Raw genomic sequence first — 113,919 nt, forward strand, 5'->3', positions numbered from 1 at the left:
AACAGCCCCGTCCGGTTTTCCGGGTGGTGTGGCATGGTTCGACAGTTTCATAGGGTTTCGGTGGTCATAGCGTAGGGGAAACGCCCGGTTACATTTCGAACCCGGAAGCTAAGCCTTACAGCGCCGATGGTACTGCAGGGGGGACCCTGTGGGAGAGTAGGACGCCGCCGAACAATCTTTGGGAAGGACCCCTGGTCACCAGCGTTCAGCTGGGACCAGGGGTCCTTTTGTTTTTACAATGCTTGTAGTACCGAAGACAGGAGTCACCGATGTCCACCAACTCTCCCGACGACCGTCCGGAGCGCGATCAGCGGCGCCGGGAGGGCGGGGACCGCGGCGACCGTGGTGGGGTCCGCCGCGGCAACGACCGTGACCGTGGCGGCTTTGGCCGCCGTGACGGCGGCGACCGCGGCGGTTTCCGCCGCGACGACCGCCGGGGTGACGACCGGAACGACCGTGGCGATCGCGGTGACCGTGGGGACCGCGGTGGGTTCCGGCGTGACGACAACCGCGGTGGTTTCGCCCGGCGCGACGACCGGGACCGGGGCCCGCGCCGTGACGACCGCGGCGACCGTCCCTCGTTCCGCCGTGATGACCGTGGTGGTGAGCGCGGTGAGCGTCCCTCGTTCCGTCGCGATGACCGTGGTGGTGAGCGTGGCGACCGTCCCTCGTTCCGTCGCGATGACCGTGGTGGTGAGCGCGGTGAGCGTCCCTCGTTCCGCCGTGACGACCGTGGTGGTGAGCGTGGCGACCGTCCCTCGTTCCGTCGCGATGACCGTGGTGGTGAGCGTGGCGACCGTCCCTCGTTCCGTCGCGATGACCGTGGTGGTGAGCGTGGCGACCGTCCCTCGTTCCGTCGCGACGACAACCGGGGTGGTTTCGGCCGGCGTGACGACCGGGGCGACCGTGGCGGCTTCCGCCGCGACGACAGGCGTGACGACCGCCGGGACGACCGGCGTGATGCCCCCCGGGACGACCGCCGGGACGACCGTGACCGTGGCGGCTACGCCCCCCGGGACGACCGTGACCGTGGCGGCTATGGCCGCCGGGACGGTGGCGACCGGGGTGGTGACCGCGGTGGCTTCCGCCGTGACGACCGACGCGACGACCGCGGTGACCGTGGCGGCTTCCGCCGTGACGACCGCGGCGACCGCGGCGGGTTCCGGCGCGACGACCGTCGGGACGACCGGCGCGACGACCGTCGGGACGACCGCGGCGGCGAGCGGCGCTTCGGCGGAGACCGTGGCGGTGAGCGGACCGGCGAGCGTCGCTTCGGCGGAGACCGTGGCGGGTTCCGTGGCCGGGACGACCGTGGCGCTCGCGGCCCCCGTCGTGACGACCGTGGTGGCCGGCCGGGCGGTTTCCGTGGCCGTGACGACCGGCGCGATGACCGCCGTGACGACCGGCGCGGCGGCGGACGCTTCCGTGACGAGCGCGACCGCGACCGCGAGCCGATCAAGCGGCTGCCGATCCCGCCGGACGTCACCGGCGAGGAGATCGACAAGGACGTACGCCAGGAGCTGCAGAGCCTGCCGAAGACGCTCGCCGAGGACGTCGCCAAGAACCTGGTGATGGTCGCGCGGCTCATCGACGAGGACCCCGAGGGCGCCTACGGTTACTCCAAGGTGGCCCTGCGGCTGGCTTCGCGTGTCGCCGCCGTGCGGGAGGCCGCAGGTTTCGCGGCGTACGCCAGTCAGAAGTACGCCGAGGCGCTCGGGGAGTTCCGCGCTGCCCGCCGTATGACCGGCAACGTCGACCTGTGGCCCGTGATGGCCGACTGTGAGCGTGGGCTCGGGCGGCCGGAGAAGGCGCTGGACATGGCCGGTGCCCCGGAGGTGCACAAGCTCGACAAGGCCGGCCAGGTCGAGATGCGGCTCGTCGCCGCCGGTGCCCGGCGGGACATGGAGCAGCTGGACGCGGCCATCGTGACGCTGCAGAGCCCCGAGCTGGCCTCGAACTCGGTTCAGCCGTGGACCGCGCGGCTGCGGTACGCGTACGCCGACGCGCTGCTGGCGGCCGGCCGTAAGGACGAGGCGCGCGAGTGGTTCGCCAAGGCCGTGGAGGCGGACCGCGACGGCAGCACCGACGCATCCGACCGGCTTGCGGAGCTGGACGGTGTGGAGTTCGTCGACGCCCTGGACGAGGGCGCGGAGGACACGGAGGGCGCGGAGGACACGGAGGTCACGGAGGACACCGAGACCTCCGAGGCGAAGGACGCCGACACCGGCGCCGACTCCGATGCGGACGCCGACCGCGACGGCGACAACGACTGACGGCCATGACGGCAGAGGGCGGGCCCCGGATTCACTCCGGGGCCCGCCCTTTCGTCGTTGTGCCCGCCTTCGGCGGTCGGGGGCCTTCAGAGGTCGAGGGCGCGCAGGACCAGGCCGGAGGCCGGCTTCGGGCCGAAGGACGTCGACTTGCGCGGCATGGTGACGCCCTGGCGGGCGAGGTCGCGGACGACCTCCTCCCGTACCGGGTGCAAAAGGACCGCCGTGGAGCCGTCGCGTTCGGCCTTGGTGACGGTGGCGGCCGTGTCGTGGATGTAGGCGATGTGGGCCGGGGAGTCCTCGGGGATGTGCCAGACGTGCTCGAGCAGCGTGGCGTGCAGAACCGTCGCGTCCAGGGTGCGCCAGGCGGCGGGGCGGTCGGCGGGGACCGTGCGGGCCAGGAGGGCCGGGTCGGGCCGGTCGAGGAGGTGGAAGGCGCCGTCGCCGGCCAGCAGGAAGGCGTTGCCCGCGCAGGCCGCGTCGGCGAGGGCCTCCAGGGCCTCCGGCAGCGCCACCTCCAGGCGCTGCACCCGGAAGTGGCCCTCGACGGCGGCGACCGCGTCCGCGACGGGCAGGCCGTGCAGGAGCCGGTGGATGGCGCGCACCCGCAGCGGGTAGCGGGCGGTGTCGACGAGCAGGACCAGACCGTAGTCCCAGGGGCCGGGGGACGGGTGTTCCTCGCGCAGCCGGCGGTAGGTGGCCCAGCGGTGGTGGCCGTCGGCGATCAGGGCCTGGTGGTGGGCCAGGTCGGCCTGGATCGCGGCCAGCTCGGCGGGGTCGGTGAGGGCCCACAGGCGGTGGGTGAAGCCGTCCTCGGTGGTCGTCGACAGCAGCGGTGGCTGCTCCGCGGCGCTCTCGACGGCCCGGGTGGCGGCGGCCGTGGGGCCGTTGCCGCGGTACGTCAGCAGCAGCGGTTCGAGGTTCGCGGAGGTCGCGCGCATCAGGGCGGCGCGGTCGGCGACCACGTGCGGCATGACGTCCTCGTGCGGCAGGACCAGGCCGTCGTCCGGGTCGGTGACGCGCAGGGCGCCGATCAGGCCGCGCTGGAGCATGCCGTCGCCGTCGCGCTGTTCGTAGACGTAGAGACCGGGTTCGCGGTCGGCGGTGAGCACGCCCTCGTCGAGCCAGCGGCGCAGGGTGTCGGCGGCCTGCTCGTTGCGGGCGCTCGGCGTTCCGGCCTGGGGCAGGATGAGGCGGACGATGTTGTACGGGTCCGACGACTGGAGGTGGTGCAGGCCGTCGGGGCGGACCACGACGTCGTACGGCGGTGAGGTGACGGCGGCGAGGCTGCCGACCCGGTCCGGGTCGTAGCGCAGACCTCGGAACGGGGTGAGTTCGAGGCCCCGGCGCGCCGTTGCTTCCGAGTGACCTGCTGTGTCCATCCCGGCATCGTACGTGTGTCACCGGTATGCGCGATGATCGGGGGAAAGAGCAGGCGAACCGAGGAGCGATGTGCAATGAGCCGGAGCGTCAGGACGAGGCCCGAGGGCAGTGGGCAGGCCCTGAGCGAGGCGTACGACACGGCGCTGCTCGATCTGGACGGGGTGGTGTACGCGGGCGGGAACGCGATCGCGTACGCCGTGGAGTCGCTGGAAACCGCGCGTGCGGGCGGGATGCATCTCGCGTACGTCACGAACAACGCGCTGCGCACGCCGGACGTCGTCGCGGAGCATCTGACCGAGCTGGGCATACCGACGGGCGCGCAGGACGTCATCACGTCGGCGCAGGCGGTGGCACGGCTGATCAGTGAGCAGGTGCCGGCCGGTGCGCGGGTGCTGGTGATCGGCGGGGAGGGGCTGCGGGTGGCGCTGCGCGAACGCGGCCTGGTGCCCGTGGAGTCGGCGGACGACGACCCGGTGGCGGTGGTGCAGGGGTACGGCGGGTCGGATCTGCCGTGGGGCCGGTTCGCCGAGGCGTCCTACGCGGTCGCGCGCGGGGTGCCGTGGTTCGCGTCCAACACGGATCTGACGATCCCGAGCGGGCGCGGCATCGCCCCGGGCAACGGCGCGGCGGTGGAGGTCGTGCGGATCGCGACCGGTGCCGAGCCGCAGGTGGCGGGCAAGCCGCTGCCGCCCATGCACAAGGAGACCATCCTGCGCACGGGTGCGGAGCGGCCGCTGGTGGTGGGGGACCGGCTGGACACGGACATCGAGGGGGCGTTCAACGGCGGTGTCGACTCGCTGCTCGTGCTGACCGGTGTCACCGACGGCGCGCAGTTGCTTGCCGCGCCGCCCCAGCACCGGCCGACGTATGTCGACGCGGATCTGCGCGGGATGCTCACCGGGCAGCCGGAGATCACCGAGGAGGGTGACGGATTCCGGTGCGGCGGGTGGACGGCCCGGGCCGGGGACGAGCAGCTGGCGCTGAGCGGGGACGGTGAGGCGCTGGACGGTCTGCGGGCGCTGTGCGCGGCGGCCTGGACGGCGGCCGGGGACGGTGTGTGCGAGCTGGACGGGGGGAAGGCGCTGGCCCGGCTGGGGCTGTGAGCGGGGTGCCGGGTCGAGGAGACGGCGGCGGGTGCGGTGCTACGACCGGGGATCGTGGAGCGGAGCGAGGGTAGGCTAACCTAACCTCGTGTTGGTCGACAGTCCTCCCGAACAGCGCGCGGCGACCGCTCCCGCGCCCCCGAGTCGCCGGGCGATACGTGCCGCCGGGCTGTTGCTCGCCGTGGCGCTCCTGGCGCTCCTCGTCGTGGCGAGCATCGCCGTCGGCGCCAAACAGCTGTCCGTGGAACAGGTCTGGCACGGCCTGTTCCACGACACCGGGACATACGGGGACGTCGTCGTCGACGACCGGCTGGCGCGGACCGTGCTGGGGCTGCTCGCCGGGGCGGCGCTCGGCCTGTCCGGGGCCGTGCTCCAGGCGCTCACCCGTAACCCGCTGGCCGATCCCGGACTGCTCGGGATCAACGCGGGCGCGTCCGCCGCGGTCGTCACGGCCATCACCTATCTCGGCATCACCAGCCTGACCGGCTATGTGTGGTTCGCCTTCCTCGGCGCCGCCGTCGTGGGCGCGCTGGTGTGGTTCCTCGGCGGCAGCCGGGGCGCCACGCCCGTCCGGCTGGCGCTCGCGGGGACCGCGATCACCGCCGCGCTGTACGGGTTCGTACAGGCCGTGATGATCACGGACGACGCGGCGCTCGGCAAGATGCGCTTCTGGACCGTCGGCTCGCTGGGCTCCGCGACCGACGGGACCATCCGGCAGGTGCTGCCGTTCTTCGCTGTCGGCACCCTGCTGGCCCTCTCGCTCGCCCGCCCGCTGAACGCGATGGCCATGGGCGACGACACCGCCACTGCGCTCGGCGCCAACCTCAACCGGACCCGGGCGCTGGCCATGCTCGCCGCGACCGTGCTGTGCGGGGCGGCCACCGCCGCCTGCGGGCCGATCCTGTTCGTCGGACTGATGGTGCCGCACGTCGTGCGCTCCTTCACCGGACCCGACCTGCGCTGGATCCTGCCGTACGCCACCGTCCTGTCGCCCGTGCTGCTGCTCGGCGCCGATGTGCTCGGCCGGATCGCCGTGCGGCCCTCGGAACTCCAGGTCGGTGTCGTCACCGCCGTCCTGGGCGGTCCGGTCTTCATCTTCCTGGTCCGACGGCGAAGGACGGCGCAGCTGTGAGCACGGCAGTGAAGAAGACGAGCACGGCTGCGCTCAAGGGGCGTGGCCCGCGTGTGCTGCGCACGCCCGGCGGGCTGTCGCTGCGCCTCGACGTGCGCGCGCTGGTCGTCGTCGCCCTGCTGCTGGTGGCCGCGCTCGCCGCGAGCGTCGTGCTGATCGGCACCGGCGACTTCCCGATCTCCGCCGGGGACGTGATCAGGACACTGCTCGGCGACGGCAACCCGGGCCAGGAGTTCATCATCCGGGAACTGCGGCTGCCGCGGGTGCTGGTCGGTCTGCTGGTCGGGGCCGCGCTGGGCCTGGGCGGCGCGCTGTTCCAGGCCGTCTCCCGCAACCCGCTGGGCAGTCCGGACGTCCTCGGCCTCGGGCAGGGCTCGACGGCCGGGGCGCTCGTGGTGATCGTCCTGATCGGCGGCAACACCGCGCAGGTCACCCTGGGCGCGCTGGCCGGCGGCCTGCTGACCGGCCTCGCCATCTATCTGCTCGCCTGGAAGCAGGGCGTGCACGGCTACCGGCTGGTCCTGGTCGGTATCGGCGTCGCCGCCGTGGCCACGGCCGTCAACGGCTACCTCATCACCAAGGCCGACCTGGTCGACGCGGCCCGCGCGATCGTGTGGATGACCGGCTCGCTCAACGGCCGCGGCTGGGAGCAGGTGTGGCCGCTGCTCGCGCTGTGCGCGGTGCTGGTGCCGCTGGTCCTCGCCAACGCGCGGGGCCTGCGGATGATGGAGATGGGCGACGACATGGCCGGCGCCCTCGGCGTGCGCGTCGAACGGGTGCGGATGCTGCTGATGGTGGCGGCCGTCCTGCTCACCGCCACGGCCACGGCCGCGGCCGGCCCCGTCGGCTTCGTCGCCCTCACCGCGCCCCAGCTCGCCCGCCGGCTGACCCGCTCGCCGGGGCCGAACCTCGTGCCGTCGCTGTGCATGGGCGCCACCCTCCTGGTCGCCGCCGACCTCGCCTCGCAGCGGCTGTTCGGTGCCGACCAGCTGCCCGTCGGTGTGGTCACCGGCGTGCTCGGCGGTGTCTACCTGCTGTGGCTGCTGGTCACCGAGCGCCGCGCGGGCCGGATATGAGCGGCATGCATCAGAACACCGATAGGAGCACCGTGAACCGCCTGTCCGCCGAGAACGTCACCCTTGCCTACGACCAGCGCGTCATCGCCGAGCAGCTGTCGGTGCAGATCCCCGACCACTCCTTCACGGTGATCGTCGGCCCGAACGCGTGCGGCAAGTCGACCCTGCTGCGGGCGCTGTCACGGATGCTCAAGCCGAGCCGGGGCCGGGTGCTGCTGGACGGGCAGGTCATCCAGTCGATGCCCGCGAAGAAGGTCGCCCGCACTCTCGGCCTCCTGCCGCAGGCGTCGATCGCGCCCGACGGCATCACGGTCGCCGACCTCGTCGGCCGCGGCCGCTACCCGCACCAGGGCCTGCTGCGGCAGTGGTCCAGCGAGGACGAGCGGGTCGTACAGGAGTCCATGGCGCAGACCGGGGTCGCCGAACTCGCCGACCGGTACGTCGACGAGCTGTCCGGCGGTCAGCGCCAGCGCGTGTGGATCGCGATGGCGCTCGCCCAGCAGACGCCCCTGCTGCTGCTCGACGAGCCGACGACCTATCTCGACATCCAGCACCAGATCGACGTGCTCGACCTGTGCGCCGAGCTGCACGAGACGCAGGGCCGCACCCTCGTCGCCGTCCTGCACGACCTCAACCACGCGGCCCGGTACGCCACGCACCTGATCGCCCTCAAGGGCGGCGAGGTCATCGCGCAGGGCGCGCCGAAGGACATCGTCACGGCGGAGCTGGTCGAGGAGGTCTTCCAGCTGCGCTGCCAGGTCATCGACGATCCGGAGACCGGGACCCCGCTGGTGGTGCCGGCCGCGCGCGCGGCACGGGTGCGGGCCTCGGTGGCCGCCGCGGAGCCATCCTGACGGCCGCGGAGCGCTACAACTTCCTGAGCCGGAAGCGCTACAGCAGCTTCCTGAGCCGGAACAGGTCCATCAGGCTCGCCTCCAGCTTCACCCGCCCCGAGCCCCAGGCGCGCGCGAAGTTGAGCTCGCCGTTCACCAGGGCCACCAGGTCGTCGCCGGCCATGGCCAGCCGGATCTCGGCGCGCCCCGGCGGCGGCCCCTGAAGGGTGTCGTCCACCCGGATCCGGCCGCCGGTCAGCCGCCCGGCGAACGTGACGTCCAGGTCCCTGATGTGGCAGCTCACCGAACGGTCCAGGGCCGCGGCCTCGCGGACGTCGCCCTCGGCGCGCTGCATGTTGTCCGAAAGTTTGTCGAGTGCGCTACGGCACTCCTCGATCGTGGCCATCGCGCTCGACGGTACAGCAGGGCTTCGAGGTAGCGTCTGGGCATGCACGACACCGTCCCCGACGCCGAGGCGCACGAGGAGGGCCCGGACGAGCCGGCGTACGACCCCGCCGCCCCGGCCCCGCTGAACGCGGACCGCACCCCCACCGGCAACGCCGACGTCGACGCCGCCCTGGACCGGCTGGCCGACGCCGACCACCTCGCCACGGACGGACACCTCGAGGTGTACGAGGATGTACACCGGGGGCTGCGCGACGCGCTCACCGCGCTCGACGCCCGCCCGGGACCTCCGGCGCCCCCCTCGTCACACCCGACGGCGTCCTCGTCGTCGTACCAGAGCAGGAGCTGAACGCACCGTGGCAGGAGTCGCACGTCGCCGTCTGGACGCGGAGCTGGTCCGCCGCAAGCTCGCGCGCTCGCGTGAGCACGCCAGCCAGCTGATCGCCGCGGGGCGGGTCACCGTCGGCAAGACCGTCGCGACCAAGCCCGCCACCCAGGTGGAGACCGCGGCGGCGATCGTCGTCACGGCCGACGACAGCGATCCCGACTACGTCTCCCGGGGCGGGCACAAGCTCGCCGGGGCGCTGGCGGCCTTCGTGCCGCAGGGACTGGTCGTCGAGGGCCGGCGGGCACTGGACGCCGGCGCGTCCACGGGCGGCTTCACGGATGTGCTGCTGAGGGCCGGGGCCGCGCACGTGGTCGCCGTGGACGTCGGGTACGGGCAGCTCGCCTGGACGCTGCAGAGCGATGAACGCGTCACCGTCAAGGACCGTACGAACGTACGCGAGTTGACGCTGGAGGCGATCGACGGCAAGCCCGTGGATCTGGTCGTGGGGGATCTGTCGTTCATCCCGCTGGGTCTGGTGCTGCCCGCCCTGGTGCGGTGCGTGACGCCGGACGCCGATCTTGTGATGATGGTCAAGCCGCAGTTCGAGGTGGGGAAGGAGCGACTGGGCAGCGGGGGTGTCGTGCGGAGTCCGCAGCTGCGGGCGGAGGCCGTGCGGGGTGTCGCCGAGAAGGCGTGGGAGCTGGGGCTCGGGGTGCGGGGTGTCACCGCGTCTCCGCTGCCCGGGCCGTCCGGCAACGTCGAGTACTTTCTGTGGCTGCGTGCCGGGGCGCCCGCCCTGGACCCGGCCGATGTTGACCGTGCAGTGGCGGAGGGGCCGCGTTGACGCAGAACCGAGCTCGTACTGTTTTCCTGCTCGCCCACACCGGACGGCCGGCGGCCGTGCGCAGTGCCGAGCTCGTGGTGAAGGGCCTGCTCCGCTCCGGTATCGGGGTGCGGGTCCTCGAGGCGGAGGCGGTCGACCTGCCGCTGCCGGATGAGGTGCAGCTGGTCAAGGAGGCCACTCCGCAGTGCCTCGACGGGTGCGAGCTGCTCATCGTCCTGGGCGGTGACGGGACCCTGCTGCGCGGCGCGGAGTTCGCGCGGGCGTCCGGGGTGCCGATGCTCGGCGTCAACCTGGGGCGGGTCGGCTTCCTCGCGGAGGCCGAGCGGGACGACCTGGAGAAGGTCGTCGACCGGGTGGTGGCGCGGTCGTACGAGGTCGAGGAGCGGATGACCGTCGATGTCGTCGTGCACCGCAACGGCGACATCGTGCACACCGACTGGGCGCTGAACGAGGCGGCCGTGCAGAAGGTGTCCGCGGAGCGGATGCTCGAGGTCGTGCTGGAGATCGACGGGCGGCCGGTGACCGGGTTCGGCTGCGACGGGATCGTGTGCGCGACGCCGACCGGGTCGACGGCGTACGCGTTCTCGGCGGGCGGGCCGGTGGTGTGGCCGGAGGTCGAGGCGCTGCTGATGGTGCCGATCTCGGCGCACGCGCTGTTCGCGAAGCCGCTCGTGACGGCGCCGGACTCCGTGCTGGCCGTCGAGGTGCTGCCGCACGTCCCTCCGGGAGTGCTGTGGTGCGACGGGCGGCGGACGGTGGAGCTGCCGCCGGGCGCGCGGGTCGAGGTGCGGCGCGGGGCCGTGCCGGTGCGGCTGGCCCGGCTGCACCATGCGAACTTCACCGACCGGCTCGTCGCGAAGTTCGCGCTGCCGGTCTCGGGTTGGCGCGGGGCGCCGCACTAGACTCCTGGGCCCTCGCCGGGTCGACCGGACGACGGGCCTCGCTCGGGTGGGTGACAAAGGCGGGGCGGTCGCAATCGCCCCGCCGGACCTCGTATGGTCTTGTGCGTGCTGGAAGAGATGCGGATACGGTCGCTCGGTGTCATCGACGACGCCGTTGTCGAGCTGTCGCCCGGGTTCACCGCCGTCACCGGCGAGACCGGCGCGGGCAAGACCATGGTGGTCACCAGCCTCGGGCTGCTGCTGGGCGGGCGCGCAGACGCCGCGCTCGTGCGGCTCGGGGCCGAGAAGGCGGTCGTCGAGGGCCGGATCACCGTAGCCGCGGACGCCACCGCCGTCGTACGCGCCGAGGAGGCCGGGGCCGAGCTGGACGACGGGGCGCTGCTGATCAGCCGCACCGTGTCCGCCGAGGGCCGGTCGCGGGCGCACGTGGGCGGGCGGTCGGTACCCGTGGGGCTGCTCGCGGAGCTGGCCGACGACCTGGTCGCCGTGCACGGGCAGACCGACCAGCAGGGGCTGCTGAAGCTGTCCCGGCAGCGCGAGGCGCTCGACCGGTACGCCGGGGACGCGGTCGCCGTGCCGCTGACCAAGTACCGCGAGGCGTACAAGCGGCTGCGGGCCGTTGCCGCCGAGCTGGACGAGATCACGACACGCGCGCGTGAGCGGGCCCAGGAGGCCGACCTGCTGCGCTTCGGCCTCGAGGAGATCGCCGCGGTCGAGCCGCGCGCCGGTGAGGACACGGAGCTGTCCGAGGAGGCCGAGCGGCTCGGGCACGCGGAGGCGCTGTCGTCGGCCGCGACGGCCGCGCACGCCGCGCTCGCGGGCAATCCGGAGGACCCCGAGGGCATCGACGCGACCACCCTGGTCGCGGGCGCCCAGCGGGCCCTGGAGGCCGTCCGGTCGCACGATCCGGCGCTGGCCGCGCTCGCCGACCGGATCGGCGAGATCGGCATCCTGCTCGGGGACGTGGCCGGGGAGCTGGCCGGGTACGCCGACGACCTGGACGCCGATCCGCTGCGGCTGGCGGCGGTGGAGGAGCGGCGGGCCGCGCTCACCCAGCTGACACGGAAGTACGGCGAGGACGTGAACGCCGTGCTGGCCTGGGCCGAACGCAGCGCGCAGCGGCTGACCGAACTCGACGGCGACGACGAGCGGATCGAGGAACTGACCGCCGAACGCGACGGGCTGCGCGCCGAACTGGGCGGGCTCGCGCAGGCGCTGACCGAGGCGCGCACGGAGGCCGCCGAGCGGTTCGCTGCGGCCGTGACCGCGGAGCTGGCGTCGCTGGCGATGCCGCACGCGCGTGTGTCCTTCGACATCCGGCAGACCGACGACCCGGAGGGCGTCGAGGTGCACGGGCGCACGGTGGCCTACGGCCCGCACGGCGTCGACGAGGTCGAGCTGCTGCTCGCCCCGCACCCGGGCGCCCCGCCGCGGCCGATCGCCAAGGGTGCCTCCGGCGGTGAGCTGTCCCGGGTGATGCTGGCCGTGGAGGTCGTGTTCGCGGGCACGGACCCGGTGCCGACGTACCTCTTCGACGAGGTCGACGCCGGCGTCGGCGGCAAGGCAGCGGTGGAGATCGGGCGGCGCCTGGCGCGGCTCGCGAAGTCGGCGCAGGTCGTCGTCGTCACGCACCTGCCGCAGGTGGCCGCGTTCGCCGACCGGCAGCTGCTGGTGGAGAAGACCAACGACGGCTCGGTGACCCGCTCGGGCGTGAAGGTCCTGGAGGGCGAGGACCGCATCCGCGAACTGTCCCGGATGCTGGCCGGCCAGGAGGACTCCGAGACGGCCCGCGCCCACGCGGAGGAACTCCTCGCGACGGCCCGCGCGGACGCCTGAGAGGCGCCCGGCCGCGACGCCGGGCCCTCGCGGCCGCCGGCCTCACCGGTGCTGCCGCGACCAGCCCGCGTGCCGCGGCACCGGGTGACCGTCCGCGAGGCGAGCGGACCGGCCGGGGGCTGTGGAAAGAAGGCAGGCGAGGCGGCGGACTCACTCGTGTGGGTGACGTAGAGGGGCGCCTGAGTGACGTCGGGAGGGCGCTCGGGGCGGGCGCGCGCCCCCGGGGTTCCCGGAACAGCCGTACGTGCTGGCATTCTTGGCGTCAGCGGCGGAGGAAACGGTGTGGTCCACCCCCTTCGCGCGATCCTTCTGTACGTTCTCTTCGTGACCGTCCCACGCCGAACCAGGAGCCCGGCCACGTGACCCCCGCGAGCAGCCCGTCACCGCACGGCCGGCCGCCGCTGCGCACCGTGCAGGTGCTCGGCGGAGGCAACGCCGGCAGCAGCGCCCATGTGCGCTCGCTGGCCGCCGGGCTCGTCGCACGGGGCGTGAAGGTCACCGTGTGCGCCCCCTACGAGGCCGATCACGCCTACGACTTCACCGGCGCCGGTGCCGACCACGTGGCCGTGCCGCGCAGCAGCGACCCGGTGTCCGTCGCCGCGCTGCGGGCGGCCTGCGCCAATGCCGACCTGGTGCACGCGCACGGGCTGCACGCCTCCTTCCGGGCGGTGCTCGCGCTCAGCGGGCGCCGTACCCCGCTCATCGTCACCTGGCACGACCGGGCGTACGCCGAGGGGCCGCGCGCCCAGCTGCTGCGGCTGCTGGAGCGGCGGGTGGCCAGGACCGCCGCCGTGGTGCTCGGGACCAGCTCCGTGCTGGTGGACGTCGCCCGCCGCACCGGCGCCCGGGACGCCCGGCTCGCCGCGGTCTCCGTACCCGGGTCGCGCCCGGCCGCGCAGGACGAGGAGGCGGAGCGCCGGCGGCCCAAGGTGCGGGCCGAACTCGGCTCCACAGGGCGCCCGTTGCTGCTGGCGGTCGGCTCCCTGGAGCGCCACCGCGGATACGACCTCCTGCTGGACGCCTCGCGCGCCTGGCGCTTGCTGGACCCGGTGCCGCTGGTCGCGATCGCCGGGGAGGGGCCGCTGCGGGCGGAGCTGCAGCGCCGTATCGAGGACGAAGGGCTGCCGGTGCGGCTGCTCGGGCGCCGCGACGACGTCGGCGAGCTGCTCGCCGCCGCGGATCTCGCGCTGCTGCCCAGCCGCTGGGAGTCACGGTCCGTCCTCGCCCAGGAGGCGCTCCACGCGCGCGTACCGCTGGTCGCGACCGACGTCGGCGGCATCCGCGAACTCGTCGGCGACGCCGCCGAGCTGGTGCCGTACGGCGACACCCCGGCGCTCGCCTCGCACGTGGTCGCCCTGCTCGGCGACCCCGGCCGCTGCGAGGAACTGCGGCACAAGGGCGCGCGGCAGGCGGCCACCTGGCCGTCGGAGGACGAGACGGTCGCTCAAGTGCTGAGCGTCTACGACGAGTTGACCAAGCCCTCGCCGTGGCTGTAAGCCCCTGCGGCACGTGGCTCCGGTCGCAGCTACGGCACGTGCCGGCGGGCCCGTAGGGCCAGGCTCAGGGCCAGGACCGTCTGGGGGTCGTCGAGGTCCGTGCCGAGGAGTTCGCCGATGCGGGCGAGCCGGTTGTAGAGGGTCTGGCGGTTCAGGTGCAGTTCGCGGGCCGTTTCCGCCTTGCGGCCGGCGTGCGCCAGGTAGGTCTCCAGGGTCGGCAGCAGCGGGGGGCGCGAGCGGCGGTCGTGGTCGCGCAGGGGACCGATCGCGCGGTCCACGAAGGCCTCGAGGTCCGGGTGGTCGCGCAGCCGCCACAGCAGCAGGTCGATGTCCAGTCGGCGGGCGTCGTACCAAGGGCGGTCCGTGAGGCCCTGCGCCGCCGTCGCCGTCTCCGCCGCGTGCCGCAGGCCCGCCGAGGCGGCCGCCCAGCCGCCGGCGACCCCGACCACCACGACCGGCGGTTGTGCGCCCGGTCGCTGCATCGCGGCCCGCTCCACGCCCGCCCGCAGCGCCGCCGCGACCCGGTCGGCGACCGCCGCGCGCTCCGACTCCGAGCGCAGGCCCAAAAGGACCAGCACGCGGCCCTCGACGGGGCGTACGCCGATCAGCACCGGCACGCCCACGGCCGCCAGTTCCTCCGAGACCGCGCGGGCCAGAACAGCCCAGCCGCCGCCGGGGGAGAGGGCGTCGCCGAGCCGCATCACCACCGGCAGCAGGGGACCCGTGCCCGGTTTGAAGCCGAGGACGCGGGCCTGCGCCGGGGCGTCCTCGGCGGTGATCCGGCCCTCGGCGAGGTCGGTGAGGAAGTCGCCGCGGCCGCGCGCGGCCAGCTCCTCCTCCTGGCGGGCCTGCATCAGCACCACCGCGAGGATGCCCGCGGCCCGCTCACCGGCGATCCGGTGCACGGGCGCCAGCGGTGAGCGCACCGGCAGCAGCACCAGCCGGGCCCGCACCGAACCGGCCCCCGGACCGCCGCCGGGGACGTCCACCAGCACCGAACCCGACGGCGGCGGCGCATCCTTGTGCGGGCCGCGCAGCCCCTCCCACACCTGGAGCGGATCGGTGCCCTCCGGCCCGGCCCCGGCGGCGTACAGCAGCCGGCCGTCGGCCGTCTCGAGGAAGACGGGGTTGTCGCTGAAGTCGGCCAGGATGCCGAGGACCTGGGGCACTCCGCCGCCGCCCAGCAGGGCCTGCGTACAGCGCCGGTGCACCTCCTCCGCCCGCTGGAGCAGCGCGTAGTGGCCGTTGACGATCTCGGTGTGGATCTCCTCGGTGACCGTCACGAACGGCACCTCGCGGTGCAGTTGGACCAGCGGCAGCCCCGCCGCCCGCGCCGTCTCCACCAGGGGCGCGGGCAGCCGGGCGAAGCGCGGGCCCAGCTCCACCACCAGCGCCGCGATACCGCGTTCGGCCAGGGTCCGCACGAACGCCCGCTGCTCGGCCGGCCGGGTGCCGACGCCGTATCCCGTGGTCAGCAGCAGTTCGCCGCCCTTGAGCAGGGAGGCGATGTTGGGCACCTCGCCCGCGTGAACCCAGCGCACCGTGCGCCCGAGCCGGTCGGCGCCCGCGAGCACCTCGGGCAGCCCGCTGCGCAGGCCGGGCAGCTCCAGTGCCCGCTGCACGGTGATCCCGGTGCCCTGGGTGTCGAATCGGTGGTCGGTGCGGCTGTCCATGCAGCGGACGCTACCCGGGCGTGTGTTGCAGTGACATCTCCGGGCGGTCACAGGGGCGATCACCGCCGCCCGCGCCGCGACACTGCGTCGCCCCGGACGCTCAATAGCGTGACCGCCTGTCTGTTGTGGCATGCGTCACTCCACCGCCACACTGACGCATCCGCAGGTAAACCGCTACGTGATCTTCGGATTCCGTTGTGAATGCACGGTGAGAGGGGCGGGAATGGCAGAAACTCCCACGCGAGAGGTGCAACGCCTCAAAGCGAATTCCGTAGGACTGGTGGGTGTGGTGTTCATGGCGGTGGCCACCGCCGCACCCATCACCGCGATGACCGGCAACCTGCCCATCGCGGTCGGCTACGGCAACGGCACCGGCGCACCGGCCGGCTATCTGTTCGCCACCGTCGTGCTGACGGTCTTCTCCGTCGGCTATGTCGCGATGGCCCGCCGGATCACCGCGGCCGGTGCCTTCTACGGCTACATCTCGCACGGCCTGGGCCGGATCGCAGGCCTGGCCTCCGGGATGCTCGCCGTCCTCGCGTACATCGTCTTCGAGGCGTCCATCGTCGGCGTCTTCTCCTACTTCGCGAAGACCACCGTCCACGACCAGCTCGGCGTCGACCTGCCCTGGGTCGTCTACGCCGCCGCCATGCTGCTGGTCACGGCCGTCCTCGCGTACTTCGACATCAATCTCACCGCCAAGGCGCTCGGCGTGATGCTGATCGCGGAGATCGCCGTCCTCTTCGCGGTCGCCACCGCCGTACTCCTGCACGGCGGCGGCCCCGACGGCATCCCCGTCGAGCCCATCAACCCCGAGAACGCCTTCACCGGCGCCTCCGCCGGCCTCGGCCTGTTCTTCGCCTTCTGGTCCTGGGTCGGCTTCGAGTCGACGGCGATGTACGGCGAGGAGTCCCGCGACCCCAAGCGGGTCATCCCGCGCGCGACGCTCATCTCCGTCGTCGGCGTCGGCCTGTTCTACATCTACGTCTCCTGGATGACCATCGCCGGCAACGGACTGACCGGCGCGGTGAAGCTCTCCGCCGGGGCGAGCCCGCTCGACCTGTTCTTCGCCCCCGCCCACACCTTCATCGGCGGCTGGGCGGTCAACGCCTTCCAGTGGCTGCTGATCACCGGATCGTTCGCCTGCGGCATGGCGTTCCACCAGTGCGCCGCGCGCTATCTGTACGCCATCGGCCGCGAGGGGTTCCTGCACCCCGCCCTCGGCCGCACCCACCCGCGGCACGGCTCGCCGTACCTCGCCTCCTTCGTGCAGTCCGTCATCGCCGTCGCCCTCGTCGGCGCGTTCTGGGCGACCGGACAGGACCCGTACATCCACCTGTACACGCTGCTGGCGATCCTCGGCACGATGGCCATCCTCATCGTGCAGACCCTGTGCTCCTTCGCGGTCATCGGCTACTTCCGCAAGAACCACCCCGAGGACCGGCACTGGTTCCGCACCTTCACCGCGCCGCTGCTCGGCGGGATCGGCATGACCGCAGTGGTGGTGCTGCTCGTGGTCAACATGGACACCGCGGCCGGTACGGCGGCCGACTCCCTGTTCTTCAAGGCCATCCCGTGGATCGTCGGGCTGGTCTTCTTCGGCGGCCTCGGCCTCGGCCTGTATCTGCGGGCCCGCCGGCCGGAACGCTACGAGATCATCGGCCGGATCGTCCTGGAGGACGCGGCCGAGCGCACGGACAGCGACATCGAGGAAGCCCCCGCCAACGCCTGAGGAGCCGCACCGTGTCCCGTACGCAGCTGATGCACGCCCTGAGCGCCCTCACCGCCGACCACGCCGCCGCCCACCGGCTCGGTGTACCCGTCGCCGAGGCACGCGGGCTCCGCCGCCGCAGCGTCCTCAAGGGCGCTCTGGCCACCGCCGCGGTGACCGCGGTGGCGGCTCCGGACAGAGCAGCCGCCGCCTCCGCACCGCGCATCGCCGTCGTCGGCGCCGGAATCGCCGGGCTGACCGCCGCGCTCACCCTCCGCGACGCCGGATACGCCTGCACCCTCTACGAGGCCAACCCCGACCGGGTCGGCGGGCGCATGTACTCCCAGCGCGACCACTGGGCCTGGGGGCAGACCTCCGAGATCGGCGGCGAGCTGATCGACACCGGCCACAAGAAGATCCAGGAACTGTGCCGCCGCTTCTCCCTCCCCCTGGAGGACTTCCTCGGCGGCGGCCCGAACGGCGCCGAGGAGGTGTTCTTCTTCGGCGGCGCCTACTACCCGCGCGCGCAGGCCGACGAGGACTTCAAGCCCGTCTACCAGGCCCTGCACACCGACCTCCAGGCCGCCGGAGAGGTCAAGTGGAACCAGACCACAGCAGCCGGCACCGCCCTGGACAACATGTCCCTGTACGACTGGATCGAGTCCCGGGTGCCCGGCGGCCACGCCTCCCGGCTGGGGCAGCTCTTCGACGTCGCCTACAACGTCGAGTACGGCGCCGACACCACCGACCAGTCCTCGCTCGCCCTGGTGCTGCTGATGGGCTACCAGACCAATCCGGGCGACTTCAACATCTGGGGCCTGTCCGACGAGCGCTACCACATCGTCGGCGGCAACGACCAACTCCCGCACGCCATCGCCGACTTCCTGCCCGCCGGGACGATCCGGCAGGGCTGGTCGCTGCAGGCGGTACGCGCCAACGCCGACGGCACGCAGACGCTGACCTTCAGCGAGGCCGGCAGCACCCGCACCGTCACCGCCGACCACACCGTGCTGTGCGTGCCGCTGCCGATCCTGCAACGGCTCGATCTGAGCCGGGCCGGCTTCGACACCCGGATGACCAGCCTGTTGCGGGACGCCCGCATGGGGTACTGCACCAAACTCAACATGCAGTTCTCCAGCCGACCCTGGCGCGGCACCGGCCCCTGGCCCGGCGTGTCCGCGGGCGAGTGCTTCACCGACGGCCGGGTGCAGCAGACCTGGGACACCACCAAGGTCCAGCCCGGCACCGGCGGCATCCTCATCCAGTACGGCGGCGGCAGCCTCGCCAGGTCGCTGACCCCGGCGGGACCTTTCTCCTACGAGAGCGACCCCTATGTGAAGAGTCTCGCCGGGAAGTACCTCAAGGACATCGACGCCTTCTTCCCCGGCACGTCGGGCGCGTGGACGGGCCGCGCGCAGCTGTCCGCGTGGCACCTCAACCCGTACTCGTACGGCGCCTACTCCTACTGGCCGGTGGGCTATCTGCACCGGTACGCGGGCTACGAGGGGACCGCGCAGGGCAACATCCACATCGGCGGCGAGCACTGCAGTTACGACTTCCAGGGCTACACGGAGGGCGGCGCGACGGAGGGAGAGCGGGCGGCGCGCGAGGTGATCGCCGCACTGGGTTAGATGCGTGTGCATCGGGTAGCGGCGCCCGCATGGACTTCAGTGTGGTTGCCGTGGCACGTGAGGACGACAGCCCGGTCGACGAGCCGCTGCGCATCGCGGCGCTCGCCGACCGGCTCGGCTACCGGGAGGTGTGGGTCGGCGAGGGGCCGACCTGGGACGCGTTCGTACTGGCCACCGCGATCGGTGCGGCGACACGCCGGGTCGCGCTGACGGCGGGGCCGGTGCCGGTGTCCGTGCGGGACGCGTACACCATCGCCCGGGGCGCGGCGGGCACCGCCGCCATGACCGGCGGCCGGGCGGTGGGTGTGGCGATCGGCACCGCCAGCAAGCGGGTGGTCGAGGGGGTGCACGGACGGCCCCGGACCCGGCCGGCGGCCGCGCTGAAGGAGTCGGCGGCGGCGCTGCGGAACCTGCTGCACGCGGTGCCCGGCGAGCCGGTCGTGACCGGCAGCCCCTTCCGCCGCCGCCTCGCCCCGCCCGGCGGCCCGCTGACGGTGGCGGCCTTCGGGGACCGGGCGATCGGTGTCGCCGCCGCGCACGCCGACCGGATGCTGCTCGACCTGGTCACTCCGGAACAGGTACGGGTGCTGCGCGGCAAGCTCGACGCGGCGGCGGACAAGGCGGGTCGTACGCCGCCGCGGCTCGCCGCGTGGCTGCCTGCGGCGGTCGATCCCGCTCCGGAGGCGGTACGGCAGGTGCTGGGCAGCATCGTCGGGTATCTGACCGTGCCGGGGTACGCCGACATGTTCCGGGCGGCCGGCTTCGACAGGGCGGTCGGTCTGGCGGCCTCGGGCGCGGACCGGGAGACCCTGATCGAGGCCCTGCCGCCCGGGGCCGCGTCCGAGGTCGGCCTGATCGGCGACGCGGAAACGATCCAGGCCCGCATCGACGCGTACGCCGAGGCGGGCCTGGACGAGGTGGCGCTGGTCCCGGCGACCCAGGGGGATCCGGGAGGGGAACGTACCCTCACGACGCTGGCCGGCTGAAGCGCGCCCCGAAGGGGCGCGGGGAACTGCGGGACCAGCCACGCCGAACCCGTAACCGACACACGACCCCGGGCGGCACTACCCCCCGTACGCGCCGGACGCAGTCAACCGCAGCGCCGTGTCGATCAGCGGCACATGGCTGAAGGCCTGGGGGAAGTTCCCCACCTGACGCTTCAGACGCGGGTCCCACTCCTCCGCCAGCAGACCGAGGTCGTTGCGCAGGGAGAGCAGCTTCTCGAACAGCTTGCGGGCCTCGTCCACGCGGCCGATCATCGCCAGGTCGTCGGCCATCCAGAAGGAACACGCGAGGAAGGCGCCCTCGTCGCCCGGAAGCCCGTCGACGCCCTCGTGCTCGCCCTCGGTGGGGTAGCGCAGGATGAACCCGTCCGGCGTGGACAGCTCCCGCTGGATCGCCTCGATCGTGCCGATCACCCGCTTGTCGTCGGGCGGCAGGAAGCCCATCTGCGGGATCAGCAGCAGGGAGGCGTCCAGCTCCCGCGAGCCGTAGGACTGCGTGAAGGTGTTGCGCTCCTTGTCGTAACCCTTCTCGCACACCTCGCGGTGGATCTCCTCGCGCAGCTCCCGCCAGCGCTCCAGCGGGCCGTCGGCCTCGCCGGACTCCAGCAGCTTGATCGTGCGGTCGACGGCGACCCAGGCCATCACCTTGGAGTGCACGAAGTGCCGGCGTGGCCCGCGCACCTCCCAGATGCCCTCGTCCGGCTCCTGCCAGTGCTTCTCCAGGTAGCTGATCAGCTTCAGCTGGAGCAGCGAGGCGTAGTCGTTGCGGGCCAGGCCCGTCATGTGGGCCAGGTGCAGCGCCTCGGTGACCTCGCCGTACACGTCCAGCTGGAGCTGGTGCGCGGCGCCGTTGCCGACCCGCACCGGCGCGGACTTCTCGTAGCCCGGCAGCCAGTCCAGCTCCGCCTCGCCCAGCTCACGCTCGCCCGCGATGCCGTACATGATCTGCAGGTTCTCGGGGTCGCCGGCCACCGCCCGCAGCAGCCACTCGCGCCAGGCACGGGCCTCCTCGCGGTAGCCGGTGCGCAGCAGCGAGGACAGGGTGATCGCCGCGTCGCGCAGCCAGGTGTAGCGGTAGTCCCAGTTGCGCACGCCGCCGATGTCCTCCGGCAGGGAGGTGGTGGGCGCCGCGACGATGCCGCCGGTGGGGGCGTACGTCAGTGCCTTGAGTGTGATCAGCGAGCGGACCACGGCCTCCCGGTAGGGGCCGTGGTACGTGCACTGCTCGACCCACTCGCGCCAGAAGTCCTCCGTCGCCACCAGCGACTGCTCGGGCTCCGGCAGCGGCGGCGGCTCCTTGTGCGAGGGCTGCCAGGAGATGGTGAACGCGATCCGGTCACCGGGCGCGACGGTGAACTCCGAGAACGTCGTCAGCGACTTGCCGTAGGTCTCGACCTCCGTGTCGTACCAGACCGAGTCCGGGCCGGCCACGGCCACCGTGCGGCCCTCGTGCTTGTGCACCCACGGCACGACCCGGCCGTAGGAGAAGCGCATCCGCAGCGCCGAGCGCATCGGGACCCGGCCCGAGACGCCCTCGACGATCCGGATCAGCTGCGGGGCGCCGTCACGCGGGGGCATGAAATCGGTCACGCGGACCGTGCCGCGTGGTGTGTCCCACTCAGATTCGAGGATCAGCGAGTCGCCGCGGTAGCTGCGCCGGGCCGCGGTCGGAGGCTGCTGGTCGGGCCCGTGGGCCGGGCCCAGCCGCCAGTACCCGTGCTCCTCGGTACCGAGCAGGCCGGCGAAGATGGCATGCGAGTCGAAGCGCGGCAGGCAGAGCCAGTCCACCGTGCCGTCACGGCAGACCAGCGCCGCTGTCTGCATGTCTCCGATGAGTGCGTAGTCTTCGATGCGCCCGGCCACGTGCAACTCCAGTCGAACGGCCACGTCACCCCGCGTGCGGGGCTGTCGCTAGTGCGGTCAAGGGGTCGTTGTTGTGCGTCGTTGAGCGGTGAAGCAAAGCAGCCGCTCAACCGCGATGGCAAAACGGCAATCTCTGCTCAACGAACTGACGAGCTCTCGTTGTTCCGGTGATGTACGGGCTGTGGGTGGCGCCTGGTACCCGGCCGGGCTCGGCAGCGAGTGTCCGAGCAGGATACGACGCACGTAGATGATCCGCGTGCCCCTCCGGGCAACGGGCATCCACCGAACGAGTGAGCATCGGGTGAGAAACACGTGCCCGATGCGTGCCGGGTGGCGACCCGTGCGCGGAGCGTGGCCGGAAGCCATCGGCGCCGGTCGCTGATACCCTGGTAGCCCGTGGACCGGTGGGAGCAAAACCCCCGAACCGCAGCGACGGCACCCCCGGAATTCCGGAGCGGACAGCCGACCCGCAACCCCCAGACCGCGACCACGGGAGCCCCCCTTTGGCCATGCCGCCCGCTGCTTTTCGAAACAGCACAGCCACGACGACCAAGCACATCTTCGTCACCGGGGGTGTCGCCTCCTCTCTCGGCAAGGGGCTGACGGCCTCCAGCCTCGGCATGCTGCTCAAGGCCCGGGGCCTGCGCGTCGTCATGCAGAAGCTCGACCCGTACCTGAACGTCGACCCGGGCACGATGAACCCCTTCCAGCACGGTGAGGTGTTCGTCACCAACGACGGCGCCGAGACCGACCTGGACATCGGGCACTACGAGCGTTTCCTCGACCGGGACCTGGACGGCTCCGCCAACGTCACCACGGGCCAGGTCTACTCCACGGTGATCGCCAAGGAGCGCCGCGGCGAGTACCTCGGTGACACCGTGCAGGTCATCCCGCACATCACCAACGAGATCAAGCACCGCATCCGGCGCATGGCCACCGACGAGGTGGACGTCGTGATCACCGAGGTCGGCGGCACCGTCGGCGACATCGAGTCGCTGCCGTTCCTGGAGACCGTCCGCCAGGTCCGTCACGAGGTCGGCCGCGACAACGTCTTCGTCGTGCACATCTCGCTCCTGCCGTACATCGGCCCCTCCGGCGAGCTGAAGACCAAGCCGACCCAGCACTCGGTGGCGGCGCTGCGCAACATCGGTATCCAGCCCGATGCCATTGTCCTGCGCTGCGACCGCGAGGTGCCCACCGCGATCAAGCGGAAGATCTCGCTGATGTGCGACGTCGACGAGGCCGCCGTCGTGGCATGCCCCGACGCCCGCTCCATCTACGACATCCCGAAGACCGTGCACGGCGAGGGGCTCGACGCCTACGTCGTGCGCAAGCTCGACCTGCCGTTCCGGGACGTCGACTGGACGACCTGGGACGACCTGCTGGACCGCGTCCACAACCCCGACCACGAGATCACCCTCGCCCTGGTCGGCAAGTACATCGACCTGCCCGACGCCTATCTGTCGGTCACCGAGGCGCTGCGCGCCGGCGGTTTCGCCAACCGCGCCCGCGTCAAGATCAAGTGGGTCACCTCCGACGACTGCAAGACGCCGGCCGGCGCCAAGGCGCAGCTGTCGGACGTCGACGGCATCTGCATCCCGGGCGGCTTCGGCGACCGCGGTGTGCTCGGCAAGGTCGGCGCGATCAAGTACGCCCGCGAGAACAAGATCCCGCTGCTCGGCCTGTGCCTGGGCCTGCAGTGCATCGTGATCGAGGCCGCGCGCAACCTCGCCGACATCCCGGACGCCAACTCCACCGAGTTCGACCCGGCCACCGGCCACCCGGTCATCTCGACCATGGCCGAGCAGATGGACATCGTGGCCGGTGAGGGCGACATGGGCGGCACGATGCGCCTCGGCATGTACCCGGCGAAGCTGGCCGAGGGTTCGATCGTGCGCGAGGTGTACGACGGCAAGGAGTACGTCGAGGAGCGCCACCGCCACCGCTACGAGGTGAACAACGCCTACCGCGCGGAGCTGGAGAAGAAGGCGGGCATCCTCTTCTCCGGCACCTCCCCGGACGGCAAGCTCGTCGAGTACGTCGAGTACCCGCGCGACACGCACCCCTACCTGGTGGCCACCCAGGCCCACCCGGAGCTGCGCTCGCGTCCGACGCGTCCGCACCCGCTGTTCGCCGGTCTCGTGAAGGCGGCGGTCGAGCGGAAGAATTCGAAGTAACACACCAGCTTGTACGGTGGCCGGGGTGCATACCTTTCAGTAGGGAGCACCCCGGCTTTCGTATGCGCACGTGGGGAAGGAACGGCATGACGATCAAGGACACGCCCGAGGAGTGGGAGATCCGGGCGACGCGGACCCCGTTCACCGGGGCCAAGACCTCCGTCAGGACGGACGAGGTGGTCATGCCCGACGGCTCGGTGGCCACGCGCGACTACCAGGTCCACCCCGGCTCGGTCGCCGTGCTCGCCCTCGACGAGGACGACCGGGTGCTGCTGATCAACCAGTACCGCCACCCGGTGCGGCACAAGCTGTGGGAGATCCCGGCCGGCCTGCTCGACGTGCCCGGTGAGAACCCGCTGCACGCCGCCCAGCGCGAGCTGTACGAGGAGGCACACGTCAAGGCCGAGGACTGGCGGGTGCTGACCGACGTGTACACCACGCCCGGCGGCTGCGACGAGGCCGTACGGATCTTTCTCGCGCGGGGTCTGTCCGAGGCGGACGGGGAGCGGTTCGCCGCGGAGCACGAGGAGACCGACATGCAGCATGCGCGGGTGGGCGTGGACGAGCTGGTCCGGGGGATCCTCGCCGGTGAGCTGCACAACACGTGTCTGGTGACGGGAGTGCTGTCGCTGGTGGCCGCGCGGCAGGGGGACGGGCTCGACGCGTTGCGGCCGGCGGACGCCGAGTGGCCTGCGCGGCCGTTCGAGGTCTGACGTCCGCCTGATTCCGGTCGTTGTCCGGCTGCGCCACCGTCGTGGCTGGTCGCGCAGCTCCTCGCGCCCCTTTTGCGGCGTTCCACTTCCGTTGGTCTTACGATCCGTTGATCCGATCAGGGGACTCCGGGTCAGGCACCGGCCTGCTCCGCCCGGATCGTCGCAGAGCGTGAACTAGGCTCTGTGTACGCCCGATCGATCGGTCCCGTCGGGCGCCTCAGTGCGGTGGAACGGGAGCGTGGCCCGTGACGGAACAGGCGGTGGACGAGGGCGGCGTGCGGCTGTCGGCGAACGCGTCGGCGGCGAATGTGTTCCTGGGCCGCACACGGGAGTTGAAGGAACTGCGCGCCGACATCGAGCGCGCGGGGCTGGACACGCTCAGCGGGAAGAAGGCCCCCCGCGCGCGGGTACTGCTGATCGCCGGACGCCCCGGCTCCGGGCGTACCGCGCTGGCCGAGGAACTGGTCCGGCAGGTCGCGGACCGTTACGAGCACGGGGTGCTGCGCGCCCGGCTCGGCGAGGCCGACGGCACAGCCGTTCCCGTGGAGCGTGCCGCCCGTGAGCTGCTCGCCGCCCTGGAGCGGCCCGTGCCGCCCGGTGCCGGCGAGGACGAGCTGACCGGGGCGCTGCGCGACGCCCTCGCCGACCGGCGGACGCTGCTCCTGCTGGACGACGCGGCCGGCGCCGAGCAGGTCGACGCCCTGCTCCCGGACAACCCCGACTGCCTGGTCGTCGCCGTCTCCGCGCGGCCCCTGACCGGCATCGCCGATGTGCGGCCCTGCACGCTGGGCGGGCTGGACACCAAGTCCGCCGTCGAGCTGCTGTCCCGCCGGATCGACCCGGTGCGGGTCACCGTCGACCCGCGGGCCGCCGAGGGCCTGGTCGAGGCGTGCCAGGGCCAGCCCGCGGCGCTGACGCTGGCCGCCGGCTGGCTCACGGCCCGCCCGAAGGCGGCCGTCGCGGACCTCGCCAAGCAGCTGCGCTCCGACGCTGACGACACCACCCCACTGGCCCGGGTCTTCAAGCTGGCCTACACCGTACTGCCCGCGCCGGCCGCCCGGATACTGCGTCTGCTCGCCCTCGCCCCGGCCGGGCCCGTCGACCCGCACACGGCCTCCGCGCTGGCCGGCTGCTCGGTGAGCGGTGCCCGCACCACCCTGGACGACTTCGTCCGCTTCGGGCTGCTGCGTGCCGTGGACTCAACGCTGCCGGAGTACGAGATCCCCGGCTGCCTGCACCCGATGCTCAAGGCCCTCACCGAGACCCAGGACCGCCCCGCCGAGCTGCAGCTCGCCCGTGCCCGGATGCTGGAGCGGACCGTACGGCTGCTGCAGTCCTGCCGCGCGATCACCGAGACCGACAGCCCGCAGGCCCGCGAGAAGCTGCTCGGCATGCCGCGCGCCCTGCGCTTCCCCAGCCCCCGGGCGGCCGAGGAGTGGCTGCGGGTGCGCCGCCCCGCGCTGCTGGGCGCCGCCCTCCTCGCGGTGGCCGACGGGGAGCTGGACACCCTGGCCCGGCGGCTGCTGTCCCAGCTGGTGCGGGCGATGGTCGCGCATTTCGGGACCCAGGCCGCCGCGCCGGACCTGTACGGCGTCCACCGCCTCGTCCTCGACGTGGCCGAGCGGCGCGAGCTGCCCCGGGAGAAGGCCGCGGCCCTGCTGAACCTGGCCGACCTGGACGCCCAGACCGGCCGGACGAATGAGGCGCTGCTGCGGTATCGCGCAGCTTTGGACGCCGGGCGCAGAGCAAATGACCCGTACGCCACCGGTCGCGCAATGGAATCCGTAGGTGGTGCGCATCTGGAGCTGGGGGACTACGAACGGGCCGCCGACTGGTTCGGCCGGGCTCTGAGCCAGCGCCTGGCCCGGGACGAGCGTGCGGACGCCGCCCGGCTGTACGGCCGTATCGCCACCGCGCACACCTACGCGGGCCGCTACGGCGAGGCGCTGCGGAACTGGCGGGCGGCCGCGGCCGGCCACCGGCGGTGCGGCGATGTGGCCGCGCACGCACGGGCGTTGAGCGAGCTGGCGCGGGTGCAGGAGTACGCCGGACGGCCGGCGGAGTCGCTGCGCACCTGTCAGGAGGCGGTGGAGTGGGCGCGCCGGGCGGAGGACACCCGGCTGCAGGCCGCGCTGCACCTGCGGATCGCCGACACCCTGGACCACCTCGGTGATCCGGTGGCCGCCGGAATCCACCGCGGGACGGCCGAGCGGATGCTCGCGGAGGAGGGACAGGAGGGCCCTGAGAGGCCCGACCAGCGGGAATACGCCGCCAATGCCTGCGAAATCCGTAGTGCATCCGCTGAAGATTGATGCAATGAAAGGCTAGACAGCGGGAACGCCTTCATTAGACTGGCTCTGCCGCACGTTCTCCTGCGGTGTCTCCCGGTGTGCCCCCGCATGCCTGGGTATGTCTAGTAATGCCCCTGTTTCCCCTGAGCCAAGGACCGTGATCGACGTGAAGGTCGGCATCCCCCGCGAGGTCAAGAACAACGAGTTCCGGGTGGCCATCACCCCCGCCGGCGTGCACGAGCTGGTGCGCAACGGCCACCAGGTGGTCATCGAGCGCAACGCCGGCGTCGGCTCGTCGATCACGGACGACGAGTACGTCGCCGCCGGTGCCCAGATCCTGGAGACGGCCGACGAGGTCTGGGCCACCGCCGACCTGCTGCTGAAGGTCAAGGAGCCCATCGCGGAGGAGTACCACCGCCTCCGCAAGGACCAGATCCTCTTCACCTACCTGCACCTGGCCGCCTCCAAGGAGTGCACGGACGCGCTCATCGAGTCCGGCACCACGGCCATCGCCTACGAGACCGTCGAGCTGCCGAACCGCGCGCTGCCGCTGCTCGCCCCGATGTCCGAGGTCGCGGGCCGGCTGGCCCCGCAGGTCGGCGCCTACCACCTGATGCGCGCGGCCGGCGGCCGTGGCGTGCTGCCCGGCGGCGTCCCCGGCGTGACCCCGGCCAAGGCCGTCGTCATCGGCGGCGGCGTCTCCGGCTGGAACGCCACCCAGGTCGCCGTCGGCATGGGCTTCGAGGTGACCCTGCTCGACCGCGACATCAACAAGCTGCGCGAGGCCGACAAGATCTTCGGTACGAAGGTCAAGGCGATCATGTCCAACGCCTTCGAGCTGGAGAAGGCCGTCCTGGACGCCGACCTCGTCATCGGCGCCGTCCTCATCCCGGGCGCCAAGGCCCCGAAGCTCGTCACCAACGAGCTGGTGGCCCGCATGAAGCCCGGAAGTGTCCTTGTCGACATCGCGATTGACCAGGGCGGCTGCTTCGAGGACTCGCACCCGACCACGCACGCCGAGCCGACCTTCAAGGTCCACAACTCGGTCTTCTACTGCGTCGCCAACATGCCCGGCGCGGTGCCGAACACCTCCACCAACGCCCTCACCAACGCGACGATGCCGTACATCGTCTCGCTCGCGAACAACGGCTGGGTCGAGGCGCTGCGCCGCGACGCCGCGCTGGCCAAGGGCCTCAACACCCACGACGGCAAGGTCGTTTACAAGGAGGTCGCCGAGGCCCACGGGCTGGAGCACGTGGAGCTCTCCACCCTCCTGGGCTGACCTTCCGGCCGAACGGCTCGCCCGACCGCGGGGCCAAGTCGTCCGGAGGAATAAGGCGATACGTCAACACAGGTCGTCAACACCACGCATCCGGCCGGACCTTGCCCGACAAGGTCCGGCCGGATGTGTGTATGGTCACTTTGCGGCTCTCGGTCAACTCGCCTCGAACGTAACCCTTCGACCGATTCGCACACCGGTGAAACCTGCTGTGCGACGGCCGTACGCCCTTGACAGCGGGATGTTTCATTGCCGACACATCGGGCCGGGTCCGGCGGATTGTGTTGCTGCGGACGCCCGACACGCCATAGAGTCGCCAACCGTCGGCATGGTGCCACGCTGACCTTGTCTAGAAGTTTCCTGGTCACCAAGGAGGTAAGACGACTTGTGAATGAGTCGACATTTTCTCCCGGGGGTGGTCAACCAGGAATGCCTGCGCGGGGCCAGGGCTCCACGGGGCTCGAGGCTGTCGGCTCCGTCGCTGTCCGAACCTTCGCAGCCCACCAGAGCCAGAACAGCCCCCATACGGCTCTGTCAGCACACCAGAGCATGGACGGTCATCACGTGAACGCCATGGCCGGCGACGGAAGTGGCGCGCCCCACAACCACTTCGCCGACTACGACGAACTGCCCGAAGGGCACTTCTACGATCCCGACGCCGAGTACGAGCCGGACCCCGAGTACGCGGCCACCCTCGCGCCCGACGCCGCGCGTCAGCGCCGCGAGCGCGTCGGCCCGACCGGGCGCCCGCTGCCCTACTTCCCGATCCCGGGCCCGCTGACCGACCACGGTCCCGCGAAGATCATCGCGATGTGCAACCAGAAGGGCGGCGTCGGCAAGACCACGTCGACCATCAACCTGGGTGCCGCGCTCGCGGAGTACGGCCGGCGCGTGCTGCTCGTGGACTTCGACCCGCAGGGCGCGCTGTCGGTGGGTCTCGGCGTCAACCCCATGGAACTCGACCTGACGGTCTACAACCTGCTCATGGAGCGGGGGATGTCCGCGGACGAGGTCCTGCTGAAGACGGCGGTCCCCAACATGGACCTGCTGCCCAGCAACATCGACCTGTCGGCCGCCGAGGTCCAGCTGGTGAGCGAGGTCGCGCGCGAGTCCACGCTGCAGCGCGCGCTGAAGCCGCTGCTGCCGGACTACGACTTCATCGTCATCGACTGCCAGCCCTCGCTCGGCCTGCTCACCGTGAACGCGCTCACCGCGGCGCACAAGGTGATCGTGCCGCTCGAGTGCGAGTTCTTCGCGCTGCGCGGTGTCGCGCTGCTGACCGAGACCATCGAGAAGGTCCAGGAGCGGCTCAACCCCGACCTGGAGCTCGACGGCATCCTGGCCACGATGTACGACTCGCGCACGGTCCACAGCCGCGAGGTGCTGGCCCGTGTGGTCGAGGCGTTCGACGACCACGTGTACCACACGGTGATCGGGCGCACGGTCCGCTTCCCGGAGACCACGGTCGCCGGTGAGCCGATCACCACCTACGCCTCCAACTCCGTCGGCGCCGCCGCCTACCGTCAGCTCGCCAGGGAGGTGCTCGCCCGGTGTCACGCCGAGTGAGTCTGCCGGGGGCCGACGAACTCTTCCGTACGACAGGGGGGATGGCGCTGCAGCCGTCCACTCCCCGGCGCCCGGGCGGCGAGGCCCGGGTGCCCGCTCCCGCGGGGGAGAGCGACGCCGCCACGGCCGCCGCGCCCGACGACGCGCCGCAGTCAGTGCCGGCGCAGGGCGGTGACGGCGAGGGCGTGGAGCACGTCGCGGCCGACGCCGAGGCGGGCGAGGAGTCCCGCAGCCGGGCCTCCACGGCTCCGGAACGCGCCGCGCGCCGCAGGGCGACACAGCAGGAAGGTTCTGCCAGTGGTGCCGCCGCGGCCGCCGACGAGGCCGCACAGCCGCGTCGGCGGGGGCGCGCCGCGCGGCGGCCCAGCGGGCGCGAGCGCCACGACGAGAAGATCACGGTCTATGTCTCCGCCGAGGAGCTGATGGACCTCGAGCACGCCCGCCTGGTGCTGCGCGGCGAGCACGGCCTGGCCGTGGACCGCGGGCGCATCGTCCGCGAGGCGGTCGCCGTCGTCCTCGCCGACCTGGAATCCCGCGGGGACGCCAGCATCCTCGTACGCCGTCTGCGCGGACGCTAGCGGTACCCTGCGGGGGCCATGACCTCGAACGACCCCTCCACCCCCGCCGGCCGCCGACGCCCACTCGGCCGGGGGCCGGCGGCTCCGCCGGGCGAGCGCGAGCAGCCGGCCGAACCGTTCGAACCCGAGGCGCCCCAGGTGCCTGAGGAACCGTTCGTGCCGGAGGCGGCGGGGGTGCCTGCGGAACCGTTCGTGCCGGAGGCGGCGGGGGTGCCTACGGGACCGTTCGCGCCCGACCCCGCCGCCGTAAGCCCCGCCGATGCCCCCGGCACCTCGGCCGTGCCCGCCCCCGGTGCGGAGGCAGGCGGCCGTGGTGACGCCGCAGGGGTGGAGAGGGATCGCGACGACGGTGGTGTCTTCAAGGTCCGGCTGGACAACTTCGAGGGGCCGTTCGATCTGCTGTTGCAGCTCATCTCGCGGCACAAGCTCGACGTCACCGAGGTCGCGCTGTCCAAGGTGACCGACGAGTTCATGGCGCACATCCGGGCGATGGGGGCCGACTGGGACCTGGACCAGACGACCGAGTTCCTGGTCGTCGCCGCCACGCTGCTCGACCTGAAAGCCGCCCGGCTGCTGCCCGCCGCCGAGGTCGAGGACGAGGGTGACCTCGCCCTGCTGGAGGCCCGGGACCTGCTGTTCGCCCGGCTGTTGCAGTACCGGGCGTACAAACAGATCGCCGACATCTTCAACACGCGCCTCGAGGACGAGGCCCGCCGCTACCCCCGTACCGTCGGACTGGAACCGCAGCACGCCGAACTGCTGCCCGAGGTCGTCATCAGCATCGGCCCCGACGGCTTCGCCCGGCTCGCCGTCAAGGCGATGCAGCCGAAGCCCAAGCCGCAGGTGTACGTCGACCACATCCACGCGCCCCTGGTCAGCGTGCAGGAGCAGGCGCAGCTCGTCGTCGCGCGGCTGAAGGAGCTGGGCGAGGCCAGCTTCCGTGCGCTCGTCGCGGACACCGACGACACCCTCACCGTCGTAGCCCGCTTCCTCGCCCTGCTGGAGCTGTACCGGGAGAAGGCCGTCGCCCTGGAGCAGGAGGCCGCCCTCGGCGAGCTGACCGTGCGCTGGACGGGTGGGGACGGGGACGCGGCGCCGACCGTCACGGACGAGTTCGACCGGCCGCCGGAAAAGGCCGAGAAGGCCGAGATCGCCGAGAAGGCCGAGAAGACCGGGCAGGGCCGGGAGGAGAAGAAGGCGTGAGCGAGGAGATCAGGGAGGCCCCGGCGGGCCTGCGGACCGTGGCCGGGCTCGACCTCAAACCCGCCCTGGAGGCGGTGCTCATGGTCGTCGACGAACCGGCGACCGAGGAGCACCTGGCGAAGATCCTGGAGCGGCCGAAGCGGCAGATCGCCGACGCGCTGCGCGAGCTCGCCGACGAGTACACCGTGCAGGGGCGAGGCTTCGAGCTGCGGTACGTCGCCGGCGGCTGGCGTTTCTACACCCGCCCCACCTACGCGCCCGCCGTCGAGCGCCTCGTCCTGGACGGCCAGACCGCCCGGCTCACCCAGGCCGCCCTGGAGACCCTCGCGGTCGTCGCCTACCGCCAGCCGGTCAGCCGCAGCCGGGTCTCCGCCGTCCGCGGAGTCAACTGCGACGGCGTGATGCGCACCCTCCTGCAGCGCGGTCTGGTCGAGGAGGCGGGCACGGAACCCGAAACAGGTGCGATCCTGTACAGGACGACGAACTACTTCCTGGAGCGGATGGGCCTGCGCGGTCTGGACGAGCTCCCGGAACTCGCGCCCTTCCTCCCGGAGGCGGAGGCGATCGAGGCCGAGACGCAGGAAGGGGTTCCGTCGTTCGACCCGGACGCTCCCGATGACGAGCCGGGCGCAGTCCGGGGGCTCCCGGACACCGACGACGAAGACGACCAGACGGAACATTGATGCGAAGCAGCAGCGGCAGGAACAGCAGCGGAAACAACGGCGGGAGCCGTGGTGGCAACAGCGGCGGCCGCGGCGGAAGCAGCGGGGGCCGCGGGAACTACCGCGGCGCCGGCAACAACCGCGACGACAAGCAGCCGGGCCGTCCCAAGAAGCCGCGTCCCGAGGAGCGGCGCTACGACGTCGGCCCCGGCGCCACGCAGGACGGTCCGAAGTCCGGGCGGGGCCCCTCGGCCCGCGGCGGTGCCAAGGGCGGCCCCAAGCAGGGGCAGCGCTCCGGCGGCCGTCCGGCCCCCGCGCGCTCGCGTGAGTACGAGGCCCGTGCCGAGGAGCGCAACCGCGAGCGTTACGCGGGCAAGAAGGACGTCAGGCTGCCCAAGACCTTCCCGGGCGCCGAGCAGGAGGGCGAGCGGCTGCAGAAGGTGCTGGCGCGCGCCGGCTTCGGCTCCCGCCGCGCCTGCGAGGACCTGATCGACGAGGCCCGCGTCGAGGTCAACGGCGAGATCGTCACCGAGCAGGGCAAGCGGGTCGACCCGGAGAAGGACGAGATCAAGGTCGACGGTCTGACCGTCGCGACCCAGCGCTACCAGTTCTTCTCGCTGAACAAGCCGGCCGGTGTCGTCTCCACCATGGAGGACCCCGAGGGCCGTCAGTGCCTGGGCGACTACGTCACCAACCGGGAGACCCGTCTCTTCCACGTCGGCCGCCTCGACACCGAGACCGAGGGTGTCATCCTGCTCACCAACCACGGCGAGCTGGCGCACCGGCTGACCCACCCGAAGTACGGCGTGAAGAAGACCTACCTCGCGCACATCGTCGGCCCGATCCCGCGCGACCTGGGCAAGCAGCTCAAGGACGGCATCCAGCTGGAGGACGGGTACGCCCGCGCCGACCACTTCCGGGTCGTGGAGCAGACCGGCAAGAACTACCTGGTCGAGGTCACCCTGCACGAGGGCCGCAAGCACATCGTGCGCCGCATGCTGGCCGAGGCCGGCTTCCCGGTCGACAAGCTGGTGCGTGTCGCCTTCGGCCCCATCACCCTGGGCGACCAGAAGTCGGGCTGGCTGCGCCGCCTGTCGAACACCGAGGTCGGAATGCTGATGAAGGAAGTCGACCTGTAAGCCGCCCCCCCGGAGCGCCTTGCAATGATCACCATCCCCCTTTATTGTCATGGTGACGATAAAGGGGGATGGTGATCGCATGTCCAAGCGAGCCGCGACCGGGGCACTCATCGGCCTTGCCCTCGGGGACGCCCTCGGCTACCCGACCGAGTTCAAGACCGTGCCGTTGATCCTGTCGATGTTCGGTCCCTGGCGGGAGCTGGAGCTGCCGCAACGGGCCCTCGTCACAGACGACACCCAGATGACCCTGGCCCTCGGGCGGGGCCTGCGTACCGCCATGGAGCGCGGCTACCTCGCGCCCAAGCGGCTGGAGCGGCCCGTGCGGGAGGAGTTCGTCGACTGGTACCACTCGCCGGACAACAACCGCGCCCCCGGCAACACCTGCCTGCGGGCCTGCGACCTCCTCAAGGAGGAGGGCCGCGTCTGGCAGGACGCCAGCCAGATCCACTCCAAGGGCTGTGGCGCCAACATGCGCGTCGCGCCGATCGGCCTCGCGCCGGGGCTGACCGACGCGCAGCGCTCCGGTGCCGCCCAGCTCCAGTCCGCCCTCACCCACGGCCATCCCACGGCACTCGCGGCGTCCGACCTGACAGCGCACGCCGTACACCTGCTCGCGCAGGGGGCCGACCCCACCGCGCTGGTCGGGCTGCTGCGGTCGTACGCCCTCGACCACCGCACCCACTACGACCACACCTGGCTCGGCGACCTGTGGACCCGCGGCCAGGACCCCACCCCCGAGCACTTCGCCGCGCGCGGCTGGGACGAGTGCCTGGAGATCCTGGAACGGCTCCAGGGCGCCGTGCGGACCGTCTCGCCGGAAACGGACCCGTGCCTGGCCACCGGGGAGGGCTGGATCGCGGAGGAGGCGCTGGCCACCGGGCTGCTGTGCTTCCTGCTCTTCCCCGACGAGCCGCTGACCGCCCTGCGCCGCGCCGCCTGCACCGCCGGCGACTCCGACTCGATCGCCTGCCTGACCGGCGCCTTCGCGGGGGCGTACCTGGGCGCCGACGCCTGGCCGGCCGCGTGGGCGGACCGCATCGAGTACCGCAGCGAGCTGCTGGCCCTCGGCGCGCTCTGGGACGCCTGACCGGGCGGCTCCACCGGGGTACCGGGCGCCGGGGGAGCCGTACGGCGAAGGGCGTGGTCATGACCGGCAAGGACATCGGTGATCTGCTCGGAGGCGTTCTCGGGAGCCGGGGCGGCACCGGCAGCGGCGCCCTCCTGGTGGGCGCCCTGCTGAAGACCGTGGGCGGCGGTGATCCGCTCGGCGGGGTACTGGAGACGCTCACCCGGGCGGGGCTCGGGGAGCAGGCGCTCCTGGGTGGGCGACGGCCCGAACCGGTCCGTGACCAGCGACCAGCTCCGGGCGGCGCTCGGCGCGGACACCATGGAACGCGTCGCCCGGGAGGCCGGCGTCACGCCGGCGCAGGCCGCCGACGACCTCGCCCAGGCGCTGCCGCACACGGTCGACCGGCTCACCCCGGAAGGCCAGGTGCCGCAGGCCGGGGCGCTGGAGGAACACATCCGGCGGCAGGCCCCCTGACTCCCGCGTCTCAGCGGACGGGCGTCGCACGCCCCCGGGCCGTGGGCTGACTAGGCTGGTCGCACAGCAGACCCGATACGCAGATACGCAAGGAGCAGCGCCGTGGCGGTACGAGCGGTCCGGGGGGCCGTCCAGTTGGAGCGGGACGAGGCCGGGCACATGGACGAGCAGGTGTCGGCGCTGCTCACCGCACTCCTGGAACGGAACGGCCTGAGCACGGACGACCTGATCAGCATCTGGTTCACGGCCACCCCCGACCTGCACAGCGACTTCCCGGCGGCCGCCGCCCGCAAGCTCGGCATCGTCGACGTGCCGCTGATCTGCGCGCAGGAGCTGGACATCGAGGGCGCGATGCCCCGCGTTGTGCGCGTCCTCGCCCACATCGAGTCGGACAAGCCGCGCGCCGACATCAACCACGTCTACCTCGGCGCCGCCGCCGCCCTGCGCAAGGACATCGCCCAGTGAGGACCGCACTCGTCATCGGCACGGGCCTGATCGGCACCTCCGCCGCCCTCGCCCTCGCCCAGCGCGGTGTCACCGTCCACCTCGTCGACCACGACCCGGAGCAGGCCCGTACCGCCGCCGCGCTCGGCGCCGGCACCGACGAGCCGCCCGCAGGCCCGGTCGACCTGGCGATCGTCGCCGCCCCGCCCGCCCACGTGGCCACCGTCCTCGCCGACGCCATGCGCCGGGGCGCGGCCCGCGGCTATGTCGACGTGGCCAGCGTCAAGGGCGGACCGCGCCGCGAGCTGGAGGCGCTCGGCCTGGACCTGTCCGCGTACATCGGCACGCATCCCATGTCCGGCCGGGAGAAGTCCGGGCCGCTCGCCGCCTCCGGGGACCTCTTCGAAGGCCGCCCCTGGGTGCTCACCCCCACCCGGGACACCGACACCGAGGTGCTGAACCTCGCCCTGGAGCTGGTCTCGCACTGCCGCGCGGTGCCGGTCGTCATGGACGCCGACGCCCACGACCGGGCCGTGGCGCTGGTCTCCCACATGCCCCACCTCGTCTCCAGCATGGTCGCCGCCCGTCTGGAGAACGCCGAGGAGGCGGCGGTACGGCTGTGCGGGCAGGGCATCCGGGACGTGACCCGGATCGCCGCCTCGGACCCGCGCATGTGGATCGACATCCTCTCCGCGAACCCCGGTCCGGTCGCCGACCTGCTCTCCGACGTGGCCGCCGACCTGGACGAGACGGTCCAGGCGCTGCGGGCGCTGCAGTCCAGCGACGACGACAAGCGCCGCGACGGCACCGCCGGCATCGAGGACGTGCTGCGCCGCGGCAACGCCGGCCAGGTCCGCGTCCCCGGCAAGCACGGCAGCGCGCCGCGCGTCTACGAGACCGTCGCCGTCCTCATCGACGACCAGCCCGGGCAGCTGGCCCGCATCTTCGCCGACGCCGGACGGGCCGGGGTCAACATCGAGGACGTGCGGATCGAGCACGCGACCGGGCAGCAGGCGGGCCTGGTCCAGCTCATGGTCGAGCCGAAGGCGGCGCCGGTGCTCACGGCCGCGCTGCGCGAGCGGGGCTGGGCCATCCGGCGGTAAGGCGCTGCGTGAGCGGCTGCGCCGTCCGGCGGTAAGGCGCTGCGTGAGCGGCTGGGCCGTCCGGCAGTAAGAGGCGCGTCGCGGAGCCAGTAACCTTGTGCGGGGCGTCCCCCTAGGGCCGTGCGCCCCGCACCCCGCTCACCGCCTCGCACCAGGAAGGTGTCCCCCCGTGGAAAACGGCGCCGCCCAGACTGTTCCGCCTGTGATCGTCGCCATCGACGGTCCCTCCGGCACGGGCAAGTCGAGCACGTCGAAGGCCGTGGCCGCGCAGCTCGGGCTGAGCTACCTGGACACCGGCGCCCAGTACCGGGCGATCACCTGGTGGATGGTGACCAACGGCGTCGACGTCGACGATCCCGCCGCGATCGCCGCCGCCGCGGGCAAGCCGCAGATCGTCTCCGGCACCGACCCGGAGAAGCCGACGATCACCGTCGACGGCTTCGACGTCTCCGGTCCGATCCGTACTCAGGAGGTCACCTCCCGGGTCAGCGCGGTCAGCGCGGTGCCGGAGGTGCGGGCCCGGATCACCGAGCTGCAGCGTTCCATCGCGACCGCCGCGGAGAACGGCATCGTCGTCGAGGGCCGGGACATCGGTACGACCGTGCTGCCGGACGCCGACCTCAAGATCTTCCTCACCGCCTCCCCGGAGGCCCGCGCCGCCCGGCGCAGCGGTGAGCTGAAGGGCGCCGACGTGCACTCCACGCGTGAGGCGCTGCTCAAGCGGGACGCGGCCGACTCCAGCCGCAAGACCTCGCCGCTGGCCAAGGCCGGCGACGCCGTCGAGGTGGACACCACCGACCTCAGCCTGAACCAGGTCATCGAGTGTGTGGTGACCCTCGTCGAGGAGAAGCGGGCGGGGAAGTGACCGCTGTGTCCGAGCGGGGCGCGGACGTCGGGCGGCGCATCGGCGTCGGCCTGATGTACGGCCTGTTCAAGCCGCGTGTGCTGGGCGCCTGGCGGATGCCGGCGCGCGGCCCGCTGATCCTGGCCGTCAACCACTCGCACAACGTCGACGGCCCGATGGTCATGGGCGTGGCGCCCCGGCCCGTGCACTTCCTGATCAAGAAGGAAGCGTTCATCGGACCGCTCGACCCGTTCCTGACCGGCATCGGCCAGCTCAAGGTCGACCGCTCCACGGCCGACCGCACCGCGATCACGCAGGCGCTGGACGTCCTGGCGGCCGGCGGCGTCCTCGGGATCTTCCCGGAGGGCACCCGCGGCGAGGGCGACTTCGCTTCCCTGCGCGCTGGTCTCGCCTACTTCGCGGTGCGCTCCGGAGCGCCGATCGTGCCGGTGGCGGTGCTGGGAAGTTCCGAGCGGCGCGGACGGTTGATAAAGGCGCTGCCGCCGCTGCGCTCCCGCATCGACGTCGTCTTCGGCGACCCGTTCGACGCGGGCGACGGAAGCGGGCGGCGTACGCGCAGGGCACTCGACGAGGCGACCGAGCGCATCCAGAAGCAGCTCACCGAGCACCTGGAAAACGCCAGGCGACTGACCGGCCGCTAGGCGACACTGAGTAGTGGATCAGGCTCACCTGTGGCCCGCTCCACCGATCACCACGATTGAACGACGAGGTACGGACTTCATGAACGACCACATCCAGCCCGACGGCTCGGACGTACACGAGCACGATCACGGGGCTCTCGGCGACGCCGAGTACGCGGAGTTCATGGAGCTCGCGGCGGAAGAGGGCTTCGACGTCACGGACGTCGAGGGCGCGATCGAGGAGGCCGGGCACGGCCCGCTGCCGGTGCTCGCCGTCGTCGGCCGCCCCAATGTCGGCAAGTCGACCCTGGTGAACCGGATCATCGGCCGCCGTGAGGCCGTCGTCGAGGACAAGCCCGGCGTCACCCGCGACCGCGTCACCTACGAGGCCGAGTGGGCGGGCCGCCGCTTCAAGGTCGTCGACACCGGCGGCTGGGAACAGGACGTCCTCGGCATCGACGCCTCCGTCGCCGCGCAGGCCGAGTACGCCATCGAGGCCGCCGACGCGGTCGTCTTCGTCGTCGACGCCAAGGTCGGCGCCACCGACACCGACGAGGCCGTCGTGCGGCTGCTGCGCAAGGCCGGCAAGCCGGTCGTGCTGTGCGCCAACAAGGTCGACGGCCCGAGCGGCGAGGCCGACGCGTCCTACCTGTGGAACCTCGGTCTCGGCGAGCCGCACCCCGTCTCCGCGCTGCACGGCCGCGGCACCGGCGACATGCTGGACGCCGTCCTGGAGGCGCTGCCCGAGGCGCCCGAGCAGTCCTTCGGCACCGCCGTCGGCGGCCCCCGCCGGATCGCGCTCATCGGCCGCCCGAACGTCGGCAAGTCCTCCCTGCTGAACAAGGTGGCCGGCGAGGAGCGCGTCGTCGTCAACGAGCTGGCGGGCACCACCCGCGACCCGGTCGACGAGCTGATCGAACTGGGCGGGGTGACCTGGAAGTTCGTCGACACGGCGGGCATCCGCAAGCGCGTCCACCTCCAGCAGGGCGCCGACTACTACGCCTCGCTGCGTACGGCGGCCGCCGTGGAGAAGGCCGAGGTCGCGGTCATCCTGATCGACGCCTCCGAGAACATCTCCGTGCAGGACCAGCGGATCGTCACCATGGCGGTGGAGGCGGGCCGCGCGCTCGTCCTCGCCTTCAACAAGTGGGACACCCTCGACGAGGAGCGCCGCTACTACCTGGAGCGGGAGATCGAGACCGAGCTGGCCCAGGTGGCCTGGGCGCCGCGCGTCAACGTCTCTGCCCGCACCGGCCGGCACATGGAGAAGCTGGTCCCGGCGATCGAGACCGCCCTCGCCGGCTGGGAGACCCGCGTCCCGACCGGCCGGCTGAACGCCTTCCTCGGCGAGCTGGTCGCCGCCCACCCGCACCCCATCCGGGGCGGCAAGCAGCCGCGCATCCTGTTCGGCACGCAGGCCGGCACCAAGCCGCCGCGGTTCGTGCTCTTCGCCTCCGGCTTCATCGAGGCGGGCTACCGGCGCTTCATCGAGCGCCGGCTGCGTGAGGAGTTCGGCTTCGAGGGCACGCCGATCCACATCTCCGTGCGCGTGCGCGAGAAGCGCGGCAAGAAGAAGTAGTCCGGGCGCGCCCGAAGGGGGCGGCCCCCGAGTCCGTCACGGACCTGGGGGCCGCCCCCTTGTGTCCACGGCCGTCAGCTGCCGGCGGGCCGCCCGGGTGGGAGCGCCGCCGGCACGAACTGCGTGGGCCCGCCGGGCTGTGCCACCGGGCCGACCCGCTGCCACGCCGACTGCCGGCCGACGCGGGCGCTCTGGGCTCCCGCGCTGTAGGCGCTGTACGAGCTGGAGAACGACCCCGGCCGGGGGACGGCCGGGCCGGCGTGCCGGATGCTCCCGAAGGCGGTGAACCCGAGCTCCTCCTCGCCGCTGCGGTCACCGGGCAGCGAGCGGAAGGACTTGACGTACTCGGCGTAGAGCGCGTCGTAGATCGGCGTGGCCGATGGGCCGCGGTGCGACTCCTGCCCCATCCGCGGCGGAGGCGGAACCGAGGAGAAGCTCTGGCGGCGGGGAACGTCGTAGTTGTGCACGTAAGTCCCAACGATGCGGCACGTCATGGGATGCGGCCACGGCGCGCCCGGCGACGACCGGGAGCCGGGTGACCACGGCTTGCGTCCCTGGGCCCGAGGCGCGGGTCGGGGGAGGGTGAGGCCGACGGGCGGGCCGCGGCTGGTTCCGGGCGGGTCGTGCGGGCGTCGACTGCGGGTCGGGCGGGGCGGGGCGGGGAGGACCCGTACCGGCAGTCTCGGCTGCAGGCCTCGTCCGAGCGGGCCCCGGCCTCGGGTGGAGGCCGGGGCCCGTCAGCCGGTGCCGTCAGCAGGGCTTGGTCGGCCCCGACCGGGCTCGGGCCCGGGCGGCAGCCCTGGCCGGTGGCGGGACGCCTCGGCTGCGGCTCTCTGTGGGAGCCGGCCCAGACCCGGAGCCGAGGTGGGCCGGGGCCGAGGGGTGGGCCGGGGCCGAGGTGGGCCGGGGTCCTCAGATCCCCGCCCTGGGCTCACGTCCGGGCCGGGCCGACCGGTGTGGGCCGCGGGCTCGGCGCCGGACGGGGCGGCCCGGACCGCCGGGCGGCTCAGGTTCCGGCGAGGGGCAGGGTGGCCGCGACCAGGTGCCCGGTCGCCGCCGCCTTGTCCAGAGCGTCGCGCAGGAGGTCCTCGCGGGGCTGGCGGCCGATGGAGCCGACCGGGGCCGCGAACATCAGCACCTGCTGGTGCTTGTTGGCGGCCGCTCGCCAGCTCTCGGTGACCTGCAGCGGCTGGTGTGCCTGCCACCAGGCCACCGGCTGGCCGCCGTCCACGCCGGGCTGAAGGACCGCGTGCAGCTGCCCCATCGCCAGCAACACGGACCAGCCGTGCAGCACCGGCGGTACGGCGGACAGCTCGGGCAGCGGCATGAAGCCGTGCTCGATCAGCAGCGGCAGGAAGTCGTCGCCGGTGCCGGTGGAGCCGGGGCGCACGATCGGTCCGGTCGGCTCCACCACCAGAGCCGGGTGCAACTCCCCGGCGATCAGGACCAGTCCGCTGGTCACGCCGAGCACGGCCTGCTCCGGCACCGACTTCACCGGCTCACCCGCGGCGCCCTGGCCACCGGCGACGCCGCCGATGGAGCGGACCGCGCCCTGCAGCTGCTCCTCGGTGACCTGGACGACCTGCGAGGGCAGGCAGCCGGCGTGGGCGAAGGCGAGTACGGCGGTCTCCTCGCCGATGAACAGCACCGTGCTGGTGCGTTCGTGCTCGGGGTCGCCCGGGGTGCGGCAGGAGGTGCAGTCGTAACTGCCGGGGGCGTTCTCCCCGGCGAGCAGCCGGTCGGCTTCTTCATCGCCGATCTCGGCGCGTACCTCGTCGCTGACGTCGAGCATGCGCGGCACGGGTGGCTCCCTCGGGATGCGGTGCGTTGGCGGCGCCGGGTGGTCCCCGGCTCATGAAGAGCACAACGGACGATCTGTGGTGGGGGTCACGCACGCGCGGGAACGGAATCCCCTCAACCGACGCGTACGGTCAACTCCACAGCGGAACCGGTCACTCAGCGTCAAGTGTTCGAGCCGTCAAGGATGTTGGCGCGGTGAAGTGGCTCACAGGCAGGCGCGGTCGATGGGTGACATGTCATCATATTTGCGGATGTAGTGGGTGGCCGGAAATCGCCGATACCCCGGGTAACTCCCAACTGGCCTGGAATGACGGCGAATTGGTTGATGCCGGGCCTCGGGCTCTCTAGATTCCTCCGCCGTGTGCAACGAGCACCGCTCGAGTACGTCCACCGGTCCGCGCCGCGTCGCGGAGCACCACCCCCGGTGGACGGGGCGGAGCGCGACCCCCGCGCCGATGCGCGAGGGGTGGCGGTCCGCCTTGGGGGACCTCGAGTCGTTCGAGAGGGATCTACATGTCCGAATGTGCCGATAACAGCCGCACCACCGCCCGCAAGACCCTGACCAAGGGGCAGGCCCGAACGACGGCGGTCCTCGCCGGTGCGGCGCTCCTCGCCCCCCTCGGCCTGCTCGCCTCGGCCGGTGGCGCCGCGGCGGCGGACGGCGGAGTGTGGGACCGCATCGCCCAGTGCGAGAGCGGCGGCAACTGGCACATCAACACCGGCAACGGCTACTACGGCGGGCTGCAGTTCTCCGCGAGCACCTGGCGCGCCTACGGCGGCACGGCCTACGCGCCGACCGCCGACCAGGCCTCCCGGTCCGCGCAGATCGCGGTCGCCACGAAGGTCCAGCGCGCCCAGGGCTGGGGCGCCTGGCCGGTCTGCTCGGGCCACGCCGGGGCGTACGGCGACGCGCCCGCGGCGAACCCCGTCTCGGCGAAGTCGGCGCCGAAGCGGTCGACGTCCTCGTCGAAGTCGAAGCCGATGAAAGCACCGACCCGTTCGAACGGCCACGCCGACCGCGGATCCGCGCGCGGCGGTGACTACACCGTGCGCCAGGGCGACACGCTCAGCGAGATCGCCGCGCACAACGGGACGAGTTGGCAGCGGATCTACGCCGCGAACAAGAGCGTCATCGGCAGCGACCCGGACCTGATCGAGCCGGGCATGCGACTCGCGCTCCGCCACCTCTGAGCCACGCCTCGGGGCCCCACCCGGTCAGCCGGCCGGGTGGGGCCCCCAGGGCTGTCCCGACCCGACGGAGCACCGGTGGCCGGCCGGCACTCCCTGCAGGACCGGTGGCTGTACCGGCACCGCGTACGGCCCGTGTGGCTGTATCGACACTCCCTGGAGTCCCGGTGGGGCCGCTCACGTAGCGGATCCCCGCCGTTCCAGCTCCGCCGCCTCGCCGCCGAAGACGACGCTGCCGCGCCGCAGTTCGTACACCACCACCGTCCGGCGGCCGCCCAGCGCCGGCGGCAGCCGCTGTTCGGCGAGGACGACGCACGCGTCGAGCGAGGCGAGCAACTCGTAGGTGCGGGCGGCCACCGCGGGCGCCATGCCCTGCGTGGGCTCGTCCACGAGCACCGCACGCGCGCGTGCCGACAGCGCCCGGGCCAGCGCGAGCATGCGCTGCTCACCGCCGGAGAGCGTGCCGGCGCGGCGCGCGAGCAGCGGCTCAAGCTGCGGATAGGCGGTGAGGGCTGCGTCGTGGGCGCCGGCGGTGAGGGCGAGGTTCTCGCGGACGGTGAGCGAGCCGAACACCGCCTGCCGCTCCGGAACCAGGCACAGGCCCCGCCGGGCCCGCTCGTACGCGGGCAGCCGCGTGATGTCCGCGCCGTCCCACAGCACCGCCCCGGCGGCCAGCGCAACCGTCCCCGCCAGGGCGCGCAGGGCTGTGCTGCGACCGGAGCCGTTGCGGCCCAGCAGGACCGTCAGACCCGGGGCGGGTGCGGTCAGCGTGACACCGTGCAGGGCCTCCAGGGGGCCGTACCGCACGCGCGCGTGACGCAGGACGAGGGTCATGCGCCCGCCTCCTGTCCGGCCCTGGCGTCGAAGGCGTCCAGGACGCGGCCGGGCGGCCCGGAGGCGACGACCCGGCCGGCGGTCATCACGTGCACCACGTCGGCGAGGTCGGCGACCAGGTCGAGGTCGTGCTCGACGACGAGCAGCGTGGTGCCGTCCGAGGCCAGCGCGCGCAGGACCCGGGCCATCGCGGTCACCTCGGCGGTGTCCAGTCCGGCGGCCGGCTCGTCCAGCAGCAGTACCCGCGGGCCGCCCGCGAGTGCCCGGGCCAGCTCCACGCGGCGCAGCATGCCGGTGGGCAGCCCGGCGGCGGGCAGCGCCCGGACGGGGCCGTCCAGCCCGAACAGCCGCAGTGCCCGCTCCACCGCCGCCGGGTCGGTGACCCTGCCCTGTTCGGCGCCGATACGGACGTTCTCGGCGACGGTGAGGGACGGGAAGACGGCCAGCTGCTGGAAGGTCCGCGCGATCCCCAGGCGGGTGCGGGCGTATGCCGGGAGCCGGGTGACCTCCCGTCGCCCGAACAGCACCTGCCCGCGCTCCGGCCGCACCGTCCCGGCCAGGCAGTGGAACAGCGTGCTCTTCCCGGCCCCGTTGGGCCCGACGACCGCGGTGACCCGGCCGTGGGCGACCTCCAGATCGACTCCGTCCAGCGCCGTGAACCCGCCGTAACGGACGCGCAGACCCCGGGCGGCGAGCACGGGGACGGGCCCGGCGGCGGTAGCTGGACGAGCCCTCGGTTCGCCGGTCACCGGGGCGGCGAGGCCCGACGCCGTCGTGACGTGGGGGAGAGTCCGGTCCGGCGCCGGTGTGGCTTGCGGGTGGTGCCGTTCCGACACCGGTGTGGCTTGCGGGTGGGTCCGGCTCGGTGCGTCTTCGGGGTGGGCCAGGCCCGGCGTCGACCCGTCCGCCGGGCGCCTCCCGACGTGCCCGCCCCGGCCCCGCCCCGGCAACGCGGCCTCCCCGCCGCCTCCGGCCGCCGACACCGCCGTAACGCCCGTCAGCCTCGCCCGCCCGGGGGGCCGTTGGGATGCCTGGTGCAGCCGTGTGCGTACCCGGGCACCGAGTGCCGTCAGACGGGCCCCGCCGCCGGGCCGCAGGCGTTCCGCCGCCGAGCGCAGCGCCTCGTACGGGCCGCCGGGGAAGCGGCCGACGAACGCCGCCAGGACGCCGACCAGGGCCGCCGCCACCCCGCCGCGCGCGCCCGCGTCCAGGCCGACCAGGAGGGCCGCCGCGACGAGTGCGCCCAGGGTGCTGTCGGCGCCCAGCACGAGCACGGCGGCGAACCACAGCAGGCCGCGCACCGGGTCGTACGTGCCCGGGTCGAAGGCGCGCAGCCCCATGCCGAGCAGGCCGCCGCCCAGGGCGGCCAGCGCCGCGCCGCACACGAAGGCGAGCAGCTTCAGCGAGGGCACCTGGACGCCCGCCGCGACCGCGCCCTCCTCGTGGTCCCGCATGGCCGCGAGGGCCCGCCCGGTACGGCCCCGGCGCAGCAGCCGCGTCGCCAGCAGCGCGGCCGCGAGCAGGGCCAGTTCCAGCAGGTAGTAGGCGCGGTCGCCGGCGAATCCGGCCGGGCGGTCCAGGGACAGCCCGGCCGTGGCGTACGGCTGGGCGAAGACGAACCGGCTCACGCCGACGCCGACGGCGAAGGTCGCGAGGGCCAGCGCGAGGCCCTGACGGCCGATCGCCGGCCAGCCGGTGAGCAGCCCGAGCGGTGCCACCAGCGCGACCGCGACCGCGAGCGCCGTCAGTTCCGGCAGCCGCGGCAGGACGGGGAAGCGGCCCGCCGCCAGCAGCGCCGTGAACAGCGCCCCCAGGCCCGCGTACGCCGCCTGCCCGAGGGAGATCTGGCCGCCCCGGCCGGTGACCACCACCAGGGACAGCAGCACGATGGCCAGCGCGGGCACCTGCACCGCCGACCGCAGGTCCGAACCGGCCAGGCCCAGCGGCAGCAGGAACAGCACGACGGCGACGATCCAGGCGCCGTGCGGTGCGGCCGGGGCGCGTGCGGTCACCGGGTGGGGGAGCGCGCCGCGGCGGCCGATGCCGGGCAGGACCAGCGCCGCCACCAGCAGCGCCACCACGAACAGGTTCGCGCCGACCGCCTGGAGCAGCGGCTGCGCCCAGCCGGAGGGGTGCAGCCGCGTCAGCTGACTCTGCGCCACCCCGATCCCGAGCGCGACCACCACCGCCACGGGCAGGCTGCGCATCCGCGCGGCCACCGCGACCGCGACCACCTCCATCACCAGCAGCGGCAGCCCGTACGGGTCGAGACGCACGTACGGCGCCAGCAGTGCCCCCGTCAGCCCGGCCGTGAACGCCCCGAACGCCCAGCCCGCGGCGGCCACCCGGTCGGCGTCGATACCGCCCAGCACGGCCAGCTGCCGGTCGTCCACCACGGCCCGCAGCTCCCGCCCGAACCGGGTCCAGCGGATGACGGCGGACACCCCGGCCGCCAGCAGCAGTGCCACCGTCAGCTGCCCCCAAGGGTCGGCCGACACCAGTTGCGGCGCGTCGTCCCGCGCACCCTGCCCCCACAGCAGCACGGCGCCGCCGACCAGCAGCACGAACACCCCGATGGAGGCCACCAGGGTGCGCGCCGGGTCGCCGCCGAGCACCGCGAGGGGCCGGAAGACGAACCGTTCCAGCAGCACGCCGATCGCCGGCGCCAGCACCACCAGCGTCACCACCGCGCCCAGCCACAGCGGCCAGCCCCACACCACCACGCACTGCCGCAGCGCGTACGCGCAGACCATCGCGATCGCCCCGTGCGCGAAGTTGAGCACACCGGTCGCCCGGTAGGTGACGATCAGCCCGATCCCGGTGAGCGCGGCGGCGCTGCCGACCGACAGCCCGGCGAGCGTGAGGTCGTAGGTGAGGGAGGACATCAGCCCTCCGCGGTGTCCGGCTCGCAGATCGGGCAGGGGGCCAGTGTCCCTTCCGCGAGCAGCCGGCCATCGACCGGCAGCGCCTGCTCCCTGCCCGCGACGAGCGGGCAGTCGGCGCGGTGCCGCAGCGTGCCGCCCGGGATCATCAGCATCCGCCCGCTGACCGCGACCGGTGCGGCGGCGGGCCCGGGCGTGTCCTCCCCGTCGGCCCCGGCCGCCACCAGCAGCCCGTACAGCTCCTCCATGCGCGCGGCCGCGCGGGCGTCCCGGCCGTGGCTGAGCAGCACCGCCCCGGCGACGATCAGTGCTCCGCCCGGCACCGTGCAGGAGGCCAGATAGGGGAGCTGCCGCTCGGCGAACCGCTCGCCCGAGACGCCGTACCAGCCGATGACGCACAGCACCGCGCCCGCGGCCAGCGCCGCCCAGCCGGCCCACAGGACGGGGTGCACGGTCCGCAGCTTCGCTGTCCGCATCGCTGGCTCCCACACGTCACGCAGCCACCCGCCCTGTCCGGTATGCCCTTGAAGGCCGATGGCTTGCACTATGTCTGTTGTGCGCCGACCCTGAAAGCACCGGGCGTAGATCGCCCGGACCGACACCCGGTGGTGAGCCAGATGGTTCTGGGAAGCGACCTCAGGCGGGGGACGGCACGTACGGGGCGCGGCCCAGGGGCGGCGGGACGGGGAACGGCGCTGGCGGCCGCCCTCGCTCTCATTCTCGCCCCGGCCCTCGCGGCGTGCAGTGACAACAACGGCGGGGGCGGCAAGGCCACGCCGTCCGCCACGCCCTCCGCGCAGCAGACGACCAGCGCCGCACCCATGGCACCCGCGGACCCCGCCGCGGCACAGAAGGAGATCAAACAGAACTGGGAGAAGTTCTTCGACCCGTCGACGTCGCTCAAGGACAAGCAGGCCGTCCTGGAGAACGGCGTCCGCATGGCCCCCGTCCTGTACGCCTTCAGCAACGACCCGCGCAACCGGCAGGCGCACGCGAAGGTGACCAAGGTGACGTTCACGTCGCCGACCCGGGCGGCCGTGACGTACGACCTCGTCGTCCAGGGCGCCACTGCCCTGCCGAACGCGGCCGGCGTCGCGGTTCAGCAGAACGGCACGTGGAAGGTCTCCGTCAGCACGCTGTGCGCGCTGGTCAAGCTGAGCGGCAATGCGTCCGCGTCGGCGATCCCGGTCTGCTGACCCCGCGGGCCATGTCGGCCGTACGGTCGCCGTCGCCGTCGCCGCGCTGCTGCTCGCCCTGAGCGCGGCATGCGGCAGCCGCCTGCCGGAGCGCGACTTCGAGCAGGGCACGCGCGCGTCCCCGTCTGCGCCGAGCCAGGGCGCGCCGATCCGGGTCGGCATCATCACGAGTGCCACCAGCCCGGTCGGCGGAAGCACCTTCACCGGGCCGCGCGACGGCGCGAAGGCCTTCTTCGACCGGCTCGACGCGCGCGGTGGCATCGCCGGCCGCCGCGTCGAGGTGCACCTGTGCGACGACGGCGGCAGCGGCATCGGCAACAACGCGTGCGTGCACCAGCTGATCGACGAGGACAAGGTCGTCGCCCTGGTCGCCACCACCGCCCTCGACTACGCGGGCGCCCCGCGCGTGTCCCACGCGGGCGTGGCCGACATCGGCGGACAGCCCATCGGCGCCGCCTACGACACCTGGCCGCACCTGTACGGCATCTACGGCAGCCTCGCGCCGCGCGACGGCACGCCGGGCTGGGGCGGGAAGCTGTACGGCGGCACGGAGGTCTACCGGTACTTCCGGCGCGAACAGGGCGCCCGCACGGCCGCCGTCGTGTCGTACAACCAGTCGGCGTCCGCCGCCTACGCCCGGCTCGTCCAGCGCGGACTGAAGGCCGAGGGGTACAAAGTGGTCACCGAGGAGGTCGACTTCGCGCTGCCCAACTTCCGGGCCGTCGCCGCCGACCTGAAACAGCAGGACGTCGACCTGGTCTTCGACGCGATCGACACCCACGGCAACGCCCAGCTGTGCCGGGCGATGGACGAGGTCGGCGCGCACGTCACGGCCAAGGTGACCAACGTGCAGAACTGGACCTCCACCGTCCCGCAGGACTACAGGGACGCCCCGCACTGCCGCAACGCCCTGTGGGCGACCGGCGCGAGCCGCAACTACCAGGACACCCACGACAGCGCGGTACGGGAGTTCCGGGACGCCACCGCGGGGCTCTCGGCGCACTCCCAGTGGCAGCTGGAGGGCTGGGCGGCGGCCCTGTGGTTCACCGACGCGGCCCGCTCCTGCGCGGGGCACGGCGTCACGCGCGCGTGCGTGGACGCCTGGATGAACCGCCACGGCAACGGGTACACCGCCCACGGTCTGCTGCTCCCCGTCGAGTTCGCGCGGCTGCCGCAGCCGCCGAAGGACCGCCGCACCTGTCTGTCGGTGGCCCGCTGGCGGGACGGCAAGGGCTGGGTGACGCAGGGCGACATGAACCGCACCTGCTTCGTGGTGCCGCAACTGCCCTACACACCCTGACCCCCCGGGCGGCCGCGTCTTCACGGACACAACCTGTCCGCAAGCCCTGGCAGACTCGGCGCCATGCTGGAGACCTCCGCACGACTGCTGCGCCTGCTGTCCCTGCTCCAGGCCCACCGCGAGTGGTCCGGGCCGGACCTCGCCGAACGGCTCGGGGTGAGCCCGCGAACGGTGCGCCGGGACGTGGACCGGCTGCGCGAGCTGGGCTATCCCGTCAACGCCAGCCCGGGTACCGGTGGCGGCTACCAGTTGGGCGCCGGCGCCGAACTGCCGCCGCTGCTGCTGGACGACGAGGAGGCGGTCGCCGTCGCGGTGGGTCTGCGCACCGCCGCCGGACAGGGCATCGAGGGCATCGGCGAGACCTCCGTGCGGGCCCTGGCCAAGCTGGAGCAGGTGCTGCCGGACCGGCTGCGCCGCCGGGTGAGCGCGCTGAACGCCTTCACCGTGCCGATGCTGCGTCCCGGACCGCCGACGGCCCCCGTCGACCCGGCCCTGCTCACCGAGCTGGCCCACCTGTGCCGGGACGCCGAGCGGCTGCGCTTCGAATACCGCACACACGACGGCGCCCCGAGCCGCCGTACCGTCGAACCGCACCGGCTGGTGTGCACCGAGCGCCGCTGGTACCTGGTCGCCTGGGACGTCGAGCGGGACGACTGGCGCACCTTCCGCGTCGACCGCATCACCCCCAAGCCGCCGCACGGACCGCGTTTCACCCCGCGCACCCCGCCCGCCGACGATCTCGCCGCGTACGTCTCCAAGGGCGTCTCCACACGCGCGTACGCCACCCATGCCACCGTCCGGCTGCTGGTGCCCCTCGCCGAGGCCGCCGAGCGCGTCTCGCCGTCCGCCGGGACGCTGGAGCCGGACGGCCCCGGCGCCTGCCTGCTGCGCGCCGGGGCCGGGAGCCTGGACGTGATGGTGATCCACGTGATGATGCTCGGCTTCCCCTTCGAGGTGGTCGAGCCGGCCGAGCTGGTCGACGCGATCAGGACTGCTCGGGCCCGGCTTGATGCGGCGCTGGCTCGGGCTGCGGGGTCAGCGCCGCGAACTCCGGATGGTGCAGGTCGAACGCCGGGGACTCCGAGCGGATCCGGGGCAGCGCGGTGAAGTTGTGCCGCGGGGGCGGGCAGGAGGTCGCCCACTCCAGTGAGCGGCCGTAGCCCCAGGGGTCGTCGACGTCGACCTTCTCGCCGTACTTGGCGGTCTTCCACACGTTGTACAGGAACGGCAGCGTGGACAGGCCGAGCACGAACGCGCCGATCGTGGAGATCGTGTTCAGCGCGGTGAAACCGTCGGCGGCCAGATAGTCGGGATAGCGGCGCGGCATGCCTTCCGCGCCCAGCCAGTGCTGCACCAGGAACGTGGTGTGGAAGCCGGTGAAGAGCGTCCAGAACTGGATCTTGCCGAGCCGCTCGTCGAGCATCTTCCCGGTGAACTTCGGCCACCAGAAGTACAGCCCGCCGAAGATCGCGAAGACGACCGTGCCGAAGACGACGTAATGGAAGTGCGCGACGACGAAGTAGGAGTCGGTGACATGGAAGTCCATCGGCGGCGAGGCAAGGATCACCCCGGTCAGTCCGCCGAACAGGAACGTCACCAGAAAACCGGTCGCCCAGAGCATGGGTGTCTCGAAGGACAGCGAGCCCTTGATCATGGTGCCGGTCCAGTTGAAGAACTTCACCCCCGTCGGCACCGCGATCAGGAACGACATGAAGGAGAAGAACGGCAGCAGCACCGCGCCCGTGGCGAACATGTGGTGCGCCCACACCACCACCGAAAGCCCGGTGATCGAGATCGTCGCGCCGACCAGCGTGAGATAACCGAAGATCGGTTTACGGCTGAAGACCGGGATGATCTCGGTGATGATGCCGAAGAACGGCAGCGCGATGATGTAGACCTCGGGATGGCCGAAGAACCAGAACAGGTGCTGCCACAGCAGCGCGCCGCCGTTGGCCGCGTCGAAGACCTGGCTGCCGAAGCGCCGGTCCGCCTCCAGCACCAGCAGCGCGGCCGCCAGCACCGGAAACGCCATCAGGATCAGGATCGACGTCAGCAGCGTGTTCCAGGTGAAGATCGGCATCCGGAACATCGTCATGCCCGGGGCACGCATCCCGACGATCGTCGTGATGAAGTTGACCGCGCCGAGGATCGTGCCGAAGCCGGACAGCGCGAGCCCCATGATCCACAGATCGGGCCCGGCACCGGGGGAGTGCACCGCGTCGTTGAGCGGCGCGTAGGCGAACCAGCCGAACGCCGCCGGACCGTCCGGCACCACCAGCGAGCTGAGCACGATCAGCCCGCCGAACAGGAACAGCCAGTACGAGAACATGTTCAGCCGCGGGAAGGCCACGTCGGGCGAGCCGATCTGCAGCGGCATCAGCTCGTTGGCGAACCCCGCGAAGCTGGGGGTGGCGAAGAGCAGCAGCATGATCGTGCCGTGCAGCGTGAAGAGCTGGTTGAACTGGTGGTTGTCGACGATCTGCAGCCCGGGCCGGGCGAGCTCCGCGCGCATCAGCAGCGCCATGATCCCGCCGATGAGGAAGAAGACGAACGACGTGATCAGATAGAGGTGGCCGATCTTCTTGTGGTCGGTGGTGGTCAGCCAGTCCACGACCACCCGGCCGCGCCGCTTGCTCCGCCTGGCCCGTGCCGCCGCCCGTACCGTCTCGGTGCCCATCGTCCGCTCGCCCCTTCGCTTGCCGCGTCCCGGGTCCGCTGCGAGCCCGCGGCGCAAGCTGCGCGCGGGCCGAGGCCATGATGCGCGCGCCGTGGTGCGCTCCGACAGAGGGCGTACGGAGATTGTGTGGGGGAGCGGTGGATTTCCCATGGGGTGCCGATGCGTACGGCATTCGGGAAATCGGCCCGGAAATGACGGCCCCCGGGGCTCGGCCGGGGCATTTTCCGGCAGGTGGCCGGAAGTGCCGGCCCGGGGCGCGGGAATGGCGTTCGAATACGCCCGGAAGGCGTAATGCGGGCACCGGGGCCACACCTCCGGTATGACCGGACGCGGTCAAACATAACGGTGTGATCTTGTGACAGAAGCGTGACACCGCCTAGCGTGGCGGTATGGCACCCATTCCCTCCCCGCCGGGGGAGCCGCAGGACAGTCCCGAGGGTTACGTCGGCCTCGACGCCGAGCGGGCCGAGCGTCTCGCGCGTGAGCGCGGGTGGTCGACGGTGCGCCCCCTGCCGCCCGGGGCGGTCATCACCATGGAGTACCGCGTGGGCCGGCTGAACTTCGAGGTCAAGGACGGCCGCGTGGCCCGCGCCTGGAAGGGGTGAGGCGCCCGTGTGACGACGAAGGCCCCGGTTCCTGCCCGGAACCGGGGCCATCGTGTGCGTCGCGAGGTGCGCGCGCGGCGGGGTGTGTGCGTACCGGCTCGCCGCGTGGCGCTCAGCTGCCCGTGGGGCGGGCCGCCGGGGTCGTACCGCGCGCGACGCGGTCCGCGTGCGGTGGGCGGCGGCTGCCGGCCGGGGTGACCGGGGTGCGCTCGGCGCGGGTGGTGTGCGGGCCGGGGGCCAGGTAGACCGGCGCTCGCGGGGCGCGCGCCGTGGAGGCCGCGGCGCGCCCCGCGGGGGCCTCGTCCTGCGCCGAGGGGCGCGACGGGACCAGGACCGGTGGCGTGACAGGGGCTGCCGGGACCGGTGCCGTACCGGCGCGGCGGGCGCGCCAGCGGTCGCGCAGGTCGAAGAGCCCGGTCTCGGCGCGGGCGATCAGCGGCTCGCACCACGGCAGCGCGAGCAGGATCAGCAGGCCCGCGGCCCAGCCGAGGAGCACGTCGCTCAGCCAGTGCGTACCGAGGTAGACCGTGGACATGCCCACGCCCAGCGAGGTCATCGCCGACAGGGCGGACAGCCAGCGCCTGGCTCTCGGGGTGGAGGCCAGATAGGCCAGGATTCCCCAGGTCACGACGGCGTTGGCGGTGTGGCCGCTGGGAAATATATCGCCGCCCAGACCCATCTCGTTCGAGCCGATGACGGTCGCGTAGTGGGGACCGAGCCGGCCCATGCCGATCTTCGCCGCGCCCACCGTGATGTTCAGCAACAGCAGAGACGCCCCCAGCGTCAGCAGGGGGCGCACCGTGTGCTGCCGCCAGGAGCGCCAGCCCAGCCAGGCGGCGACCATCACGGCGGTGGGGCCGCGCTGGCCCAGCACCACGTAGTAGTCGACGAACCAGTGGATCTGCGCCCACTGCTGGTAGGGCCGGAAGAACATGACCTGCCAGTCCAGCCGGACCAGCCACGAGGTGGTCACGACCAGCCACACGATCGCCGCGTAGAAGGCCAGGGTCGAGCCGAAGAGCACGACCCTGTGCCGCGTCATCCGCGGTACGTCGATGTTGGCCGGTCGTTCCGGCTCCCGGTCCAGTCTGGTGAACACCCGGTCCAGACGGGTGAGGTTCGGTTCGATACGCACTCAATCGACGTTACAGCGAGTGAGCTGTCAACCCCGGCGAATCCACGGCTTTGTGATGACGATGTGATGTGGGATTCCTCTCAACGGCGGGTTTAATTCCTGTGAATCCGTAATCGGACAACGGTGCGCCCTGCAATTCCTTTGATCATTCCGGAGCGGGTTTTATGCTGTGTCCGAATGCGTTCACCGTGCGCCCGCCCGGATTTCGCCGCCCGCTCGTGTCGCAGCGTGATCGCGGGCAGGGGGAGGGCGGGCGCGCACCCGCGCGAGGAGTGGCGTACGCCACACGGGTTCACCGGAACCGGTGAGACCTCCGCCACGCGAGCGGCGAGCGAATGCGCGTACGCTGACGTGTCACTCGCGTTCGCTGCGCGGGCCGGAGACGACCGCTTCTCTCCGGCCGAGTCGCGGGGGAGTCCCCACCCCCGTGAGCCCGCCGGGCGCGAGGTTCATCTGGGAGGTACGTACATGTCCGGGACGACCACGGCCGCCGCGCTGCGCCGTCGGGCGGCCGGGGCCGGTGCCAACCGCTGGGTCGTCCTCGTCGTCCTGTGCGCCAGCCTGCTGCTCGTCGCCGTCGACGCCACCGTGCTGCACGTGGCGGTGCCCGCTGTCACCGAGGACCTGAGGCCCGGCGCCATCGAGCTGCTCTGGATCGTCGACACCTACCCCCTCGTCTGCGCCTCGCTGCTGATCCTGTTCGGCACGCTCGGCGACAAGGTCGGCCGCAGACGCGTCCTGCTGCTCGGCTACGGCCTCTTCGGCATCGCCTCCGCGCTCGCGGCCTTCGCGCCGAACGCGCAGGTGCTGATCCTCGCGCGGGCCCTCCTCGGCGTGGGCGGGGCGATGATCATGCCCGCGACGCTGTCGATCCTGCGCCAGGTCTTCCCCGACCGGCGTGAGCGGGCGCTCGCGATCGGTGTGTGGAGCGCGGTGGCGGCGGTCGGCGCGGCCGTCGGCCCGCTGCTGGGCGGCTTCCTGCTGGAGCACTTCTGGTGGGGCTCGGTCTTCCTCGTCAACATCCCGTTGATGCTGATCAGCATCCCGGTGGGCCGGCTGCTGCTGCCCGAGTCGACCGGTGGGGACGACGGCCCCTGGGACGTCGTCGGCGCGCTGATGGCCGCGGCCGGTCTGTTCGGCGCGGTGTTCGGCGTCAAGCGGCTGGGCGGCGGGGAACCGGCGGGCAGCGCGCTCACCGTGCTGCCGCTGATCACCGGCGCGGTCCTGCTGGTCCTCTTCGTACGACGGCAGCGGCGGCGCCGGCACCCGCTGGTGGACCTCGGGATGTTCGCCCGGCCGGCGTTCAGCACCTCCGTGGGGTGCATCGTGCTGGCGATGCTCGCCCTGGTCGGCCTCGAGCTGATCGCGGCGCAGTATCTGCAACTGGTGCTGGGCCTGTCGCCGCTCGAGACCGGGCTGCGGCTGCTGCCGCTGACCTTCGCGGCGATGGCGGCCGGGCTGCTCGGGGCGCGGATGCTGCGCCGGTTCGGGCCGCGCCGGATGGTGTGCGCCGGCTTCTGCCTGACCGCGGCCGCGGTGGTGGCGCTGACGGCGATGGGCGCCACCGACAACGTCCCCCTGCTGCTGGCCGGCTTCGTCCTGCTCGGCTTCGGACTCGAGACGACGCTCTTCGGGGCGTACGAGTCGATGCTGAGCGAGGCGCCGGCCGAGCAGTCGGGCGGCGCGGCGGCGATCGGTGAGACGTCGTACCAGCTGGGGGCCGGGATCGGGATCGCCCTGCTGGGCAGTGTGATGAACGCGGCGTACGCGCCCGGGCTCGCGGACGTGCCGGGCGTGCCGGCGTCGGCCTCGAATGCGGCGGGCCACTCGCTGGGGGAGGCCTACGACGTCGCCGGCCGGCTCGGCGGGACCGCCGGGGACGCCCTGCGGGCGGCGGCGCGCGCGTCCTTCGTCCACGGACTGCATGTGACGCTGCTGGTGAGCGCGGGCCTGTTGCTGCTGGGCGCGGTGATGGCGCTGCGGCTGCCCCGGGTCATGCAGTGCGGCGAGCCGGAGCCGGTGGAGCTGCCCGCGCCCCGGGAGGCGGAGAGGTCGCGCGTCTCCGCGTGACGCCGCGAGCGGCCATCCGAAGCTTGCCGCTCCGTCCGTGCGGCCGGTGCCGGCATGGGACTGCCGCAAGGGTCCACCTGCCGGACTGCCGGGCGGGGCACACCCGGGGGACTGGACGTACGGGACACCTCGTCGTAACGTCAGCGGCACCAATCGTAACTAGCGGTGCTAGTTTTCGCGTTCGCCGGAGGATGTGCCATGTCCTTTGACCCCATCGATCCCCTGGGAATCGACGACCTTCTTCAGGCCGAGGACCTGGCCATCAGGGACACCGTCCGCAGCTGGGCGGCGGACCGCGTGCTGCCCCACATCGCCGAGTGGTACGAGAAGGGGGAGCTGCCCGGCATCCGCGAGCTGGCGAGAGAGCTCGGCGCGATCGGCGCGCTCGGCATGTCCCTGGAGGGCTACGGCTGCGCCGGTGCCTCCGCCGTGCAGTACGGCCTCGCGTGCCTGGAGCTGGAGGCCGCCGACTCCGGCATCCGGTCCCTGGTGTCGGTGCAGGGCTCGCTCGCCATGTACGCCATCCACCGCTTCGGCAGCGAGGAGCAGAAGCAGACCTGGCTGCCGCGCATGGCCGCCGGCGAGGTCATCGGCTGCTTCGGGCTGACCGAGCCCGACCACGGATCCGACCCCGCCGCCATGCGGACCCACGCCAAGCGCGACGGCTCGGACTGGGTGCTCAACGGCCGCAAGATGTGGATCACCAACGGCTCGGTCGCCGGCGTCGCGGTCGTCTGGGCCCGCACCGACGACGGCATCCGCGGCTTCGTCGTCCCGACCGACATCCCCGGCTTCTCCGCTCCCGAGATCAAGCACAAGTGGTCGCTGCGGGCCAGCGTCACCAGCGAGCTGGTGCTGGACGACGTACGGCTGCCGGCCGACGCGGTGCTTCCGGAGGTCACCGGGCTGCGCGGACCGCTGAGCTGTCTGTCCCACGCCCGGTACGGGATCGTCTGGGGAGCCATGGGCGCGGCCCGGTCCTCGTTCGAGGCCGCACTGGAGTACGCCAAGACGCGCGAGCAGTTCGGCCGGCCCATCGGCGGCTTCCAGCTCACGCAGGCCAAGCTCGCCGACATGGCGGTCGAGCTGCACAAGGGGATTCTGCTCGCCCATCACCTCGGGCGGCGCATGGACGCCGGCCGCCTGCGTCCCGAGCAGGTCAGCTTCGGCAAGCTCAACAACGTGCGGGAAGCGATCGAGATCTGCCGTACCGCGCGCACCATCCTCGGCGCGAACGGGATCTCGCTGGAGTACCCCGTGATGCGGCACGCGACCAACCTGGAGTCGGTGCTCACCTACGAGGGCACCGTCGAGATGCACCAGCTGGTGCTGGGCAAGGCGCTCACCGGACTCGACGCGTTCCGGTGACGGACCCCGAGCAGGGCGGGGCCGGTGAGCGGCCCCGCCTCAGCTCTGGTTGAAGAAACCGTCCGAACGGTGCGCGGCGGGCTCGCCGCAGATGATCTCCGTGTCGGCCGGGGACAGCAGGAACACGCGCGTGGAGATCCGGTCGATCGAACCGCGCAGCCCGAAGATGAGCCCCGCCGCGAAGTCCACCACGCGCTTGGCGTCGCCGGGTTCCATGGCCGTGAGGTTCATGATGACCGGCACCCCCTCGCGGAACAGCTCCCCGATCGCGCGGGCGTCCCGGAAGCTGTCCGGGGTCACCGTGCCGATCCGGCGGCCCTTCTCCTCGGCCGTGTCCGTTGCCACCTTCACCCGGGGGTCGGTGACCCAGGCGTCCCCGGACTCGGTCCCCTCGGTGTAGTCGTCGTCGTAGTAGCGCTCGTCATCGTTGTCGTCGACGAGGCCGAGCCACGCACTCGCCTTGCGCACCGATCCCATGGACGCCTCCTCTCACAGCGGCCTTGTCTTGCCTTCCGCATTCCCCATGGTCGTCCATGATGCGGATGTCGCGCCAAGTGGATAGACGCCGTGCGGGGGGTTTGTGACGGTACTGGTGCACAGTCGATCCGTCGAGAGGCCGTGTTTCCCAAGGGGCGTGACTCAAACGGCTGCTGACTGTGAGTGAAATATGATTCTTCCCGGCGTCCGGGTGACGGACGGGGCGTACGGGTGAACGGGGGCGCGTGGTGTTCGGAATGGTCAGGCCCTGCCGGCATCGGCTCGGCGAGGCGCTGGGCGTCCAGTGGATGGCTCACCTGTGCGGGCTGTGCCTCGCGCTGCGCAAGGATCACGGGCAGTTCGCCCGGATCGTGACGAACTATGACGGGTTGCTCATATCGGTTCTGACGGAGGCTCAGGCCGGGAAGAGAGCAGGTGGGTGGCGTACGGCCGGACCGTGTCCGCTGCGCGGCATGCGCACCGCTTCCGTCGCCCAGGGCGAGGGCGCGCGGCTGGCCGCCGCGGTGTCGCTGGTGCTCGCCGCCGCGAAGGTGCACGACCATGTCGCCGACCGTGACGGCCTGCTGGGCCGGCGGCCGGTGGCGCTCGCCGCCCGCCGGGTCGCCGAAGGGTGGGCGCGGGCCGGGGAACGCGGCGGTGCCGCAGTCGGTTTCGACACCGCCGTCCTCGTCGACGCCGTCGACCGGCAGGCCGGTCTGGAGGCGCTGGCCGGACCCGGCACGCCGATCCTGACCGTCACCGAACCCACCGAGACGGCCACCGCCGCCGCCTTCGCGCACACCGCCGTGCTGGCCGGGCGCCCCGGCAACGCGGCACCGCTCGCCGAGGCCGGCCGGCTCTTCGGGCGGCTCGCCCACCTGCTGGACGCGGTCGAGGACCAGCATGCCGACGCGGCGTCGGGCGCCTGGAACCCGCTGACCGCCACCGGCACCTCGCTCACCGACGCCCGCCGCATCGCGGAGGACGCCGTGCACGGCATCCGGCTGGCGCTCAGGGACGTGGAGTTCACCGACGGCCGGCTCGCGCACCGGCTGCTGGTGCACGAGCTGCGCCGCTCGGTGGACCGGGCCTTCGGCGCCGAGTCGTGCGGTCACATACCCGAGGGTGCCTTCGGACCGCCCCCGCCGGGCGCCCCCTCGTACCTGCCCGGCGACCCCTTCGGCGGGCAGTCGCCGCAGAAGGGCCGGCGCGGCTTCTGGGCCGGGTGCGCGGTCGCGATGGGGCTGTGCTGCACCTGCAAAGTGTGCTGTGCCGACGAGTACGAGGGGCCGTGGTCGCGCAAGAAGCGCGAAGGGTGCTGCCAGAACTGTGACTGCGACTGCCCGTGCAGCGGCTGCGACGGTTGCGACGGTTGCGACTGCTGCTGTCCGTGCGACGGCTGCTGAACCGGCTGCCGAACCGGCGCGGCCCCGGCTGGGGTACGGGCCTGGGTCTAGGAGGACTTCAGCTCCGGCGGCGAGATCTGTGACGCCTTGATCGCCGACCCCGTCGTCCCCCACTTCTTCAGGATCGCCTCGTAGGTGCCGTCGGCGATCAGCTTGTTCACCGCGGCCTGGAAGGCGGGGGCCAGCGCCGTGCCCTTCTTGAAGGCGAAGCCGACGTCGAGACGGTGGTACTCGTTCAGGAACTTCAGCCCCGGCTGGTGGGCGACGGCATAGCGCAGGCCGTTGATGGTGGACATCACCACATCGCTGCGGCCCTGCTGCACCGACGACCAGATCGCGCTCGATTCGCCGTACGTCTGCACCTTGTACGGCTTCTTGCCGGCGTCGGTGCACAGGTGCTTGTTCTTCTCCAGCGTGGCCTCGAACGTGGTGCCGGCGCCCGTGGCGACGTTCAGGCCGCACAGCTGCGTCAGATCAGTGATCTTCTTCAGGTCGCTGTCCGCACGGGTGGCGAAGCCCTGCCCGTCGTTGATGTAGGTGACGAAGTCGATCGTCTTGCGGCGCTCGTCGGTGACGCCGAAGTTGCTGGCGCCGACGTCGTACTTGCCGCTGTCCAGCGCGGGCAGGATCGCCTCGAACCCCGCCTGCTCCACCTTCGGTCGCAGACCGAGCACGCGGGCGACGGCCTTGGTGAAGTCGACGTCCTGACCGGTCAGCGTCTTGCCGTCGTCCAGATAGGTGGTGCCGGGCGGTGTGCCGCCGACGCTGATCGCGACGGTGACTCCCCGCACGCCGGCCGGCAGCAGTTTCGCGGCCGCCTCGTCCTTGCGGACGCCGGAGACGACATCCGTGGTGGGGATCTTGTCGGCGGCCGCCGCCGCGCCGGCCGCGTTCGCCGGGCCGGTGGAGCCGGAACCGCACGCGCTGAGGAGCACAGCAGCCGAGGTGATCAGGGCGAACGGGGCGAAATGCCTCAAGCGGGTACGCGTGGACGTACGCATGGTGTGCGGTCTCCTGTGAGCAGCAGAAGTGGCGTGAAGAACGCCGGGGGAACAACGCGAGGGGAGGGGTGCGCGTGTGAAGGCATGCGGAGAGAAACACGGAAGAACGCCCGCCGGATCAGGGCGGCGGGACGTGCAGGGGGTCAGCTCAACAGGAAGAGGACCACACGCGACCGAAGTCGATGTGGGAGCGCGAGACCAGCCACTGCGGATGCATGGGCCAAGTGGAACAGGTCTCCGGTTTTGCGTCAACCGACTTGAGACGTACGGCTCATACTCTGGACACCCTTGACAGCGAGGGGAAACGGCCCCGTACAGTCGTGCGACGGCCCTGCTGAGGGGCTCGGCCGTACCGCGCCGCTCGGCGCGCCCCGTGTGAAGGCACCACCCGTGTACGACCCACCAGGTCACGGAGCCTTCGCATGTCTTCCGACACCCTCGCCAAACTGCCCGCGGCACCCGGCGTTCCGCAAGCGGCCGACGCCCCGCGCATCGTGCCCCGGCGCCGCTACGGCCAGTGGGCGGCCGCCGTCGTCGTCCTGGTCCTGCTCGCCCTCGCGCTCACCTCGATCCTGCGCAACGACGCCTTCCAATGGGACGTCGTCGCCGAGTACTTCACCACCGCCTCCGTGCTGCGCGGCCTGTGGCTCACCCTGTGGCTGACCGCCGTCGTGATGGTGCTCGGCTTCGCGCTCGGCACTCTGCTCGCCGCCGCCCGGCTGTCCGCCAACCCCGTACTGCGCGCGGTGAGCTGGGGATACGTCTGGCTGTTCCGCTCCATCCCGATCCTGGTGCAGCTGCTGCTGTGGTTCAACATCGGGGCGCTGTACCCCCACATCCTCGGTGTGCGGACGGTCGACCTGCTCAGCCCGGTCGCCGTCGCCGTCATCGGCCTGACCCTGCACGAGGCCGCGTACGCCGCCGAGGTGGTGCGCGGAGGCATCCTCTCCGTCGACCGCGGGCAGATCGAGGCCGCCCAGGCGCTCGGTCTGAGCCGCCGGCGCCGATGGTGGCGGATCGTGCTGCCGCAGGCGATGCGCTCGATCGTGCCTCCGGCCGGCAACATGCTGATCGGCACCCTGAAGGGCACCTCCATCGTCAGCGTCATCGCCGTCAACGACCTGCTGTTCTCAGCACAGTTGATCTACCACCGCACCTATCAGGTGATCCCGCTGCTGATGGTCGCGACCCTCTGGTACACCGTCGTCACCTCGCTGCTCGGCATCGGCCAGCACTACGTCGAGAAGCGCTACGCACGCGGAACGGAGCCGCGGCGATGAGGCCCGCTCTGGTCATCGTCGGCGCGGGTCCGCGGGGGACCGGCGTCATCGAGCGGATCGCCGCCAACGCGCCGGAGCTGTACGCCGGTTCCGGCCTGGACATCCACCTCGTGGACCCGTACCCACCAGGCGCCGGACGCGTCTGGCGTGCCGCCCAGTCACCCCTGCTGTGGATGAACTCGCACGCCGCGGACATCACCATGTTCACCGACGACACCGTCGACATGGCCGGCCCCGTGCGCCCCGGACCCACCCTGCACGAATGGGCCGGCATCGACGGCCGCACCTTCGCCGACCGGCAGCTGCAGGGCGCCTACCTGAGCTGGGTGCACCAGCAGGCCCTGGCCGCGCTGCCCGCCGGGATCACCGTCCACCATCACCGCCGCCGCGCCCTGCGTGTCAGCGGTCCGCGCGAGGGCCGCCAGCAGGTGTGGCTGGAGGGCCGCCCCCGGCCCCTCCTCGCCGACCTGGTGGTGCTCACCGTCGGCCATCTCGACGCCGAACCCGACGACGACCAGCACGCGTTGGCCGCGCATGCCCGGGAGCACGGCCTGGTCCACCTGCCGCCGGACTACACCGCCGACAGCGACCTGTCCGCGCTCGCGCCCGGCGAGAACGTCCTGGTGCGCGGCTTCGGCCTCGCCTTCGTCGACCTGATGGTGCTGCTCACCGAGGGCCGCGGCGGCCGCTACGACGGCGACATCTACCTCCCGTCCGGGCGTGAGCCGGTGCTGTACGTCGGGTCGCGGCGCGGAGTGCCGTACCACGCGAAGATCGGGTACGACCTCACCGGCGAGCGGCCGCCGCTGCCGCGCTTCTTCGGGCCCGCGCAGACCGCCGAGCTGCTTGCCCGGCCCGGAGGGTACGACTTCCGCCGGGACGTGTGGCCCCTGGTGGCGAAGGAACTCGGATTCGCCCACTACCACCGCCTGTTCACCGCCCACCCCGAGCGGACCGCCGTGTCCTGGGCCGTCTTCGAGGAGAAGTACGCCGCGGCCGACGGCGCCGACCTGGACGCCCTGGTCGCCGCGGCCGTGCCCGAGCTACGCGACCGGCTCGACCTCGACGCCCTCGACCGGCCGCTGGACGGCGTGCGGTACGCCTCCCACGAAGCCCTCCAGGAAGGGCTGCGGGCCTACGTGGAGGAGGACCTGCGGCGCCGGCACGACCCGGCGCACAGCCCGGACCTGGCCGTGTTCTACGCCCTGCTCTCGGTGTACGGGCAGCTCGTGCGGCTCGGCGACGTCGGGTCCTGGTGGCACGGCTTCTTCAGCTACCTCGCCTCCGGTCCGCCCGCACCCCGGCTGCGGCAGCTGCTCGCGCTGTCCCGCGCCGGGATCGTCCGCTTCGTCGGCGCCGACATGGCGGTGGCCGCCGAGGACGGGGTGTTCCGCGCCTCCAGCCCCACCGTGCCGGGCGTGCGGATCGAGGCCCGGGCGCTGGTCGAGGCGCGGCTGCCCGCACCGACCGTCCGCCGCAGCCGCGAACCGCTGCTGCGCGACCTGCACGCCGACGGCGCCGCCGAGACCCCGGACGGACTGCTGCGCGTCGACCCCGCCGACGGGCGGATCCTCGACCGAGCCGGACGGCCCCACCCGCGTCGCTTCGCGCTCGGCCCGCACACCGACGCGCGCTCCTCCGGCGCGTTCACCCGGCCCCGCACCGGCGGGCCGGCGTTCCGGCAGAACGACGCCACCGCACGCTCCGCGCTTGTCTTCCTGCGGTCCCTCGCCGCGCGTGCGGCCGCCTGACCCCTTCCGACACCGCCTGACCCCCCTTGAGACACCGAAGGAATCCCCCATGAGCGTCATGGTCGACATCCGGTCCGTCCACAAGAGCTTCGGCCCGCTGAAGGTGCTCGACGGCATCGACCTGCAGGTGCGCACCGGCGAGGTCACCGTCGTCCTCGGCCCCTCCGGCTCCGGCAAGTCCACGCTGCTGCGCACCATCAACCACCTGGAGAAGGTCGACCGGGGCGCGATCAGCGTCGACGGCGCCCTCGTCGGCTACCGCCGATCCGGCGACCGGCTGCACGAGCTGCCCGAGCGCGAGATCCTCAAACAGCGCACCCGGATCGGCTTCGTCTTCCAGAACTTCAACCTCTTCCCGCACCTGACCGTCCTGGAGAACGTCACCGAGGCACCGGTCGCCGCCCTCAAGCGCCCCCGGCAGGAGGCCGAGGAGACGGCCCTGCGGCTGCTCGACCGGGTCGGCCTCGCCGACAAGGCGGGCGCCTACCCCCGCCAGCTCTCCGGCGGCCAGCAGCAGCGCGTCGCCATCGCCCGCGCCCTCGCCCTGGAACCGCGGCTGCTGCTGTTCGACGAGCCGACCTCCGCGCTCGACCCCGAACTGGTCGGCGAGGTCCTCGACGTCATCAAGGACCTGGCCCACCAGGGCACCACGATGATCGTCGTCACCCACGAGATCGGCTTCGCCCGCGAGGTCGCCGACACCGTCGTCTTCATGGCCGACGGCCGTGTCGTCGAGCAGGGGCCGCCGGGTGAGGTGCTGGACGCCCCACGGCACGAGCGCACGCGGGCGTTCCTGTCGAAGGTGCTGTGAGGAGGGTGCGGGGGAGGAGAGTTCCGACATGGGCGGGCTGCTGCATCTCGGCGCCGCGATCGACCAGCCGGGGGCGTACGACGCCGGCGCCTACGTCGAGCTGGCGCGCCTCGCCGAACGCGGCGGGCTGGACTTCGTGACCGTGGACGGCGGCTTCGCGGGACCCGGCCTCGACACGGCGGGCGTGCTGGCCCGCGTCGCGCCCGAGACCGCCCGCATCGGCCTGGTACCGGCGGTGACCGACCCGGGCCGGGAGGCGGGCGCCGTCGCGGTCCTCGACTGGGTCAGCGCCGGCCGGGCCGGCCGGCTCGTCCGGGACACGGGCGCGCCGGGTCGTTCGCCGGGAGATCCCGTGCACGTCGTCGACGCCACCGACCGGCAGGCCCGGTCCGGGGCCGCCCGCCACGCCGACGTCGCCCTGGTACGGGCGGCCGGGGCGGCCCAGGCCGCCGACCTGCGCGCCGAACTGGCCGCGCTCGCCACCCAGTACGGCCGTGACCCCCGGGAGCTGCGGGTGCTGGCGAGCCTGCGGATCGACCTGGGGGACGGCGAACGCGCCGCCGCGCCCGGCCACGGGGGCGGCGGACCCCGGCCCACCGTCCAGGGCCCGCTGTACCGGGGCGGGCCGGTCGACCTCGCCGAACTGATCGCCGGATGGCATGCGGAAGGGGCCGTCGACGGCTTCCACCTCGTGCCGGTCGAGCCGCGCCGGGACCTGGAGCGGCTGGTCAACGGCACGGTGGCGGTGCTTCAGCACCGGGGACTGTTCCGCACCTTCTATCCGGGCGGGACGCTGCGCGAACACCTGGGCCTCGCGCGGGCCGTGAGGTACGCCGGGAGCGTGGGATGAACCGGCGGATGCATCTTGCGGTGCGGGTGGACGGCGCCGGCGGCCGCGGCGGGTTCCCGGTGGTGGCGCGCCTCGCGCGGACCGCTGAGCGGGGGCTGTTCGACTTCGTGCTGGTGGCGGCGGAGGAGGAGCCGGTGACGGTACTGGGCGCGCTCGCGGCCGTCACCGCGCGCACCGGGCTGGCCGCCACGGTCGACGCGGCCGGCGGCGAGCCGTTCGACCTGGTGCGCCGCCTCGCCACGCTGGACGGGCTCAGCGGGGGGCGAGCCGGCTGGCACGTGACCTCCGGGGGCGCACCCTACGTGGACATCGTGCGAGAGGTCTGGGAAGCGGACTTCGCGGTGCCGTCCTCCCCGCAGGGGCGGCCCGCCGTGATCGTGACGGGCGAGTCCGAGGAACAGCGGGAGTTCGCCGCCGCCCGCGCCGACGTGCTCGTCACGGCGTACGGCTCGGTGGCGGCCGGGCGTGCCCTGTACGCCGACGTCAAGCGGCGGTTGGTGCGGTACGGACGGGAGGCGGAGGAGCTGAGGGTCCTGGCCTGCGCGGGACCCGCCGGGAGCGTGGGCGGCGGTGCGGCCACGGGGGCGCCGGAGTCGGCGGCCGCGCTGGAGGGCTTCGTGCGGGAAGGGGCCGCCGACGGCTTCCTCCTCGGGCCGGGTGGTCTCGAGGAGTTCGTGGACCGGGTCGTGCCGCTGCTGCAGGACCGTGGCGTGTTCCGTACGGAATACGAGGGCGCGACGCTGCGCTCGCACCTGGGGCTCGGCGCCGTGGCAGGAAAGGGATCGGGAAAGGGATGAGGACATGACGGATCAGTTGTCGCAGGCCGCCGCGGACGCGGTGACCGAGTGGAAGCAGTGGCACGAGCGCCGTGTCGAGGCGGTGTCTGCGCCCTACGGGCCGCTCGCGCTCGTCGGCACCCTCCCCCAGTGCCTGAAGGGCCTGGGGGCACCCCCTGGCTGGAAGACCATCCGGAGGGGCGACTTCCGGACATCCCGGGGCGCTGGGCCGCGAGGGACGACGGGGCCGTGCTCGCCGCCGGTGCCGGGGACGGGCTGACGCCGGACGGGCAGCCGTTCAGCGGGGAGGTACGGCTCGGTGCCGACGCGGGGGCGGTCGCCGACGCGCGGGTCGGGTACGGAGAGCGGCGCCTGGTGGTGCTGGTGCGGGAAGGGGCCTGGGGGGGGCGGGACTTCGACCCGGGCGCCGAGACGCGCCGGCGGTTCCGTGGCATCGACGCCACGCCACACGATCCGCGCTTCGTCGTACCGGCGCGCTTCACGGCGTACGGCGAGAGCCGCACCGTGCGGGTCGAGAACGCCGACGGGCGCGAGCGGGGGCTCGGGCTGGGCGGTGAGCCGGCCTTCGCCCTCGACGGGCGGGAGCTGACGCTGAAGGTGTCGGTGCAGGACGACGGGACGCTGTGGGCGGTGTTCGCCGACGGCACGAGCGGGGCGAGCAGTTTCCGCTTCCGGTTCCTGTACACGGCGGCCCCCGATGCGCAGGGGCGGACGGTCGTGGACCTCAACCGGGCCCAGCTGCCGCCGTGCGCCTTCGCGGACCACTTCCTCTGCCCGTTCCCGCCGCCGGGGAACAGGCTGGGGATCGACGTCGAGGCGGGGGAGCGGAACCCGGCCTGAGGGAGAGGCGGTTGGGCCCCGGTCGACTCCGGCCGTGGCGGTCGTTGGGTAAAGGTGGTTCAAAACGTGACGGCCGAAAGGCGCCCTTGCGCCTACCGGCCGTTCGGCCGAATACTCCCCCTCAGCGCTTGTCAGGGGCATGTGAAAGCCCGGGATCCCGGGCGTCCTGGCCCTGGCTGCGCCTCACGGGCCCCGACCCCACGCGGGCCCCCGACTTCCCATGGAGGGAACGACACGTGAGGATCAAGCGCACCACTCCCCGCAGCGGCCTTTCGAGACGGACCCGGCTGATCGCCGTCTCCACCGGACTCGTGGCCGCCGCCGCGATCGCGATCCCCAGCGCGAACGCGTCCGACGCCCCGACCACCTTCAGCGCGGCGCAGCTGACCAAGGCGAGCGACTCGGTGCTGAAGGCCGACATCCCGGGCACCGCCTGGGCCGTCGACAGCAAGAACCACCGTCTCGTCGTCACGGTCGACAGTACGGTGACGCAGGCCGAGATCAGCAAGATCAAGGAGCAGGCCGGGGTCAATGCCGGCGCGCTCACCATCAAGCGCACCCCGGGCAAGTTCAACAAGCTGATCTCCGGCGGCGACGCCATCTATGCGAGTAGCTGGCGCTGCTCGCTGGGCTTCAACGTCCAGGACTCGAGCGGCAACTACTACTTCCTGACCGCCGGACACTGCACCGACGGTGCGGGCACCTGGTGGTCGAACTCCTCCCACTCGACCACGCTCGGATCCACCGCCGGTTCGTCGTTCCCCGGCAACGACTACGGCATCGTGCGCTACACGAACTCCTCGGTGACCAAGTCGGGCACCGTGGGCAGCGTGGACATCAAGAGCGCGGCCACGCCATCGGTCGGCACGACCGTCTACCGGCGCGGTTCGACGACCGGCATCCACAGCGGACAGGTCACCGCGCTCAACGCGACCGTCAACTACGGTGGCGGTGACATCGTCTACGGTCTGATCCAGACCACGGTCTGCGCCGAGCCGGGTGACTCCGGTGGCCCGCTGTACTCCAACAGCGGTGTGGCCTACGGCCTGACCTCCGGCGGCAGCGGCAACTGCTCGTCCGGCGGGACGACGTTCTTCCAGCCGGTGACCGAGGCGCTCAGCGCGTATGGAGTGCACGTGTACTGAGGCGCTCGCGCCGGCGTTCGTGTGCAATCGGCCCCCGTGCGCGGTCTGCGTGCGGGGGCTTCTTCGCGGGAGGCGCGTCTGCGGTGTTCGTCTGCGGGCTGCGCTGCGGCTGGTCGCGCAGTTCCCCGCGCCCGTTTGCGCCTGCGGTGGCCCGTTGCGGCCCGGTGGCGGGTTGCGGTCACGCCTGCGGGCGGTCGCCCTGTCGTTCCGTGAGTCATGTCGTCGCCCGGTTTCTTCGTCTTCCCGCCGCCAGCAGCGTGACCACGATGCCGCCCAGCGCCCACGCACCCAGCGTCAGCAGAGCCGATGTCATGGCGTTGCCCTCGAAGTAGGCGATCGAGCGGGCCGCCCAGGTGCCGGCGCCCGGTGGCAGGGCCGGGCCGATCGCCTGCCAGAACGGGGGCAGGAGCGGCAGCGGGAACGCGCCGCCCGCGCTCGGGTTGCCGGCGATCACCACCAGCAGGATCGCCAGGCCGATGCCGACGATGCCGAAGAGCCCCTGGAGGGCGAGCGTCGTGGCGCCGACGGCGAAGGTGATCAGCGCGCCGAGGCCCCACAGGGCCGCCACGCTGCCGGGCAGGGCGTCCAGGACGGGGCCGACGATGATCGCGCCGCCGAGACCGCCGACGATGGCGACCATGGCCATCGTGGCCAGGCGGATCGTCGCACGGCGCGGGTTCGCGGGGCGGGCGCCGGTGCTGATCGCCAGGATCGAGGCGCACAGGTAACCCCCCACGCACCAGCCGACGACCAGGTAGAACGACGTCAGGCCGTTGAAGTCCGTCCGGGACGCCGGGGCCACGTCGACCGTGCGGATCGTGCGGTGCTGTGGCGCTTCCAGGGCCTTCGTCAGGTTCTCCAGCACCGTGGCGAGGACCCTGCCGCCGCCCGAGGCGACCAGCAGGGTGTCGGTGCTGCCGGACGGGTCGACCACCAGGGCGCCGTCGATGTCACGGTTCTGGATCTGGCGGCGGGCTGTCGCCGCGTCCGGCAGCGCGCGGGGGTCCAGCGGGGAACCGGGGAGGTTGTCGAGGCGCGTCACCGCCTGGCCGGCCGCTGCGGCCGGTGCGACCACGCCGAACGGGATGTCCTTGGGCTTGGGGTTGTGCAGCGCCCCCACATAGGAGGCGATGAAGAGGAGCTGGAGGGCGAGCACGGCGATCACCAACAGGGTGGCCCGGGGAGTGACGGCGTCCTTCACCTCGGTGAGGAAGGACGCTTCGGAGGGGCTACGGGGTGTGTCGGCGTCGGTGGTCTGCGTCATGGTTCCACCGTTTCGGCGGGACGGTGTTTACGCAGGTGGGACACGCCCGAACGGATGTCGTACAAGTGTTCGGGGATGGGGGTATGGTGGTCTTGTTGGGAACTGATGTTCGAGGAGGTGGGTGTGCCGGGCTTTGCGCATCTGCACACCGTCTCCGGGTTCTCCCTGCGGTACGGGGCCTCGCACCCGGAGCGCCTGGCCGAGCGCGCCTCCGAGCGGGGCATGGACACCCTCGCGCTCACCGACCGTGACACCGTCGCCGGGGCGGTGCGTTTCGCCAAGGCCTGCGCCAAGGCGGGGGTCCGCCCGCTGTTCGGAGCGGATCTCGCCGTGCGTCCACGTGAAGGCGGCGGTCCCGGTGAGGGCAGGCGCCGTACTCCCGTGCGGGGCGGGGCGTTCGTGGACGAGTCGGCTCCCCGGGTCACCTTTCTCGCCGGGGACGGGGCCCGCGGGTGGGCCGACCTGTGCCGGCTCGTCACGGCGGCGCACGCAGGCGACGCCGACACGCCGCTGCTGAGCTGGGACGACAACCGGGGGGACGGGCTCGTCGTCCTGCTCGGGCCCGGTTCCGATGTGGGGCGGGCGCTCGCCGCCGGGCGGCCCGACCGCGCCGCGCGGTTGCTGGGGCCGTGGCGTGAGGTCTACGGGGACGCGCTGCGACTGGAGGCCGTCTGGCACGGGCGGGAGGGGACGGGCCCGGGGTCGCTGCGGCTCGCCGCCCGCACGGTCGGCTTCGCCGCGGAGCAGGGCGTGCGGCCCGTGCTCAGCAACGCCGTCCGGTACGCCGATCCGGGGATGGGCCCGGTCGCCGACGTGCTGGACGCCGCGCGGCGGCTGGTGCCCATCGCCGGGGAGCTGGATTCCGGTGAGGCCTGGCTGAAGGACGCGGGGGACATGCTGGGGGTCGCCGAGCGGGTGGTCGAAGCCGCCGGTTACCGGCGGGACACCGCTCACCGGCTGCTGGAGCAGACCCTCGCCACCGCCGCCGAGTGCCGGGTCGATCCCGAGGACGATCTGGGGATCGGGACGGTGCGGTTCCCCGAGGCCCACCTGGTGGGCGCCGGACGGCGCACGGCCCAGCGGGCGCTCGCCTCGCGGGCCGTCGCGGGCATGCTGAGGCTGGGGTATGCGGGGCGGTCCGCGTACTGGGAGCGGATGCACGACGAGCTGGACATCATCGCCCATCACGGTTTCGCCTCCTACTTCCTGACGGTCGCCCAGGTCGTCGACGACGTACGGGGGATGGGGATCCGCGTCGCCGCCCGCGGGTCGGGCGCGGGATCCCTCGTCAACCATCTGCTGGGGATCGCCCATGCCGACCCGGTCGAGCACCGGCTGCTGATGGAACGCTTCCTGTCCAAGGAGCGGGTCGTCCTGCCCGACATCGACATCGACGTGGAGTCCGCGCGCCGGCTGGAGGTCTACCGCGCGATCATCGACCGGTTCGGCACCGAGCGGGTCGCCACGGTCGCCATGCCCGAGACGTACCGGGTGCGGCACGCGATCCGGGACGTGGGCGCCGCGCTGTCCATGGACCCCGCCGAGATCGACCGGATCGCCAAGTCCTTTCCGCACATCCGGGCGCGGGACGCCCGCGCGGCCCTGGACGAGCTGCCCGAACTGCGGCAGCTCGCCGCCGAGCGGGACAAGTACGGCAAGCTGTGGGAGCTGGTCGAGGCGCTGGACGCCCTGCCGCGCGGGGTGGCCATGCACCCGTGCGGGGTGCTGCTGTCCGACGCCTCCCTGCTCGCGCGTACGCCGGTGATGCCCACCAGTGGCGAGGGCTTCCCGATGTCGCAGTTCGACAAGGACGACGTGGAGGACCTCGGCCTGCTCAAGCTGGACGTGCTCGGCGTGCGGATGCAGTCGGCGATGGCGCACGCGGTCGCCGAGGTGGCGCGGGTGGGCGGAGAGCGGGTCGACCTCGACGCGGTGCCGGAGGGCGACCCCGCCACGTACCGGCTCATCCGGTCCACCGAGACCCTGGGGTGCTTCCAGATCGAGTCGCCGGGGCAGCGGGACCTCGTGGGACGGCTGCAGCCCTCCACCTTCCAGGACCTGGTGGTCGACATCTCGCTGTTCCGTCCCGGGCCCGTCGCCGCCGACATGGTGCGGCCGTTCATCGAGGCGCGGCACGGGCGGGCGCCGGTGCGTTATCCGCATCCCGACCTGGAAGGGCCGTTGAAGGAGACGTACGGCGTCGTCGTCTTCCACGAGCAGATCATCGACATCGTCGACATCATGACCGGGTGCGGGCGCGGCGAGGCCGACCGGGTGCGGCGCGGGCTGTCCGACCCGGAGTCGCAGGGACGGATCAAGGTGTGGTTCGCGCAGCGGGCGGCGCAGAACGGGTACGACGCCGAGACCATCCGCCGTACCTGGGAGATCGTCGAGGCCTTCGGGTCGTACGGCTTCTGCAAGGCGCACGCCGTCGCCTTCGCCGTGCCCACCTATCAGTCGGCCTGGCTGAAAGCGCATCACCCGGCCGCCTTCTACGCCGGGCTGCTCACGCACGACCCGGGGATGTACCCGAAGCGGCTGCTGCTGGCGGACGCGCGGCGGCGGGGGGTGCCGATCCTGCCGTTGGACGTGAACGCGTCCGGGGCCGCTCATCGGATCGAACTGGTGTCCGATCGAGGTGAGGTGTGGGGATTGCGGCTGGCCCTGTCCGATGTGCACGGCATCAGCGAGGCCGAGGCGGCGCGGATCGCCGACGGGCAGCCGTACGCCTCCTTGGTGGACTTCTGGGAGCGGGCCCGGCCCAGCAGGCCGATCGCCCAGCGGCTCGCCCAGGTCGGCGCACTGGACGCCTTCGGCGCCAACCGGCGCGATCTGCAACTGCATCTGACCGAGCTGCACCGCTCCGCCCGGGGCGCCGGCGGCGCCCAGCTGCCCCTGGCCGGTGGGCGCAAGACCGCCGCCGCGGGGCTGCCCGACCTGTCCGACGCCGAGCGGCTCAGCGCCGAACTGGGCGTGCTGTCGATGGACGCCTCCCGCAATCTGATGGACGACCACCGGGAGTTCCTCAAGGAGCTGGGCGTGGTGTCGGCGCGGCGGCTGCGCGAGGCGCGGCACGGCGAGACCGTGCTGGTCGCGGGCGCCAAGGCGGCCACCCAGACGCCGCCGATCCGGTCCGGCAAGCGGGTCATCTTCTCCACGCTGGACGACGGCACGGGCCTGGTCGACCTCGCCTTCTTCGACGACTCGCACGACGCCTGCGCCCACACCGTCTTCCACTCCTGGCTGCTGCTGGTGCGGGGCGTGGTGCAGCGGCGCGGGCCGCGCAGCCTGAGCGTGGTGGGATCCGCCGCCTGGAACCTCGCCGAACTCGTGGAACTGCGCGCCGAGGGCGGTCTCGAGGAGGTCGCGGCGCGGCTGGCGGCACCGGCGGCCGAGGACGACGGGAGCGGTGATCCGACCGGCGGGCGGCGCATCAGGCTGTCCACCGGATACGAGATGCATCCGTGGGCCGACCTGCGGCCCGCGGGGCAGGAGGCCTCACAAGGGCCGTCTGCCGTACGGAAGTTGTGGCACCAGAGTCCGGGGAGTGCGGGATGACCATCCTCTGCGTACGTTTCCAGCTGCCGCCGATGTACGAGGCGGCCCTGCCGGGGCTGCTCGGGCTGCTGGAGGAGTTCACCCCGGTCGTCGAGGCGCTGCCACCGGACGGGGCGCTCGCCGATCTGCGGGGCGCCGAGCGGTACTTCGGGCGCAGCGCCGTGGAACTGGCCGCGGTGATCCGGGTGCGCGCCCTCGCCCGGTACGGCATCGACTGCGTGATCGGCGCCGGGCCGGGCCCGATGCTCGCCCGCATGGCCCTGCGGGACGCCCGGCCCGGGGTGACGTGCGCGGTCTCCGAGGCGGAGGCCGTGGACTTCCTCGCCGGCCGGCCCGTCTCCGCGCTGCCCGGCGTGGGGGCGGCGACCGCCCGCACCCTGTGCGAGTACGGTCTGGACACCCTCGGCCGTCTCGCCGCGGCGCCGCTGCCCACGCTTCAGCGGCTGCTCGGCGCGAAGACCGGGCGCGAGCTGCACGAGAAGGCGAAGGGCGTCGACCGCGGCCGGGTGGTGCCCAACGCGGTCTCCCGGTCGCTGGCGACGGAACGCGCCTTCGACCGCGACGAACTGGACCCCGGCCGGCACCGCCGCGCCCTGCTGTCGGCCGCCGACGAGATCGGCGCCCGGCTGCGCGCCGTGGAGAAGGTGTGCCGCACCCTGACCCTGACCGTCCGCTACGCCGACAGGTCGGCGACCACCCGCAGCCGCACCCTCCCGGAGTCCACCGCGCACTCGCCGGCCCTGACCAGGACGGCGTACGGGATGTACGAGGCGCTGGGGCTGCAACGCGCCCGGGTGCGGGCGATCGTCCTGCGCGCGGAGGGGCTCGGGCCGGCGGAGGCGGCTTCCCACCAGCTCACCTTCGACCCCGTGGACGACCGGGTCCGCCGGATCGAGGAGGTCGCGGACCGCGCGCGAGCGAGGTTCGGACCCCGCGCCGTGATGCCGGGGGCGCTCGCCGCGTAGCGACAGCTCAGTTTGCCCACGGGGGTGTGAGGCGGGTGCCGTCGGCCAGTTCGGCTTCCAGGCCGATCGAGGTGGTGACCCAGGAGATCGCCGTGTGCTCGGTCGGATTCTCGACGGCCAGGGTCGCGCCGGGGTTGACGATCACCGTGTCGCCCGCCATGACGCGTTCGGTGCGGCCGTCGAGGGCGATCAGCAGTTCGCCGACGAGGAGGTGGAAGATCTCCTCCCGGTTGACGGTGTGCGCGGGCGCCCTGGTGCCGGCGGGGATCTCGCCCCGCCAGGCGCACAGCTCCTTGCTGCCGGTCAGCGGAGTGGCGTACGAGACGAAGCGGGCGCCGTGGATCTCATGGGTGCGGGCCTGTGACGAGCGGACGACGGGCATGGGACTCTCCGTTCCAGTGGTCAAGCTGCTTGACTATATGGTCAACCAGCTTGACCATTTTCGCAAGGGTGTTTCAATGCCCTCGTGCAGAACTCCGACGCCCTCGCCCTGACCGCCGCCCTGCTCGCCGCCGCCGGCGACCTCACGCAGCGCATCCAGGAGGGCGTCGTCGCCCGTGGTTTCGGTGACGTGCGGCCCGCCCACGGGTTCGCGTTCGCGCGGCTCGCGCCGAACGGGGCCATGGTCACCGATCTCGCCGCACACCTCGGGGTCACCAAGCAGGCGGCGAGCCAGCTGGTGGACGAGATGGTGCGCAAGGGGTACGCCGAGCGGCGGCCGCATCCCGGGGATGCTCGCGCCCGGCTGATCGTGCTCACCGAGCGCGGGTGGGCCTGCACCCGGGCGGCGGAGGAGGCCGCGGTGGAAGCCGTGCGGGCGTGGGCGGACGTGCTGGGCGAGTCCGAGGTGCGGCTCATGGCGCAGCGGTTGGGGCGGCTTCCCGTCGAAGGTCCCGTTCGGCCCGCCTGGTGAGGCGTTATCAGGAGACCGCCGTCGGTGCGGTTATCGGTGGAAGTTTTTACTGACGCGTAACTTCACACGTCTGCTACTCGTTCGTAACTTGACGAATGAACAGCATCCTCGTGATCCGGGTCACAGGGCGTCCTGCCGTCGTACTCCCTTGAGCCGCAAGGAGATCACCCGATGCTGCCCTGGAAGCGCCTGCTCAGACCAATGGCCGCGCTGCTGCTGACCGCCGCCGCCGCCACCGTCCCGGCCACCGCCGCCCACGCCGCCGCACCGAGCACCGGCTGGAACGACTACTCCTGCAAGCCGTCCGCCGCCCATCCGCGTCCCGTCGTCCTCGTGCACGGCACCCTCGGCAACTCCGTCGACAACTGGCTCGGCCTCGCGCCCTACCTGGAGTACCGCGGTTACTGCGTGTTCTCCCTGGACTACGGTCAACTGCCGGGCGTCCCCGTCTTCCACGGCCTCGGCCCGATCGACCGGTCGGCGCAGCAGCTGAAGGAGTTCGTGGACCGGGTGCTCACCGCCACCGGCGCCGCCAAGGCCGACCTCGTCGGCCACTCCCAGGGCGGCATGATGCCCCGCTACTACCTCAAGTTCCTCGGCGGGGCCGCCCGGGTGAACGCCCTCGTGGGCATCGCGCCCAGCAATCACGGCACCACCCTGAGCGGACTCACCCAGCTGCTGCCGTACTTCCCCGGCGCCGCGGACCTGCTGAACGCGGCCACCCCCGCGCTCGCCGAGCAGGTCGTCGGCTCCGACCTGCTGACCCGGCTCAACGCGGGCGGCGACACCGTGCCCGGCGTCCACTACACCGTCCTCGCCACCCGGTACGACGAGGTCGTCACGCCGTATCGCAGCCAGTACCTCAGCGGGCCCGACGTCACGAACGTGCTGCTGCAGGACCTGTGCCCGCTCGACCTGTCCGAGCACGTCCTCGTCGGGCTGACCGACCGGATCGCCTTCCACGAGGTGGCCAACGCCCTCGACCCCGTCCATGCCACCCCGTCCACCTGCGCGTCCGCCATCAGCTGACGCCCCTGACCGGAAGGGGCCCGACCGGCCTGAGCCGCCGGTCGGGCCCCTTCACACTCACTTGCGGACCGTCGCCCTGCGGCGCACCGACGCGAACAGGGCCGCCGAACCGAGCGCCAGCGCGGCCGCGCCGCCGACCGCGACGTACGGGGTGCTGCCGTCGCCGCCGGTCTCGGCGAGGTGCTCACAGGCGCCCGCCGCCTCCGGCTGGTTCGGCCGCGCGGCCTTCGGCGTCACCGTGGGCTCGGCCGACGTCCGCGGGTCGGCGTCCCCGTGCCCGTGGTGGTCGACCGTCGACCTGTCGGCACCGGCCGCGATCTGCTCCTCGGAGGGCGCCGACGCGCTCGGCACGGGCGTCGCGGCGGAGGACGCCGGGTCACCGGAGGCCTCACCGCCGGATGCCGGGTCACCGGACGCCGTACCGCCGGACGCGGTGCCGCCGAACGTGACGTCCGAGCAGGAGTAGAAGGCCTCCGGGCTGTCCGAGCGCTGCCAGACGGCGTACAGCAGCTGACGGCCCGTACGCTCGGGGAGGGTGCCCGTGAACGTGTAGAAGCCGCCCGCGGCGACCGGGTCCGTGGCCCTCGCCACCGGGTGCGTCAGGTCCAGATCGCCCCAGCCCAGGGGCCGCGCCGGATCGTAGCCGGGCTTGGTGAGGTACACCGTGAAGGTGCCCTTGTGCGGGGCCGTCACCCGGTACCTGAAGGTGTACGCACCGCTGTGCACGCCCGTCGCGGGCCAGTCCGCGCGGGCCAGGTCCAGGCCCCTGAACTCCTCGTTGTTCGCGCTGCACAGCCTGCCGTCCGGGATCAGCCGACGGTGGCGGCCGGCGGCGTCGCCGACGCGGACACCGTTCCAGTCGTACAGCGCCTGCGTACCGCCTGCCGCCACCGCCGCCTTGCACGCGGCCGACTTCGGGCTCTCGGGGCCCTCCGCGTAGCACTGCGACACCCGGCTGACCGGATCCCCCATCGTGCCGTGCGCGGCGGCGGGCGCGGCCGCGAGTGCGGTCAGGGCGAGCGGGGCCAGGCCGAGGGCTGCGGCGGTGGCGGCCGTGCGGCGAGCAGGCATGGAGGAACTCCTCGAAAGAGCCGGGGGCTTGAGCCGGGAACCCGTGGGGGGTGATCCGAAACTAGCCCCGGCGCAGCGGGAAATCGCCTGCTGAGAGCGGCTGGAGGAGATCCTTATGGCCGCGTTAAGGAGGCGCTCAGTCTGCGCTCAGGTAGCTACCGTTCCCCCATGATCGACAACGAGATCCGGCCCGCCGTCGCCGCCGACGCGCCCGCGGTGAAGGCCGTGACCGACGCGGCCTACCACCACTACATCGAACGCATCGGCGTGGTGCCGCAGCCCATGGAGGCCGACCACGCGGCTGAGGTGGCCGCGGGGAAGGTGTTCGTGACAGGTGATCCGGTGGTCGGGCTGGTCGTGGTCGAGCCGCGCGCCGGGCATCTCTTCCTGGACAGCATCGCCGTCCACCCCGACGCGCACGGACACGGCGTGGGGCGGCGGCTGCTGCACTTCGTCGACGCACACGCGCGTGCGCTCGGGCTGCCCGAGGTCAGGCTCTACACCAACGCGCTGATGTGGGAGAACCAGAAGATCTATCCGAAGTACGGCTACGAGGTCGTGGAGCGGCGGGTGGACGGGCCCTACGACCGCATCCACTACCGCAAACGGCTCGGTTGAGGGGCGGATGCCGGCTCGCTTGAGGGGCGGGTGCCGGGCGCGGCCCTCTCACCCGTCGGGCCACCAGGTGCGCGCGATGTCCTTTCGCACCTCGGGGCGGCCGGCGGGGCGTTCGTCGGTCTCCTCACGGACCCGGCGGGTGTCCGTCTTCTTCAGGGGCTTCTGCACGGTCATACGGCGCATGGCTGCCTCCTTCAGGATCCACCGGGTTCCGCGTTCTCACGGAGGTAGACCCTTTCGGTGAGAGTTCCTCATCGGCGCCGCCCTGTCAGTGGCGGCCGTCACGATCCGGGGTGTCAGTGGTGGGTGTCATCGTTGGCTTCATGAAAAACACGAGTGACGCTGTGATTCCCCCATCTGCCGACTGGAATGCGCAGGCAGCCGAATTCGACGAAGAACCCGATCACGGGCTGCGCGCCCCCGAGGTGCGCGCGGCCTGGGCGGACCGGCTGCGTTCCTGGCTTCCGCCGCACCCGTCCGATGTGCTGGACCTCGGCTGCGGCACCGGCAGCCTGTCACTCCTCGCCGCCGAACAGGGACATCGCGTGACCGGTGTCGACAGTGCGCCCGCGATGCTGGAGCGGGCCCGTGCCAAGCTCGCCGGCCGTGACGCGCGGTTCCTGCTCGGTGACGCGGCGGAACCACCGGTGGGGCAGGAGAGGTACGACGTGGTGCTGGTCCGGCACGTGCTGTGGACGCTGCCCGACCCCGCGCGCGTGCTGGCCCACTGGCGGCGGTTGCTGCGCCCCGGCGGACGGCTGGTGCTGGTGGAAGGCGTGTGGGGCAGGCTCAGCCCGGTCGGCATACCCGCGGACCGGCTCACCTCCCTGCTCGCCCCGCTCGCCGGCGAGGTGCGCCTGGAGCGGCTGTCGGACGAATCGCTGCTGTGGGGGCGCGCGGTGGACGACGAGCGGTACGCGGTGGTGGCCGTGGTCTGACCCGGGGTGTCCGGCGGGCGGAAGCGGCCGGGCGGGCAGGTCCGTGACGGCCGGGATGGATCCGGACGACGGGCCCTAGGTGAGCAGATCCGTGAAACGGTCGCCGAGGGCCAGGGCCTCCAGGGTGTCGAGCGCGGCCACCGCGGCGGCCGCCGCCTCGGGATCCGACTCCGTCAGGCCGCTCGCCGCGAACTCGTCCTCGTCCAGGCGGCGTACGTCGCGGCCGTCGGCGGACCGCCACAGGTCCAGGTCGAGGTCCTCCACGACGAGTTCCCTACCGGTCAGCGTGGCGGGGCGGGTGATGTCGCAGTACCAGCCCTTCACCGCGCCCGACGCGTCGCGGACCTCCTTCACCGAGTACCAGCGGTCCCGCCAGTAGACTTCCGTGAACACGTCCCCCGCCTCGAAGCGCACGAAGCCGAAGTCGCGGACGGTGTCACCCGCCCAGGGCGCCCGCACCACGATCCGGGTGCCGTCGTCGGCGAGCAGCTCCGCCGGGTAACGGATCTTCGTACGGCCCGCCTTGACGAGGACCACGTCCACCAGGGTGGTGCCGTCAGCCGAGTTCGCGGACATACCTGACCTCCGTCGCGCAGATGTCGTAGCCGAGCCACTTGTTGATCGCGAGCATCGGCTCGTTTCCGGTGTCGTTGCCGGTGAAGGCCTGCGTGCAGCCGGCGGCCCGGGCACGGTGCAAGGACGCGATCTTCGCCAGCTTGGCCAGGCCCCGGCCGCGGAAGGCGCGGGCGGTGCCGGTCATCGCCGTGAAGTAGCCGCCCCGGCCGTCGGTGTACGCCACGCTGAAGGCCGCGGGGCGGCCCTCGGCGACCGCGACGACGGTCAGGTCCTTGTCGAGGAGCGGATGCTTCCAGTAGTGCTCGATCCAGCTCGCGTACTCCGACACCGAGGAGTCGACGTCGCTCGGTTCGTCCGCCATGGTCTCCGCGTCCAGTTCGAACACCGGGCGCGGATCGTCGGCGAAGTCGGCGGCCGTGCGCAGTTCCACGCCCGGCGGCAGCGGTGGCACCGGCGGCAGCGCGGGATCCACCAGGTCACGGCGCAGGAAGTGCGCGGCACGGCTGCTGCGGTAGCCGTGCCGCTCGGCGAAGGCGCGGTTGGCCGGCTCGTCCAGCACCCAGGCGAACAGCCTGACCGCCCCGAGGTCCGCCAGGTACTCCTCCGCCGCGCGCACGAGCAGACCGCCCGCGCCGCGGCGGACGCGGTCCGGGTGCACATAGACGTTCACGAAGCCCTGGCCGGGCTCCGCGCTCTCGTGGGCCAGTCCCACCTGGGCGGTGCCGATCACCTCGCCGTCCTCCTCGGCGACCAGCGACGCGAAGCGGGCGGCCGCCGGCATGTGGGCCAGGTTGTGCCGCACCGCGTCGGCGGTGAACAGGATGTAGGGCAGGGCTGCGTGGCGGACCCTGGCGAACCCCTCGAGGTCCGCCAGGACTTCGGGACGCAGGTCACGGACGATCACTGTCATGGAGGCGCACGCTACGGGGCGGGGCGGGGCGGATGCCTCTCATTTTCCGGCGGGTGCGGGACAATCGGCCCGTGAGCCTGAAGATCCGCATCGATGACAGCGCGCCGCCGTACGAACAGGTGCGGGCGCAGATCTCCGAACAGGCGCGCTCGGGCGCGCTGCCGGTGGGGTATCGGCTGCCGACCGTGCGCGGCCTCGCCGAGTCGCTGGGGCTGGCCGTGAACACGGTGGCCAAGGCCTACCGGGCGCTGGAGGCCGACGGCGTGATCGAGACCCGCGGCCGGCACGGCACGTATGTGGCTGCCGCCGGCGGGGCCGCGGAGCGTGAGCTGGCGGCCGCCGCTCAGGCGTACGTAGAGCGGGCGCGACGGCTCGGCCTCACGGAGGAGGCTGCGCTGGAGGCCGTACGGGACGCCCTCCGGGCGGCCTACGGGAGCACCGGGGCCTGACCGGCGCCGATGTCACCGCCGGTGCACCAGCGCCGGGGTACGTGTCACCGTCAGCCCCGCCCTGCGGGCCGCCCGTGCGAAGACCTCGGCGTCCCCCACGGCCGCCGCGTTCGGGTCGTTGTTGAAGTACGCGTACACGTCGTGCTCGTCCGACCAGGTCGTCGCGACGCGGTCCACCCAGGTCTCCAGCGAGCGGCGGCCGTAGTGCGGCCAGGCCGCCGCCCGGCCCTGGTGGAAGCGGACGTACCCCCAGCCGGTGGTGCGCCACAGCGGGGTGACCGGGCGGGCCAGGACGTCCGCCCAGCACAGGGCCGCGCCCCGCGACTCCAGCACCGCGCGCACCTCGGGCGTCCACCACGACTCGTGCCGCGGCTCCACCGCGACCCGGGTGCCCGCCGGGAAGCAGGCCAGGCAGGCGTCCAGCAGCGCCGGGTCGGCACGCAGCGTCGGCGGCAGCTGGAGCAGGACCGGGCCGAGGCGGTCGCCGAGACCCGCGGCGTGGCTCATCAGCCGGTGCACCGGCTCCTCGGGCTCCTTCAGCCGCTTGATGTGGGTCAGGTACCGGCTCGCCTTGACCGCGACCACGAAGTCCGCCGGCACCCGCGCGGCCCACGCCTCGAAGGTCTCCCGCGCGGGCAGCCGGTAGAAGGCGTTGTTCACCTCGACCGTGGCGAAGGCGCCCGTGTACTCCTCCAGCCACAGCCGCTGCGGCAGACCGGACGGGTACAGCACGTCCCGCCAGTCCCGGTACTGCCAGCCCGACGTACCGACGAAGAGGGTCATACCCCCATCAAAGCACCCTTGTCACGGCCTCACAGGTACAGCCCCGCGTCCGTTCCGCCCCGCGGCTCCGGCACCGCCGTGGGGGAGGAGCCCCGGCGCAGCGCGAACAGCTCCGCCAGTGTCGCCCCCTCCCGGCCGACCTCGTTCTCCCGGCCCTGCGCCTCGCCGCCCAGCCAGGCCACCGCCTCCGCCCGGGTGAGCCGGCCGACCTCGATCCGGGCCAGGCAGCGGCCGGGACGCACCACCGCCGGGTGCAGCCGCTCCAGGTCCTCGTTGGTGGTGACACCGACCAGGACGTTGCGGCCCTGCCCGAGCAGCCCGTCCGTCAGGTTCAGCAACCGGGACAGCGCCTGGCCCGCCGTGTGCTTGGCCTCGCCGCGGATCAGCTCGTCGCAGTCCTCCAGGAGCAGCAGCCGCCAGCGGCTCTTGCCCGCCGTGTCCTCCTCGCCGATCGCGATGTCCATCAGATAGCCGACGTCGGAGAACAGCCGCTCCGGGTCCAGTACGCAGTCCACCTGGCACCAGTCCCGCCAGGAGCGGGCCAGCGTGCGCAGCGCGGACGTCTTGCCGGTGCCGGGCGGCCCGTGCAGCAACAGCAGCCGCCCCGCGATGTCCTCGGGCGTCGTCTTCATCAGCCGGTCCATCGCCTCGGCGACCGGCGCGGTGTAGTTCTCCCGTACCTCCTCCCAGGTGCCCGCGGAGATCTGACGGGTCGTGCGGTGCGGGCCGCGGCGCGGGGAGACGTACCAAAAGCCCATGGTCACGTTCTCCGGCTGCGGCTCGGGCTCGTCCGCCGCGCCGTCCGTGGCCTGGTCGAGGACCCTCTGCGCGAGCTCGGCGCTGGTCGCGGTCACCGTCACATCGGCGCCGCGGCTCCAACGGGAGATCAGCAGCGTCCAGCCGTCGCCCTCGGCGAGGGTGGCGCTGCGGTCGTCGTCGCGGGCCACGCGCAGCACCCGCGAGCCCGGCGGCAGCAGCGTCGCGCCCGAGCGCACCCGGTCGATGTTCGCGGCGTGCGCGTACGGCTGCTCGCCCGTCGCGAAGCGGCCGAGGAACAGCGCGTCGACGACGTCGGAGGGGGAGTCGGAGTCGTCGACGGTGAGCCGGATCGGCAGGGCGTCGTGCGGGTGTGCAGGCATGGCGCCCATGATCCGGCACCGGGACCCGGCGTGCACCCGGTTTCCTCCCGGATTCTCCGCAGGAGGCCGACTGCACATGGTTTCCACCCGTTGCGGCCGCCGTTACTGTTGCCCTCGTGGGGGGACGTCATGGGTGGAATTCGGGGGACCTGCGGTGGAAGGTCACCGCGCTGCTCGGCGTGGGCGCGGCGGCGCTCGCCCTGATCCTGACGCTGATCAGCACGCTTCCGGGCGGTGGCGGCACGGCCGGCACGACACCCGACGGCGACAAGGTGCACGGCACGCCCGTGAGCCCGCGCGGGCGTCCGGCGCCCGACGTCGGCTGGGGCTTCACCCACACCCGGTTCAGCGCCGACGAGGGCAGCCCCGCCGCCGTGTCCCGCGTGCGGGAGCGGCTGGGGGACAGCCGGCTGCCGCAGAACCAGGCGCTCATGGGCTGGGGCGCCGACAACCCCGAACCGGTGCCCGGCCGTTACGACTTCGCCGCCCTCGACCGCCGCGTCGACTTCATGCGCGCCTCCGGAGCGACTCCCGTCATCACCCTGTGCTGCGCCCCCGACTGGATGAAGGGCGGCAAGCCCGGCGCGGACCGGACCGACTGGAGCCAGAGTGCGCTGGAGACCGCGCCGCGCCCCGAGCACTACGCCGACTTCGCCGCGCTCGCCGCGACGGTCGCCAAGCGCTACCCGGACGTCAGGCACTTCCTGGTCTGGAACGAGTTCAAGGGCTTCTGGAACGACGCCCGCGCCCGCTGGGACCACGAGGGCTACACACGGATGTACAACCTCGTCTACCGGGCGCTGAAGAAGGTCGACCCGGACATCATGGTCGGCGGCCCCTACCTCGTGATGGACAGCCTCGACCCGCACGCGGCCCAGGCCTCGAAGACCTTCACCGGCCCGTGGGGCGCCATGGACCAGCGGGTCCTGGACGCCTTCACGTACTGGAACCGGCACAAGGCGGGCGCCGACTTCGTCGTCGTGGACGGCTCCAGCTACACCAACGACGACGAGCTGCTGCCGGACGAGTTCGCCGCCACCGACAAATTCACGGCGGTGAGCCGCTGGGTGCGGCAGCAGACCGGCAACCTCCCGCTGTGGTGGGCCGAGTACTACGTCGAACCGGCCGACGCCAAGGACGAGCGCAAGGGCTGGCCGCAGGAGCGCCGCGTCGCGGTGCAGGCCGCCGGGATGATCGCGCTGGTCAAGGGCGGGGCCTCCTCCGGCTTCTACTGGAACCCGGAGAAGGAGCAGGGCGCCGCCTGCCCCGGCTGCCTGTGGACGCCCACCGACACCGCCGCCGGCGGCGCGCCCCTGCCCCTGTACGACCTGCTCTCCCGGTTCGCCGCCGCCTTCCCGCCGGGCACCCGCTACGCCACCGTGCAGGTCGCCGCGGACGACATGCCGAACGTGCGGGTGCTGGCGAGCGACCGAACGGCGCTGGTGGTCAACACCCTGGGCCGCCCGATCAGCGCCCAGGTCGACGGCAGACGCTTCGACCTGCCGGCGTACGGGGTGAAGTGGCTCGCGCGCTGAGCCGTCCTGCGGCGAAGTGAGGGCCAGGCCCTCACTTCATCGTCCAGAACCGCTGCACCAGCGACGCGAACACCACCGCCAGCAGCGGCAGCGCGAACCAGAACGTGCTCTGCATCCACCGCAGCTGCCGCACGCCCGGCCGTGCCGCGACCCGGACCACCTCGCGCGCCGCGAGCAGCAGGATCAGCGCGACGGCGGCGAGCGCACCGACCACCGACCACGGCGTCCACGTGATCTGCGGCCCGATCGGACCTGGATCGGCCTTGGGCACCTCGTCGGCGGACGGCCCGCGCAGTGCGTACATGGTCACGTCCGCGTTGGCGAAGACCTTGGCCAGCTCCGGCCGCTTGTCGAGGTTCTGCAGCAGCCGCGGCCGCCAGGTGACCGAGTAGCCGACGTCCAGTTGCAGATAGGTGACCTGACTGCGGCCGATCATCAGGTACGAGTTCGGGCCCGCGTCCCTCAACGCCTTCACCAGCCCGGACACCAGCACCGGGTCGCTCGGCGCGAGCGTCGGCACATAGGTGACCTTCTCCATGTCCTTCGCGCCCCACGGCAGCGCCGGTGTCACGTCGTCGACCGGGTCGCTGGTCAGCCACAGCAGCCGGACCGTCGGATCGTCGTGGGCGTACACCCAGTCCATGGCGGCGACCTCGCCGACCCGGGTCCGCTCGAAGGGTTCGTTGCCCCACCGAGCCACCAGGAAGCCGCCGACCAGCAGCAGCCCCGCCAGCAGCGCGGCCAGCGGGGCGAGGCTGACCCGGTCCTTCTCCCGCTCCTTCGCGGTGACGCCGGTGCGCGGGAACAGGGCGAGCCCGCCGAGCAGTGCGGCGCCGGGCAGCGCGAACAGGAAGACGCGCAGTGCCATCTCACCGCCGTAGGACTGCATGCCGAAGCCCAGGAACGGCACGAAGGTGAGGACCAGCAGTGACCGCTCCCGGTACTTGTGCTCGCGCCGCCGCCACCAGCCCCAGCAGGCGAACGTCATGACACCGCCGGCCAGCAGTACGCGCGTGTACAGCACCAGCTTGTGCGTGGAGCTGCCGCCCTCGATGCGGCCGGAGACGGACGAGGACACGTTGCTGCCGACGCCGCCGACCCCGCCGAACAGGTCGTCGAAGTGGCCCGACCAGTACGGCTCGGCCATGAAGCCGACCCACACGGCGACCAGGACGGCGAACAGCAGCGGCAGACCGCGCAGTTCGGACCTGCCGACCACCACCAGCGCGGCGAGCACGCCCAGCATCACGAACGGGGTGAGCTGGTGGGCCGGCACGCTCGCCGCGTACAGGCCGATCAGCACCGCGAGCAGGACGGCCCGCTGACGGCGGTTCGTGGGTTCCACCTCGGCCTCGCCGGGGCGGTACGTCGTCCACAGCACGCGCGGGGCGCGGAACCAGACCAGCAGGACGGCCACGAACATCAGGTACAGCAGGTAGGTGAAGCCCTGCGGGGAGAAGTAGTCCTGGCCGACCCAGCCGCCCAGCACGAAGATCCACACACCGGTCCACTTCGCCCGCCAGCTTGCCCGCATCGACCGCACCAGCAGGAACATCGGCGCGAGGTACAGCAGTTGGATCGCGGTCGGCCACCAGCGGATGACCTCGGTGACGTCGCCGACCCCGCACGCCTTCAGCACGAACGCGGCCGCCGCGAAGAAACCCGGCCAGCTCCAGCGGGCGTCCAGGTCGGGGACGGCGGAGCCGGTGCGGTCGATGTAGTCCAGGAATCCCAGGTGCTGCCAGGCGGTCGGGAAGCGCGGCTCGGTCTCGATCACGGCCGGCAGCGCGTGCAGCGACACGACCGTCGCGAGCAGGGTGACCAGCAGCAGACCCTTGTGTTCCCGGCCCAGCCACAGCAGCGAGGCGAAGACGGTCACGAGCAGCGCCGCCCCGGCCAGCGTCGGCACGGGCAGCACCGAGACCAGTCCCAGCCCGCCCATGCGGTCCAGGTCGGCGTCGCCGAGCCGCAGCGCGGGCACCCAGTACAGCAGCAGCGCGGCGACGAGCAGAGCGCCGAGGACCAGGCCGGGGCGGGTGGTCAGCAGGCGCCCGCGCCCTGTGGGCGGATTCCCCGGCACCGGCTCCTGCGCCGCGAGGGGCGCCTCCGACCGTACGAGGGCCTCCTCCTCCCCTCCGGCCGTCCCGTCCGCCCCCTGTTCGCCCAGCCCACCGCCGAAAACCTCCCCGAACCCGGCGTCGAAAGCCTCCCCGAAGGGCGCGTCGACCTCGCCGGGTCCCGGGGAGGTCTCCGAGCCCGGCGCGCGGCCCCGTTCTCGGACGGGCTCGACCGGAGGAGCCCCCACGTCGACCGGCGGGCCCAGTGCCCATTCCGGCACCACCGGCGTGCCCGCCGGGGGAGTGCCGGGGCCGGGACGGACGTCGGGCCGCCTTTCCTGGTGGTCGAAGTCGACGTGCACGCCCATGGCGAGGGTGTCCTTGTCCAGCGACCAGGCGGGCCGGCGCGCCCGGACGGCGACGGTCACCTCGCGGGCGCCCAGGTCGGAGAGGTCGCCGTCGGGGGCGGCCGTGTCGTGGACGTACGGGTGCGCCTTCACCGTCCGGTACAGCTTCGGCGCGGCGATCGCGACGATCACCGCGAGCGAGGAGATCTCGGCGACCCCGGCGCCCGTCAGGCCCATGCGCGGCAGGAGCAGCAGCGTCAGGCCGAGCACCAGCACGCACAGCAGGCCCTGCAGCCAGGCCAGTCCGGCGGTGCGGCTCTGGGCGCGCAGCACCGCGAAGTACGTCTCCATCACGACCCGCAGCACCGCGCCCACGGCGAACCAGCGCAGCAGCGGTGTCGCCGCGTCGGCGTAGCCGGGGCCGAAGATGCCGAGGATCCAGGGCGCGCCGACGAACAGCACCCCGGCGACCGGCAGCATGATCCGGGCCATGCGCTTGAGCGCGGCCCGGGTGTCGGAGGCGAGCCGGCCCGGGTCGTGGGAGCCCTCGACGGTGAGTGAGGCGCCCATGTTGATGGCGAGCAGGTTGCAGGTGCCGCCGATGGTGGTGGTGATGTAGAAGTACGCGTTGTCCCGGGAGCTGACCTGCGAGGCGATGATCACCGGGACGAGGTAGACGACCGCGAGGGAGAACAGCGAACCGGTGTAGTCGCCGGCCAGGAACCGCCCGATCTCCCGCGGCGTCGGCGGTTTCGCGTGCTCCGCGGTGGCCCCCGCGTGCCGGGGCACCAGGCGGCGGAAGACCAGCCAGCCCAGCGGCAGCACCGAGAAGGCGATCGCGGCGACCCAGGAGACGAACACGCCGGTCGTCGGGATCGCCACCGCGAACGCGACCAGCAGAGCGAGCTTGACGGCCGAGAACACGGTGTTGCCGACCGGTACCCACAGCGCGCTGCGCAGCCCGGTGAGCACCCCGTCCTGCAGGGTGAGCACGTTCCAGGCGACGACGGCAGCGACGAAGCCGAGCCCGTTGAGCGTGCCGTGCAGGAAGCGGTACGACGGCCCCCACACGTCCAGCGTGGCCAGGAACACCCCGGCCGCCAGCGCCACCACGACCGAACTGCCCGCGTACGTACGGGAGATGAGCCGACCGGTGGTGCGGCCGGCGACCGGGATGAAGCGGGCGAGGGCGCCCGTGAGCGTCACCGCGGTCAGCCCCGCGAGGAGTTTCATCGCGGCGATCGCGGCGGAGCCCTGCCCGACGGCCGACGCGTCGTACCAGCGGGCGGCGGCCAGCCAGAAGCCGAGCCCGAGCACCGCGGAGATGCCGGTGTTCAGCATCAGCGCGTACGCGTTGCGGAACAACTGGCTGCCGCCACCGGGCAGCCGCAGCCGGCGTCTCGGCGGCTGCGGCTCGCGTGGCACGCTCGACGTTTTCTTGGCTGTGGTCGTCGTGTCAGACACGGGATCTGCTGGCCTTCCGGCGGATCTGGCGGGCTCTGCGGAGCATCGCGAACCCCTTGGTCAGGGCACGGTCCCGGAGATACGTGCGGGCGATCGCGCGGCCCTGGAGCAGCCGCTCGAACTCGTCGGCCCCGGTTTCCCGGCGCACGGTCACCCGGTGCAGGGCGTACGGTCCCTGGCGGCGCCGCGCGAGGGCGTTGCCCACGGCGAGTGCCTGCGCGTACCCGGCCCGGCGTACGGCCTGCCGCACCCGCCGGCTGGAGTAGCCGTAGGGGTAGGCGAACGACACGGGCGGCGCGCCCAGTTCCCCGGCGACGATCTCCCGGCAGCGGGTCAGCTCGCGCTCCAGGTCGTCGTCCCCCAGCTGGTCGAGCTGCGGGTGCGTGTGGCTGTGGCCGCCGATCTCCACTCCGGCCGCGGTCAGGGCGCGCACCTGGTCCCAGTCGAGCATGGTGTCCAGGCCGCCGCCCGTGTCGTGCTCGCCGCGCAGCCAGCCGGTGGAGACGAACAGGGTCGCCGGGAAACCGTGCTCGGCCAGCACCGGCAGGGCGTGCCGGTGCACGCCCTCGTATCCGTCGTCGAAGGTGATGAGCACCGGCCGCGCCGGCAGCGGGGTGCCGGAGCGCCAGTGCGCGGCCAGCGCCGCGGTGGTGACCGGGGTGAGGCCCAGGTCGCCGACGGCCGCCATCTGCTCGGCGAACGACTCCGGCGTCACCGACAGGGCGCGGGTGGCGTCGTTGGGCGCGTCGGCGACGGAGTGGTACATGAGGATCGGCACGCTCTGCTCAGACATCGACGTCACCACCGCCCGGTCGCGCGGAGGTGTCGTCGATCGGCCCGGACGAGAACGTCACCTCACCGCGTCGCGCCCGTGCGCTGCCGACGACGTAGCCGCCGGCCGCCGTGAGCACCCCCGCGGCGATGGCGCCGGCCCGGGCCGCGCCGCCCGGCCTGCGCAGGAGCGCGTCGCGCAGGCCGCGGGCGATCCCGGCGGGCAGCACCCGGGTGGTGTACCGGCGTTCGGACTCCAGCCCCTTGTCCGCACCGACGCTGCGGGCCACCAGCGCCTTGGACAGGCCCTCGGCGTACGTGCGGCTGCGGAAGTAGGCGAAGCGCTCGCGCGCCTCGGGCACCCGGTGGTGGATGACGGCGCGATCGTCGAGGAGCAGTACCGCGTCGGGGCGGGCCCGGCCGAGCCGGATGCACAGCTCCGTCTCCTCGCAGCCCAGCGGCCTTCTGTCGCCGTCGCGTCCGATGCCGGTGGCGAAGCCGCCCGCCGCGTCGAACGCCGTACGCCGGAAGGAGGCGTTGCCGCCCAGCACGTTGCGCACCTTCGCGCGCCCGCGGGGCAGCCCCTTGTAGGCGCAGCCCACGACCCAGTCGAACTCCTCGGGGAACCAGTCCGGCCGCCGCCCGGACGCCCACACGGGCACGGTACGGCCGCCGACGGCCATCACCCGCGGGTCCGCGTACCCCTGCGCGAAGTACCCCAGCCAGTCCCGCTCGGCGACGGCGTCGTCGTCGAGGAAGGCGATCACCTCGCCGCGCGCGGCGGCGATGCCGGTGTTGCGCCCGGCGGACAGGCCGCGCGGCCCGGCGTTGGCCAGGACGCGCACCCCTGGTACCTCCTTGTACTCGTGGACGAGCCGGTCGTACAGCGCCGGGTTGTGGTCGACGACCAGCAGTGTCTCCAGGGCCGGGTACGACTGGGCGCCGACCGAGGAGACCGCCGCGAGGATGTCCTCCCAGCGGTCCTCGGTGAACACACAGACGACGACCGAGATGCCCGGGGAGTGCGAGGAGTTTCCCGGCGTGCTCAAGACGCCTCTCCCCGGACCGGACCGACCGTGTCGAGCAGCGGCGACTGGCGTTCCCGGCGGCGCAGCTCACGCCGGTTCGAGCGCTCCTTGAGGATCACCTTCAGCACGCGCAGCCCGTCTCTGACGGCCCGCAGGTTGCTGGTGCCGTGGATGCGCAGGTACTCGTGGCTGGGGATCTCCTGCACCTTCAGGCCGGCCTTGACGACGCGTATGTTCATCAGCGTCTCGACCTCGAAACCGGTGCAGTCGAGCTCGATCTTGTCCAGGCAGTGCCGCCAGAAGGCGTTGTAGCCGTAGCACAGGTCGGTGTAACGGGCCCCGAACTTGCGGTTGACGGCCGTGCACAGCGCCCAGTTGCCCAGTTTGCGGATGAAGGTCATGTCGTCCGTGCCGCCGCCGTTGGCGAACCGGGACCCCTTGGCGAAGTCGGCGCCGGAGACGAGGGCGGAGACGTAGGAGACGATCTCGTTGCCGTCGGCGGAGCCGTCCGCGTCGACCATCACGATGATGTCGCCGCCGGCCGCCTCGAACCCGGTGATGAGGGCGTCCCCCTTGCCCCTGCCCTGCTGGCGCACGACCTTGACGCCGGGCCACAGGTCACGGGCGACCTCGACGGTGTCGTCGGTGGAGTTGCCGTCGACCAGGACGACTTCGTGGATCCAGTCCGGCAGGGTCTTGAAGACGTACGGCAGGTTCTCCGCCTCGTTCATGGCCGGTATCACCACGCTCACCGGCGGTGTGATGGCCAGATGCGAGGAGATCGGCCGGTACTTTCCCGCTGTGTGCGACTCGGGCTCGCCGGCCGTCTGCGTGGCTGTGCTGGGCGAAGGCAGAACTGAGCTCATGGTCGTGTCCCTCTCGTCCGGCGGACCGCCCGCCCCTGGGCGGCCGCTGTGTGTCCGGTTCGAAAGGGGGGTTCTCACGCACGAAAGGGCGCCACGGCGCCTGGTCTTCGTGGGTGAGCTGGTAAAGCTGGCCGGGCCGCCGCAGGTGGGCGGCAGCCGGTCGCGCGGCACGACTCGGTCACATGAGCGGTCACCGAGCACCCCCCTACCGCGCCCCGCCCCGGAACGTCGCGGTCCTGAGCCCTCCCCATGAGCCGCGTGATGACGGACCGATGCGAGTGAGATGTAAGACGATATTTACGGTTGAACCTCTATGGCAAGACCTGGCGCAGATCTCACGATTTTGTTGGTTTGACCGTTACCTCCGCCCGGTTGCGCCGACGCCGGACCCTCACCAGTGCGAGCGTGAGGACGCTGAGCACGGTCACGGCGATGATGCCGCCGGGCACCGACCAGCGGTGCACGGCGAGCATGCCCTGGGCCACCAGCATGTTCACAACGATCGCGCCCGCAACGGCGCCCAGGGCGCGACCGAACGGATCCAGCCCGCGCAGAGCGGCACCGATGGCGCAGCCCGGGGCCGCGAGCAGGAAGAAGGCGGTGCACGGGCCGCGCAGCGGTGTGTCCGCGTCCATGAGCGCGAGCACCGCCCCGGCGACCGCGACGGCCGTCGCGGCGCCCGTGAGCAGCGGTGTCAGGTCCCTCCCCGGTCCTGACCGCGCTCTGTCCGCCTCGTCCCCCGAAGCTGTTGAAGCTGTCTTGATACGGATGGTCTGCATTGGCGACTTTGCCCCCCGAAGCGCCGGATGCCCAGCTTCAATGTCGCGCAGCCGTGACGGGGCGTCAAGACGCCCTGGGGCGGCGTGCCGATAACTGTTCGGAGTTGAACGACGCATGGCCTTCCGGGGAGCGCCGGAGCCCGGTTGTGAAGGCTTCCGGAAATTATTGACATGGACACTTCCCGTCAACACGCGTAGTTGGTACCACGGTTACAGCAGAGATCCTGCTAAAGGGAGGTTCCATGAGACGTTCCCGACTTGTCGTATTCGTCAGCTCGCTCCTCCTCGCCGCCGGTACCGCCCTCGCCGGAGCCGGCGCGGCACAGGCCTCCGAAACCGCCGCGGCCACCGGCTATGTGGCCCTCGGCGACTCCTACTCCTCCGGTGTGGGCGCCGGCGGCTACATCTCCTCCAGCGGTGACTGCGACCGCAGCACGAAGGCGTACCCCTACCTGTGGAACGCCGCCCACGCCCCCTCGTCGTTCGCGTTCGTCGCCTGCTCGGGCGCCCGAACGGATGACGTCATGGCGAACCAGATCGGCTCGCTCAGCACCTCCACCGGACTGGTCTCGATCACCATCGGCGGCAACGACGCCGGGTTCTCCGACGTCATGACGACCTGTGTGCTCCAGTCCGACAGCGACTGCCTCGCCCGCATCGACACCGCCAAGGCCTACGTCGACTCGACGCTCCCCGGCAAGCTCGACACCGTCTACTCGGCGATCAGCTCCAAGGCCCCCGACGCCCACGTCGTCGTCCTCGGCTACCCCCGCTTCTACAAGCTCGGCACCACCTGCCTCGGCCTGTCCGAGACCAAGCGCTCCGCCATCAACGGCGCGTCCGACTACATCGACGCCGCCATCGCCCGCCGCGCCGCCGCACACGGCTTCACCTTCGGTGACGTGCGCACCACGTTCACCGGCCACGAGATCTGCTCCGGCAGCTCCTGGCTGCACAGCGTCAACTGGCTCAGCATCGGCGAGTCCTACCACCCCACCGCCGCCGGTCAGTCGGGCGGCTACCTGCCGGTCCTGACCAACTCCTGAGGCCGGCCGGCCGAGTCCTCACTCCTCACGGGGATTCGGAGGCCGAAGGCGTGGGGGAGGTCCCGCCCGTCGGGGTCTCCTCCACGCACGTCACCGAGAACGGCACCTGGTTCGACGGGACCCGCACCGGTGCGCGCACCTCCACGCCGAGCGCGTTGCGGTAGGTGCCGCTCGCGTCGTACGTCGTCACGCTGACCCGGTCATGCCGCGTCCGCTCCCCGCCCTCGGGGAACGACAAGGTCTTCCACCCGGTGTCCGTGACCTCGCCGTCCCGCGCCACCCACCGGTACTCCACCTGCGCGGGCAGCCGCCCCACCGTGAACGTCGCCGTGAACGACGGCGCCTGCGCGCCCGGCGGCGGGCAGCTCCCGGCGTAGTCCGTGCGGGTCCCCGTCACGCTCACCATGACGGACTGCGGCGGCGCCGAGGACGTCGGCGGTGCGCTGCTGCGGCTGGGCGTGGGCGTCGGCGTGTCCTGCCGCCGGGTGTGCTGCTGACCGGGCGTCGGCGACGGACTCTGCCGGGCGGTGGTGGCCGCGGCGCTCCCGCCCCCGTGGCCGCCGCCCTCGTGCAGCAGCGCGTACGTCAGGCCGCCGGCCGCCAGCGCCAGCGCGGCCAGGCCCGCGACGAGCACTGCGGCACGCCGGCGGCGGTGGTCCGGCTCGGGCTCCTCCTCGGGTACCGGCACCGGCACCGGCGCGGGCAGCGGGGGAGTGGGCGCCGGTTCCTCGCGGTGGATGACCGTCGTCGCGGCGTACGCCCCGACGGGCACGGTCGGCGTCCCCGGGTCGCCCCCCGCCCCGATCACCCTGAGGTCCCGCTCGGCCACGTCCGCCGGCAGCCGCTCGGCCGGGTCCTTGCGCAGCAGCCCGGCGATCACCGGGGCGAGCGGCCCGGCCCGGTGCGGCGGCGGCAGCTCCTCGTCGACGATGGCGCGCAGCGTGCTCAGCGGGGTGTCGTGGCGGAACGGGGAGTGGCCCTCGACCGCCGCGTACAGCAGTACACCGAGCGCCCACAGGTCGGACTCCGGGCCCGGCCGGCGGCCCAGCGCCCGCTCCGGCGCGAGGAACTCGGGCGAGCCGATGACCTCCCCGGTCATGGTCAGCGCCGAGCTGCCCTCGACCAGCGCGATGCCGAAGTCGGTCAGCACCACCCGGCCGTCGTTGGAGAGCAGCACGTTCGCCGGCTTCACGTCCCGGTGCAGCACCCCGACGTCGTGCGCGGCCCGCAGCGCGGCCAGCACCTCGGCGCCGATGTGCGCGGCCCGCCGCGGGGTCAGCGGCCCCTCCGCGTCCAGCAGCTCGGCCAGCGAGATGCCGCGGACCAGCTCCATCACGATCCACGGGCGGCCGTCCTCGGTGGCCACGTCGTACACCGTGACCACGTTCCGGCTGGTCACCCGGGCCGCCGCCCACGCCTCGCGCTCCAGGCGGGCGTACATCCGCTCCACGTCGGAGCCCGGCAGCCCGGCCGGGGCACGCACCTCCTTGACGGCGACCTCGCGGTGCAGCAGCTCGTCGCGGGCCCGCCACACCGTGCCCATGCCGCCCTGGCCGAGCGGGGACAGCAGACGGTAGCGACCCGCGATCAGCCGTTCACGGCCCGGCTCTGAAGACACGGGCGCCCCCATTCGCCTCCGGTGGACATCCCTGCTCCTTCATGAAAGTAGCTCACCCGAGGGCGGTTGCCGCCCCTTTGAGCACCAATCCGGCACCCAGCACCACCACGACGGACGCCGACCCCAGCGGAGCCGCCCGACGGACCAGCGCCGCCACCGCGCCCTCGGCCCAGCGCGGACGCCGGCCCAGCGCCCGCGCCGCCGTCCCGCCCAGCCGGACCACGGCCACCCCGGCCGCGGTCAGCGTCAGGGCGAGCCCCGCGCCGTACGCCACCACCAGCAGCAGCCCGAACCACGCCCGGCCCAGGGCCGCCGCACCGACCAGGACCACCACGGCCGACGGGCTGGGCACCAGCCCCCCGGCGAAGCCGAGCAGCAGCGTGCCGCGGAGAGTGGGGCGCGGATGGTCGTGCCCGCCGTGCTGGTGGTCGTGGTCGTCCTCGTGGTGATGGTGATCGTGAGGGTGGTGATGATGACCGTGGCGATGGCCGTGGCCGTGGCCGTGGTGGTGCCAGGCCCGTCGTACGAGGGTGACGCCCGCGGCGGTCACCAGGGCGCCGCTCGCGACGCCCAGCCAGGCGATCACCGAGGGCGCCGCGGCGGACCCCGCGGTGACCAGCAGGCCCAGGACGACCACGCCGAGCGTGTGGGTCACCGTGACGGACGCGGCGAGCGGCAGGACGTCCCGCAGCCGCGCCCGGCCGCCACGGGCGGTCGCCGTCGCCGCCATCACCGTCTTGCCGTGGCCCGGCGCGAGCGCGTGCAGCGCGCCCAGAGCGACCGCGACGAGCAGGGCGAGGGCGGCGAAGCCCACGGTCAGGTCGTGCCGGGCGACCAGGCCGTCCAGAGCGCGCGTGAAGCGGTCGGCGCCCCGCGGCAGCACCGAAGCGGCGGGCGCGTCCTGCGTCTCCTGGGGTGCGGCGAGGGCGGGGCCGCCGGGCCGCACCCGCAGGGCCGCGGTCGACGTGTCGGCCGGAGAGGAGAGCAACTCCCGGGGGTACCGCGTGAGTTCGCGCGACGAGGACTCCCGCGGCACGTCGGAGCCGGTGAGCGTCATCCGGTCGCCCCGTGCGGTGATCTCCCGCCAGCCCGGTCCGGAGGACGCTCCGGCGCTGCGGAAGGCGACGGCCACGGCCCGGTCCCGGGGCAGCGGAGCGGTGAACCGGCACTCCACGCGCAGCGTCCGCAGTCCCGCCTGCCCCGGCCGTTCCCGCGCCACGCCCCCGGCGACGGCGAGGGCGGCAGGGCGGCCGTCCACGGTGACGCGGCTGCCGCTCCCCGCCTCCACGCACCGGGCGCGCGCCCAGCCGCTCAGACCCAGCCGTTCGATCTCCGGCCCGGCCTGGGCCGCCGGGATCTCGGCCAGGTCCTCGACGTGGTCGACACGTAGCTCGCCCGGGGCGGCGACCAGGCCGTCGTAGCGGTTGACGGTGAAGTTGCCCAGGGGATGGGCACCGGCACCCGGCGCGGACAGCATGGTGAGGGCGCCGGCGGCGAGCAGCACCGCGGAGCCGGACACCAGGCGCCTCATCGGGCCACCTCCGCACGAGCGGCACGGGCACCCAGCGGCGAGAAACCGGCGTTCAGCTCGAGGGCTGCCCGCAGGTGGGCGTCCGCCGCGGCCCGGTGCCCGGTGGCCCGCTCGACCGTCCCGAGGTGGTACAGGAACACGGCGCTGCGGTACCCCGTGGCGAGGGCCCGCCGCGCGTGCGGCAGGGCCTCGGTGTCCCGCCCGTTGACGTGCAGCGCCCAGCCGAGCGCGTCCTCGGTGTGCACCGTGCGGCGGCGGGACCACTCGGCGCGGGCGGCGCGCAGGGCCGCCGCCCGGTCGCCGTGGTCGGCGGCCGCGAGTGCCGTGTCGAGGTCGGCGTCGACCCCGTTGGCGCGGGCCAGCGCCGTCCAGGCGTCGACCAGGGCGTACTGCGCGCGCGCCCGTGCCCGGTCTCCGCGGTCCTCGTACAGCTCGCCGAGCGCGACGAGCGGACCCGGCAGCGGGGCCCGGGCGACGACCTGTTGCAGACCCCGGATCGCGGCGGCGCGGTCGCCGAGGGCGGCCTGGGCGCGGGCACGGCCCTCCAGGGCCGGCAGGTAGCCGTCGTCGGCGGCCAGTGCGCGGGCGTAGTGCCGCAGGGCACCGGAGTGGTCGCCCTGGTTGAAGGCCAGCTGGCCGAGCTGGGTGGCGACGTAGGCGACGTCGCCGGGCGCGGACGCGGCGGCGAGGGCCTGCTCCAGGACCCGCCGTGCCGTGGCCACGTCGCCCCGCAGCTCCCGCACGTACGCGTACCGGGTGAACACCGGCACGCCCGGCCGCCGCGCGTCCGCCGTGTCGGCGGCCCGAGCCGCCTCGTCGTACCGGCCGAGTTCGACGAGCGCGTCGATGCGGCTGCACAGGGCGCGCTCGCTGTACGGGTTCCGTGCGAGGGCGCGGTCCGCGTCGGCGAGGGCTCCGGCGAAGTCGTGCCGGGCCGCGGCGAGGGCGGCGCGGCCCGCGAGCGCGGCGTCGTTGTCCGGCCGCAGCTCCAGGGAGCGGCGCAGTGCCTGTGCCGCCTGCGGGTAGCGGGAGGGATCGGCCGTGGTCCGCGCCTGCTCGACGTACGCCAGGCCCAGGGTCGCCCAGCCGGTGAAGTCCCGTGGCTGGGCGCGCAGCCCGGCCTGCAGCGCCCGGACACCCGCGTCCAGGTCGCCCCCGCGCAGCAGGGCCGGAGAGGTCACCGCGCCGGGCGCGGCGGCGACGCTCACCCCCGCGCCGTTCCGTTCCCCGCCCAGCGCGATGCTTCCTCCGGTCAGCGCCACGGCGAGCAGCACGGCACACCCGGCGATCCACCGGAAGCCGGGCCTGTCGGTCCTGTTGTCGTCCGGCACCTTGTCGTCCGGCAGCTTGTCGTCCGGCACCTTGTCGTCCAGCAGCTTGTCGTCCATCAGCGGCGACGTCCCCTCCGTTTCGTGTCCCGGATTCAGTACGGCCGCCGCGCGCGCCGCCGCCACCACGCCAGCGCGGTGCCGATCAGCAGGACGCCGGCGGCGCCCGAGGCGGCGGACGCGGCGATCAGGGTCGTGTTCGCCGTGCTGCCGGCGGGCTCGAGCGCGTCGCCCAACTGGCTGCGCACGTCCGCACCACCGCTCGTGCCCTTGGCGACCGGTCCGCGCGACCCCTCGGTCGGCAGGGCCAGGTACGGGAAGGAGTGGCCGAACTCCTTGTCGTTGGCGTCGACCGCGTCGCCCAGGTCGTTCTTGGAGCCCACCAGCTCGCCCTCGACGACCTGGAGCGCGGCGTCGATCACGTCGTCGGTCAGCCGGCGGCCGTTGGGGAAGCCCGCGTTGTCCCCGTCGAGGACGCCGAGCCGCTTGGGGTGCATCGTGGGCTTCACCGAGGTGTTCAGGCGCAGTTCCTCGGCGGGTGTGACGTGCGGCGGCTGGTTGAGGCCCTGGACGCCCTTGAGGAACACGTCGACCAGGTCGTTGCGCGGCTCCGCCGGTGCCTTGATCTTGTAGATCCCCTCAATGAGCTTGGGCAGCTCGGGCTCGGTGACGTTCTTCAGGAACCGCGCGTCCTCCGCCGGAGCGGAGGCGTTGAACGTGTCCTTGTCCTTCTGCGGGTTGACCACCTCGTTGACCAGCGGGTTGCCGAGCCGGGAGACCTGCGTGTAGTGGCCGCGCGCGTTCCTGCGCTGGGTGGTGGACCAGATGCCGACGACCGGCTGGTGGGGCGACCGGGTGATCATGGCGGTGGGGACCTGCAGGGCGATGGAGTTGACGTTGTAGCCCTTGAGCGTGTCGTTGCCGACCTCGGACAGGTTCCCGCCGTACAGCAGGTCGAAGACGCGCAGGTCAAGGAAGAACGGGTCGTCCGCCTGCCCGGCGAACGTCACCGCTCCGTTGGGCAGCTTGTGCACGGCCTGGTCGCGCAGCATGCCGTAGTGCGGCATGGACGCCTTGCCGACGTCGGACGGCGCCACCGGCACGTCGTCGGCGATCTTCGTCTTCGACGCCATGTGGTGGTTCTTCATCCGTATGAGATCGATGTCGTACGTCTGCGTCACGTTCAGGTCCGGATCGTCGAGGCTGTCCACCGGACCGGTGTTGTACAGGAACGTGGCCTTGTTCTTGGTGTGCGTGGTGAACGTGTACCGGAAGAGCAGGTCGCCCTGCGCGTCACCGTCGTTGTCGATGTGCAGGTCGTACTGGGCGTCCTCGGCGAAGGGGTAGAAGTTCGGGCCGCCGGCCGGTTCCTCGAAGGGGATCCAGTTGGCGACGAGCGTCGTCGTCTCCGGCCGGTCCGGGCTGACGAACGCGTACAGGTCCGTGTTGTCGTACTGCGGGGTGCCCGAGATCAGCGGGGCCTCGCGATGGCTGGAGGCGTGCGCCGTGCGCGGCGCCAACGCGGAGGTGCCGGCGGCCGCGAGCCCGGCGGCCGCGAGCGCTCCGCACATCAGCGCCGCGAGAGGGCCGCGCGTCCTGCCACTGCTGGAGATGGGTGCCATACCGTCCGTCCTGTGTGCCGACTTGCCTGACGCTCTGTCTTCGCAGCCCCGGCGCCGGCGGATTGGTCCGGCGGTGGATTTGTTTCGGAACCCGCCCGACCCGCGTTTTCGCCCCCGTGATCCGTACCTCCGTCCGGAGGTGCGTTCGGTGCGGATGCCTGGAGTGCGGGGACGGGGCCGGTGCGGCCGGCGAGAAGGGGACCGGGTGGCGGCGGACGAGCTGCTGATGCGGGTGGCGGGGGGTGACCAGCGGGCCTTCGAGGAGTTGTACGCCCTGGTGTCCGGACCGGTGTTCGGTCTGGTGCGGCGGGTGGTGCGGGACGCGGCCCAGGCGGAGGAGGTGGCGCAGGAGGCGCTGCTGGAACTGTGGCGCAGCGCCGCCCGGTTCGACCCGCGGCGCGGCAGCGCGCTGGCCTGGGTCCTCACCCTCGCCCACCGCCGGGCCGTGGACCGGGTGCGCAGCGCCCGCGCGGCCGGTGAACGCGAGCGCCGCGAGGCCCTGCGCGCCGCGGCGCCCGCCTTCGACCAGGTCACCGAGGAGGTCGAGGCCGGTCTCGAACGGGAGTGGGTGCGTCGCTGCCTGGACCGCCTGACGGCCCTTCAGCGCCAGTCCGTCACCCTCGCCTACTACGACGGCTACACCTACCGTGAGGTCGCCGACCGCCTGTCGCTGCCGCTGGGCACGGTCAAGACCCGTATGCGCGACGGACTGTCCCGGCTGCGCGAGTGCCTCGGGGGGACGGCATGAGCCACCGCGCGCGGATCTTCTCCCTCCCGGAGGGTGCCCTGTGAGCCTGTTCGGACGCCTTGTGCGGCGCGGTGATCCGCACTCGCTCGCCGCGCCCTACGCCCTTGACGCCCTCGACGCCGCCGAGCGGACCCGCTTCGACAAGCACCTGGCCGGCTGTGCCCGGTGCGCCGCCGAGGTGCGCGTACTCGCCGAGGACGCCGTCCGGCTCGCCTGGTCCGCGGCCGCCCCGGCGCCGCCCGCGCTGCGCGAACGGGTGCTGGCCGCCGTACGCGCCACCCCGCAGGAACCGGCACCGGCCCGCGCGCCCCGGCTGCCCCCGCACGTGTGGGGGACGCAGCCGCCTCCGGGGCGCTCCCGTGCGCCCCGGCCGCGCCCCCTGCTGGTGCCGCTGGCCACCGCGACCGCCGCCGCCGCGCTCGTCGTCGCCTCGCTGTTCGCCGTCCAGGCCGGCCGCACCGCCGACCGGCTGGCCGCCGAGCGGGACCGCGCGCGTGAGATCGCCCACGTTCTGGCCGCGCCGGACGCCCGCTCGGCGACCGGGCGGGATGCGCGCGGCCGCACGATCGGAGTGATCGCTTCCGTATCCGAGCGGCGGGCGGTGATCACGCTCCGCGGATACGGCAGCCCACCCGCCGGTCGCGTCCGGCAGCTGTGGCTCGTGCGCCCCGGCGCACGGCCCCGCTCCCTCGGGCTGATCGACGGCGACACGCCCTTGGTGGCGTCCGGTCTCACCCGGCCGTCGACATCACTCGCTGTAACCGTCGAGCCGGACGGCGGCTCGGTGCAGCCCACCGGTCAGCCGGTTGTCCAACTCGCCCTGGATTCACTCGGATTCGGAGAGTAATCACGGAGGCATCGTCAACCCCCTTACGGGGAAGGTGAATCCTGTGGCCGCGATACACGAGTGCCTCACCGGGGCGATAGGGTTACCCTGCCCGGGCCGGGTGGACTCGTACGGGTGGGGAGTGACATGGATCAGATAACGATGCGCAGCAGGGCCAGGGTCCCTGCGATCACCTGCGGGAGCAGCGCGACCAGTTCGCGTCTGGACCGCCATCTCTCGGTGCTCGGCGGCCCCGCCGTACCGCAACGCGAGACGGTCGAGGCGACCTCGCTGATGCGCGAACTGACGACACGTGACACCGCACGCAGCGGAACCGGCAGGCGGTCGCGGGTGAGCGGCGTCTCGCTGTTCGCCCCGCTGCGCCGGCTGCGCCGTTCGCTGTTCGGCAACAACCGGCACTGAGGGTTCGCGCTCAGGCGACCACACCGTCCCGGCGCAGCGCTGCGATCTCGTCGTCCGTCATCCCCACGGCGCGCAGTACCGCCCCGGTGTGCTCGCCGAGCGCGGGCACGTCCCCCATCCGCGGCTCCGCCCCGCCCGGCAGCGTGATCGGGGGCAGCAGCGCCCGCAGCGGTCCGGCCGGCGAACCCACCTCACGCCACCGCTGACGGGCCGCCAGCTGTGGATGCTCCGCCAGTTCGCCGACGTCCCGCAGTCGTGCGCAGGCGATGCCCGCGGCCTCGAGCCGTGCCAGTGCCTCGTCGGTGTCCAGCTTCGCCAGTGCCGCGCCGACCAGTTCGTCCGTCCGCTCCCGGCGGGCGACCCGCGCGGCGTTCGTCGCGAACTGCGGATCGGTCCCCAACTCCGGCCTTTCCAGAACTTGTTCGGCCAGCCGTCGCCACTCCCGGTCGTTCTGCACCGACAGCAGCACCCGGCCCCCGTCGCCCGTCGGGTAGGCGTCGTACGGCGCGATGACGGCGTGCGCGAGGCCGGTGCGGGCCGGGGGAGTGCCGCCGTGCAGGACGTGGTGCAGCGGATGCCCCATCCACTCGGCGAGCGCCTCCAGCATCGACACCTCCACCGGGCCGCCCCGGCCGGTCGTCCCGCGCCGCAGCAGCGCCGCCAGCACGCCCGAGAACGCGTACATCCCGGCCGCGATGTCCGCGGCCGGGATGCCCGCCTTCACCGGCTGCTCCGGCGTACCGGTCACCGACACCAGCCCCGCCTCGCACTGCACGAGCATGTCGTACGCCCGCTTGTCCGCGTACGGGCCGCTCGCGCCGTATCCCGAGATGTCCACGGCGACCAGCCGCGGGTGGAGGGCGCACAGCGTGGCCGCGTCCAGGCCGAGCCGGGCCGCGGCGCCCTGCGCCAGGTTCTGCACGAACACGTCCGCCTCCGCCACCAGCCGCCGCACGACGGCCAGGCCGCGCGGGTCCTTCAGGTCCAGCGCGGCGGACTCCTTGCCGCGGTTGCACCACACGAAATGCGAGGCCAGACCGCGCGCGGCGGTGTCGTAACCGCGCGCGAAGTCACCGCCGTCGACCCGCTCGACCTTGATCACCCGGGCGCCGAGATCGGCGAGCTGACGAGTGGCGAACGGGGCCGCGACGGCCTGCTCGACGGCGACGACGGTGATGCCCTCGAGGGGCAGCGGGAGCTGGTCCATGGACCGGATCATGACCCGCCGCCCCTGCTTTGTCAGCAGTGATTCAGCTCTCCCCGCGCGCGTACCGGCGCACGGCGAGCGGCGCGAACAGGGCGAGCAGCACCGCGCACCACGCCAGCGAGCCGGCCACCGGGTGGGCCACCGGCCAGGCGGCGCCCTCGGGTACGGGCGCGTTGCCGAACAGGTCCCGCAGGGCCGTCGTCACCGCGCTGATCGGGTTCCACTCGGCGAGCGCGCGCAGCCAGCCGGGCATGCCGTCGACGGGGATGTAGGCGTTGGACAGCAGCGGCAGCATGAAGGTCGCGCTGCCCAGCTGCCCGGCCGCCTCCTCGCTGCGGCTCAGCAGCCCGAGGAAGATCCCCACCCAGGAACAGGCGAACCGGAAGAGCAGCAGCAGGCCGAGCGCGCCCGCCGCCTGAAGCGCCGAGCCCTCGATCCGCCACCCCACCAGCAGTCCGACCAGCAGGAACGGCACCATCCCGGCGGCCGTGACGGCGAGATCGGCGGCTGCCTGCCCGAGCGGTACGGCGGCCCGGCTCACCGGCAGGGTGCGCAGCCGGTCCGTCACACCCCGGTGCACGTCCTGCGCGGCCTGGAACATGCCGGTCATCAGCCCGTTGGCGGCGGTCGCCACCAGCAGCCCCGGCACCAGGAAGGAGCGGTACTGCGCCCCCGGCATCGCCAGCGCGCTGCCGAAGACGTACCCGAAGAAGAGCAGCATCGTGACCGGCATGGTCTGGGTGAGGACGACCAGGCCCGGGTTGTTGCGCAGCCGGCGCAGCTGCCGTCCCACCATCGCGGTTCCGTCGTACACCAGCGCGGTCATGCCGGGACCTCCGTCCGGTCGGTGAGCCTGAGGAAGACGTCGTCGAGGGTGGGAGGCCGGATGCTCGCGTCGAGCAGCGGGACGCCGGCCGCGTCGAGTGCGCGCACCAGGTGGGGCAGGGTGAGGGTGGTGTCCCGGGTGACCGCCGCCACGGCCTGCCGGTCGTGGTCGAAGGAGGGCTCCGCGCCGGTCAGCCGGTCGAGCACCGCCGCCGCCTTCGCCAGCGCGTCCGGGTCCGCGACGACGACCTCGGCCTGGGCGCCGACGATCGCCTTCAGCTCGGCGGGGCTGCCGGTGTGGGCGACCCGGCCGCGGTCGACCAGGGCGATGTCGTCGGCGAGCCGGTCGGCCTCCTCGAGGTACTGCGTCGTCAGCAGCACGCTCGTGCCCTGTGCCCTCAGGTCGCGCACGGCGTCCCAGATCCGGTTGCGGCTGGCCGGGTCCAGCCCGGTCGTCGGCTCGTCCAGGAACAGCACGTCGGGGCGGCACACCAGGCTCGCCGCGAGATCGAGCCGGCGCCGCATCCCGCCCGAGTAGGACGACGCCGGGCGGTCGGCGGCCTCGGCGAGCCCGAAGCGCTCCAGCAGCTCGGCGGCCCGCGCCGCCGGGCCCCGCACCCGGTGCAGCCGCGCGAACAGCCGCAGGTTCTCGCGCCCCGTCAGATCCCCGTCGACCGTCGCGTACTGCCCGGTGACGCCGATCCGGCGGCGTACCGCATCGGCCTCGCGGACCAGGTCGTGCCCGGCGATCCGCGCGGAGCCGGCGTCCGGCCGCAGCAGTGTGGTCAGCAGCCGAACCGCCGTCGTCTTGCCCGCCCCGTTCGGCCCGAGCAGGCCGCACACCGTGCCCGCGGGCACCGCGAGATCGAGCCCGCGCAGGGCCCGCACCTCCCCGAAACGCTTCTCCAGACCTTCACTAAGTACAGCGTACGTAGAAGTCATGGCACGACCATACCGCACTACGTACGGTGTACGTAACTACGATGGGAGGCGAGGTGATGATCGATGGCGGGCCGAGCGGCTGTACCCGAAGTGATCTGGGCGCGCCCCGAGCGCACCGGCCGGGGGCCGAAACCGGCGTACACCCGGTCCGGCATCGCCGAGGCCGCGGTGCGCGTCGCCGACGCCGAGGGGCTGGACGCGGTGTCGATGCGGCGGGTCGCCGCCGAACTGGGCTGCGGCACCATGTCGCTGTACAACTACGTCCCCCGTAAGGAGGACCTGTACGAGCTGATGGTGGACGCGGTCAGCGCCGAGCACGAGCAGTGGGAGCCGAGCGGCGACTGGCGCGCCGACATGCTCCGGGTCGCCCACCAGACCCGCGCGCTGATGCACCGCCACCCCTGGGTGCCGCGCCTGATGTCACCGGTCTACGGCTTCAGCCCGAACGCCCTGCGCTACCTGGAGCACTGCCTGGCCTGCCTGGACCCGCTGCAGGCGTCCTACGGCACCAAGATGGAGCTCATCGCCATGATCAACGGCGTGGTGACGACGTACACGGCGAACGAACTGGCCACCGCCGAGCGCACCCGCGCCCTGCCCTGGTCCCCGGAGGAGGAGACCGCCGTACGGATCGCCTACCTGGGCGCCCAGGTGGCGAGCGGCTCGTACCCGCGGATGGCGGTGGCGTTCACGGAGGACACCGGCCCGATCGACCTCGAGGCGGTGTTCGAGCGGGCACTGGGGCGCGTGCTGGACGCGTTCGAGCCCCGGACCTAGGGGGCGTCCTGTCGGTCGGGCCAGGCGTCGCGAGCCCGGTCCGACCGACAACGCCCCCCCTGGCTAGAGCAGTGCGAACTGGCCTTCCGGGCCCTCCTCCTGGTGGTCCAGGACGGAGGCCGGGCGGCGTGCCGACGCGGGGACCGGCAGGACGCCCGCTGCGCGCAGGTCGGAGGCGGTGACGGGGGAGGAGATCTCCCACTGGGCCTGCTGGGAGCGGACGTCCGCCAGGAGGGCGAGGACGGTGATCAGCTCCAGCAGCTCCGACGTCCACACCTGCGGCCACGTCGCCGGCCGGATGGCGGTCAGGGTGCCGGGCTCGCCCTCCGCGATCCGCGCCGCGCACCACTGCTCCAGCACCCGGACGCCGTCCACCTCGTAGTCCCAGGCCGCCGTCGGCACCGGCGCGACACGGCCGTCCTCCAGGTGGAGGGCCTCCTCCTCGCGGTCGTAGTGCACCGTGAGCGGACGGGACGGCAGCGGTGCGCGGACGTAGGGGCGGCGGCCACCGGGCAGCTTGGGCCGCTCACCGTCGCGCCGCATCAGCCACAGCGCCCGCCGGCCCAGCTCCACCCCGCGCGCCCACAGCTCGGGATCCCCGGTGAGCGGTACGCCGTGGTCGGGGCGGACGGCCGTGAGCGTCCAGGCCAGGAGGTCCGGCGCGGTCACCGGATGGCCGAGGAGGCCGGCGAGATGGTCCAGGAGACCGGGGGCGAGATTGGGTTCCGTGCCGTCCGGGCGGCGGTACAGCGGACGCACCCGGCCGCCCCGCAGCAGCGGGAAGCACGACGTGGCCAGCAGCGTGTCCGGCAACTCGGCCACGAACACCTGCCGCTCGTCCGCCACCCGCCACAGCTCCGGCCGGGCCGCGTCGATCAGCCGGTGGTCGGGGATCAGCCACTGCTCGTCGAACGGCGCGACCAGCGCCCGCACCGGCTCCGGGCACGGACCCGACGCCCGCGCGAGTCTCTCCGTACCGGCCCGCTGCCCCGGCAGTTGCCCGACCGCCGAGTGCAGGGTGCGCGCCCGCGTCGGCTCGAACAGTGCCTCGCGGTCGGGGACGCCGGCCTCCAGCAGGGCGCCCCAGCGGGCCTTCAGGGACGCGGCGTCGGGACCCACCGGCCAGCTGCGGCCGAGCCGCGGCGGTGCGACGGACCACGGCATGAGGTCCGCCAGCAACGGAACGTCGTCGTACGTCACGCCCGGCATCGTACGACGGGCCCGGGCCCCGTCGTCCGGATCGTTCCGGCCTCGCGGGCTCCGGCCCGCACTCCGCCGAGCTCCACGAGCGGGGGCACTCACACCGGCGCACCTCTCGCCCCCGCTCGGACCGGCCGTAAGCGCACCGCTCCTGACAGCCGGTCCGATCCCGTCGGCCGTGCCCGGCGGCAGCCGCGTGACGCGGATGATCCGGGATCGGCGAGGGCGGCGGACGGGTCAGCCGGTGCTGACGATGTCCGTCCGGAAGCCGCCACGACACGGCCGGACTCGGTCTCGCAGGCGTGGGCCCGAAGTGCGCGTTGTGGGGTGCCGCAGGACCACGAGACGCTGCTGTGGAAGGGGCCCTGCCGAGGGACGGCGGGGCTACCACCTCATGCAGCCGGAAGCACCGCCCGGAGCGTGATCGGAACACTCCGAGGCTGATCCGAACGAAATCCCTTAATGCGCTTCGAGGGTGACGGTGAAGGAGAAGCGGTCGCCGCGGTAGTGGATGACCGCCACGTCCAGCACCCGCCCCTGCTGGTCGTAGGTGACGCCGGTGTAGTGCAGGATCGGGCTCAGCAGCGGCACCTGGAGCAGCCGGGAGGTCTCCGGGTCCGCCAGCCGGGCCTCCACCGTGTCCGTGATCCGGCTGATGTCCACCCCCACGACGTCCCGCAGCACCTTCGTCATCGGCCAGCGGGTCAGGTCCTCGGGGTCGATGAGGGCGGCCAGTTCGGGCCGCACCCAGTTGCGGGCGTGGTTGGTCGGCTCACCCGTCTTCTCGTCACTGCGCAGCCGGTGGTACGTCGCCGCCTCGGCCAGCTCCGGGAAGAAGCCGGCGAGTTCGGCCGGGACGGGACCGCTGCCGTGCTCCAGCAGCTCGGTCACCATGCCGGACTGCTGGGCCACGATCGCGTCCACCGAGCCCAGCAGCCGCACCGGGGCGCCCCGCTGGGCGGCGGGCTCGATGAACGTGCCGCGCCGCCGGTGCCGGGTGATCAGCCCCTCCTCCTCCAGCTCCTTCAGCGCCTGCCGCATGGTCAGCACGCTCACGCCGTAGTGTCCGGCCAGCTGCTCCTCGGTGGGCAGGCGCAGCGGGTCCTGCGGCGAGCGGCCGAGTATCGAGGCGCGCAGCGACTGCGACACCTGGTACCACAGCGGCAGCTTGCGGTTCAGGACGATCGAATCCGGGGCGAAGGAGGTCACGGGGCCATCCGTACCGGTCGGGGCGGGGTCACTGCAACCAGATCACGAAGGTGTGCGGAAGTGACGCTCGAGGCCCTGCCAGACGTCGTCGTAGCGCTGCTGGAGGTGGTCCGCGCGCGCCGCGTGCGGCGTGAGCGTCACCGGCCAGCGGGTCTCGAACATGAACGCCAGCCCGTCGTCGAGCTTCTGCGGCTTCAGCTCCGCGCTGCTGGCCCTGTCGAACGTCTCCCGGTCCGGCCCGTGCGCCGACATCATGTTGTGGAGCGAGCCGCCGCCCGGCACGAAACCCCCCTCCCCGGCCGTCTTCGCGTCGTAGGCGCCCTCGATCAGGCCCATGTACTCGCTCATCACGTTCCGGTGGAAGTACGGCGGCCGGAACGTGTCCTCGCCGACCAGCCAGCGCGGCGCGAAGACGACGAAGTCGACACCGGCGAGCCCGGGGGTGTCGCTCGGCGAGGTCAGCACGGTGAAGATCGACGGGTCCGGGTGGTCGTAGGAGATCGTCCCGATCACATTGAAACGGCGCAGGTCGTACACGTACGGCACGAGGTTGCCGTGCCAGGCGACGACGTCCAGCGGCGAGTGGTCGTACGTCGCGTGCCACAGGTTGCCGCAGAACTTGTTCACCACCTCCACCGGCCCCTCGACGTCCTCGTACGCCGCGACCGGCGCCTGGAAGTCCCGGGCGTTGGCCAGGCCGTTGGCGCCGATCGGGCCGAGGTCGGGCAGGCGGAAGGGGGCGCCGTAGTTCTCGCAGACGTAACCTCGGGCGCTGTCGTCGAGGAGTTCGACGCGGAAGCGCACCCCGCGCGGGATGAGCGCCACATGGCCGGGCTCGGCGTGCAGCAGGCCGAACTCCGTGTGCAGCAGCAGCCCGCCGCGCTCGGGGACGATCAGCAGCTCGCCGTCCGCGTCGCTGAACACGCGGCCCATGGAGGCGTTGGCGTGGTACAGGTGCACGGCCATGCCGGTGCGCTGGGTGGCGTCACCGTTGCCGCCGAGCGTCCACAGGCCGGCCAGGAAGTCCGTCTCGGGCCCCGGCTCGGGCAGCGGGTTCCAGCGCAGCCGGTTCGGGTCGGGGGCGGTCTGCGTGAAGGGGGCCGTGCGCAGCGCGCCGTTGCCGGTGCGGGTGAACGCCGGGTGGGCGGCCGAGGGGTGGATGCGGTACAGCCACGAGCGGCGGTTGTGTGCCCTCGGCTCGGTGAACGCCGTCCCGCTCAGCTGCTCCGCGTACAGCCCGAGGGGGGCGCGCTGGGGCGAGTTGCGGCCGACGGGCAGGGCGCCGGGGACGGCCTCCGAGCCGTGCTCGTTGCCGAATCCCGACAGGTAGGTCAGCCCCTCGGCTCTCTTGCGCGCGTCCCCGCTCATGCACATCGCTCCCTTGCGCTGCTCTTGCGTCGTCGGAACCATGGCGGTCGCTCTACGGCGACCGGATTCCTATGCAACACCGTAGGATTGCGGTTTCGCGGGCGCAAGGGGGATACCGGCCCTACCGGAGGGCTACGGCCGGAACCCGACCTCAGGGGGATCCGGCGGGCCGGACGGCTGTTCTACGCTCCCCGGCATGGCGTGGAGGCATGGCCTTCTCGGCGCGCTCGTGGTCGCTGTGCTGCTGTTTCTCGGATCGGCGGGCTGCGGCTCGGGCGAGGCGACGGGACGGGAGAAACAGGGCACGGGGGACACCACCCACCCGGTGGGCAAGGTCCTCGACGACACGGACCGGGAGGGGCGGCACTATCGCGAGATCGGCGCGAAACACGCGCCCGAGGTGGGCATCGAGGTGCAGCCGCACGCCGGTGGCACGTGGGACGTACGGCTGATCCTGCACCGCTTCCGCCTCTCACCGGCCGGTACGAGGACCGAGGCGGTGGCCGGGCGCGGTACGGCGCGCCTGTCGGTGGACGGCCACCGGGTCGCGGACCTGCGCACGCCGGTGTACCGGCTGCCGGCCCACCTGGTCCCGCACGGCCTGCACCACGTCACCGTGCGCCTCTACGCCGACGACGGCACGGTCTGGGCGGTCGACGGCAAGGCGGTGCAGAGCACGGCGGACATCACGGCGTCAGGGGATGCTGCGGGCTCCACGGCGCGGGGTCCGGGTGCGGCGGTGGTACGGGGCGACGGCGCTCGGCGTGAGGGCGCTCGCGCCGCGGGAAGCGGTGACAGCGCCCGGCGTGCAGCGGTGCGCGGTGACGGCCGTAGGCATCGGGCGGCGGGAGGTGCCGGCAGGCGGGCTGCGGTGGTGAGACGGGACGCGGTCCGGCGGCCTGCGGTGAGCGGTGGGGGCGCTTCCGTGCGTACCGGGGGTCGAGGTTCACCGGACCCCGGCGGAAAGGCATCATGATGCCCGTGCCCGACGCGACATCCCTTCGCCGTGCGCCAGTGCAGCGGCGCAGTGCCGAACGGCTGACCAGGATCCTCGACGCGTGCGCCGACCTGCTCGACGAGGTCGGCTACGACGCCCTGAGCACCCGGGCGGTCGCGCTGCGGGCCGGCGTGCCCATCGGCTCGGTCTACCGTTTCTTCGGCAACAAGCGGCAGATGGCCGACGCGCTCGCCCAGCGCAACCTCGACCGCTACACCGACCGGGCCGTCGAGCGGCTCAAGGGGGTCGCCCGGGGCGACTGGCGCGCGGCGATGGACGCGGTGCTGGACGAGTACCTGGCCATGAAGCGCACGGCGCCCGGCTTCTCCCTCGTCGACTTCGGCAACCAGATACCCATCGGCGCCGCGCACACCGAGCCCAACCTGCGGGTCGCCGGCCGGCTGACGGACCTCCTGGCGGGCTTCCTGGGCCGCGAGCCGGACGAGGCCCTGCGCCGCACGTTCCTGGTCGCCGTGGAGACAGCCGACACACTGGTCCAGCTGGCGTTCCGGATGAACCCCCAGGGCGACGAGGCGATCATCGCCGAGACCCGCGAACTGCTGCGGGCGTATCTGGGCCGAGTCCTGGACTGAGCGGCGGCGGGGTCGGCCGCCCCGCCTGCCGCCTCACGCGGCGGCCCACAGCGGAGGCGGAAGCGACGACGGACACCCCCCACCCAGCCCCGCCCCACAACGCACCGCAGGCGCGGCACCAGCCCACCACGCACCGCAACGGGGCGCCGCAGGCAAAAAAGGGGCGCGGGGAACTGCGCGACCAGCCACGACGGACCCGCAGCCGGCAACGCACCGGCGACCGGCCACGACGGACCCGCAGCCGACAACGCACCACAGAAGTCACCGCACCCGCACCCGCAGCCGTACAACGGACCCGCAGCCGTATACCGGACCCGCCACAGCCCTCCCCTTTGCCCATACCGGTCGGTATGCTCAGCCGGGTCCGTGCGCCCCCGTGGCGCCGTGCCGTAACCCCGGGAGGACCCGTGTCCCGCACCGCCCTGCGAATCTGTCCCTTGTGCGAGGCCACCTGCGGGCTGACCCTCACCATCGAGGGCACCCGGGTCACCGGCGCCCGCGGCGACCGCGACGACGTGTTCAGCAAGGGGTTCCTCTGCCCCAAGGGCGCCTCCTTCGGGGCCGTCGACTCAGACCCCGACCGGCTGCGCGCCCCGCTGGTGCGTCGCGACGGCGAGTTGCGCGAAGCCACCTGGCAGGAGGCCTTCGACGCGGTCGCCGAGGGCCTGCGTCCCGTGGCCGAGCGGCACGGACCGCACTCCGTCGGCGTCGTCCTCGGCAACCCCAACGTGCACACCATGGCCGGCGGCCTCTACCCGCCGGTCCTGGTCGGCGCCCTCGGCACCCGCAGCCTCTTCACCGCCTCCACCGTCGACCAGATGCCCAAGCACGTCTCCAGCGGGCTCCTCTACGGCGACGCCAACCTGATCCCCGTCCCCGACCTGGACCGCACCGACCACCTCCTGCTCCTCGGCGCCAACCCGCTGGAGTCGAACGGCAGTCTGTGCACCGCCCCCGACTTCCCCGGCAAGCTGAAGGCGCTCAAGGCCCGCGGCGGGACCCTCACGGTGATCGACCCGCGCCGCACCCGCACCGCCCGGCTCGCCGACCGGTACCTCGCCATCCGCCCCGGCACCGACGCACTGCTCCTCGCGGCGATGACCCACGTCCTCTTCGAGGAAGGGCTCGTGGCGCTCGGGGAGTTGGCGCCGCACGTCCGGGGGCTCGACGAACTCCGTGACGCGATACGCGACTTCACTCCGGACGCCGTGGCGGCCGCCTGCGACGTCGACGCCGGCGTCATCCGCACCCTGGCCCGCGAACTGGCCGCTGCCGAGTCCGCCGCCGTATACGGCCGCATCGGCAGTTGCACCGTCCCGTTCGGCACGCTGGGCAGCTGGCTCGTCGACGTCCTCACCATCCTCACCGGCAACCTCGACCGCCCCGGCGGTGCCCTCTTCCCGCAGGCCGCCACCGACAAAGCCCCCCGCCCGGCCGGTCCCGGGCGCGGCTTCCACCTGGGCCGCTGGCACTCACGGGTGAGCAAGCACCCGGAGGCCAAGGGCGAGTTGCCGCTGTCCGCGCTGGCCGAGGAGATCGACACCGAGACCGAGGACGGCGCACCCGTGCGCGCGCTGATCGCGATCGCCGCCAACCCCGTGCTGTCCGCCCCCGACGGCGACCGCCTCGACAAGGCGCTCGCCTCGCTGGACTTCATGGTCAGCGTCGACCCGTACCTCAACGAGACCTCGCGCCACGCCGACGTCGTCCTGCCGCCGCCCCCGCCCGCACAGAGCCCGCACCACGACTTCGCCTTCAACACCCTCGCCGTGCGCAACCAGGTCCGCTACACCCGGCCCGCCGTCCCGCTCGAGACGGACCGGATGGCGGAGACCGAGATCCTCGCCCGACTGATCCTGGCCGCGAGCGGCATGCACGGCGCCGAGCCGTCCGCGGTGGACACGATGGTGATCGACCAGACCCTCACCAAGGCGGTCCGCGACCCGCACTCGCCCGTGCACGGCCGCGACCCGAAGGAACTGGCCGCACTGCTCACCGGCGACAACGGCCCCGAGCGGCGGCTCGACCTGATGCTGCGCCTCGGCCCCTACGGCGACGGCTTCGGCGCACAGCCCGAGGGGCTGACGCTGGAGAAGCTGCTCGCCCACCCCCACGGCATCGACCTCGGCCCGCTGCGGCCCCGTCTGCCGCAGCCGCTGAAGACGGTCAGCGGCAAGGTCGAGCTGCTGCCCGCGCCGATCGCCGGCGACCTGCCGCGGCTGCGCGCGGCCCTGCGTGAGCGCCCGGACGCTCTGGTCCTGGTCGGGCGGCGCCATCTGCGCTCCAACAACAGCTGGATGCACAACATCCCGGCCCTCACCGGCGGCTCCAACCGCTGCACTCTGCACCTGAACCCGGCCGACGCCGAGCGGCTCGGCATCCGGGACGGAGCCGTGGTGCGCGTCAAGGGCGCCGGGGGAGAGGTCACCGCCCCCGCCGAGATCACCGACGCGGTCCGCACCGGTGTCGTCAGCCTGCCCCACGGCTGGGGCCACGACCGCCCCGGCACCCGGCTGAGCCACGCCGTCACCGACCCCGGAGCCAACGTCAACCAGCTCCTCGACGGCAGCCTGCTCGACCCGCTGTCCGGCAACGCGGTCCTCAACGGCGTGCCCGTCGAGGTGTCCGCAGTGGCCGAAGAGCTCACCCAGCTGACCTGAGCAAAGCTGTGACCTGGAGTTCTGCGCTTATTGCTCGCGTGTCAACGTCTTGTTAACGCTGTTTGACGCGACCTAACGTCGTCCGCACCGCCGGCCCCTGGTGGGATGTTCAAGGGCGAACGTTAGGTATCCACTCATGCTGACCATCCTCGGCTTCGCCATGATCGCGACCTTCCTGGTCCTGATCATGCTGAAGAAGATGTCGCCGATCGCGGCGCTCGTGCTCATACCGGCACTCTTCTGTGTCTTCGTGGGCAAGGGCGCCAAGCTCGGCGACTACGTCATCGACGGAGTCACCGGCCTCGCCCCCACCGCGGCGATGCTGATGTTCGCGATCGTCTACTTCGGTGTGATGATCGACGTCGGGCTCTTCGACCCGATCGTGCGCGGGATTCTCAAGTTCTGCAAAGCCGACCCGCTGCGGATCGTCGTGGGCACCGCCGTGCTCGCCGCGATCGTGTCGCTGGACGGCGACGGCTCGACCACCTTCATGATCACCGTCTCGGCGATGTACCCGCTGTACAAGCGCCTGAAGATGAGCCTCGTCGTGATGACCGGCGTCGCCGCCATGGCCAACGGCGTGATGAACACGCTGCCGTGGGGCGGCCCCACCGCCCGCGCCGCGACCGCGCTGAAGCTCGACGCGAGCGACATCTTCGTACCGATGATCCCGGCCCTCGCCATGGGCCTGCTGTTCGTCTTCGCCCTCGCCTACGTCCTCGGACGCCGCGAACGCAAGCGGCTGGGCGTGCTGACGCTGGACGAGGTGCTGGTGGAGGAGCCCGCCGAGCAGGAGACCGTGCTCCTGGGCGCCGGCTCCGGCACCCGCACGGGCGGCACGAGGGTGACCGGCGGCTCGGGCGGCGGCGTGGACCGCCCCGAGGAGTCCGAGGAGGAGGGCTTCCAGGGGCTCGACCCCCACCGGCCCACCCTGCGCCCCAAGCTGTACTGGTTCAACGCGCTGCTCACGGTCGGTCTGCTCACCGCCATGATCATGGAGTGGCTGCCGATCCCGGTGCTGTTCCTGCTCGGCGCCGCGCTCGCGCTGACCGTCAACTTCCCGCACATGCCGGACCAGAAGGCCCGGATCGCCGCTCACGCCGAGAACGTCCTCAACGTCTCCGGCATGGTCTTCGCCGCCGCCGTCTTCACCGGCGTCCTCCAGGGCACCGGCATGGTCGACCACATGGCCAAGTGGCTGGTGGACAACATCCCCGCCGGCATGGGCCCGCACATGGCCTTCGTCACCGGCCTGCTGAGCGTCCCACTGACGTACTTCATGTCCAACGACGGGTTCTACTTCGGCATCCTGCCGGTGCTCGCCGAGGCGGGACAGGCGCACGGCGTCTCCGCGGCGGAGATCGCCCGCGCCTCGATCATCGGCCAGCCGCTGCACATGTCCAGCCCGCTCGTCCCGGCCGTCTACGTCCTGGTCGGCATGGCCAAGGTCGAGTTCGGTGACCACACCCGGTTCGTCGTGAAGTGGGCCGCGCTGACCTCGCTGGTGGTGCTCGGCTCGGCCGTCCTGTTCGGCATCATCTGACCCCTCCTGGAGGTAAGACCCCATGGCGTCCGGTGGGAACCGCGGCTGGCTGCTCCGCCTCGTCATCGCCTTCGGCTTCGCGCAGGGGGCGGTGTCGATGGCCCGGCCCGCCGTCTCCTACCGGGCCCTCGCGCTGGGCGCCGACGAGCGGGCGGTCGGCGTCATCGCCGGTGTGTACGCGCTGCTGCCGCTCTTCGCCGCCGTACCGCTCGGCCGGCGCACCGACCACGGCCGGTGCGCGCCGCTGCTGCCGGTCGGCGTCGTCCTGATCGCCGGCGGCTGCGCGCTCAGCGGCCTCGCCGGGTCGCTGTGGACGATGGCGGTGTGGAGCGGGGTGATGGGCCTCGGCCACCTGTGCTTCGTGATCGGCGCCCAGTCGCTCGTCGCCCGCCAGTCGGCCCCGCACGAACAGGACCGCAACTTCGGCCACTTCACCATCGGGGCCTCCCTCGGCCAGCTCGTCGGCCCGATCGCCGCCGGCGCCCTGATCGGCGGAGCGGACCGGGCCGGCAGCAGCGCACTGGCGCTGCTCGTCGCGGGCGCGGGCGCGGCGGCCGCGTTCACGTCGTTGTGGCACATCGAGCACCGGCGTACGGCCTCCGCGTCCCGTACCGAGCGGGGGGAGCCCGTGACGGTGCGGCGCATCCTGCGCACGCGGGGCGTTCCGGCGGGCATCCTCGTCAGCCTCGCGGTGCTGTCCGCGACCGACGTCCTCACCGCCTACCTCCCGGTGGTCGGCGAGCACCGCGGCATCGCGCCGAGCGTCGTCGGCGTCCTGCTCTCCCTGCGCGCAGCGGCCACCATCGCCTGCCGGCTGGTGCTCACGCCGCTGCTGCGGCTGCTCGGCCGCACGCTGCTGCTGACGCTGACCTGTCTGCTGGCGGGTGCGCTGTGCGCCGGGATCGCGCTGCCGCTGCCCGTCTGGGCGCTCGGCGTGATGCTCGTCGTCCTCGGGTTCTGCCTCGGCGTGGGGCAGCCGCTGTCCATGACGACCGTCGTGCAGGCGGCGCCCGACGAGGCGCGCTCCACCGCGCTCGCCCTGCGGCTGACGGGCAACCGGCTGGGCCAGGTGGCCGCACCCGCGGCGGCGGGCCTGGTCGCCGGGGTCGCCGGGGTGGCGGCGCCGTTCGTGATGCTCGGGGCCTTGCTGCTGCTGTCGTCCGGCATCGCGCTGCGGGCGCCGTCCGGCGGGGCCGGGGGCCGGGCGACGGCGGGGAGGGTGCGCAGGCGGCCGGGGCTGCGCCGCACGAGCGATATCTGACGACGCGCCGGGCGCGTTGCCGTGCCCCGTAGGGCGCGTGTCGCAGAGTCCAGGGCGAAAGAGCGATTTGTATGAAAATCGTCCTGACTCGGAGGAACCGTATGCCCACCCTGACACTTCCACGTCCCTTCGGCTCCCGTGCCGGCGCCGCCGTCGTCCTCACCGCCCTCGCGGCGTCCGGTGCGTCATGGGTCGTTGCGCCGGCCGCGGTGGCTCAGGGCGAGAACGGCGACATCCGGATCCACAACGAGCACGTGCCCTACGGCGTCTCCAAGGAAGACTCCGTGGTGTGCAAGTTCTACCTGGACGCGGTGAACTTCGACCGGCTGCCGACCGTCGCCTACACCATCGAGGCGCAGCCCCCGCTGCCCACGGCCGCCACCACCACCGGCACCATCCCGCTCGCCGGGGGCGCCGGGCACACCGACGTGCTCGGCCTGGCCGACGGCCAGTACAAGCTCACCTGGATC

97 protein-coding genes, 1 rRNA gene and 3 pseudogenes (1 of these 101 only partly in view) are annotated in these 113,919 nt (G+C 72.7%); 65 read left to right on the plus strand and 36 right to left on the minus strand.

The window, feature by feature from the left end; genetic code table 11:
- The first annotated feature begins 56 nt into the window (after nt 1-56).
- From rrf to ACZ67Q_RS32295, 3 genes and pseudogenes are all read left to right on the plus strand, one after another.
- A 5S ribosomal RNA gene (gene rrf, locus ACZ67Q_RS32285) occupies nt 57-173 on the plus strand.
- A gap of 414 nt (nt 174-587) precedes the next feature.
- Nucleotides 588-1,442: pseudogene (locus ACZ67Q_RS32290) on the plus strand (hypothetical protein); the annotation flags it as partial.
- A 21-nt stretch (nt 1,443-1,463) separates the two neighbouring features.
- Nucleotides 1,464-2,273 carry a tetratricopeptide repeat protein gene (locus tag ACZ67Q_RS32295; RefSeq protein ID WP_471189729.1) on the plus strand — a complete coding sequence of 270 codons (810 nt, stop codon included), beginning with the start codon at nt 1,464-1,466 and terminating at the stop codon, nt 2,271-2,273.
- An 86-nt stretch (nt 2,274-2,359) separates the two neighbouring features.
- Here ACZ67Q_RS32295 and ACZ67Q_RS32300 read toward each other — a convergent pair whose 3' ends face one another.
- Nucleotides 2,360-3,652, minus strand: a complete 1,293-nt coding sequence (locus ACZ67Q_RS32300; RefSeq protein WP_471189454.1) for a DUF1015 domain-containing protein — start codon at nt 3,650-3,652, stop codon at nt 2,360-2,362.
- Nucleotides 3,653-3,727: 75 nt separating this feature from the next.
- Here ACZ67Q_RS32300 and ACZ67Q_RS32305 point away from each other — a divergent pair, with 75 nt between their 5' ends.
- The 4 genes from ACZ67Q_RS32305 (at nt 3,728) to ACZ67Q_RS32320 (ending at nt 7,818) form a co-directional block, all read left to right on the plus strand.
- Complete coding sequence (locus ACZ67Q_RS32305) at nt 3,728-4,756, plus strand: HAD-IIA family hydrolase (protein ID WP_471189456.1); 1,029 nt, start codon at nt 3,728-3,730, stop codon at nt 4,754-4,756.
- A gap of 88 nt (nt 4,757-4,844) precedes the next feature.
- On the plus strand, nt 4,845-5,888 hold the full coding sequence (locus ACZ67Q_RS32310; RefSeq protein WP_471189458.1) for a FecCD family ABC transporter permease: 1,044 nt from the start codon (nt 4,845-4,847) through the stop codon (nt 5,886-5,888).
- Between the two features lie 8 nt (nt 5,889-5,896).
- Nucleotides 5,897-6,964 (plus strand): FecCD family ABC transporter permease, encoded by a 1,068-nt coding sequence (locus ACZ67Q_RS32315; protein WP_471189731.1) that lies wholly within the window; start codon nt 5,897-5,899, stop codon nt 6,962-6,964.
- Complete coding sequence (locus tag ACZ67Q_RS32320) at nt 6,961-7,818, plus strand: ABC transporter ATP-binding protein (protein ID WP_471189460.1); 858 nt, start codon at nt 6,961-6,963, stop codon at nt 7,816-7,818. The genes ACZ67Q_RS32315 and ACZ67Q_RS32320 overlap by 4 nt, the downstream gene beginning before the upstream one ends.
- 37 nt (nt 7,819-7,855) lie before the next feature.
- Here ACZ67Q_RS32320 and ACZ67Q_RS32325 read toward each other — a convergent pair whose 3' ends face one another.
- A complete protein-coding gene (locus ACZ67Q_RS32325) occupies nt 7,856-8,203 on the minus strand; it encodes an SCP2 sterol-binding domain-containing protein (protein ID WP_471189462.1) in 348 nt (115 codons plus the stop codon).
- 42 nt (nt 8,204-8,245) lie between these two features.
- Between ACZ67Q_RS32325 and ACZ67Q_RS32330 the strand changes: the two genes are divergently transcribed.
- From ACZ67Q_RS32330 to ACZ67Q_RS32350, 5 genes are all read left to right on the plus strand, one after another.
- Complete coding sequence (locus ACZ67Q_RS32330; protein WP_471189464.1) at nt 8,246-8,551, plus strand: hypothetical protein; 306 nt, start codon at nt 8,246-8,248, stop codon at nt 8,549-8,551.
- A 7-nt stretch (nt 8,552-8,558) separates the two neighbouring features.
- Entirely contained in the window at nt 8,559-9,374 is an 816-nt protein-coding gene (locus ACZ67Q_RS32335) for a hemolysin (protein WP_471189466.1), read from the plus strand.
- Nucleotides 9,371-10,276 (plus strand): NAD kinase, encoded by a 906-nt coding sequence (locus ACZ67Q_RS32340; protein WP_361625914.1) that lies wholly within the window; start codon nt 9,371-9,373, stop codon nt 10,274-10,276. Before ACZ67Q_RS32335 ends, ACZ67Q_RS32340 begins: the two co-directional genes overlap by 4 nt.
- A 93-nt stretch (nt 10,277-10,369) precedes the next feature.
- Nucleotides 10,370-12,112, plus strand: a complete 1,743-nt coding sequence (gene recN / locus ACZ67Q_RS32345; RefSeq protein WP_471189468.1) for a DNA repair protein RecN — start codon at nt 10,370-10,372, stop codon at nt 12,110-12,112.
- A gap of 359 nt (nt 12,113-12,471) precedes the next feature.
- Nucleotides 12,472-13,608, plus strand: coding sequence for a glycosyltransferase family 4 protein (locus tag ACZ67Q_RS32350; protein ID WP_471189470.1), 1,137 nt, complete (start codon nt 12,472-12,474; stop codon nt 13,606-13,608).
- Between the two features lie 29 nt (nt 13,609-13,637).
- On the opposite strand, the gene ACZ67Q_RS32355 is transcribed toward ACZ67Q_RS32350, so the two are convergent.
- Complete coding sequence (locus ACZ67Q_RS32355; RefSeq protein ID WP_471189472.1) at nt 13,638-15,281, minus strand: PucR family transcriptional regulator; 1,644 nt, start codon at nt 15,279-15,281, stop codon at nt 13,638-13,640.
- A 223-nt stretch (nt 15,282-15,504) separates the two neighbouring features.
- On the opposite strand from ACZ67Q_RS32355, the gene ACZ67Q_RS32360 reads away from it, so the two are divergent.
- The 3 genes from ACZ67Q_RS32360 to ACZ67Q_RS32370 are packed head-to-tail and all read left to right on the plus strand — an operon-like array spanning nt 15,505 to nt 19,609.
- On the plus strand, nt 15,505-17,013 hold the full coding sequence (locus ACZ67Q_RS32360) for an APC family permease (protein WP_471189474.1): 1,509 nt from the start codon (nt 15,505-15,507) through the stop codon (nt 17,011-17,013).
- 11 nt (nt 17,014-17,024) lie between these two features.
- On the plus strand, nt 17,025-18,623 hold the full coding sequence (locus ACZ67Q_RS32365) for a flavin monoamine oxidase family protein (RefSeq protein ID WP_471189476.1): 1,599 nt from the start codon (nt 17,025-17,027) through the stop codon (nt 18,621-18,623).
- Nucleotides 18,624-18,652: 29 nt separating this feature from the next.
- Nucleotides 18,653-19,609, plus strand: coding sequence for an LLM class F420-dependent oxidoreductase (locus ACZ67Q_RS32370; RefSeq protein ID WP_471189478.1), 957 nt, complete (start codon nt 18,653-18,655; stop codon nt 19,607-19,609).
- Nucleotides 19,610-19,687: 78 nt separating this feature from the next.
- Here the strand turns inward: ACZ67Q_RS32370 and ACZ67Q_RS32375 are convergent, their stop codons facing one another.
- Nucleotides 19,688-21,490, minus strand: a complete 1,803-nt coding sequence (locus tag ACZ67Q_RS32375; RefSeq protein ID WP_471189733.1) for a glycoside hydrolase family 15 protein — start codon at nt 21,488-21,490, stop codon at nt 19,688-19,690.
- A gap of 509 nt (nt 21,491-21,999) precedes the next feature.
- Here ACZ67Q_RS32375 and ACZ67Q_RS32380 point away from each other — a divergent pair.
- From ACZ67Q_RS32380 to der, 16 genes are all read left to right on the plus strand, one after another.
- Nucleotides 22,000-23,667, plus strand: a complete 1,668-nt coding sequence (locus tag ACZ67Q_RS32380; protein ID WP_361625893.1) for a CTP synthase — start codon at nt 22,000-22,002, stop codon at nt 23,665-23,667.
- A gap of 86 nt (nt 23,668-23,753) precedes the next feature.
- Nucleotides 23,754-24,380 carry an NUDIX domain-containing protein gene (locus tag ACZ67Q_RS32385; RefSeq protein WP_471189481.1) on the plus strand — a complete coding sequence of 209 codons (627 nt, stop codon included), beginning with the start codon at nt 23,754-23,756 and terminating at the stop codon, nt 24,378-24,380.
- Between the two features lie 245 nt (nt 24,381-24,625).
- Entirely contained in the window at nt 24,626-26,692 is a 2,067-nt protein-coding gene (locus ACZ67Q_RS32390; protein WP_471189483.1) for a tetratricopeptide repeat protein, read from the plus strand.
- Between the two features lie 145 nt (nt 26,693-26,837).
- Nucleotides 26,838-27,953 (plus strand): alanine dehydrogenase, encoded by a 1,116-nt coding sequence (gene ald / locus ACZ67Q_RS32395; protein WP_471189735.1) that lies wholly within the window; start codon nt 26,838-26,840, stop codon nt 27,951-27,953.
- 426 nt (nt 27,954-28,379) lie between these two features.
- Entirely contained in the window at nt 28,380-29,516 is a 1,137-nt protein-coding gene (locus ACZ67Q_RS32400) for a ParA family protein (protein WP_471189485.1), read from the plus strand.
- A complete protein-coding gene (locus ACZ67Q_RS32405) occupies nt 29,501-30,094 on the plus strand; it encodes a hypothetical protein (RefSeq protein WP_471189487.1) in 594 nt (197 codons plus the stop codon). Before ACZ67Q_RS32400 ends, ACZ67Q_RS32405 begins: the two co-directional genes overlap by 16 nt.
- Before the next feature lie 18 nt (nt 30,095-30,112).
- Nucleotides 30,113-31,297, plus strand: coding sequence for a segregation and condensation protein A (locus ACZ67Q_RS32410; RefSeq protein WP_471189489.1), 1,185 nt, complete (start codon nt 30,113-30,115; stop codon nt 31,295-31,297).
- Entirely contained in the window at nt 31,294-31,980 is a 687-nt protein-coding gene (scpB, locus tag ACZ67Q_RS32415) for an SMC-Scp complex subunit ScpB (RefSeq protein WP_471189491.1), read from the plus strand. Before ACZ67Q_RS32410 ends, scpB begins: the two co-directional genes overlap by 4 nt.
- The gene (locus ACZ67Q_RS32420; RefSeq protein ID WP_471189493.1) at nt 31,980-33,098 is read left to right on the plus strand and encodes a pseudouridine synthase; all 1,119 of its coding nucleotides are present in this window, start codon (nt 31,980-31,982) and stop codon (nt 33,096-33,098) included. The genes scpB and ACZ67Q_RS32420 overlap by 1 nt, the downstream gene beginning before the upstream one ends.
- A 79-nt stretch (nt 33,099-33,177) precedes the next feature.
- Nucleotides 33,178-34,185, plus strand: coding sequence for an ADP-ribosylglycohydrolase family protein (locus tag ACZ67Q_RS32425; protein ID WP_471189495.1), 1,008 nt, complete (start codon nt 33,178-33,180; stop codon nt 34,183-34,185).
- Nucleotides 34,186-34,443: 258 nt separating this feature from the next.
- Nucleotides 34,444-34,641: a YidB family protein gene (locus tag ACZ67Q_RS32430; RefSeq protein ID WP_471189497.1), complete on the plus strand. Its 198-nt coding sequence runs from the start codon at nt 34,444-34,446 to the stop codon at nt 34,639-34,641.
- 102 nt (nt 34,642-34,743) lie between these two features.
- On the plus strand, nt 34,744-35,106 hold the full coding sequence (gene aroH, locus ACZ67Q_RS32435) for a chorismate mutase (RefSeq protein ID WP_471189499.1): 363 nt from the start codon (nt 34,744-34,746) through the stop codon (nt 35,104-35,106).
- Nucleotides 35,103-36,188 (plus strand): prephenate dehydrogenase, encoded by a 1,086-nt coding sequence (locus ACZ67Q_RS32440; RefSeq protein WP_471189501.1) that lies wholly within the window; start codon nt 35,103-35,105, stop codon nt 36,186-36,188. Before aroH ends, ACZ67Q_RS32440 begins: the two co-directional genes overlap by 4 nt.
- Before the next feature lie 169 nt (nt 36,189-36,357).
- Nucleotides 36,358-37,053, plus strand: coding sequence for a (d)CMP kinase (gene cmk, locus ACZ67Q_RS32445; RefSeq protein ID WP_471189503.1), 696 nt, complete (start codon nt 36,358-36,360; stop codon nt 37,051-37,053).
- Nucleotides 37,054-37,106: 53 nt separating this feature from the next.
- Nucleotides 37,107-37,694: a lysophospholipid acyltransferase family protein gene (locus ACZ67Q_RS32450; protein ID WP_471189737.1), complete on the plus strand. Its 588-nt coding sequence runs from the start codon at nt 37,107-37,109 to the stop codon at nt 37,692-37,694.
- 79 nt (nt 37,695-37,773) lie between these two features.
- Nucleotides 37,774-39,252 (plus strand): ribosome biogenesis GTPase Der, encoded by a 1,479-nt coding sequence (gene der, locus ACZ67Q_RS32455; protein ID WP_471189505.1) that lies wholly within the window; start codon nt 37,774-37,776, stop codon nt 39,250-39,252.
- Between the two features lie 74 nt (nt 39,253-39,326).
- Here the strand turns inward: der and ACZ67Q_RS32460 are convergent, their stop codons facing one another.
- Together ACZ67Q_RS32460 and ACZ67Q_RS32465 are read right to left on the minus strand one after the other, a co-directional pair.
- The gene (locus tag ACZ67Q_RS32460; RefSeq protein WP_471189510.1) at nt 39,327-39,719 is read right to left on the minus strand and encodes a hypothetical protein; all 393 of its coding nucleotides are present in this window, start codon (nt 39,717-39,719) and stop codon (nt 39,327-39,329) included.
- Between the two features lie 539 nt (nt 39,720-40,258).
- A complete protein-coding gene (locus tag ACZ67Q_RS32465; RefSeq protein ID WP_471189512.1) occupies nt 40,259-41,053 on the minus strand; it encodes a hypothetical protein in 795 nt (264 codons plus the stop codon).
- A 512-nt stretch (nt 41,054-41,565) separates the two neighbouring features.
- Between ACZ67Q_RS32465 and ACZ67Q_RS32470 the strand changes: the two genes are divergently transcribed.
- Entirely contained in the window at nt 41,566-42,243 is a 678-nt protein-coding gene (locus ACZ67Q_RS32470) for a transglycosylase family protein (RefSeq protein ID WP_471189514.1), read from the plus strand.
- Between the two features lie 174 nt (nt 42,244-42,417).
- Here ACZ67Q_RS32470 and ACZ67Q_RS32475 read toward each other — a convergent pair whose 3' ends face one another.
- Genes ACZ67Q_RS32475 through ACZ67Q_RS32485 form a run of 3 tightly spaced genes read right to left on the minus strand, consistent with a single transcriptional unit; the run spans nt 42,418 to nt 46,432 of the window.
- Entirely contained in the window at nt 42,418-43,074 is a 657-nt protein-coding gene (locus ACZ67Q_RS32475; protein WP_471189516.1) for an ATP-binding cassette domain-containing protein, read from the minus strand.
- Nucleotides 43,071-45,959, minus strand: coding sequence for an ABC transporter permease subunit (locus ACZ67Q_RS32480; protein WP_471189518.1), 2,889 nt, complete (start codon nt 45,957-45,959; stop codon nt 43,071-43,073). Before ACZ67Q_RS32480 ends, ACZ67Q_RS32475 begins: the two co-directional genes overlap by 4 nt.
- Nucleotides 45,959-46,432: a hypothetical protein gene (locus ACZ67Q_RS32485; RefSeq protein ID WP_471189520.1), complete on the minus strand. Its 474-nt coding sequence runs from the start codon at nt 46,430-46,432 to the stop codon at nt 45,959-45,961. The genes ACZ67Q_RS32480 and ACZ67Q_RS32485 overlap by 1 nt, the downstream gene beginning before the upstream one ends.
- Nucleotides 46,433-46,573: 141 nt before the next feature.
- On the opposite strand from ACZ67Q_RS32485, the gene ACZ67Q_RS32490 reads away from it, so the two are divergent.
- From ACZ67Q_RS32490 to ACZ67Q_RS32500, 3 genes are all read left to right on the plus strand, one after another.
- Nucleotides 46,574-47,152 carry an MTB12 C-terminal domain-containing protein gene (locus ACZ67Q_RS32490; RefSeq protein ID WP_471189522.1) on the plus strand — a complete coding sequence of 193 codons (579 nt, stop codon included), beginning with the start codon at nt 46,574-46,576 and terminating at the stop codon, nt 47,150-47,152.
- Complete coding sequence (locus ACZ67Q_RS32495; protein WP_471189524.1) at nt 47,121-48,452, plus strand: ABC transporter substrate-binding protein; 1,332 nt, start codon at nt 47,121-47,123, stop codon at nt 48,450-48,452. The genes ACZ67Q_RS32490 and ACZ67Q_RS32495 overlap by 32 nt, the downstream gene beginning before the upstream one ends.
- A 63-nt stretch (nt 48,453-48,515) precedes the next feature.
- The gene (locus tag ACZ67Q_RS32500) at nt 48,516-49,559 is read left to right on the plus strand and encodes a helix-turn-helix transcriptional regulator (protein WP_471189526.1); all 1,044 of its coding nucleotides are present in this window, start codon (nt 48,516-48,518) and stop codon (nt 49,557-49,559) included.
- On the opposite strand, the pseudogene ctaD reads toward ACZ67Q_RS32500, so the two are convergent.
- Nucleotides 49,558-51,279, minus strand: a pseudogene (gene ctaD / locus ACZ67Q_RS32505) (aa3-type cytochrome oxidase subunit I); the annotation flags it as partial. The gene ACZ67Q_RS32500 and the pseudogene ctaD sit on opposite strands and share 2 nt — an antisense overlap.
- A 239-nt stretch (nt 51,280-51,518) precedes the next feature.
- Between ctaD and ACZ67Q_RS32510 the strand changes: the two are divergent.
- A complete protein-coding gene (locus tag ACZ67Q_RS32510; protein ID WP_471189528.1) occupies nt 51,519-51,734 on the plus strand; it encodes an I78 family peptidase inhibitor in 216 nt (71 codons plus the stop codon).
- 112 nt (nt 51,735-51,846) lie between these two features.
- Here ACZ67Q_RS32510 and ACZ67Q_RS32515 read toward each other — a convergent pair whose 3' ends face one another.
- Nucleotides 51,847-52,869: a phosphatase PAP2 family protein gene (locus tag ACZ67Q_RS32515; protein ID WP_471189530.1), complete on the minus strand. Its 1,023-nt coding sequence runs from the start codon at nt 52,867-52,869 to the stop codon at nt 51,847-51,849.
- A 468-nt stretch (nt 52,870-53,337) separates the two neighbouring features.
- Between ACZ67Q_RS32515 and ACZ67Q_RS32520 the strand changes: the two genes are divergently transcribed.
- Together ACZ67Q_RS32520 and ACZ67Q_RS32525 are read left to right on the plus strand one after the other, a co-directional pair.
- Nucleotides 53,338-54,939 carry an MFS transporter gene (locus ACZ67Q_RS32520; protein ID WP_471189532.1) on the plus strand — a complete coding sequence of 534 codons (1,602 nt, stop codon included), beginning with the start codon at nt 53,338-53,340 and terminating at the stop codon, nt 54,937-54,939.
- Between the two features lie 198 nt (nt 54,940-55,137).
- The gene (locus ACZ67Q_RS32525; protein ID WP_471189534.1) at nt 55,138-56,307 is read left to right on the plus strand and encodes an acyl-CoA dehydrogenase family protein; all 1,170 of its coding nucleotides are present in this window, start codon (nt 55,138-55,140) and stop codon (nt 56,305-56,307) included.
- Between the two features lie 39 nt (nt 56,308-56,346).
- On the opposite strand, the gene ACZ67Q_RS32530 is transcribed toward ACZ67Q_RS32525, so the two are convergent.
- Entirely contained in the window at nt 56,347-56,784 is a 438-nt protein-coding gene (locus tag ACZ67Q_RS32530) for a cell division protein SepF (RefSeq protein WP_361625813.1), read from the minus strand.
- A gap of 248 nt (nt 56,785-57,032) precedes the next feature.
- Here ACZ67Q_RS32530 and ACZ67Q_RS32535 point away from each other — a divergent pair, with 248 nt between their 5' ends.
- Nucleotides 57,033-58,190, plus strand: a complete 1,158-nt coding sequence (locus ACZ67Q_RS32535) for a DUF5685 family protein (RefSeq protein WP_471189739.1) — start codon at nt 57,033-57,035, stop codon at nt 58,188-58,190.
- 47 nt (nt 58,191-58,237) lie between these two features.
- On the opposite strand, the gene ACZ67Q_RS32540 is transcribed toward ACZ67Q_RS32535, so the two are convergent.
- Nucleotides 58,238-59,191, minus strand: a complete 954-nt coding sequence (locus ACZ67Q_RS32540; RefSeq protein ID WP_471189537.1) for an ABC transporter substrate-binding protein — start codon at nt 59,189-59,191, stop codon at nt 58,238-58,240.
- Between the two features lie 422 nt (nt 59,192-59,613).
- Between ACZ67Q_RS32540 and ACZ67Q_RS32545 the strand changes: the two genes are divergently transcribed.
- The 7 genes and pseudogenes from ACZ67Q_RS32545 (at nt 59,614) to ACZ67Q_RS32575 (ending at nt 66,665) form a co-directional block, all read left to right on the plus strand.
- Entirely contained in the window at nt 59,614-60,471 is an 858-nt protein-coding gene (locus ACZ67Q_RS32545) for an amino acid ABC transporter permease (RefSeq protein WP_471189538.1), read from the plus strand.
- Entirely contained in the window at nt 60,468-62,222 is a 1,755-nt protein-coding gene (locus tag ACZ67Q_RS32550; protein ID WP_471189540.1) for an FAD/NAD(P)-binding protein, read from the plus strand. The genes ACZ67Q_RS32545 and ACZ67Q_RS32550 overlap by 4 nt, the downstream gene beginning before the upstream one ends.
- A gap of 49 nt (nt 62,223-62,271) precedes the next feature.
- The gene (locus ACZ67Q_RS32555) at nt 62,272-63,033 is read left to right on the plus strand and encodes an amino acid ABC transporter ATP-binding protein (RefSeq protein WP_471189542.1); all 762 of its coding nucleotides are present in this window, start codon (nt 62,272-62,274) and stop codon (nt 63,031-63,033) included.
- Between the two features lie 28 nt (nt 63,034-63,061).
- Nucleotides 63,062-63,883 carry an LLM class flavin-dependent oxidoreductase gene (locus ACZ67Q_RS32560; RefSeq protein ID WP_471189544.1) on the plus strand — a complete coding sequence of 274 codons (822 nt, stop codon included), beginning with the start codon at nt 63,062-63,064 and terminating at the stop codon, nt 63,881-63,883.
- Entirely contained in the window at nt 63,880-64,680 is an 801-nt protein-coding gene (locus ACZ67Q_RS32565) for an LLM class flavin-dependent oxidoreductase (protein WP_471189546.1), read from the plus strand. Before ACZ67Q_RS32560 ends, ACZ67Q_RS32565 begins: the two co-directional genes overlap by 4 nt.
- Nucleotides 64,681-64,684: 4 nt before the next feature.
- Nucleotides 64,685-65,520: pseudogene (locus ACZ67Q_RS32570) on the plus strand (DUF1684 domain-containing protein).
- Between the two features lie 236 nt (nt 65,521-65,756).
- A complete protein-coding gene (locus ACZ67Q_RS32575) occupies nt 65,757-66,665 on the plus strand; it encodes a S1 family peptidase (protein WP_471189548.1) in 909 nt (302 codons plus the stop codon).
- A 214-nt stretch (nt 66,666-66,879) separates the two neighbouring features.
- Here ACZ67Q_RS32575 and ACZ67Q_RS32580 read toward each other — a convergent pair whose 3' ends face one another.
- Nucleotides 66,880-67,929, minus strand: coding sequence for an ABC-2 transporter permease (locus ACZ67Q_RS32580; protein WP_471189549.1), 1,050 nt, complete (start codon nt 67,927-67,929; stop codon nt 66,880-66,882).
- 123 nt (nt 67,930-68,052) lie between these two features.
- Between ACZ67Q_RS32580 and ACZ67Q_RS32585 the strand changes: the two genes are divergently transcribed.
- Nucleotides 68,053-71,487, plus strand: a complete 3,435-nt coding sequence (locus tag ACZ67Q_RS32585; RefSeq protein ID WP_471189551.1) for a DNA polymerase III subunit alpha — start codon at nt 68,053-68,055, stop codon at nt 71,485-71,487.
- Complete coding sequence (locus ACZ67Q_RS32590; RefSeq protein WP_471189553.1) at nt 71,484-72,452, plus strand: DNA polymerase Y family protein; 969 nt, start codon at nt 71,484-71,486, stop codon at nt 72,450-72,452. The genes ACZ67Q_RS32585 and ACZ67Q_RS32590 overlap by 4 nt, the downstream gene beginning before the upstream one ends.
- Nucleotides 72,453-72,459: 7 nt before the next feature.
- On the opposite strand, the gene ACZ67Q_RS32595 is transcribed toward ACZ67Q_RS32590, so the two are convergent.
- Nucleotides 72,460-72,834 (minus strand): cupin domain-containing protein, encoded by a 375-nt coding sequence (locus ACZ67Q_RS32595; protein WP_471189741.1) that lies wholly within the window; start codon nt 72,832-72,834, stop codon nt 72,460-72,462.
- A gap of 84 nt (nt 72,835-72,918) precedes the next feature.
- On the opposite strand from ACZ67Q_RS32595, the gene ACZ67Q_RS32600 reads away from it, so the two are divergent.
- Complete coding sequence (locus ACZ67Q_RS32600) at nt 72,919-73,365, plus strand: MarR family winged helix-turn-helix transcriptional regulator (protein WP_471189555.1); 447 nt, start codon at nt 72,919-72,921, stop codon at nt 73,363-73,365.
- Between the two features lie 171 nt (nt 73,366-73,536).
- The gene (locus ACZ67Q_RS32605; protein ID WP_471189557.1) at nt 73,537-74,394 is read left to right on the plus strand and encodes an esterase/lipase family protein; all 858 of its coding nucleotides are present in this window, start codon (nt 73,537-73,539) and stop codon (nt 74,392-74,394) included.
- A 57-nt stretch (nt 74,395-74,451) separates the two neighbouring features.
- Here ACZ67Q_RS32605 and ACZ67Q_RS32610 read toward each other — a convergent pair whose 3' ends face one another.
- Nucleotides 74,452-75,465 (minus strand): lytic polysaccharide monooxygenase auxiliary activity family 9 protein, encoded by a 1,014-nt coding sequence (locus tag ACZ67Q_RS32610; RefSeq protein ID WP_471189559.1) that lies wholly within the window; start codon nt 75,463-75,465, stop codon nt 74,452-74,454.
- 168 nt (nt 75,466-75,633) lie between these two features.
- Here ACZ67Q_RS32610 and ACZ67Q_RS32615 point away from each other — a divergent pair, with 168 nt between their 5' ends.
- On the plus strand, nt 75,634-76,083 hold the full coding sequence (locus tag ACZ67Q_RS32615) for a GNAT family N-acetyltransferase (protein WP_471189561.1): 450 nt from the start codon (nt 75,634-75,636) through the stop codon (nt 76,081-76,083).
- A gap of 48 nt (nt 76,084-76,131) precedes the next feature.
- Here the strand turns inward: ACZ67Q_RS32615 and ACZ67Q_RS32620 are convergent, their stop codons facing one another.
- Nucleotides 76,132-76,266, minus strand: coding sequence for a hypothetical protein (locus ACZ67Q_RS32620; protein WP_361625759.1), 135 nt, complete (start codon nt 76,264-76,266; stop codon nt 76,132-76,134).
- 140 nt (nt 76,267-76,406) lie between these two features.
- Between ACZ67Q_RS32620 and ACZ67Q_RS32625 the strand changes: the two genes are divergently transcribed.
- Complete coding sequence (locus ACZ67Q_RS32625) at nt 76,407-77,021, plus strand: class I SAM-dependent methyltransferase (RefSeq protein WP_471189564.1); 615 nt, start codon at nt 76,407-76,409, stop codon at nt 77,019-77,021.
- Nucleotides 77,022-77,096: 75 nt separating this feature from the next.
- Here ACZ67Q_RS32625 and ACZ67Q_RS32630 read toward each other — a convergent pair whose 3' ends face one another.
- Both ACZ67Q_RS32630 and ACZ67Q_RS32635 read right to left on the minus strand, forming a co-directional pair.
- Entirely contained in the window at nt 77,097-77,597 is a 501-nt protein-coding gene (locus tag ACZ67Q_RS32630; protein WP_471189566.1) for a ribonuclease FAU-1 family protein, read from the minus strand.
- The gene (locus tag ACZ67Q_RS32635) at nt 77,578-78,507 is read right to left on the minus strand and encodes a GNAT family N-acetyltransferase (protein ID WP_471189568.1); all 930 of its coding nucleotides are present in this window, start codon (nt 78,505-78,507) and stop codon (nt 77,578-77,580) included. The genes ACZ67Q_RS32630 and ACZ67Q_RS32635 overlap by 20 nt, the downstream gene beginning before the upstream one ends.
- A gap of 71 nt (nt 78,508-78,578) precedes the next feature.
- On the opposite strand from ACZ67Q_RS32635, the gene ACZ67Q_RS32640 reads away from it, so the two are divergent.
- Nucleotides 78,579-78,956: a GntR family transcriptional regulator gene (locus ACZ67Q_RS32640; RefSeq protein WP_471189570.1), complete on the plus strand. Its 378-nt coding sequence runs from the start codon at nt 78,579-78,581 to the stop codon at nt 78,954-78,956.
- Between the two features lie 12 nt (nt 78,957-78,968).
- On the opposite strand, the gene ACZ67Q_RS32645 is transcribed toward ACZ67Q_RS32640, so the two are convergent.
- Together ACZ67Q_RS32645 and ACZ67Q_RS32650 are read right to left on the minus strand one after the other, a co-directional pair.
- Complete coding sequence (locus ACZ67Q_RS32645) at nt 78,969-79,739, minus strand: DUF72 domain-containing protein (protein ID WP_471189572.1); 771 nt, start codon at nt 79,737-79,739, stop codon at nt 78,969-78,971.
- A 29-nt stretch (nt 79,740-79,768) separates the two neighbouring features.
- Nucleotides 79,769-80,878 (minus strand): DUF5925 domain-containing protein, encoded by a 1,110-nt coding sequence (locus ACZ67Q_RS32650; protein ID WP_471189574.1) that lies wholly within the window; start codon nt 80,876-80,878, stop codon nt 79,769-79,771.
- 116 nt (nt 80,879-80,994) lie between these two features.
- Between ACZ67Q_RS32650 and ACZ67Q_RS32655 the strand changes: the two genes are divergently transcribed.
- Complete coding sequence (locus tag ACZ67Q_RS32655; protein WP_471189576.1) at nt 80,995-82,413, plus strand: GH39 family glycosyl hydrolase; 1,419 nt, start codon at nt 80,995-80,997, stop codon at nt 82,411-82,413.
- Nucleotides 82,414-82,444: 31 nt separating this feature from the next.
- On the opposite strand, the gene ACZ67Q_RS32660 is transcribed toward ACZ67Q_RS32655, so the two are convergent.
- The 5 genes from ACZ67Q_RS32660 to ACZ67Q_RS32680 form a co-directional block, all read right to left on the minus strand.
- Complete coding sequence (locus ACZ67Q_RS32660; RefSeq protein WP_471189578.1) at nt 82,445-86,281, minus strand: lipopolysaccharide biosynthesis protein; 3,837 nt, start codon at nt 86,279-86,281, stop codon at nt 82,445-82,447.
- Nucleotides 86,274-87,074 (minus strand): polysaccharide deacetylase family protein, encoded by an 801-nt coding sequence (locus ACZ67Q_RS32665; RefSeq protein WP_471189580.1) that lies wholly within the window; start codon nt 87,072-87,074, stop codon nt 86,274-86,276. The genes ACZ67Q_RS32660 and ACZ67Q_RS32665 overlap by 8 nt, the downstream gene beginning before the upstream one ends.
- A complete protein-coding gene (locus ACZ67Q_RS32670) occupies nt 87,067-88,101 on the minus strand; it encodes a glycosyltransferase family 2 protein (RefSeq protein WP_471189582.1) in 1,035 nt (344 codons plus the stop codon). The genes ACZ67Q_RS32665 and ACZ67Q_RS32670 overlap by 8 nt, the downstream gene beginning before the upstream one ends.
- On the minus strand, nt 88,098-88,946 hold the full coding sequence (locus ACZ67Q_RS32675; protein WP_471189584.1) for a glycosyltransferase family 2 protein: 849 nt from the start codon (nt 88,944-88,946) through the stop codon (nt 88,098-88,100). Before ACZ67Q_RS32675 ends, ACZ67Q_RS32670 begins: the two co-directional genes overlap by 4 nt.
- A gap of 335 nt (nt 88,947-89,281) precedes the next feature.
- A complete protein-coding gene (locus ACZ67Q_RS32680; protein WP_471189586.1) occupies nt 89,282-89,725 on the minus strand; it encodes a hypothetical protein in 444 nt (147 codons plus the stop codon).
- Between the two features lie 242 nt (nt 89,726-89,967).
- Here ACZ67Q_RS32680 and ACZ67Q_RS32685 point away from each other — a divergent pair, with 242 nt between their 5' ends.
- Nucleotides 89,968-90,771 carry an SGNH/GDSL hydrolase family protein gene (locus tag ACZ67Q_RS32685; protein WP_471189588.1) on the plus strand — a complete coding sequence of 268 codons (804 nt, stop codon included), beginning with the start codon at nt 89,968-89,970 and terminating at the stop codon, nt 90,769-90,771.
- Between the two features lie 25 nt (nt 90,772-90,796).
- Here the strand turns inward: ACZ67Q_RS32685 and ACZ67Q_RS32690 are convergent, their stop codons facing one another.
- Genes ACZ67Q_RS32690 through ACZ67Q_RS32705 form a run of 4 tightly spaced genes read right to left on the minus strand, consistent with a single transcriptional unit; the run spans nt 90,797 to nt 96,870 of the window.
- Nucleotides 90,797-92,389, minus strand: a complete 1,593-nt coding sequence (locus tag ACZ67Q_RS32690) for a serine/threonine-protein kinase (RefSeq protein WP_471189590.1) — start codon at nt 92,387-92,389, stop codon at nt 90,797-90,799.
- A gap of 52 nt (nt 92,390-92,441) precedes the next feature.
- Nucleotides 92,442-93,920: a nickel transporter gene (locus tag ACZ67Q_RS32695; RefSeq protein WP_471189592.1), complete on the minus strand. Its 1,479-nt coding sequence runs from the start codon at nt 93,918-93,920 to the stop codon at nt 92,442-92,444.
- Nucleotides 93,917-95,308 (minus strand): tetratricopeptide repeat protein, encoded by a 1,392-nt coding sequence (locus ACZ67Q_RS32700; RefSeq protein ID WP_471189594.1) that lies wholly within the window; start codon nt 95,306-95,308, stop codon nt 93,917-93,919. Before ACZ67Q_RS32700 ends, ACZ67Q_RS32695 begins: the two co-directional genes overlap by 4 nt.
- Nucleotides 95,309-95,343: 35 nt before the next feature.
- Nucleotides 95,344-96,870 (minus strand): DUF4331 domain-containing protein, encoded by a 1,527-nt coding sequence (locus ACZ67Q_RS32705; RefSeq protein WP_471189596.1) that lies wholly within the window; start codon nt 96,868-96,870, stop codon nt 95,344-95,346.
- A gap of 205 nt (nt 96,871-97,075) precedes the next feature.
- On the opposite strand from ACZ67Q_RS32705, the gene ACZ67Q_RS32710 reads away from it, so the two are divergent.
- From ACZ67Q_RS32710 to ACZ67Q_RS32720, 3 genes are all read left to right on the plus strand, one after another.
- Entirely contained in the window at nt 97,076-97,618 is a 543-nt protein-coding gene (locus ACZ67Q_RS32710) for a sigma-70 family RNA polymerase sigma factor (protein ID WP_471189598.1), read from the plus strand.
- A 40-nt stretch (nt 97,619-97,658) separates the two neighbouring features.
- Nucleotides 97,659-98,465, plus strand: a complete 807-nt coding sequence (locus ACZ67Q_RS32715; protein ID WP_471189600.1) for an anti-sigma factor — start codon at nt 97,659-97,661, stop codon at nt 98,463-98,465.
- A gap of 126 nt (nt 98,466-98,591) precedes the next feature.
- The gene (locus tag ACZ67Q_RS32720; protein ID WP_471189602.1) at nt 98,592-98,867 is read left to right on the plus strand and encodes a hypothetical protein; all 276 of its coding nucleotides are present in this window, start codon (nt 98,592-98,594) and stop codon (nt 98,865-98,867) included.
- A gap of 10 nt (nt 98,868-98,877) precedes the next feature.
- Here the strand turns inward: ACZ67Q_RS32720 and ACZ67Q_RS32725 are convergent, their stop codons facing one another.
- Genes ACZ67Q_RS32725 through ACZ67Q_RS32735 form a run of 3 tightly spaced genes read right to left on the minus strand, consistent with a single transcriptional unit; the run spans nt 98,878 to nt 101,841 of the window.
- Entirely contained in the window at nt 98,878-100,074 is a 1,197-nt protein-coding gene (locus ACZ67Q_RS32725) for a CaiB/BaiF CoA transferase family protein (protein ID WP_471189604.1), read from the minus strand.
- 43 nt (nt 100,075-100,117) lie between these two features.
- Nucleotides 100,118-100,900 (minus strand): ABC transporter permease, encoded by a 783-nt coding sequence (locus ACZ67Q_RS32730; protein ID WP_471189606.1) that lies wholly within the window; start codon nt 100,898-100,900, stop codon nt 100,118-100,120.
- A complete protein-coding gene (locus ACZ67Q_RS32735; protein ID WP_471189608.1) occupies nt 100,897-101,841 on the minus strand; it encodes an ATP-binding cassette domain-containing protein in 945 nt (314 codons plus the stop codon). The genes ACZ67Q_RS32730 and ACZ67Q_RS32735 overlap by 4 nt, the downstream gene beginning before the upstream one ends.
- 63 nt (nt 101,842-101,904) lie before the next feature.
- On the opposite strand from ACZ67Q_RS32735, the gene ACZ67Q_RS32740 reads away from it, so the two are divergent.
- Complete coding sequence (locus tag ACZ67Q_RS32740) at nt 101,905-102,618, plus strand: TetR/AcrR family transcriptional regulator (RefSeq protein WP_471189610.1); 714 nt, start codon at nt 101,905-101,907, stop codon at nt 102,616-102,618.
- A gap of 63 nt (nt 102,619-102,681) precedes the next feature.
- On the opposite strand, the gene ACZ67Q_RS32745 is transcribed toward ACZ67Q_RS32740, so the two are convergent.
- The 3 genes from ACZ67Q_RS32745 to hmgA all read right to left on the minus strand — a co-directional run bounded on the left by ACZ67Q_RS32745 (nt 102,682) and on the right by hmgA (nt 106,395).
- Nucleotides 102,682-103,827 carry a type ISP restriction/modification enzyme gene (locus tag ACZ67Q_RS32745; protein ID WP_471189612.1) on the minus strand — a complete coding sequence of 382 codons (1,146 nt, stop codon included), beginning with the start codon at nt 103,825-103,827 and terminating at the stop codon, nt 102,682-102,684.
- A 450-nt stretch (nt 103,828-104,277) separates the two neighbouring features.
- On the minus strand, nt 104,278-105,027 hold the full coding sequence (locus tag ACZ67Q_RS32750) for a GntR family transcriptional regulator (protein ID WP_471189614.1): 750 nt from the start codon (nt 105,025-105,027) through the stop codon (nt 104,278-104,280).
- 42 nt (nt 105,028-105,069) lie between these two features.
- The gene (gene hmgA, locus ACZ67Q_RS32755) at nt 105,070-106,395 is read right to left on the minus strand and encodes a homogentisate 1,2-dioxygenase (RefSeq protein ID WP_471189616.1); all 1,326 of its coding nucleotides are present in this window, start codon (nt 106,393-106,395) and stop codon (nt 105,070-105,072) included.
- Between the two features lie 196 nt (nt 106,396-106,591).
- On the opposite strand from hmgA, the gene ACZ67Q_RS32760 reads away from it, so the two are divergent.
- From ACZ67Q_RS32760 to ACZ67Q_RS32785, 6 genes are all read left to right on the plus strand, one after another.
- A complete protein-coding gene (locus ACZ67Q_RS32760) occupies nt 106,592-107,371 on the plus strand; it encodes a hypothetical protein (RefSeq protein WP_471189618.1) in 780 nt (259 codons plus the stop codon).
- Nucleotides 107,368-107,985, plus strand: a complete 618-nt coding sequence (locus ACZ67Q_RS32765) for a TetR/AcrR family transcriptional regulator (RefSeq protein ID WP_471189620.1) — start codon at nt 107,368-107,370, stop codon at nt 107,983-107,985. Before ACZ67Q_RS32760 ends, ACZ67Q_RS32765 begins: the two co-directional genes overlap by 4 nt.
- A gap of 407 nt (nt 107,986-108,392) precedes the next feature.
- The gene (locus tag ACZ67Q_RS32770) at nt 108,393-110,645 is read left to right on the plus strand and encodes a molybdopterin oxidoreductase family protein (protein WP_471189622.1); all 2,253 of its coding nucleotides are present in this window, start codon (nt 108,393-108,395) and stop codon (nt 110,643-110,645) included.
- 136 nt (nt 110,646-110,781) lie between these two features.
- The gene (locus ACZ67Q_RS32775) at nt 110,782-112,188 is read left to right on the plus strand and encodes a CitMHS family transporter (protein WP_471189624.1); all 1,407 of its coding nucleotides are present in this window, start codon (nt 110,782-110,784) and stop codon (nt 112,186-112,188) included.
- A gap of 22 nt (nt 112,189-112,210) precedes the next feature.
- The gene (locus ACZ67Q_RS32780; RefSeq protein WP_471189626.1) at nt 112,211-113,449 is read left to right on the plus strand and encodes an MFS transporter; all 1,239 of its coding nucleotides are present in this window, start codon (nt 112,211-112,213) and stop codon (nt 113,447-113,449) included.
- A 101-nt stretch (nt 113,450-113,550) separates the two neighbouring features.
- Nucleotides 113,551-113,919: the 5' portion of a hypothetical protein gene (locus ACZ67Q_RS32785; protein WP_469814450.1), read on the plus strand. 288 nt of this gene lie beyond the right edge of the window; only the first 369 of its 657 coding nucleotides appear in the window; the start codon lies at nt 113,551-113,553; its stop codon lies beyond the right edge, outside the window.

It is taken from the genome of Streptomyces sp. NPDC036813, from assembly GCF_055609245.1.

Bases quoted from the DNA above. Each gene is read 5' to 3' on its own strand.
- ACZ67Q_RS32300 (WP_471189454.1), bottom strand. From the start codon at position 3,652: ATGGACACAGCAGGTCACTCGGAAGCAACGGCGCGCCGGGGCCTCGAA.
- ACZ67Q_RS32305 (WP_471189456.1), top strand. From the start codon at position 3,728: ATGAGCCGGAGCGTCAGGACGAGGCCCGAGGGCAGTGGGCAGGCCCTG.
- ACZ67Q_RS32320 (WP_471189460.1), top strand. From the start codon at position 6,961: ATGAGCGGCATGCATCAGAACACCGATAGGAGCACCGTGAACCGCCTG.
- ACZ67Q_RS32325 (WP_471189462.1), bottom strand. From the start codon at position 8,203: ATGGCCACGATCGAGGAGTGCCGTAGCGCACTCGACAAACTTTCGGAC.
- ACZ67Q_RS32330 (WP_471189464.1), top strand. From the start codon at position 8,246: ATGCACGACACCGTCCCCGACGCCGAGGCGCACGAGGAGGGCCCGGAC.
- recN (WP_471189468.1), top strand. From the start codon at position 10,370: ATGGTCTTGTGCGTGCTGGAAGAGATGCGGATACGGTCGCTCGGTGTC.
- ACZ67Q_RS32355 (WP_471189472.1), bottom strand. From the start codon at position 15,281: ATGGACAGCCGCACCGACCACCGATTCGACACCCAGGGCACCGGGATC.
- ACZ67Q_RS32360 (WP_471189474.1), top strand. From the start codon at position 15,505: ATGGCAGAAACTCCCACGCGAGAGGTGCAACGCCTCAAAGCGAATTCC.
- ACZ67Q_RS32370 (WP_471189478.1), top strand. From the start codon at position 18,653: ATGGACTTCAGTGTGGTTGCCGTGGCACGTGAGGACGACAGCCCGGTC.
- ACZ67Q_RS32380 (WP_361625893.1), top strand. From the start codon at position 22,000: ATGCCGCCCGCTGCTTTTCGAAACAGCACAGCCACGACGACCAAGCAC.
- ACZ67Q_RS32385 (WP_471189481.1), top strand. From the start codon at position 23,754: ATGACGATCAAGGACACGCCCGAGGAGTGGGAGATCCGGGCGACGCGG.
- ACZ67Q_RS32400 (WP_471189485.1), top strand. From the start codon at position 28,380: ATGCCTGCGCGGGGCCAGGGCTCCACGGGGCTCGAGGCTGTCGGCTCC.
- ACZ67Q_RS32410 (WP_471189489.1), top strand. From the start codon at position 30,113: ATGACCTCGAACGACCCCTCCACCCCCGCCGGCCGCCGACGCCCACTC.
- ACZ67Q_RS32420 (WP_471189493.1), top strand. From the start codon at position 31,980: ATGCGAAGCAGCAGCGGCAGGAACAGCAGCGGAAACAACGGCGGGAGC.
- ACZ67Q_RS32425 (WP_471189495.1), top strand. From the start codon at position 33,178: ATGTCCAAGCGAGCCGCGACCGGGGCACTCATCGGCCTTGCCCTCGGG.
- ACZ67Q_RS32450 (WP_471189737.1), top strand. From the start codon at position 37,107: ATGTACGGCCTGTTCAAGCCGCGTGTGCTGGGCGCCTGGCGGATGCCG.
- der (WP_471189505.1), top strand. From the start codon at position 37,774: ATGAACGACCACATCCAGCCCGACGGCTCGGACGTACACGAGCACGAT.
- ACZ67Q_RS32470 (WP_471189514.1), top strand. From the start codon at position 41,566: ATGTCCGAATGTGCCGATAACAGCCGCACCACCGCCCGCAAGACCCTG.
- ACZ67Q_RS32475 (WP_471189516.1), bottom strand. From the start codon at position 43,074: ATGACCCTCGTCCTGCGTCACGCGCGCGTGCGGTACGGCCCCCTGGAG.
- ACZ67Q_RS32480 (WP_471189518.1), bottom strand. From the start codon at position 45,959: ATGTCCTCCCTCACCTACGACCTCACGCTCGCCGGGCTGTCGGTCGGC.
- ACZ67Q_RS32485 (WP_471189520.1), bottom strand. From the start codon at position 46,432: ATGCGGACAGCGAAGCTGCGGACCGTGCACCCCGTCCTGTGGGCCGGC.
- ACZ67Q_RS32490 (WP_471189522.1), top strand. From the start codon at position 46,574: ATGGTTCTGGGAAGCGACCTCAGGCGGGGGACGGCACGTACGGGGCGC.
- ACZ67Q_RS32495 (WP_471189524.1), top strand. From the start codon at position 47,121: ATGCGTCCGCGTCGGCGATCCCGGTCTGCTGACCCCGCGGGCCATGTC.
- ACZ67Q_RS32500 (WP_471189526.1), top strand. From the start codon at position 48,516: ATGCTGGAGACCTCCGCACGACTGCTGCGCCTGCTGTCCCTGCTCCAG.
- ACZ67Q_RS32510 (WP_471189528.1), top strand. From the start codon at position 51,519: ATGGCACCCATTCCCTCCCCGCCGGGGGAGCCGCAGGACAGTCCCGAG.
- ACZ67Q_RS32520 (WP_471189532.1), top strand. From the start codon at position 53,338: ATGTCCGGGACGACCACGGCCGCCGCGCTGCGCCGTCGGGCGGCCGGG.
- ACZ67Q_RS32525 (WP_471189534.1), top strand. From the start codon at position 55,138: ATGTCCTTTGACCCCATCGATCCCCTGGGAATCGACGACCTTCTTCAG.
- ACZ67Q_RS32530 (WP_361625813.1), bottom strand. From the start codon at position 56,784: ATGGGATCGGTGCGCAAGGCGAGTGCGTGGCTCGGCCTCGTCGACGAC.
- ACZ67Q_RS32540 (WP_471189537.1), bottom strand. From the start codon at position 59,191: ATGCGTACGTCCACGCGTACCCGCTTGAGGCATTTCGCCCCGTTCGCC.
- ACZ67Q_RS32545 (WP_471189538.1), top strand. From the start codon at position 59,614: ATGTCTTCCGACACCCTCGCCAAACTGCCCGCGGCACCCGGCGTTCCG.
- ACZ67Q_RS32550 (WP_471189540.1), top strand. From the start codon at position 60,468: ATGAGGCCCGCTCTGGTCATCGTCGGCGCGGGTCCGCGGGGGACCGGC.
- ACZ67Q_RS32555 (WP_471189542.1), top strand. From the start codon at position 62,272: ATGAGCGTCATGGTCGACATCCGGTCCGTCCACAAGAGCTTCGGCCCG.
- ACZ67Q_RS32560 (WP_471189544.1), top strand. From the start codon at position 63,062: ATGGGCGGGCTGCTGCATCTCGGCGCCGCGATCGACCAGCCGGGGGCG.
- ACZ67Q_RS32565 (WP_471189546.1), top strand. From the start codon at position 63,880: ATGAACCGGCGGATGCATCTTGCGGTGCGGGTGGACGGCGCCGGCGGC.
- ACZ67Q_RS32580 (WP_471189549.1), bottom strand. From the start codon at position 67,929: ATGACGCAGACCACCGACGCCGACACACCCCGTAGCCCCTCCGAAGCG.
- ACZ67Q_RS32590 (WP_471189553.1), top strand. From the start codon at position 71,484: ATGACCATCCTCTGCGTACGTTTCCAGCTGCCGCCGATGTACGAGGCG.
- ACZ67Q_RS32595 (WP_471189741.1), bottom strand. From the start codon at position 72,834: ATGCCCGTCGTCCGCTCGTCACAGGCCCGCACCCATGAGATCCACGGC.
- ACZ67Q_RS32605 (WP_471189557.1), top strand. From the start codon at position 73,537: ATGCTGCCCTGGAAGCGCCTGCTCAGACCAATGGCCGCGCTGCTGCTG.
- ACZ67Q_RS32610 (WP_471189559.1), bottom strand. From the start codon at position 75,465: ATGCCTGCTCGCCGCACGGCCGCCACCGCCGCAGCCCTCGGCCTGGCC.
- ACZ67Q_RS32615 (WP_471189561.1), top strand. From the start codon at position 75,634: ATGATCGACAACGAGATCCGGCCCGCCGTCGCCGCCGACGCGCCCGCG.
- ACZ67Q_RS32620 (WP_361625759.1), bottom strand. From the start codon at position 76,266: ATGCGCCGTATGACCGTGCAGAAGCCCCTGAAGAAGACGGACACCCGC.
- ACZ67Q_RS32625 (WP_471189564.1), top strand. From the start codon at position 76,407: ATGAAAAACACGAGTGACGCTGTGATTCCCCCATCTGCCGACTGGAAT.
- ACZ67Q_RS32630 (WP_471189566.1), bottom strand. From the start codon at position 77,597: ATGTCCGCGAACTCGGCTGACGGCACCACCCTGGTGGACGTGGTCCTC.
- ACZ67Q_RS32635 (WP_471189568.1), bottom strand. From the start codon at position 78,507: ATGACAGTGATCGTCCGTGACCTGCGTCCCGAAGTCCTGGCGGACCTC.
- ACZ67Q_RS32645 (WP_471189572.1), bottom strand. From the start codon at position 79,739: ATGACCCTCTTCGTCGGTACGTCGGGCTGGCAGTACCGGGACTGGCGG.
- ACZ67Q_RS32650 (WP_471189574.1), bottom strand. From the start codon at position 80,878: ATGCCTGCACACCCGCACGACGCCCTGCCGATCCGGCTCACCGTCGAC.
- ACZ67Q_RS32665 (WP_471189580.1), bottom strand. From the start codon at position 87,074: ATGTCTGAGCAGAGCGTGCCGATCCTCATGTACCACTCCGTCGCCGAC.
- ACZ67Q_RS32675 (WP_471189584.1), bottom strand. From the start codon at position 88,946: ATGAGCTCAGTTCTGCCTTCGCCCAGCACAGCCACGCAGACGGCCGGC.
- ACZ67Q_RS32680 (WP_471189586.1), bottom strand. From the start codon at position 89,725: ATGCAGACCATCCGTATCAAGACAGCTTCAACAGCTTCGGGGGACGAG.
- ACZ67Q_RS32685 (WP_471189588.1), top strand. From the start codon at position 89,968: ATGAGACGTTCCCGACTTGTCGTATTCGTCAGCTCGCTCCTCCTCGCC.
- ACZ67Q_RS32695 (WP_471189592.1), bottom strand. From the start codon at position 93,920: ATGAGGCGCCTGGTGTCCGGCTCCGCGGTGCTGCTCGCCGCCGGCGCC.
- ACZ67Q_RS32700 (WP_471189594.1), bottom strand. From the start codon at position 95,308: ATGGACGACAAGCTGCTGGACGACAAGGTGCCGGACGACAAGCTGCCG.
- ACZ67Q_RS32705 (WP_471189596.1), bottom strand. From the start codon at position 96,870: ATGGCACCCATCTCCAGCAGTGGCAGGACGCGCGGCCCTCTCGCGGCG.
- ACZ67Q_RS32720 (WP_471189602.1), top strand. From the start codon at position 98,592: ATGGATCAGATAACGATGCGCAGCAGGGCCAGGGTCCCTGCGATCACC.
- ACZ67Q_RS32725 (WP_471189604.1), bottom strand. From the start codon at position 100,074: ATGGACCAGCTCCCGCTGCCCCTCGAGGGCATCACCGTCGTCGCCGTC.
- ACZ67Q_RS32730 (WP_471189606.1), bottom strand. From the start codon at position 100,900: ATGACCGCGCTGGTGTACGACGGAACCGCGATGGTGGGACGGCAGCTG.
- ACZ67Q_RS32735 (WP_471189608.1), bottom strand. From the start codon at position 101,841: ATGACTTCTACGTACGCTGTACTTAGTGAAGGTCTGGAGAAGCGTTTC.
- ACZ67Q_RS32740 (WP_471189610.1), top strand. From the start codon at position 101,905: ATGGCGGGCCGAGCGGCTGTACCCGAAGTGATCTGGGCGCGCCCCGAG.
- ACZ67Q_RS32745 (WP_471189612.1), bottom strand. From the start codon at position 103,827: ATGCCGGGCGTGACGTACGACGACGTTCCGTTGCTGGCGGACCTCATG.
- hmgA (WP_471189616.1), bottom strand. From the start codon at position 106,395: ATGAGCGGGGACGCGCGCAAGAGAGCCGAGGGGCTGACCTACCTGTCG.
- ACZ67Q_RS32760 (WP_471189618.1), top strand. From the start codon at position 106,592: ATGGCGTGGAGGCATGGCCTTCTCGGCGCGCTCGTGGTCGCTGTGCTG.
- ACZ67Q_RS32765 (WP_471189620.1), top strand. From the start codon at position 107,368: ATGATGCCCGTGCCCGACGCGACATCCCTTCGCCGTGCGCCAGTGCAG.
- ACZ67Q_RS32775 (WP_471189624.1), top strand. From the start codon at position 110,782: ATGCTGACCATCCTCGGCTTCGCCATGATCGCGACCTTCCTGGTCCTG.
- ACZ67Q_RS32780 (WP_471189626.1), top strand. From the start codon at position 112,211: ATGGCGTCCGGTGGGAACCGCGGCTGGCTGCTCCGCCTCGTCATCGCC.